The sequence below is a fragment of the Streptomyces sp. NPDC093261 genome, assembly GCF_044753645.1.
Taxonomy (GTDB): domain Bacteria; phylum Actinomycetota; class Actinomycetes; order Streptomycetales; family Streptomycetaceae; genus Streptomyces.
Genome location: NZ_JBIVNO010000001.1, coordinates 687,935 through 803,277, shown reverse-complemented (window position 1 = coordinate 803,277; position 115,343 = coordinate 687,935). Strand labels below are relative to the sequence as shown.

Here is a 115,343-nt window from a genome sequence, read left to right as displayed (position 1 = left end):
CGAGCTGGAGGCTCATGACACAGTGGGGGCAGGGGACGGGCCGGTCAGGCCCTTCTCCGCACGCCAGCCGTCCACGATGGCGGCCTGCAGGCCGAACATCTCGGCCTTCTCGTCGGGCTCCTCGTGGTCGTAGCCGAGCAGATGCAGTACTCCATGGACGGTCAGGAGCTGGAGTTCCTCGTCCATGGAGTGCTGCGTCGGCGCCTCGGCGCCCTGCTTGGCGGCGACCTCCGGACAGAGCACGATGTCGCCGAGCAGCCCCTGCGGCGGCTCGTCGTCGTCCTTGGCGGGCGGCCGCAGTTCGTCCATCGGGAAGGACATGACATCCGTGGGTCCCGGCAGATCCATCCACTGGACGTGCAACTGCTCCATGGCGTCGGCGTCCACGACGATCACCGAGAGCTCGGAGAGCGGGTGGATGCGCATCCGCGCGAGCGCGTAGCGGGCGATGTCGAGGACCGCCTGCTCGTCGACCTCGGTGCCGGACTCGTTGTTGACGTCGATCGACATGGTGCTGCTGGTCTACTTCCCCTTGTGCGCGTGCCCGGCCTTGCCGCGGCCGGGCTTGTGCGTGCCGTTCTCGGTGCCGTTCTTGCTGTCGTACTTCTCGTAGGCGTCGACGATACGGCCGACGAGCTTGTGCCGTACGACATCGTGGGACGACAGGCGGGAGAAATGGACGTCCTCGACGCCTTCCAGGATCTCCTGGACCTGCCGCAGACCGCTCTTGGTCCCGTTCGGCAGGTCCACCTGGGTGACATCACCCGTGATCACGATCTTCGAGTCGAAGCCGAGACGGGTGAGGAACATCTTCATCTGCTCGGGGCTCGTGTTCTGGGCCTCGTCGAGGATGATGAAGGCGTCGTTCAGGGTGCGGCCGCGCATGTACGCGAGCGGTGCGACCTCGATCGTCCCGGCGGCCATCAGCCGCGGAATGGAATCGGGGTCGATCATGTCGTGCAGCGCGTCGTACAGCGGGCGCAGATACGGGTCGATCTTCTCGTACAGCGTGCCGGGCAGGAAGCCGAGACGCTCGCCGGCCTCGACGGCCGGACGGGTCAGGATGATCCGGTTGACCTGCTTGGACTGCAGGGCCTGGACCGCCTTGGCCATGGCGAGGTACGTCTTGCCGGTGCCGGCGGGGCCGATGCCGAAGACGATCGTGTGCTTGTCGATCGCGTCGACGTACCGCTTCTGGTTGAGCGTCTTGGGGCGGATCGTCCGGCCGCGCGAGGACAGGATGTTCTGCGTCAGCACCTCGGCCGGGGTCTCGGGTCCGTCGCCCTCGCCGTTGTCGCTCGCCCGGAGCATCGCGATCGAGCGTTCCACTGCGTCCTCCGTCATCGGCTGCCCGGTGCGGAGCACGAGCATCATCTCTGCGAACAGGCGCTGGAGCAGGGCGACGTCCGCCGGGTCGCCGACCGCGCTGATCTCATTGCCCCGGACATGGATGTCGACCCCCGGGAAGGCCGTCTCGATCACGCGCAGCAGGGAGTCGCCGGAACCCAGCACCATCACCATGGGGTGCTGGGCAGGGACGGTGATCTGCGTTCTCGCCTGCCCCTGCGCAGGGGTGTGAGCTGTGGGTGTCTGAGTCATGGGCCGGCTCTGTAGGCCTGCGATTCCTCCTCTGTAGGGCCGCGCTGCTGAGGGCGGCCTCGCGGTTTCAAGAGTACGACGCGGCACTGACGGAGCCGTAGGACTTTTTTGTGTGCTTGTACGACACCAGAATGGGACTCTACCCAGAGCGGGACGACCCTGCCCCGGCTCCCGCACAGCTTCCCCTTCGTTGCCGTACGACGACCGTGCCGCGGTACGGCGCCCGCTGTCCGGGCTGTCACTCCACTCCCCGGATCCGCCCCACCAGCAGCGCCCCGGTCAGTCCGATCGCCGCCGCGACCAGGTACAGCACCCGGTAGCCACCCAGGTGAGTGACGATCGGGGCGGCCAGGACCGGGGCCGCGACCTGGGGGAGGGCGTTGGCGATGTTGATCACGCCGAGGTCCTTGCCGCGGTCCAGGGCCTTCGGCAGGACGTCCGTCATCAGCGCGAAGTCCACCGAGGTGAACACCCCGAAACCACGCCGAGGACCGCCGCCGCGACGACCGTGCCCGTCCAGGTCTGCCAGCCCGCCAGGGCCGCCGTCGCCACCGCCGTCAGCACGCCCGACCAGACCACGAACGGCTTGCGGCGCCCCACCCGGTCCGACCAGAGCCCCCGACGACGACCGTGGCGAGGAGGGTGACGCCGTTGACCGCGGTGAGGATGAGGACGCCCTGCTCGGGGTCGTGGACGCGGGGATCCCTCCCGCCCGCGCGGAGCCGGGGCCCCGGGGGAGGATGCGGTCCCGCAGGTAATACAGGAGGTACAGCAGCACCAGCGCGTTGCCGAGGTTGATCAGGAAGCGGGTCAGCCAGGCCCACCCCACGTCGGGATGGCGGCGCGGACTCAGCCGGAACCCGGCCAGGAAGCCCCGCCACGGCCAGGGCGGCCGGTCCGCCGCCGTCAGCCGCAGGTCCGCGTGGCACAGGACGTACGGCGCCACGCCCACCACCGTGAACACCGCGCACGCCGCATACCCCCGCCCCGATGCCCCCGGCCACCGTCGCGAGGCCGGTCCCGCCGACCACCCCGAGGATCTGCGCCGCACCCAGCCGGCCGCCCACCGAGCCCCGCTGGAGCCGCGGCACCCGGTCCGGCACCGCCGCCGTCACCGCCGCGAAGGCCGCGTTCCGGGTGAGCTGCACCAGGCACCAGCCCAGCGCCATGGTCCCCATGCCGTCCGCCCCGGCCAGCAGCAGGAGCGACAGCGCCCTGCCCGCCGCTCCCGCCACGATCCACGGGGTACGGCGGCCCCAGCGGCCCGTGGTGCGGTCCGAGAGCGCGCCGAAGAACGGGTTCGCGGCCAGGGACACCACCGCGCCCGCGCCCGTGACCCACGCCGGCATGCTCTCCTTGGACAGGCCGGAGCCGGGCGCGAAGTCCTTCGCCTGCGAGGCCGGCAGGATCTGCAACGGGCCGTACCAGCCCACCCAGATCGCCCCGTTGGCCAGCGCCAGGGCCGAGATCCAGCCCCGGCCGACCCGTTCGACGGGCTCGGCGAGGGCGTCCACGGGCCGGCCGGCGGCCCGCTTCGCCGTCGTCATCCGCGCGCCCGCAGCAGATCCCGCAGCCAGGCGTACGACGCCTTGGGGGTCCGCTTCAGCGTCGTGTAGTCCACGTGCACCAGGCCGAAGCGGCGCGCGTACCCCTCGGCCCACTCGAAGTTGTCCAGCAGCGACCACACGAAGTAGCCGCGCACATCGGCCCCCGCCTCCATAGCCCGGTGCAGAGCCCGGATGTGGCCGTCCAGATAGGCGATGCGTTCCTGGTCGTCGATGCCCTCGTAGGAGCAGCCGTTCTCGGTGATGACGACGGGCGGGAGCCGGTCGCCGTAGCGCTCCCCGAAGCCGGCCAGCAGCTCGGTCAGCGCCTCGGGGACCACCGGCCAGCCGAAGTCGGTGACCGGGTGGCCCTCGATCTCCCGGACGGAGAAGGGCAGTTCGGCGGGCAGGGAGAGACCGCTGAACTCGATGTCCTCGCCCTGCGGGGCGCCCACCCGGCTCGGCGCGTAGTAGTTGATCCCGTACCAGTCGAGGGGCTCGGAGATGACCTTCAGATCGGACTCGACGCCCTCGGGACCGCCGGGCAGCAACGCCTCGATGCCGTCCGGGTAGCGGCCGAGCAGCAGCGGGTCGGAGAACAGCCGGTTGAGCAGGATGTCGTAGAACTCCGCGGCCGCCACGTCCTCCGGCCCGCCCGAGGCGGGCCGGACGGGCGCGTGCGAGTTGGCGATCCCGATGTCGCCCGCGCCGGCCGCGCGCAGCGCCCGTACGGCCAGACCGTGCGCGAGGAGCTGGTGGTGGGCCACCGGCAGCGCGTCGAACATCAGCTCTCTGCCCGGCGCGTGGACACCGAGGGCATGACCCAGCAGGGTGTGCTCGGCCGGCTCGTTGAGGGTGATCCACTTGGCCACGCGGTCGCCGAGCCGCTCGGCCACGACCGACACGTACTCGGCGAACCGGAAGGCCGTGTCCCGCTCCAGCCAGTCCAGCGTGACCGGCAGGTCCCAGTGGAAGAGGGTCACGACCGGGCGTACGCCCGCCGCGCACAGTTCGTCCACCAGCCGGTCGTAGAAGCCCAGACCGCCGGGGGAGTTCACCCGGGGCCAGGAGACCGAGAAGCGGTACGCGTCCACACCGAGGTCCGCGAGGAGGGCCACGTCCTCGCGGTAGCGGTGGTAGTGGTCGCAGGCCACCGCCGCCGTCGAGCCGTCCTTCACCCGGCCCGGCTCGGCGGTGAAGGCGTCCCACACGGAGGGCTCGCGCACATCGGCCGCCCCCTCGATCTGGTGGGCCGAGGTGGACACGCCCCACAGGAAGCCGGCGGGGAACGGGGATATCGGGTTCGTCGCCATGCGCCGGATCATCCTTACCGCCGGTAAGGCGCGTCAACGGGCGGGCGGGAACTGCCCGTTGAAGCATGACCGACGGCTCACGCCCCTTCCTTCAGCACCCGGGAGACCAGCGTCCGCTGGTCCTCCGTGAGCCGGGGATCGGCGCAGTACACGGTCCTGCCGTCCACCGTGATCTCGTAGCTGAAGCCGTCCGGTACACCGGCCGGCGGCGTGCCCCGGCCGGCGGCCAGGACACGCTCGGCCAGGGCGCGCCACTCCTGGGCGTCGGCCCGCCCCGAGGTCTCCACCTCGGCCCGGCGCTCGATGCCCGCGAATCCGCCCGTACGCCTCACCCGAATATGCATGACACCTGTCTAGTACGGGACGGGCGTCCGGGCTACGAGGTCTGGACCCCGACCCGCTCCCAGGCCTTGAGGACGGCCTCCTGCTCCGCGCCCTCGCGGTAGCGGGAGCGCGCCGCCGCCACCGTGAGCCGTGCGAAGTCCGCGAAGGTCGCCCGCGGGTCCAGCTCCCCGCCGGTCAGCACGTCGTACCAGATCTGCCCGGCCCGTTCCCAGGCGTGCCCACCGAGTTCGGTGGCGACCAGGTAGAACGCGTGGTTGGGAATGCCGGAGTTGATGTGCACCCCGCCGTTGTCCCGGCCGGTGCGCACATAGCCGTCCATCGTCGCCGGCTGCGGGTCCTTGCCGAGCACGTCGTCGTCGTAGGCGCTGCCCGGCTCCTTCATGGAGCGCAGCGCCTTGCCGTTGACGCGCGGGGCGAGCAGCCCGGCCCCGATCAGCCAGTCGGCCTCGGCGGCGGTCTGGCCGAGCGCGTACTGCTTGATCAGTGAGCCGAACACATCCGAGACCGATTCGTTGAGGGCGCCCGACTGGCCGAAGTAGGCCAGGTTCGCGGTGTACTGGGTGACGCCGTGGGTGAGTTCGTGGCCGATGACGTCGACCGGGGTGGTGAAGTCGACGAAGATCTCCCCGTCCCCGTCGCCGAACACCATCTGCTCGCCGTTCCAGAAGGCGTTGTCGTAGTTCTCGCCGAAGTGGACGCTCGCGTCCAGCGGCAGCCCCTTGCCGTCGATGGAGTCACGGCCGTACGCCCGCAGATACAGCTCGAAGGTGGCGCCGAGGCCCGCGTACGCCCGGTTGACCGAGGCGTCCTCGCCGGGCTCGTCGCCCTCGCCGCGGACCTTGGTGCCGGGCAGGGTCTGCTGGTGCCCGGCGTCGTAGACCGTGCGGTGCGGGGTGCCGGTGGCGGTCGTGGGAGGGGCCGCCGCGGGTGCGCCGATGACCGTGGTCAGCCGGCGGCGGGTGCGCTCCATGGCGTCCCGCTCCAGGGTGCGGCGGGCGGGAGTGGCGAGCGCGGAGTCCTCGTGCTGGGCGAGCTTGTCGAGGACATGCGGTGGCACGATGGTGCAGAAGACGGGCTCAAAGCCCCCGTTGGTGTTCATGTCGGGCACCATTGCACTGCGTGACCAATCTGTCACTACCCGCAACCGGGATTGGTGAAAAGCCACGCCATGGAGCTATCCGCGCCAGTGGAGGGGTGACATGGAGGGGTGACATGGAGGCCGGCAAGGGGGTGGCGTGGCGGCGGATCTCGGGGGCGGTGGCCGGCTGTGAGGTGACGCACGTTTTGTCCGAAATGTTGCCACAGTCCCGCATACTGATACGGACCCTCGTGTCCGGCACGGCTCGACTACCATGCGGAGCATCATGCGTTTCGGGCTGCTCCTCCTTAGCTGCCGCGGCGAGGGTCTGTAGTCGAGGCCGACCCCCTCCCCGCGGAGTTCGGCGTTGCGCCGTCGGCCGTCCTCCCGGACACCCTGAGGAGCCCACGCACATGGCGAACCGCCAGCAGCCCACGTCCATGCCGGTCCACAAGTACCGTCCGTACGACCAGGTCGACATCCCCGACCGCACCTGGCCGGACCAGCGCATCAGCCGCGCCCCGCGCTGGCTCTCCACCGACCTGCGCGACGGCAACCAGGCCCTGATCGACCCGATGTCCCCGGCGCGCAAGCGGGCGATGTTCGACCTGCTGGTGACGATGGGCTACAAGGAGATCGAGGTCGGCTTCCCGGCCTCCGGCCAGACCGACTTCGACTTCGTGCGCTCGATCATCGAGGAAGAGGGCGCGATCCCGGACGACGTGACGATCTCCGTGCTGACCCAGGCCCGCGAGGACCTGATCGAGCGGACCGTCGAGTCCCTGAAGGGCGCGCGGCGGGCGAACGTCCACCTCTACAACGCGACCGCCCCGGTCTTCCGCCGGGTCGTCTTCCGCGGCTCCAGGGACGACATCAAGCAGATCGCCGTGGACGGCACCCGGCTGGTCATGGAGTACGCCGAGAAGCTGCTGGACACCGAGGCGGGTGGGACGGAGTTCGGCTACCAGTACAGCCCGGAGATCTTCACCGACACCGAGCTGGACTTCGCCCTGGAGGTCTGCGAGGCGGTCATGGACGTCTGGCAGCCCGGTCCGGACCGCGAGATCATCCTCAACCTGCCTGCCACCGTGGAGCGTTCGACCCCCTCCACCCACGCGGACCGCTTCGAGTGGATGCACCGCAACCTCTCCCGCCGCGAGTACATCTGCCTGTCGGCCCACCCGCACAACGACCGCGGCACCGCCGTGGCCGCCGCGGAGCTGGCCGTGATGGCCGGCGCCGACCGCGTCGAGGGCTGCCTGTTCGGCCAGGGCGAGCGCACCGGAAACGTCGATCTGGTCACCCTGGGCATGAACCTCTTCTCCCAGGGCGTCGACCCGCAGATCGACTTCTCCCACATCGACGAGATCCGCCGCACGTGGGAGTACTGCAACCAGATGGAGGTCCACCCCCGCCACCCGTACATCGGGGACCTCGTCTACACCTCCTTCTCCGGCTCCCACCAGGACGCCATCAAGAAGGGCTTCGACGCCATGGAGGCCGACGCGGCCGCCCAGGGCAGGACCGTCGACGACATCGAGTGGGCGGTGCCGTACCTGCCCATCGACCCGAAGGACGTGGGCCGCTCCTACGAGGCGGTCATCCGGGTGAACTCGCAGTCCGGCAAGGGCGGCATCGCGTACGTCCTGAAGAACGACCACAAGCTGGACCTGCCGCGCCGAATGCAGATCGAGTTCTCGAAGATCATCCAGGCGAAGACGGACGCCGAGGGCGGCGAGGTCACACCGGGCGAGATCTGGAGCGTCTTCCAGGACGAGTACCTGCCGAACCCGGACAACCCCTGGGGTCGCATCCAGGTGCGGACCGGCCAGACGACCACCGACAAGGACGGCGTCGACACCCTGACGGTCGAGGCCACGGTCGACGGCACGGACACCGTCCTCACCGGCTCCGGCAACGGCCCGATCTCGGCCTTCTTCGACGCGCTCCAGTCCGTCGGCGTCGACGTACGTCTGCTGGACTACCAGGAGCACACGATGAGCGAGGGAGCCTCCGCGCAGGCGGCCTCGTACATCGAGTGCGCGATCGACGGCAAGGTCCTGTGGGGCATCGGCATCGACGCGAATACGACACGTGCCTCGCTGAAGGCCGTCGTCTCCGCGGTCAACCGCGCCGATCGCTGAGCCTCTGACCGGCACGTTCCCGGCCCCGTCCGCCCTTCAGGGCGGGCGGGGCCACGTCGAGGACCAGCCATTCGGGCCGAAGATCACGGAGAGGTCTCGTCCGGGGTACTGACTCCGCATCAACAATGTGGCTAACATCACGCCAGCGCGGCGATGTTGCCGTGGGTTACGGAGGTGCGACGTGCTGCCAGGACGGGGACGCAACGGCCGTGGAGTCCGCAAGGCCCGTGCTGCGCAGCTTCTGTGCATCCGTACCGCATGGACCGCCGCGGGTGACGGCGAGTTCTTCTGCCCCGGCTGCGGGGGCGACCGCAACTACCAGCGCCTCACCGGGCGTCGCCGCCTCGCCCTCGTCGGCGTCCCGGTCCTGCCGCGCGGCGAGACGGGCCCGGTCGTGGAGTGCGCGGCCTGCGGCCACCACTACGGCACGGACGTCCTGGACCATCCCACCACGACCCGCTTCTCCGCGATGCTCCGCGACGCCGTCCACACGGTGGCGCTCGCGGTCCTCGCCGCGGGCGGCACCTGCTCCCGTACGGCCCTGGAGACGGCCGCCGCGGCGGTCCGCTCCGCCGGCTTCGACGACTGCACGGTGGACGGCCTCGGCGCCCTCGTCGAGGCCCTGATCGCCGACACCGGCCGGGTCTGCGGCGAACCGGGCGGTGCGAGCCTCGCCATAGAGCTGCACGAGGCACTGGACCCCCTCGCCCCGTATCTCGCCCTCACCGGCCGCGAGTCGGTGCTTCTCCAGGGCGCCCGCATCGCCCTCGCGGACGGCCCCTACACGCCTGCCGAACGCGAGGTTCTCACCACGGTCGGCGCGGCCCTGACGATCTGCTCGGACGACGTGACCCGGCTGCTGGCGGCGGCGCGGACACCGTCATAGTCACTCGGACCGGTGAGACACCCGTGCTCCAGGGGTCACGGGTGCCGGCCAGGGGGAGCATGTGACCGTCAGCGGTCACCGTCCCGCACGGGACGACACCCCAAGGGAGAGGGATGACACTCCTGACTCGCGCCCTTCTCACCGCCACGGCACTCCTCACCCCGCTCACGGCCGCCACCCCCGCCTCGATCGGCGCCGCGTCACTCGGCCCCGTCTCCATCCACCCCGCCACCGCGTCCCCCGCCCTGCCGGCCCGCGGCTGCGTCTCCTCCGTGCCCTACACCGCCGGACAGGGCGGGTACCACACCTTCCGGATCCCGGCGACGGTCGTCACGGGGAAGGGGACCGTGCTCGCCTTCGCCGAGGGGCGGCGGGGCGGCGCGGGGGACAGCGGCGACATAGACGTCGTGCTCAGACGCTCCCTGGACGGCGGCTGCACCTGGGGGCCGCTCACGGTCGTCGCGGCCGGCAAGGGGGACACCCGCGGCAACCCGGCACCGGTCGTGGACCCGCGGACCGGGCGGATCGTCCTCGTCACCTCCTACAACGGCGGCGCGGTGACCGAGGCGCAGATCATGCGCGGCGAGGTGTCCCCCCGCGAGAGCCGCCGTGTCTTCGTCCAGACGAGCGGGGACGACGGGCGGGACTTCTCGGCCCCACGGGAGATCACCGCCGAGGTGAAGCGGGCGGACTGGCGGTGGTACGCCACCGGCCCCGGCCATGCGATCGCCCTCACCCGGGGCCCGCACGCCGGACGTCTCGTCGTGCCCGCCAACCACTCCGTCGCGCCGCCCCCCGGCTCCCCCGACACCGGCCAGGAGGCCCGCTACTACGGCGGCCACGCGATCTACTCGGACGACGGCGGCAGAACCTGGCACCTCGGCTTCAGCGACGACTCGCACGATGGACACGACAACGCCAACGAGAGCAGCGCGGCCCAGCTCCCCGACGGGCGGATCTACTTCACCGCACGGGACCAGAACGGCAGCAGCGCCGGGAACCGCCTCGACAGCTACTCCGACGACGGGGGCAGGACCCTGGAGCGGCCCTACGCCGTGCAGCACACCCTGGACGACGTCCCCGTCGTCCAGGGCAGCGTCCTCCAACTCCGGGGACCGCACGCCCCGTTGCTCTTCTCCGGGCCCTCCGTGCCCACCGCACGCCAGGCGATGGCGATCTGGCGCAGCACCGACGGCGGGAGGCGCTTCACCCGGGTGCTGACGCTCTCCCGGCGGAAGGCGGCCTACAGCGACCAGGTCCAGCTGCCCGGCGGACAGGCCGCGATCCTCTACGAGACGGGGGCGAAGGGGCCGTACGAGACGATCGAGTTCCGGCGGACGCTGCTCGGCGTCCCGCACTGACGGCTGGGGGTGTCCCCCCGTTCCCGCCGGGCGCGCGACGTCCTTCCAGCCTGACGGCTGGGAGGTGCCCCGGGGGCACGGCACCTCGCCGCGTTGTCGGATCACCCGAGGACGCCCGGTACGCGGATGATCCTCCGTCTCGCGGTGCACCGCACCGGAGGCCGCGATGCACCGCACCGGAGGCCGCGCGCCGATCCGACCCGAATGGTCGGACACCCCTAGAGCAGACCGGCCGCCGCCAGGTACTTGCCCACCTGTTCCGTCTCCGCCTCCGACAGGGCCACCTGCGGCTCGGCCGTCGCCGGGCACGCGATCACGCCGCGCAGACACAGGGCCGCCTTGAACGCGCCCAGGCCCGACGAACTGCCGCCCATCCGCGCCGGGTCCCCGGCGCCCGTCATGCCGAACAGCGCGCACAGCCGCTCCTGCTCCGCCCGCGCCGCCGCCCAGTCGCCCGCACGGCACAGCCGGTCCAGGCGCACATATCCCTCGGGGTCCACATTGGCGAGCCCCGGAACCGCCCCGTCCGCCCCCAGGGCCAGGGCCGAGTCCACGACCAGCTCGGAACCCGTCAGCACGCTGAAGCCCCCGATCCCGGAGCGCGCCCTGACGCCCGTCACCACCGCGCGGAAGGCAGCCAGATCGCCGCTGGAGTCCTTGAGACCGGCCAGGGTCCCCTCCCCGGCCAGTTCCAGGACCAGCTCCGGGCACAGCTTGGTGTGGACGGACACCGGGATGTCGTAGGCGAACACCGGTACGGGGGAGCGCTCGGCGACCAGGCGGTAGTGGCGGGCGATCTCCGCGGGATGCGTGCGCGTGTAGAAGGGCGCCGTCACCACCACCGCGTCCGCGCCCGCCCCGGCCGCGTACGCCACATGCTCCAGCACCCGGGGCGTGGTCATGTCGATCGCCCCGGCCAGCACCGGGACCCGGCCGGACACATGGGACACGACCGTCTCCACCACCAGCCGGCGCCGGCGGTCCGTCAGGTAGGCGGCCTCCGAGGACGACCCGAGCACGAACAGGGCGTCCACCCCGGCCGACAGCAGATGGTCCACGAGCCTGACGAGCGAGGGGACGTCCACCTCGCCGTCCGGTGTCAGGGGGGTGCAGACGGGCGGTACGACACCGGTCAGCGGGGCGGGCAGGGTCATCAGGGCTCCCGGGCGTGCTTCTGGTCGGGCAGGACGTGGTCCGGCGGTACCTCGGCCATGGCGGTGGCCGGGGAGGGCCGTGCGGCCTGGCGTACGAGGTCGCGCGTCGGCTCACCCTCCCCCACAGGATGGTGGCAGCGGAAGCGGTGACCGGGGGACGACGCGCCCGAGAATCCCGGCATCGCCGTGGCGCACACCTCGTCCGCCTTCCAGCAGCGGGTACGGAACGGGCAGCCGCTCGGCGGCCGGGTGGCCGACGGCACCGGACCGGCCAGCGGGATCGGGTCGATCGGGTCCAGCAGGCCGGGCGTCGCGGAGAACAGGGCACGGGTGTACGGGTGCCGGGCGTGCTCGCTCACCCGTGCGGCCGGGGCCTCCTCGACGATCCGGCCCAGGTACATCGTGATCACCCGGTCGCTCATCCGCCGTACCGTCTGGATGTCGTGCGAGACGAAGACGAGCGCCAGGCCCAGGCGCTCCTTCAGGTCCAGCAGCAGGTTGAGGATCTGCGCACGGACCGACACATCGAGCGCGCTCGTCGGTTCGTCGGCGACCACCAGCTCCGGGTCGAGGGCGAGGGCGCGGGCGATGGCCACGCGCTGCCGCTGGCCGCCGGAGAGCTGCCCGGGCAGGGCGTCGGCGAGGGCACGGGGAAGACCCACCAGGGACATCAACTCCCGTACCCGCTCCTCCCGCCCGTGCGGCGCACCGCGCCGGTGCACATCCAGCGGGTCGCGCAGGATCCGGCGCACGGTCAGCCGGCGGTTCAGCGCCGTCGACGGGTCCTGGAATACCATGCCGGTGCTCGCGCCGACGGCGGCCCGGCGTTCGGCCGGCGGCATCGACCACAGGTCGCGGCCCCGGAAGAGCACCGTGCCGGACGTCGGCCGCTCCACGCCCACCAGCACCTTCGCCAGCGTCGACTTGCCGCATCCCGACTCGCCGACGACACCGACCGTCTCGCCGGGCGCCACGGACAGCGCGGCGCCGGTCAGGGCGTACACCCGGTCCCGGGTGAACAGGCCGCCGCTGCGCGCCTTGTGGACGACATGGGCGTCGCGGAGTTCCACGATCGCGCCGGGGGCGCCCGGGGGCTCGACGGTGGCACTCATGTCACGGCCTCGCTCTCCTCCGTCGTCACCGGGTCGACCGCCGGATGATGGCAGGCCGCCGTGTGCGACCGGGGGCCCGTCAGGGCGGGCGCCGTCGTCCGGCACACCTCGCTCGCCCGCGGGCAGCGGTCCGCGAAGCGGCAGCCGGCCGGGAAGTCGGCGGGGGCGGGGACCACCCCCTTGATCTGTGTCATCCGATCGGTGGCCGACTCCAGCGACAGCACGCTGCCGAGCAGCCCCCGTGTGTAGTGGTGGGCGGGCGCCTCCACCAGGTCGGCGGTCACCCCGGTCTCCACGATCTGCCCGCCGTACATGACCACCACCCGGTCCGTGACGTCCGCCACCAGCGCCAGGTCGTGCGAGACGAGGATCAGCGCGAACCCCAGTTCCGCCCGCAGCCTGAGCAGCAACTCGATGATCTGCGCCTGAACGGTCACGTCCAGCGCGGTCGTCGGCTCGTCCGCGATGATCAGCCGGGGGTCGCGGGAGAGCGCCAGAGCGATCAGGACCCGCTGACGCTGGCCGCCGGACAGTTCGTGCGGATAGCTGCGCAGCGTGCGTTCCGGGTCCAGGCCGACCATCGTCAGCAGTTCGGCCGGACTCCGCCGGCCGCCACGCCGTACCACCTGTTTGAGCTGCGCCCGGATCGTCATCGCGGGGTTCAGGGAGGACAGCGCGTCCTGGTAGATCATCGCCATCTCGTGGCCCAGCAGCCTGCGCCGTACGCGCATCGACGCGGCGAGCAACTCCCGTCCGCCGAAGCGGACCTGGCCCCGCACCCGGGCGCCCTTCGGCTGGAGCCCCATCACCGTGAGCGCGGTGAGCGACTTCCCGCAGCCCGACTCGCCCACCAGCCCGAGGACCTCCCCGGGATGCACCTCGAAGCTGATGCCGTCCACGACGTCCACACCCCCGTGCCGGCCGGGGAAGCCGATGGCGAGGCCCTCCACCGCGAGCACCGGCGGCCCGCCGGGCAGGGGACGCGCGCGCGAGCGCAGCCGCCGCGCCGCCTCGGCCAGCCCCGGCAGCGCCACCACCTCACCGCTGCCGGGCTCCGGCACCTGAAGCCGGTCGCCGTCGGCCCGCACCTCGACGGCACGGGCCGCGGGAGCCGCCCACGCGTCCGAGACGCCCTCGGACAGGATGTTCAGCGACAGGACCGTGACCAGCATCAGCAGGCCCGGGAAGACCGTGGCCCACCAGCCGCCGGTCAGCACCATGTTCTTGCCGTCGGCGATCACGCTGCCCCACGACGGGTCCGGGGGCCGTACGCCCGCCCCGATGAAGGACAGCGACGCCTCGAACACGATGGCCTCGGCGACCTGCACCGTGCAGAAGACCAGCACCGGCGCGGCGCAGTTGATCGCCACGTGCCGCAGCACGATATGGGAAGTGCGCGCGCCGATCACGCGTTCGGCGGTGACATAGTCCTCGCCGTACTGGTCCAGCACGTTCGCCCGTACGACCCTGGCGACCGGCGGGGTGAAGAGGAACGCGATCGCGCAGATCAGCACGGTGATGCCGCCACCGAAGACGGAGATGAGGACGGCCGCGAGCGCGATGCCGGGGAACGCCATCACGACGTCCAGGCAGCGCATCAGCGTCTCGTCGACGGCCTTGCGGGAGGTCGCCGCGACCGCACCGAGCAGGGCCCCCACGACCAGGGCCAGCGCGGTCGCCCCGAGCCCGATCGCGAGCGACCAGCGGGCCCCGTACATCAGCCGGCTGAGGATGTCCCGGCCGAGACTGTCCTGGCCCATCCAGTGGCCGGCGGAGGGGTGCCCGGTGCCGTCGACCGGCTCCTGCTGGTCGAGCGGGTCGTGCGGTGCGATGACCGGCGCGAGCAGCGCCACCAGCACGACGACCGCGAGAAAACAGACCGCGGCCTTCGACAACGGCGGCAGCCGGCGCCGGCCGCGCAGCCGGATACCGGGACGGGACAGGGCGCGGGCGAGGCCCCTGCGTGTGGTGATCATCGGGCCGCATCCCTCAGTCGCGGGTTGACCAGCAGATACAGGATGTCGATGACGAGGTTGACGACCACGAATCCGGTCGCCGTGGTCAGGACGACGCCCTGGACGACGGCCGGGTCGCCGTTCTTGACGGCGTCGATCATCAGCTTGCCCATCCCGGGCAGCGAGAAGATGGTCTCGATGACGACCGCGCCGCCCAGCAGGTACCCGACCCGCAGGCCCAGCACGGTCAGCGGGTTGATGAGCGCGTTGCGCAGCACGTTCCGGCCGACCACCACCCGCGGCGGCAGCCCGCTGCCGATCGCCGTGCGCACGTAGTCCTTGTCCAGCTCCTCCACCACGGCCGTGCGCACGATCCGGGTCAGCTGCGCCGCCACCGGCAGCGACAGCGCGAGCGCGGGCAGGGTCATCGTCCGCAGCCAACCGGCGAAGGAGTCCGCCGGGTTGATGTAGCCGCCGGTCGGGAACCAGCCCCGGTCGACCGCCAGATACTGGATCATCAGCAGCGCCAGCCAGAAGCCGGGGGCGGCGACCCCGGTCAGGGACACCACCCGGATGATCTGGTCGGGCAGCCGGTCCCGGTGGATGGCGGCCGTCACCCCGCCGACGAGGGCCAGCACCACCGCGATACCGAGCCCGAGAAAGGTGAGCTGGAGGGTGAGCGGCAGCGCGGTGGTGACCTGCTCGACCACCGGCGCCCGGGTCAGGGCGCTGGTCCCCATGTCGCCGTGGAGCAGATCGCCCACGAAGTGGACGTAGCGCACCGGCAGCGGGTCGAGCAGGCCGTTGCGCTCCCGGAAGTCGTGCAGTTGCCGCGGTGTCGGGTTGGCGCCCTGGAAGAACGCGGACGCCGGGTCGACGTCCGAGAACCGCATGACGAGGAACACGAACAGCACGATGCCGAGCATCAGCGGCACGAGCAGCAGGACGCGGCGGACCAGGATCCGGGCGACGGCGACCATGGACCAACTCCTGACGTCGCTAGACCCACTTGGCCTGGAGGAGGTTGATGCCCGGGTAGGGCTGCGCCCTTATCCCGGTGAGTTCCCTGGGGTTCCAGGCGGTCATCAGCTCGTTGTGGACGACCGGGTAGAGCACGGCCTGCTCGGCGACGACGTCGATGTAGTCCTGGATCATCGCCGTCTTCCGCGCCGGGTCGGACTCCCGGGTCGCGCGGTCCATGTCCGTGAAGAGCTTCCTGGCGACGGGGTTGTCGGCCCAGCGCGCGTAGCCCATCCACAGGTTCTGCGGGCCGTAGTTGTAGTGCATGATCAGGTCGGCGTCGAGGCCGAACTGGTTGGGGTTCGAGGCGGCGGCGACGACCTGGTAGTCCTGCTTCTGGTCCATCTTGGTGAAGACCGCCGTGGTCTCCTACGGCGACAGCGTGGTCTGCACGCCGATCGCGTCCCAGGAGGACTTGATGGTGGGCAGGCAGTCGACGATCCAGCTCACGTTCACCGCGAGGACGTCGATCCTCAGCCCGCTGACCCCGGCCTCCTTCAGCAGCGCCTTGGCCTTGTCGGGGTCGTGGTCGTAGACCGTTTTCGCCCGCCGGTAGGCGGGGTTGGCCTCGTTGAGGAACGAGGACGACGGCTTCCCGTGTCCCTTCAGGGCCACCTCGACCATCTTGCCGGTGTCGATCGCGTAGTGCAGCGCCTGCCGGACCCGGACGTCGTCGAAGGGCTTGTGCCTGGTGTTGAACATCAGGAACAGGTTGTTCATCCCGGCCCCGCCCCGGACCGTCAGCCCGCCCGCCGTGAGCTGCCGGATGTTGGCGTAGGGGATGTTGTCCGCGATCTGCGCGCCCGCGTCCGCGCCGGAGATCCTGGCGACGCGCGGTGCGGCGTCGACGATCGTCAGCCAGTTCATCTTCTTGAAGGCGGGCCGGCGCGGCCCGTTGTAGTCCGCGAACGCCTCGAAGGTGGTGTTGGACTTCGGGTGGTGCGCGGTCTGCCGGTACGGCCCGGAGCCCACCGCCAGCCCCTTGATCGCGTCGTCCCAGGCGCCGGGCCGGGAGAAGACGTGCTTGGGCATGATCTTCGCCAGCGTCAGCCGTGAGAGCCCGTCCGCGAAGGGGAACTTGAGCACCAGCTCGACGGTGCGCGCGTCGACCTTGCGGACCTCGCTCAGCCAGCTCGCGAAGAAGCCCTTGGCAAGGGTCTGGGTCTTCGGGTCGAGGATCCGGTCGAAGACGAACACCACGTCGTCGGCCGTGACCGGGTGCCCGTCGTGGAACTTCGCCCCCTCCCGCAGGGTGAACCTCCAGGAGGTGGCGCCGGTGTCCTTCGGCACCTCCGTGGCGAGGGCCGCGTACGGCTCGCGTGTGAGGGGATCCGTGTCGAGCAGGCCCTCGTAGATGTGGTTGTTGGCGGCCATGCAGAAGGCCGAGGCGGTCTGGGTGGGATCCCAGCTGCCGTCGTTGCCGTAGCCGATGACCGCCGTCAGCGTACGGTTCTTCCCGCCCCCGCTGCCGGTGTCGTTGGTGGACTCCGGGCCTGTGGAGCAGGCGGCCAGCGACGAGGACAGGGCGGCGGCCGTGCCCAGGGCCCCGGAATACCTCAGAAACGCCCGGCGGGCCGGCGCCGGTACGTCGGGAATCACGTCGCGCACGGTTCCTCCAGCAAAGGTGGTCTGAATGAGGGCGTGGTGCAGGGGGCTCCAGGATGGGGAGATACGACGTCCTACGTCATGGGCGGCAGCGCGACCATAGGTGGGGGCGCAAGGGCGGTCAAGGGGACGCACACGAATGGCCCAGCCGTCACAGGTGCGACCAATATCGGCTTGAATTGCGGGCAGTTGACGTTTTCATACCGGCCGGGGGCGGGACGCCGGAGAGGCACGCGCGTACGATGCGGCGCATGTCCGATGACCCCGTCAACCGGCGCAGGACCGAGCGGCGCGTCAGCAGCCGGATCCAGCGTGAGGTCATGCAGCTCATCCTCGATCGCAAACTCAGGCCCGGTGCGCCGCTGCCCACGGAGTCGGAGCTGATGGAGGACCTCGGGGTGAGCCGCAACTCGGTGCGGGAGGCGCTCAAGGCGCTTCAGGCGCTCGACATCGTGGAGATCCGGCACGGCTACGGGACCTATGTCGGCCAGGCGTCGCTGACCCCGTTCGTCGACGGGCTCACCTTCCGCACCCTCACTCGGCCCGACGACGAGATGGACGCCCTGAACGAGATCCTCCAGGTCCGTGAGGTGCTGGAGGAGGGGCTGATCCGACGGGTCGCCCTGACGCTCTCCGAGCCGGAACTCGAGCGTCTGGAGGCGGTGGTGGTCCGGATGGAGGCGGCGGGCCGGGAGGACCGGCCCTTCGCCGAACTGGACCGGGAGTTCCACGAGTTGCTCTACGGCTCGCTGGGCAACGCGCTCGTGCCGCAGCTGCTGAGCGCGTTCTGGACGGTGTTCCGCCGGGTCGCACGGGCCCGTGAGTGGTCGGACGGCACGAGTCCGCAGCTCACGGCGCGCCGTCACCGCGACATCGTCACGGCCCTGCGGGCCCGGGACGTCGAGGGCGCGGAGCGGGCGATGGCGGACCACTTCCGGGGCATCGAGGACCGCACGGCCCGCGAGTACGGCGAGCCGTCCGGCGGCTTCTGAGAGCTGCCGTGGCCATCCGTCCGCCGCCCGTGAACACAGAAGGCCCGCGCCCGGCGACGGCCGGGGCTGGGCCGATGCGAGGCACCGGAGAGGGAGAGCCGGGTCTGCCCGGTGTGCCGCGGCTGCCGTCCGGACGGCCGGTGCGCGGGCGTGCGCTGCCCGAGGGCCCGCTGCCCGCCCACGCGGTGTACCTGCTCGGGAGATGGCCTCCGCCTGAGCCCCGGTCGCCCGCCGGTCACAGGCTCAGCCCCAGCACCAGGCGGTGCTCGCCCGGCCCGAAGTAGTTTCTGCGGAGCCCGCCCTCGGGGGAGGCGGGGGCGAAGCCGGAGGCCTTGTAGAGGGCGATCGCCGCCGCGTTGGTGGGGTCGACGGTCAGTCTGACCTCCCGTATGCCGTCGTTGCGCAGCCGCCGCAGGATCTCCAGCATCAGCCGCCGCCCCAGGCCCTCCCCCCGGCGCTCCCGGGCGACGCCCAGCCCCAGCACCCAGCCGAGCCCGGAGCCGAGCCCGGTGCCGGCCAGGACATAGCCCTGGAGCGCCTCCCCGTCGTCCAGGACCAGGAGGTGTTCGGCGTACATGTCGAAGAGCTGGCGGAGCATGAAGTACGGGTACGCCACCTCCTGGAAGACCTCCCGGTCGAGGCGGTGCAGCTCGGGCAGGTCCGCCTCGGTGACCCCTCTCATGCGCACGGGCCGTTCCCGGGCGGGACGGAACACCTGGCCGGTGAGGGACGCGGAGGGATCTCCCGAGTGTTCGGCCGGATAAGCGGTCATGCCACCCCCTGGTCATAGGGCAGGGGCACACCGGCCCCATTTGGGTGAATACGGCTCGGATGGCGCACACCCCGCCGTCAGGGTTGCTTTCGACAGGGTTTGGACCAGCATCGCCCGCCGGTGTCCGGCCGCTCAAGGAGGGTTCAGGACCAAGAGCCGATTCCCCGTCACCTCGGCCGTCCGCCGCGGACTCGAGGCATCACGGCAAAGGGGGATCCGTGCCGTCACCCCCGTTGGTACCGTGAGCCAATGGACCTGGAAGCCCCGCCGAGGGCACCTAAACTCAACGCCGACGCCCCGTGGGACGCATTCGACCCTCACGCGTACATCGATCGCAATTACCGTGAGCTGCTCGATGTGGACGCGGAGATCATCGCGCATGTGCGCGATCACTTCAGCGATCATTTCCGTCTGCGTTTCGAACGGCCGGTTCTCGGCATTGACGTCGGTGCAGGTGCCAACCTCTACCCCGCGCTGTGCATGCTCCCGTGGTGCAAGGAGATCACCCAGCTGGAGCTTTCGCGTGCGAACGTCGAGTATCTGAGGGAGCAGCGGGTCAACTTCGGTCCCGGGTGGGAGAGTTTCTGGGACGTGCTCCGAAAGGATCCCGCCTACGAAGAGATCCACAAAAACCGGAGGGCGAGATTCACTGACACCGTCCGTGTCGAACCCGGCAACCTGTTCGAACTGGTGCGTCGCCCCGCGCACTGGGCCATCGGAACGATGTTTTTCGTCGCCGAGTCGATGTCCGCCTCCCACGCGGAGTTCCGCAGCGGCGTCGCGTGTTTCCTTCGGGCCCTGGCGCCCGGCGCTCCCTTCGCCGCCGCGTTCATGGCCGGCTCCACGGGGTATGACGTGGGCGACGAGTATTACCCGGCGTGCGATGTCGACGAGGCGCAGGTGCACGAGGCTCTGCGGGAATTCGCTGATAGCCCCAGGGTTCTCAGGCTGGACAAGCCGACGGACATGGTGCGCCCGGGACACGAGGGAATGATCCTGGCCCTCGGTCACCGGAATTCCAGAGTTCGTTTCTGACCGAGGACGCGGAATACAGGGCAGTGCGACCTGTGTGAGGGGCATGGGGATGCAGATCAAGCCACGTCAGCATCTGCTGGACGTCTGGCAGGCCATGGCCCGCCACTCGTTCGACGGCGGCAAGTGGTCCTGGGGGGAATGGGGCGGTCTCAGCAGTGTCGCGGACGCCGAACGGCTGCTCTGCCTCATGTATCCCGCCACCGAGATCCCCGCCTTCCGCCTCGACGAGCCCGACACCACCCAGACGGACGTGGAGAAGGCGCTGAGACGGGTCGGCGGGCGCACCGAGATCCCCGCCGCCCTCGTGACGGTCCTCGACCAGTTCATGCGCACGCACACCGGGCCCGACGCCACCCCCACCTTCGCCGGCGGCTACTACTTCACCTCCCAGGACCCTCAGCGGGAGGTCATCCGCGAGCAGCGGGAACTGGGCGTGGTCGACTCCTTCTCCATGTCGGTCACGCTGTGCCTCGCCACCCTCGGCTTCCTCAAGGTCTACGAGGACCGCACCTCCCGCAGCGACATGAGGAAGGCCATCGCGCAGCTGAGGGAGGCGACCAGCATCCGGCTGACTGCCGCGATGGTCAGCCTGCTGCGCTCCTTCACCGTCAACGTCTTCGACGCCGACTCCGGCCAGGGACAGAGGTTGCGGCGGCTGGTGGGCCAGGGGCAGCTGTCGGAGCGTGCCGTGCTCCAGCAGTTCCAGCGCAGATTCAAGCCGCTCCGCGCCACGATCACGGAGAGCTTCGTCCTCGGTGTCGACGTCGAGGAACGCCTCAAGGACGACAATCAGCTCTTCGAGTGCGGCTGGGCCTGGAGCCTGGTCAAGGACGCGCCCAAAGTGGAGACCAGCGACCCGATCGGCACCCAGCCCGACGGCGTCGCGGACGCGGTGCCCTACCTCTACTTCACCGTGGTCGCCCTCGACGGCATCCAGGACCTGTTCTCCGACCGTACCCTCACCCTCGGTCTGCTCAACCCCGAACAGCAGAAGCTCGCCGAGGCGCTGCGGCTGCGCTGGGAGATCACCCAGCAGTACTGGTCGGGCATCGCCCGCTTCGACCCCGAGCGCTGGCCGCTGGAGGACCTCCCCTGGCGCACCACCGGCCAGTTGCTGGAATCCGAGTACTTCTCGCTCTCCGTCGCCGCCATCCTGGTCCACGACCTGGTGCGCCGGCGGGCCACCGACGAGGACCTCACGCGCACCGTGACGGTCATGGAGCGCCTCGCCGAACGCGGCCGCATCACCAGCCGTATGACGCGCGACGACCCGGCCGTACGGCTCCACAACCCGGGCGTCACCCTGCCCCTGCAAGGCAGCGAGGACGCCGGCGGGCCGCCCCTTCAGTGGACCATGACCGACTTCTCGGCCCAGCTCCTCAAGCGCACCATCCAGCTCAGCGAGCTGTCCCGCAACATCACCGCCCAGGACCGCCTGCTCCGGCTCGCCGAGGAGATCTTCGGCCATCTGTGGCAGCGCCGTATCCAGGAGGGCGAGGGCATCGGGCTCTGGGACAACGTCCGTGCCGTGTACCCCGGTTCGCCCGAAGGACCGGACCAGGTGTCCTGGAGCGTCACCGAGCGCGTCACCGAATGCATGGTGGCCGCCCGCAAGCTGTATGTGCAGCGGCCGATCCGCAGCGCCGAACTGGCCGTGCTGGCCCGAGCGTTGCTCAGCGAGTCCACCCATCTGTTCGGCTACGAGCAGATGGAGCCCACCCTCGCCGCCGAGGGCGAGCGCGCCAAGTCACTGCGGAGCATAGAGATCAGGCTGCGGCGGGCACGCCGGATCCTCGACGAACAGCCGGGCACGGCCTGTGCGCTGACCCTGTCCGTGCTCGGTGAACTCGACGTCCTGGCCCAGGCCCGGGACGCGGCCCGGGAGGTGTGAGCCCGTGCTCGTCTTCGCCGCCTCCGACAAGGGAGGCACGGGCCGCTCCGTGACCAGCGCGAACCTGGCCTTCCAACGCGCGCTCGCCGGTGACGACGTGTGCTACGTCGACTTCGACTTCGGCTCGCCCACGGCCGCCGCCGTCTTCGACGTCCCCGGAGAACTGGGCATCGACCGAGGCGGCCTGCACACCTATCTGGAGGCCGGCACCGCCGAGCCCGCCCGAGTCGACATCTGGGCCCACACCCTGCACCCGGTGCTGCGCAACCGTCCCAACGGCTCCGGCCGGCTCGTCCTGCTGCCCGGCGACGCGAGCGGCGGGGAGTTCGCCACGGACCAGGACACCCTGCGCCGCTGTGTCGATCTGCTGCTTCGCCTCAACAGCGAGTTCGATGTGATCATCGTGGACCTCAGCGCCGGACGCAGCTACGCGATGGACATGGTGCTGGAGGCGACGGCGCAGCCCGAGCTGCGGGGCGTCGAGGCCCGCTGGCTGATCTTCCACCGCTGGACCCGGCAGCACGTACTCGCGGCGTCGGGGCTGGTCTTCGGCGAGCACGGCATCCTCAACGGCGCGGCGGCGGGCCTCCACGACAAGGAGGCGCTGCGCCGGTCGATCCGCTTCGTCCGGGCCGCCGTGCCCGACCCCGAGTCCGCGCTGTGGTCCCAGGTCTCGCCCGCCCAGTCCGTCTGGATGCAGCGGTGCGACGACTATCTGCGGCAGCTCGCCTCGGAGCGGAAGATCGGGGACAGCGTGGTCCTCGGGACCATCCCGCTGGAACCCGTCCTGCAATGGCGTGAGCAGCTCATCACCGAGGAGGACGTGCTGTCCACCCAGATCGCCAACAAGGAGACGCTGGAGGCGCTGGAGCAGCTCGCCCGCAGGCTGACCGACGAGGCCCACTGGGAGGTGTCGTGACGGAGTCCGGGTTCCGGGAGACCACCGCCGAGCCGCTCACCCGCTCCCTGGCGCTGTCCCATCTCTCCCTGGAGCTGGGACATCTGTACATGGAGGACTTCGAGGGCGGGCCCCCGCGGCTGCGGCAGCACTTCGAGCGTGTGAAGCCCTGGGCGGAGGCGGCCCGTGCCGAAGCCGCCGCCCGTGCCGAAGCCGCCGCCACCGGCCGGCGGGGCGGCTCCCGCCCCCGTATCAGCACCTGCTTCCTCATCGACGACTACTTCACGCGCTTCTCCACCCCCGCCGAGGTCGTGCCGGTCCTGCTCGACGAGGCCGAGCGCGCGGGGCTGGTCATCGACTACCTGGCCAGGGAGTCCGGCTGTGCTGTGGCGGACAAGGTGCCGCTCGCGGAATCGGTGGCCGGCCGGCTGGTCGAGTCCCCGCCGCCCGGCAGCTACGGCCTGCGCCCGCCCGTCGGCCAGACCGGCTGGCTCGCCAACGGGGTGCGCACCCCCGCTCAGCGCGCCCAGGCCATGAGGCGGTCCGGAGCCTGGCAGCCGCCCCAGGAGACCGCCGCCCACCGGCACTCCGTCTTCCTGGACGTCGAACTCTGGGACGACCAGGACGGGCACCGCACCTGGTCGTGCCCCTTCCTCGCCGCGGTCTGGCAACTGGCCCGCCTCGGTCTGCTGCGCAACGAGGGCGAGCCCGTCCTCGTCCCGCGCGCCCACACCTCGGGCGGCTTCCCGTCCGAGTGGGACCGGCTGGCGCCGCTGCTCCAGCTCAACACCGACGCGGCCCCGTTCAACGCCTATCGCACCATCTCCGTACTGCCGTCTCGGTTCCTCCCCATCGAACACGCCGTGCGCGTCATCCTCGACCAGACCGAGGTGGACGCGGGCGCGCTGCGGCAGGTCGCGAGGCGGTCGGCCGCAGAGGGCGTCGCGGTGCCCGACTCCGTGGCGGACCGGGCCTCCTACGTGTTCTACCCGGGGTGGTGACATGGGGATCCCGGGGGAGGCGAGGTCCACGATCCTCGCCGGCGGCGAAGTACGCACCTGTCTGCTGCCGACGTCCCAGGCGCTGGACCTCCGGGCGGCCGGCCATGTGCTGCGGCTGAGGGCCGACGAGCGCGTCCTCGTCTCCGAACGCCCGAACCTGTACGCCCTCTCACCCGACACCCTCATGGGCGTGGACTGCGCGCTGCCCGCCGCGGGCGGCGCCCGGGTGCGCGCCGTCGGCACGGTGGTCACCCGGGCGGCGCTCACCGAGGGCCGGGTCCTTCAGGCCGGCTCGTCCTTCCGTGTCCCCGCGACGGGACCCGACCAGCGCCGGCCCTGGGGTTCCTACCTGGTACGCCCGGGGGTGGTGGAACCCCTGGGGAAGCTGCCCGCGCAGGCGGTCGCCGAAGGGCTCCTCAAGGGCGGCCGGTCCGGGGAACTCGACCCCGGCCTGATCGCCGAGGGGCTGTTGACCCGGCTGGTGCGGCACCCGCTGCTGGACCAGAAGAGCCCGTTCAAGAGCCGCCGCACGCGGCTGCGCTGGGTGGCGCTGCCCGTCCCGGACGGCCAGGACCCCTCGATCCACTTCACGGTCGTCGACGACGAACTGCGCACGGTGCGGCTCGGGATCCCCGAGGACACGGAACCGACCGCCGTCCTGCGCCTGTGCGAGGACCTCGCGCTGCACGACTGGCTGCTCACCACGCTCGTACGGATGCTCGACGGCAGCCGCTTCGGGTCGACGGACGGGCCCCTGGCCGTCCTGGCGCTGCGCCCCGCCGTCGACCATCTGCTGCATCTGTGGATGCCCCGGGCACGGGTGGACCGCAAGCTGTCCGCGCTGTCGGAGTCGCTGGACGAGCAGCCGGGATTCAGCCGCCAGTGGCACACGCTGGTGCAGCGCATCCGGGACCAGATGGCCCTTCAGGCCATCCCGTTGCTGAGGGAGGCGCTGACCGCACGCTGAGCACGACGCGCGAGCCGCTCCGGCGCGCGTTCCCGAAGGATCCGACGGGGGAGGAAAGGAATGACCGCTACGCAAGGTACGACGAACACGCCACGGCCGGAGGGCCTGCGCGTACCACCGCTCCTGCTGAAGACGCTCGTCACCGTGGTGGTGTCGATCATCGCCTATGTCCTGACCAACGCGCTCAACCAGAAGCAGGACGAGGTGTGGAAGCTGACGATCTCCATCGTGATCGGCGGGTCCGCCCTGATCGTCCAGTACATGGTGGACTTCGAGCGCCGGCTGGAGGCGATGGAGAGCGGACAGCGCACCCGCATCCGGGAGATGAAGGACAGCCTGTCGGAGCACCACCGTGAGGTGCGCGGCCATCTCAGCGATCACCGCCGGGAGATGACGGACCTGGTCGACGACCGCTTCGCCCGTATCAGCGAGGCGACCGAACTCTTCAGCCAGGTGGACCGTTCGGTACTGCGCTCCGACGGGGTGACCAAGCTCGCCCGCAGCGCCACCAAGGCGGGACTGCTGAACAACGAGCTGGTGAAGACCTTCGCCGGCGAGGAGATCGACCGGCTCGCCCAGCTGCTGGAGAACCTGAGCAACAACATCGCCGACTGCCTGGGGGAGAACCAGGACTGGCTCATCGGCCTCACCCGGTGCATCAAGAAGACCCTGGACGCCACCAGCACCTCGGTCGACCGGGACTTCTGGAACAGTGAGCCCGCGAGCCGCTATCTGGAGGCGCAGAGCGACGCGATCCTGCGCGGGGTGAAGATAAGGCGGCTGTTCATCGTCGACACCGAACAGGAGATCGACGGCAAGCTGACGGAACTGTGCGAGAGTCAGCGTTCGCTGGGCATCGACGCCCGTGTGGTGGCCCTGTCCCAGTTGCCGCACCGGGTGCAGCTCGGCACGCACAGCGACTTCATCATCTTCGACAACGAACTCACCTACGAGATCGACCAGGACACGAAGAAGGTGAACGCCAAGACCACCCTCAACGCCCGGGCCGCCCTCGTCGAACACCGGATGAAGCGCTTCAACCGGCTGTGGGAGGCCACCCAGGACCTCTCCGGCTGACCGAACGCGATCCGGCGGACCCTCGCGGACCGGGGCGCGAGCCGTCAGCAAGGCGGCGTAGTCGTGCCCCCTGGTCCGCGGGGAGTAGCTGAAGCCGCGTAACGGCCCGCTCCGCCGCAGCCGTTCGCCGACCAGCTCGTACAGCGGCTCGTCAGGCCCGGCGTGATCCTCGCGCACCCTCGAGGGGACCCGGCTGCCCGCCGGCCTGCTGCGCAGAATCACCCGGCTGCGCTGTCCGACGCTGGTCACCACGAGTTTCGACGGGGTGGACCTCGACCCCACCGTGCGGGCCGGGCTCACCGTCGCGCACTGCCCGGCGTACTCCCGACAGGCCGTCGTCGAGCATGTGTTCGCCTTACCGTCGGCCCTGGTCAGCCGCACGGCGGGACCCTCGGGCCGCCGCGCACGCTGGACGACGTGGTCCTCACCCCGGGCACCGACTGGTACACGGACACGGCCCGGTCGGCCGACTTCCAGGCGGTCCACGACAACCTCGCGAGCCATCTCGCCGGATGCCCGCGCAAGGTGCCCACCGGGCCGGGCGCGCGGTGAGGTCCGCCGGGAGGACACCGGGGACGCGTGACGGTCATGGCGTCGCCGGCGGGGCTGTCGCTGCTGCGCCCGAGTGAGCCATCACTCGGACATCTCAGACAATTTGCGCGCCCCGGTGCACGGCGGGCAGCATGGCACAGTCAGAATGAAGCTGCTGTCCATGGCATGTGTGTGTACGTGCTTGCGGCTCCTGGATCGCGTTTCCGGGGCAGGCCCGCGAACGGCACGAGCATCCGTGGGAATGGCGCCGCGGTACGAAGAGCCGTGTGGTCGATAGGAGCGACCACTTCCGCCGGAACGGCGTGACCCAGTTCCTCGAGCAGCCACAGATGGCGGCATGGGTGGAACCGTCAACGGACTGACCTGAGACAGCAGCAGTAGCGGCGCGACCCGCGTCCATCAGGAGGTGTTGGATGAGCACCATCGCCGAGTGGCTCGAAGATAACGTCACAACCGACAAACGCGCGCTGGACTGGTACCGGGAGCCGGAATGTGAGCCCCGTATCGTCCGTGCCTACCGCGAACTACTGAGCGGCTATGAGATCGACACATCGACGATCCTCAAGACCACAGTCGAAGTGGAGGGTGAACACGCCGGTGTGGTCCGCGTACACGACATCAACTACTACTCCATCTGCGCGCACCACTTCCTGCCCTTCTACGGACAGGTGGCGATCTCCTACGTGCCCGGCAGCCGGATCCTGGGCCTGGGCAAGTTCCCCCGGCTGGTACAGGCGTTCAGCCGCAGGTTCCAGATCCAGGAGCACCTGGTGAAGGACATCGCCGAGGAGATCATGTCCTCGGGTGGCGCCCGTGCGGCGCGCGTCGTCTCCACCGGCCGGCACATGTGCATGTGCAGCCGGGGCCCGTCCGACCAGACGGTGATCACCGACACCTCGTACGTCACCGGCGACAAGGAACTCTTCACCCGGTTCGGCCTGGACACCTGAGCGGGTTCCGTACGTCAACTCTGACGCACCCGGCGTGCGCGGCGGACCCCTTGCCGTCTGCCGCGCGAGCCGGGTGCGTCGGAGACCCGGAGTGAGGCATGAAACTGGACTTCCTTCCCCCCGAGGCGCTGCGGGACGGCGCCGTGCGCCACTACTGCCTGCGGTGCAGAAGCGCGTCGGTGGAGTGGCGCACCACGGGTGCCCGCCGCCACGGTGTGTGCCTCGCCTGCGGTCATGTCGCCGACCGGGCGCTGGTGCTGGACCCCGCGCTGCGGTGGTGGACGGACGCCGAGGGCGAGTACTGGCACGAGACGGCGGGCGTGTTCGTCCGGGACGTCCGCGGCCGCATCCTCTTCTTCGACCGCACCGCGTTCCCCTTCGGCCTGACGATCCCCGCCGGGCACGTCGAGCGCCACGAGCACCCCGACGAGGCGGCGGTGCGCGAACTCGGGGAGGAGACCGGTATCGCCGGCGAACGGCTCGAATGCCTGACCAGGACTCCGGTGCCCGGCGACGGCTGCCGTCGTGGCGCCGACGCCCATTTGTGGCACGTCTACCGGACGGCCGACGCGGTGGACGCGGACCTCGCGGTGGACCTCGGCCCGGAGGGCACCTCGGCCGTGTGGCTCACGCCAGGCGAGGCGCTGCGCCGCCCGGTGACCTACGCCGTACGCCGGCTGCTCGGGGAGTGCCGGGGCGCGCTGGTCCCCTCCCGCGCCGCCAGGTGATGGCGATGCCTCGTCCGGGCCCCGACGTTCCGATGCGGGCCGGGCGACGGGAATGGTCGGGGCTGGCGGTCCTCGCGCTGCCGACCATGCTCATCGGTCTGGACATGAGCGTGCTGCATCTGGCGGCGCCCGTGCTCGGTGAACGACTGCACCCGAGCGGAACGGAACTGCTCTGGATCGTCGACATCTACGGCTTCATGGTGGCCGGTTTCCTCGCCACGATGGGGACTCTCGGCGACCGGATCGGCCGCCGCAGACTGCTTCTGACCGGAGCCGCCGCCTTCGCGGCGGCCTCGTTGCTCGCCGCCTGTTCGTCCAGCGTGGGGATGCTCATCGCGTCGCGCGCGTTGCTCGGTGTCGCGGGGGCGACGCTGATGCCGTCGACCCTCTCCCTGATCAGCAACATGTTCCGCGACCCGGGGCAGCGGCGGGTCGCGGTCGCGGTGTGGATGACCAATTTCAGCATCGGTGGCATGGTCGGCCCGCTGGTCGGCGGGGTGCTCCTGGAGCACTTCTGGTACGGCTCGGTGTTCCTGCTCGGCGTGCCGGTGGGCGTCGTCCTGCTGATCGCCGGTCCACCGCTGCTGCCCGAGTACCGCGATCCGGGGGCCGGCCGCCTGGATCCGGTCAGCGTCGCGCTGTCCGTCACGACGGTGTTGCCGGTGGTCTACGGCTTCAAGGAGATCGCCCAGCACGGCGTCCGAACGCTGCCCCTGCTGAGCCTCGCCGCCGGGCTCTGCCTCGGAGTCCTCTTCGTCCGCAGACAGTTGAGGCTCCCCGATCCCATGCTCGACCTCCGGCTCTTCGCCAGCCCCGCGTTCGGGGTGTCGCTGGCCGGGCTGACCCTGGGGCTCTTCGCGGTGACCGGGACGCAGTTCCTGCTCCTCCAGTACTTCCAGCTGGTGTTGGGGCTGTCTCCGTCGGTGGCCGGGCTGTGGGCGCTGCCCGCGGTGGGCGCGGGCGTGGTGGGCGCGCTGCTGGCCCCCGCCGTGGCCGGCCGCACGGGTTCGCTCCGGGTCATGGCGGGCGGCTTCCTGCTGTCCGTACCGGGGCTGCTGCTGCTCACCCTGGTGGGCCCCGGGTCCGGGCCGTTCCTCGCCGTGGTCGGGTTCGCCGTCGTCTCGTTCGGCGTCCAGGCGGCGCTCGCCCTCACCAACGACGCGATCATCGGCAGTGCCCCACCCGAACGTGCGGGCAACGCCTCGGGTATCGGGGAGACCGGCGCGAACCTGGGCGAGGCACTGGGCGTGGCCGTCGCCGGATCCGTCGCCGCCGCCGTGTACCGCGCGAAGCTGGAGGGCAGTTCCCTTCCGGACGGCATGGGGCCCGATCGCGCCGAGGCGGCCCGTGCGACCCTCGGCGGTGCCGCCGAGGCCGCCGGCCACCTGCCCGAACGGCTCGGCGGTGAACTCCTCGGGCTCGCCCGGACGGCGTTCACGGACGGGCTGCACATGGCGGCGCTCGTCAACATCGGCGTTCTGATGACGCTCACCGCGGCGCATCTGACCCTTCTGCGCCGCGAGACGGCAGATCGGGATGCCGTGGAACTCGGTGTGCACCTGCGGGAGATGGAAGCGGAGTCCGGGGCGGCGACGGAGCCGGGGGCCGAGACGGTCCCGGGCAGGCGTTAGCCGTGGCGCGGCGATGACGCTCGCGCGCGGGGGCCGCGCCCCCGTACGCGGTGGACGAGGTCGGCGGCGGCCTTTGGCCAGCGGGGATGCTCGAAGGTGAAGCCCGCGTTCAGCAGGCGGCCCGGGACGACCCGGCGGCTCTTGAGCAGCAGTTCGGTGTCCGAGCGCAGGGCGAAGGCGCCGAGTTCGGCCATCCACTTCGTCGCGGGCAGGCCCACGGGGACACCCCACGCAGCGCGCAGGGCGCGCATGAGCGTGCGCTGCGGCACCGGTTCGGGCGCGGCGAGATTCACCGGTCCGGCGATGTCGTCCCGGTCGGCCAGGAACTCCACCGCGCGGACGAAGTCACGGTCGTGGATCCACGACACGTACTGGGCGCCGCCCGCCACCGGTCCTCCGAGACCGAGCCGCGCCAGCCGCAGCAGGACGTCGAAGACGCCCCCTCGATCGGGGCTCATCACCATCGCGGAGCGCAGGGCGACCTTGCGGGTGCCCGGGGTGTCGGCCTTCTCCTGTTCCCGCTCCCAGGCCTTGGCGATGTCGACGCTGAAGGCCCAGTAGCCCGGGACGGAGGGTTCGCTCCCTCCGAGGACACCGGTCTCCTCGTCGTTGGGCGCGTCGAAGCGATGGGCGTAGATGGTGGCCGTGCTCATCTGCAACCAGACCCGGGGAGGCCGGGCGGCCGCGGCGATCACCTCGCCCACGACCCGGGCGGAGTCCACGCGTGAGTCCATCATGGCCTGGAGATTGTCCGCGGTGTAGCGGCAGCTGACGCTGCGGCCGGCCAGGTTCACCACGACATCGCTGCCGTCGAGTGTCCTGGCCCACGGGCCCAGGGTCTTGCCGTCCCACCGGACTTCACCCGGGTGCGCCGGCCGCCTGCTCAGCACCACGACCTCGTGCCCGGCGGCGGTCAGCGCGCGCTTCAGGACCGTACCCACCTGCCCGGTTCCCCCGGGTATCACGATCTTCATCCGGCCTCTCCCCCTCAGTGATGGAGACGACCCTAGCTCAGACTTGAACGCGTTCAAAAGGGAACGGGGACACGAGGATCCCGGCCCCGGCGTGAACCGTTGGCCCTGCCTCAACGAACGCCCGCCTGCGCGCACTTGCAGGACGCAGACACCTGTCGAGTGTAGATGCGGAGCGTCACCATGGGGATGCGAAGGGTAAAACTCGAAGGGAGCGGGGAGCACGGTGGCTGCGGTACACGTATCACTCGGGGGACGACACGCGGCGCGCTGCGCCGAAGAGGCGGAGGACACGGTGAGGGAAGTACCGGCGGCCCCACGCACCCAGCGGGCTCCGGAGGTGGGATGAAGCCGCCGATCGGTTCGTACGCCGTCGACATCCGCTCCGGAAGGGTGGGGGTGGTGATGGGGCACGAGGGCCCGTACGTCCAGCTGAGACCGTACGGCGGGGGCAAGGAGTGGGACGTGGAGCCGGAGGCCGTGCGCCCCGCCACCCCGGCGGAGCGGCTGCGCGCCGCGACCGCGTACGCCAATGCCCGCAGCCGTGGCGAGGTGCCCTGAACGGACCGGCGGGCCCGGGGAGCGCCCGCCGTAGGCGAGAATGGGGGCCATGAGTCTGTTCCGCGACGACGGCATCGTGCTGCGCACCCAGAAGCTGGGGGAGGCGGACCGGATCATCACGCTGCTCACACGCGGTCACGGACGGGTGCGGGCGGTGGCCCGCGGCGTGCGCCGTACCAAGTCGAAGTTCGGGGCCCGGCTGGAGCCGTTCTCGCACGTGGACGTGCAGTTCTTCGCGCGCGGCGGTGAGCTGGTGGGACGCGGGCTGCCGCTGTGCACGCAGAGCGAGACCATCGCTCCGTACGGGGGCGGGATCGTCACGGACTACGCTCGCTACACCGCCGGGACCGCCATGCTGGAGACCGCCGAGCGGTTCACCGATCACGAGGGGGAGCCGGCGGTCCAGCAGTATCTGCTGCTGGTCGGGGGCCTGCGCACCCTCGCCCGCGGTGAGCACGCGCCGCATCTGGTCCTGGACGCCTTCCTGCTGCGCTCCCTCGCGGTCAACGGCTACGCGCCCAGCTTCAACGACTGCGCGAAGTGCGGCATGCCCGGTCCGAACCGGTTCTTCTCGGTGGCCTCGGGCGGTGTCGTGTGCGGTGACTGCCGGGTGCCCGGCAGCGTCGTACCCTCACCCGGTGCCCTGGAACTGCTCGGCGCGCTGCTGACGGGAGACTGGGAGACCGCGGACGCGTGCGAGCCGCGGTATGTCCGGGAGGGCAGTGGACTGGTGTCGGCGTATCTGCACTGGCACCTGGAGCGCGGACTGCGCTCGCTTCGGTACGTGGAACAGTAGACAGTCACAGCGACAGCAGATCGAGGAGCGAGAAGCACATGGCCGTACGCGGGTTCCTGGGGCGCCAGCGCCGTGAGTACAGGACGCCGGAGCCGCACCCGTCCGGGGCTCGTCCGCCGAAGATTCCGGGCGAGCTGGTCCCGAACCATGTGGCCATCGTGATGGACGGCAACGGGCGGTGGGCCAAGGAGCGCGGGCTGCCGCGCACCGAGGGGCACAAGGTCGGCGCCGAGCGGGTGCTGGACGTGCTCCAGGGCGCCGTCGAGATGGGCGTCGGGAACATCTCGCTGTACGCGTTCTCCACCGAGAACTGGAAGCGCTCGCCGGACGAGGTGCGCTTCCTCATGAACTTCAACCGTGACTTCATCCGCAAGACCCGCGACCAGCTCGACGAACTCGGCATCCGGGTGCGCTGGGTGGGCCGGATGCCCAAGCTGTGGAAGTCGGTGGCCAAGGAACTCCAGGTCGCCCAGGAGCAGACCAAGGACAACGACCGGCTCACGCTGTACTTCTGCATGAACTACGGCGGCCGCGCCGAGATCGCGGACGCGGCACAGGCCCTGGCCGAGGATGTGAAGGCGGGCCGGCTCGACCCCGCGAAGATCACGGAGAAGACCCTCGCGAAGTACCTCTACTACCCGGACATGCCGGATGTGGACCTGTTCCTGCGGCCGAGCGGCGAGCAGCGCACCTCCAACTACCTGCTCTGGCAGAGCGCGTACGCCGAGATGGTCTTCCAGGACGTTCTGTGGCCGGATTTCGACCGCCGCGACCTGTGGCGGGCATGCCTGGAGTTCGCCTCCCGCGACCGCCGCTTCGGCGGTGCCATCCCGAACGAGGAACTGCCGGCCATGGAGGGCAGGCAGGAGTAGCCCGGTGAGGTGCCCGGTCCGGCCCTGCTCTACGATCACCGCTCGTCACCGATGACCTGGGGAGGGGCCGTGACCGAGCAGGCCGTGGAGCGACGCGAGGACGCCGTCGTGCTGGAGTACGAGCACCGGCAGGAGGAGATGGCCGAGGCCCTCCGGCTGGTCCTGCGCAGGCGAGGCCGGGCCGGCTTGGTCCACCGCCCCGTCTTCCTGGGGATCGTCGGGCTGCTCGGGGTGGTGCAGCTGGTGGCGGGCGTGTACCGCGGCGACGCCACCGGTGTCGCCTTCGGGACGATGTTCGTCGTGTGGCCGCTGCTGATGTTCCGCGTGCCCCGTACGTCGGCCCGCCAGCTGCTGAGGGCGAACCAGCACCACGGCGTGATGCGGGTGACCGTCGCCGAGGAGGGCGTACGGGTCGTGAGCGTGCACGTGGAGACCCGCATGGCGTGGGCCAACTACGGCAGCTACGCGGAGACCGAGCGCTGCTTCGTGCTGCGCAGCCCCGACCGCGCCGGAACCTGTGCGGTGGTGCTCGTCAAGCGGGGCGTGCGGGCCCCCGAGGACGTGGACAGGTTGCGGGCCCTGCTGGACCGCCACCTGCCCCGCGTCTGACCCGGCCCTCGGTTCAGTCCCCGGGGGCCGCGCAGTCGGCGCAGGTCCCGAAGACCTCCACCGTGTGGGCGACGTTGACGTAGCCGTGCTCCGCGGCGATGGCCTCCGCCCACTTCTCCACCGCCGGGCCCTCGACCTCGACGGCCTTGCCGCAGACGCGGCACACGAGGTGGTGGTGGTGCTCGCCCATCGAGCAGCGGCGGTAGACCGACTCGCCGTCGGAGGTGCGCAGGACGTCGACCTCGCCGGCCTCGGCGAGGGACTGCAAGGTGCGGTAGACCGTGGTGAGTCCGACCGAGTCACCCTTGTGCTTGAGCATGTCGTGGAGTTCCTGCGCGCTGCGGAACTCCTCGACCTCGTCGAGTGCCGCAGCCACGGCGGCACGCTGGCGGGTGGATCGTCCCCGTACAGGCTGGCCGGCGGTCGTCACCGTTGCCTCCTTCTTGATGCTCGCCTACGGGGCGCTGCGAGCCGGTACCGGCGTGCCCCTTCGGCTCTCTCACGGCTCACGTCTGCGCCCTGCCGGGCCATTGTGCCAGCCCGGGCCGGGAGCGGTCAGACTCCGACCTCGTCGGTCGCCTCCCGGTTGGCCGGAATGACGCACTCCAGCGGGTCCTGGGTGGACCGTGCGGCGGCGAGTGCCCGCGCGCGTCGCCGGGCCAGCGGGGTCGCCAGAGCGGTGAGCGCGATGAAGACGGCGATCGTCAGCAGCACGATCGTCGCACCGGGCGGCACGTCCTGGTAGTAGGAGGTGATCGTGCCGCCGAGGGTCACGGTCACCCCGATGGCGACCGCGATGGCGAAGGTCGCGGCGAAGCTGCGGCCGAGCTGCTGGGCCGCCGCCACCGGGACCACCATCAGGGCGGACACCAGCAGCAGACCGACCACGCGCATCGCGACCGTCACCGTCACCGCCGCCGTGACCGCCGTCAGCAGGTTCAGCGCCCGTACCGGCAGGCCCGTCACCCGGGCGAACTCCTCGTCCTGGCTGACCGCGAAGAGCTGGCGGCGCAGACCGAGGGTGACCACGACCACGAAGGCGGCGAGCAGGCAGATCGCGACGACGTCCGACGGCGAGACCGTGGACAGCGAGCCGAACAGGTACGACGTCAGGTTGGCGTTGGAGCCGCCCGGCGCGAGGTTGATGAACATCACGCCGCCGGCCATGCCGCCGTAGAACAGCATCGCGAGGGCGATGTCGCCGCGCGTCCTGCCGTACCAGCGGATCAGCTCCATCAGGACCGAGCCGAGGACCGAGACGGCCGTCGCCATCCACACCGGGGAGGCGGACAGCAGGAAGCCGAGGCCGACGCCCGTCATGGCCACATGGCCGATGCCGTCGCCCATCAGGGCCTGGCGGCGCTGCACGAGGTAGATCCCGACGGCCGGCGCGGTGATGCCGACCAGGACGGCCGCCAGCAGGGCCCGCTGCATGAAGGCGTAGGTGAGGAAGTCCATCAGCTCAGCAGTCCCGTACGGATCGGTTCGGCGCCCGCCGCGTCGTGCGGGTGCACATGGTCGTGGCCGGGCAGGGCGTGCTGGCCCACGGCCCTCGGGGGCGGCCCGTCGTGCAGGACGCAGCCGTCGCGCAGCACCACCGCCCGGTCGATCAGCGGCTCCAGGGGCCCGAGTTCGTGCAGCACCAGCAGCACGGTCGCGCCGGAGGCCACCTGTCCCTCCAGCGTCCGCGCGAGCACCTCCTGGCTCGCCAGGTCGACGCCCGCCATCGGCTCGTCCATGATCAGCAGTTCGGGCTCGGAGGCCAGGGCGCGGGCGATCAGCACCCGCTGGTGCTGGCCGCCGGAGAGCGCGTTGACGGAGTCCTTGGCCCGGTCCGCCATGCCGACCAGCTCCAGGGCGCGGCGCACGGCCTCGTGGTCGGCCCTGCGCAGGATGCCGAAGCGGGCGCGGGAGAGCCGGCCGGAGGAGACCACCTCGGTCACCGTGGCGGGCACGCCGCCCGCGGCCGTGGTGCGCTGCGGCACGTACCCGATGCGCCGCCAGTCGCGGAAGTCGCGGCGCGGGGTGCCGAACAGCTCGATCTCGCCGGCGCTTGGCGGCACCTGGCCGATGATGCTGCGCACGGCGGTCGACTTGCCCGATCCGTTCGCGCCGAGCAGCGCGACGACCTCGCCGCGGCGCACGGTCAGGTCGATGCCGCGCAGCACCGGGCGTGAGCCCAGGTCGGCGCGTACGCCGCGCAGGCGTATGACGGGCTCGCTCATTGCGGCACCTTCCGCTGTCACCGGGCCCCCAGGGCGGTCCGCAGGGCCTTGAGGTTGGACTGCATGACCTGGAAGTAGTCGCTGCCGCGGGACTTGGCGGTGATGCCCTCGATCGGGTCGAGGACATCCGTCTTCAGGTTCGCGTCCTTGGCGACGGTCTTCGCGGTCTTGTCACTGACGAGCGTCTCGTAGAAGACCGTGGAGACGCCGTCGGCCTTCGCCATGCTCTCGAGTGCCCGCACGCGCGCCGCGCTGGGCTCGGACTCCGGGTCCAGGCCGTTGATGGCCTCCTCGGTGAGGCCGTAGCGCTCGGCGAGGTAGCCGAAGGCGGCGTGGGTGGTGATGAAGACCTTGCTCTTGGTGTCCTTCAGACCCGCCGCGTACTGCTTGTCGAGGTCGTCGAGCCTCTTGACCAGGGCCGCCGTGCTCTTCGCGTAGTCGGCCGCGTGCCCCGGGTCCGCCTTCTCGAAGGCCTTGGCGACGCCCTGGGCGACCTGGGCGTAGCGCACCGGGTCGAGCCAGATGTGGGGGTCCTTCCCGGCGGACTCCTCGCCCTGCTGCGTGTCCTGCCGGGCCGCGTGGCCGCCGACCTCGTTGCCGTGATCCTCCAGCGTGGTCAGGGAGGCGGCGTCGATCTTCGTCTTGATCTCGGACTGGGCGACCGCGTCGTCGACGGAGGGCTGGAGGTTCTTCAGGTAGAGCACCGCGTCGGACTCCTGGAGCTGCGCGGTCTGCCGGGCGCTGATCTCCAGGTCGTGCGGCTCCTGGCCGGGTTGGGTGAGACTGGTGACATGGACGTGGCTCCCGCCGATCTGCTCGGCGAGGAAGGCCATCGGATAGAACGACGCGACGACGTCGAATTTCCCGGTGTTGCCGGCGGCACTGGTGGAGGAGCAGGCGGAGAGGGCTCCGAGGCCCAGTGCGGTGACCGCGGTGACCGCGGCCCCGGGTATGAGACGTCGACGTATGTTCACGACAGTCATTTTCAACAAATATGGAAACCGTTGTCAACAATCCTCGGGTAACGGCTCGGCACACCCGGGGACCCGCTCCAGGTGCCCTACCGATTTGATTGGAGGGGAGCCCCCGCCGGTAACCTGAAGCATTCGCTCTGAAGCAATGCTCTGAAGCAGTCGCTTCGTCGCCCGTCGTCGTAATGAAGAGAGCACCGTGGCCGCCGACAAGATCGACACCATCGTCAGCCTGAGCAAGCGCCGTGGCTTCGTATTCCCGTGCAGCGAGATCTACGGCGGCCAGCGCGCCGCCTGGGACTACGGACCGCTGGGTGTCGAGCTCAAGGAGAACATCAAGCGCCAGTGGTGGCGCTACATGGTCACGTCCCGCGAGGACGTCGTCGGTATCGACTCGTCGGTGATCCTGGCGACCGAGGTCTGGGTGGCCTCCGGTCACGTCGCCACCTTCACCGACCCGCTCACCGAGTGCACCTCCTGCCACAAGCGCTTCCGCGCCGACCACCTGGAGGAGGCATACGAGGCCAAGCACGGCCGTCTGCCGGAGAACGGTCTCGCGGACATCAACTGCCCGAACTGCGGCAACAAGGGCATGTTCACCGAGCCCAAGCAGTTCTCGGGTCTGCTCTCCACCCACCTCGGCCCCACGCAGGACAGCGGCTCGATCGCCTACCTGCGCCCGGAGACGGCACAGGGCATCTTCACCAACTTCGCCCAGGTCCAGCAGACCTCGCGCCGCAAGCCGCCGTTCGGCATCGCGCAGATGGGCAAGTCGTTCCGCAACGAGATCACGCCGGGCAACTTCATCTTCCGCACCCGCGAGTTCGAGCAGATGGAGATGGAGTTCTTCGTCAAGCCGGGCGAGGACGAGAAGTGGCACGAGTACTGGATGCAGGAGCGCTGGAACTGGTACAGGGGCCTCGGTCTGCGTGAAGAGAACATGCGCTGGTACGAGCACCCGAAGGAGAAGCTCTCCCACTACTCCAAGCGCACCGCCGACATCGAGTACCGCTTCCAGTTCGGCGGCAACGAGTGGGGCGAGCTGGAGGGTGTCGCCAACCGCACGGACTACGACCTGAACGCCCATGCCAAGGCCTCGGGCCAGGACCTGTCGTACTTCGACCAGGAGGCCGGCGAGCGCTGGACCCCCTACGTCATCGAGCCCGCGGCGGGCGTCGGCCGCACGATGCTGGCGTTCCTGCTGGACGCCTACGTCGAGGACGAGGCCCCGAACGCCAAGGGCAAGATGGAGAAGCGCACGGTGCTGCGCCTGGACCACCGCCTGGCGCCGGTGAAGGTCGCGGTCCTGCCGCTGTCCCGCAACCCGGAGCTGTCCCCGAAGGCCAAGGGTCTTGCCCAGGCGCTGCGCAAGCACTGGAACATCGAGTTCGACGACGCGGGCGCCATCGGCCGCCGCTACCGCCGCCAGGACGAGATCGGCACGCCGTACTGCGTGACGGTCGACTTCGACACGCTCGAGGACAACGCGGTGACGGTGCGTGAGCGTGACTCGATGAAGCAGGAGCGCGTCTCGCTGGACCAGATCGAGGGCTACCTCGCGGGCCGTCTGCTCGGCTGCTGAGCGCGGCGCACACGCGCCGGCCACCGCTTCGCGCCGAGGTGCGGAGGAAGCCTTCCGAGAAGCCCCCGGTTTCCCCTGCGCGGGAAACCGGGGGCTTCGTCGTCCCCGCCGACGGCCTCAGCGGCCCTGGAGCGACCTGACGTTGTCGCCGAACGTCCAGTTCTTCGAGCCGTCCCAGTTGAGGGACCAGGTCATCAGGCCCTTGAGGCTTGTGCCGTAGTGCTTCCACGCCTGGGAGACGAGAGCCGGTGACATATAGCCGCCGCCCGCTCCCAACTGCGCGGGCAGGCCCGGGACCTGCCTGTCGTACGGCACCCTGACCGTCGTGCCCTGGACGGTCAGGCCCTTGTTCAGGCAGTCCGTCTGCGCCACGAAGCCCGCCACCGTACCCGCCGCGTAGGAGTCGCCGGAGCAGCCGTACATGCTGCCGTTGTAGTACTGCATGTCGAGCCACCACAGCCGGCCGTTGTCCGCGTACTTCTTGACGATCGGCAGATACGCGCCCCAGATCGAGCCGTAGGTGATGCTGCCGCCGGTGACATACGCCGTCTCCGGCGCCATCGTCAGTCCGAAGTTCGACGGCATGCGGGCCAGCACTCCGTCGATGATGCGGATCAGATTGGCCTGGGACGTGGACAGCCGGCCGATGTCTCCGCTGCCGACCAGGCCGGTCTCGATGTCGATGTCGATGCCGTCGAAGTTGTACTTCTTCAGGATCGGGACGATGGTCGAGACGAACCTGTCCGCCACGGCCGACGAGGTGAGGTCGATGCCCGCCGTCGCCCCGCCGATGGAGAGCAGGACCGTCTGCCCGGCGGCCTTCGCCGCGCACATCTCCGCGGGGGTCGCCACCTTCACCCCCGTGTCCATGCCGTCCTCCCACAGCGCGGTGCCGTCGGAGCGGATGACCGGGAACGCCGCGTTGATCACGTTGTAGCCGTGCGCGGCGATACGGGAGTCGGTGATCGGGGTCCAGCCGAAGGGCGGATGGACGCCGTTCGAGGAGCCGTCCCAGTTCTCCCAGTAGCCCTGGAGGACCTTGCCGGAGGGGCGGGACTTCACGGCGCAGGTGTCGGCCGCGGCCGCCGTGGGGGCGGTCGCGACCGAGAGAGGGGCGAGAACCGCCGCCGTCAGAGCGGCGGCGAGCAGGCGGAGCCTGTGGCGGACCATGCGGGGCCTCCCGGTGGGGGTGCGGTGAGGTGTCGTGCGTGGCATGTCACGCGGGTGTCAGGTGTGTCCTGCGTGGGGTGCGTGCCTGGGGGGCGTGCCTGGGGTGTCGTGCGTGGTGGCGTGCGCAGGTGTCGTAGGCATGACAGTGCGCTGGTCCAGACCTCTCGTCAATAGGTCTGTACCAAATCGGGGGGCCAGCCGGATCGATCGCGTGACAGATGGCAGATAACAGGTAACAGATGACAGGTGACAGATATTGAAATCTGTCACCTGTCATGTCAGGCTGGGTGCACGCTCAACCGGAACCAGGGAGATTTCATGCGCACCCTTCGGCTCGGGACCACCGGCCCCCAGGTCTCCGCCCTCGGCCTCGGCTGCATGGGCATGTCCGCCCTCTACGGCGACGCCGATCGGGCCGAGTCCATCGCCACCCTCCACGCCGCCCTGGAAGCGGGCGTCACGCTGCTCGACACCGGCGACTTCTACGCCATGGGCCACAACGAGATGCTCATCGGTGAGGCCCTGCGCACCGCGCCCGCCGCCCGCCGCGAACAGGCCCTGGTCAGCGTCAAGTTCGGCGCCCTGCGAGACCCCGACGGAGGCTGGACCGGGTACGACGGCCGCCCCGCCGCCGTCAGGAACTTCGCCGCGTACTCGCTCCAGCGCCTCGGCGTGGACCACATCGACGTCTACCGCATCGCCCGCCTCGATCCCGACGTCCCGATCGAGGAGACGGTGGGCGCGATCGCCGAACTCGTCGAGAAGGGGTACGTCCGCCACATCGGCCTCAGCGAGGTCGGTGCCGACACCATTCGCCGGGCCGCGGCCACCGCCCCGATCGCGGACCTCCAGATCGAGTACTCGCTGATCTCGCGTGGCATCGAGGACCGCATCCTGCCCACCGTCAGCGAGCTGGGCATCGGCATCACCGCCTACGGAGTGCTCTCCCGCGGTCTGATCTCCGGCCACTTCACCCGCGACCGGGAGCTCGGCGCGAACGACTTCCGCGCCTTCTCGCCCCGTTTCCAGGGGGCGAACCTCGACCACAACCTCGGTCTGGTGGAGGCGCTGCGCAAGATCGCGGAGCAGAAGGGCGTGAGCGTCGCGCAGCTCGCGATCGCCTGGGTGCTCTCGCGGGGCCCGCGCCACCGCGCGGACATCGTGCCGCTGGTCGGCGCCCGCACCCGGCAGCGGCTGTCCGAGGCGCTCGGCGCTCTCGACGTGACCCTGGACCAGGCGGACCTGGCCGCCATCGAGGCGGCCGTGCCGGCGGACTCGGCCGCCGGTGCCCGCTATCCGGAGACGCAGATGAACCACCTCGACAGCGAGCGCTGACCGTGGCGCCGGGTACGGTCTGAGTCATGTCACCGACCACCGAGACCCTGACCGCCGAGCGCATCCTCGAAGCGACCGAGGAGGTGCTGCGCCGCCACGGCCCGGCCAAGGCCACCGTGGTGGACGTGGCCCGCGCGCTCGGCGTCAGCCACGGCAGCGTGTACCGCCACTTCCGTACCAAGGCGGCGCTGCGCGAGGCGGTCACCCAGCGGTGGCTGGACCGCACGTCCGGCATCCTCGCCGGGATCGCCGCGCAGGACAGCGACCCGGAGGCGCGGCTGCGGGAGTGGCTGTCGGCCCTGTTCGAGGCCAAGCGGCACAAGGCGGGCGACGACCCGGAGCTGTTCGCCACGTTCACCGTGCTGACCGGGGAGAACAGCCGGGTGGTGGACCAGCACCTCGCGGACCTCACCACCCAGCTCACGGAGATCCTCCGGGACGGTGTGGCACGCGGCGCGTTCACGACGGCCCCCGACCCGGCGGTCACGGCCCGGGCGGTCTTCCACGCGACGGGACGGTTCCACGACCCCTCCTACGCGGGGGAGTGGGGGCGCCCCGGGATCGAGGCGGAGTTCGACGCCGTGGTGGACCTCCTGCTGCGGGGGCTGCGGGCACCCGGCCGCTCGAAGACCCCCTAGGACGCGCAGAATTCGTCGTCCTCCGGGTCCCGCATGACCCACCAGCGGCCGGCGGGACCCTTGTCCCGCTCCTCGACGCGGGTGGCGCCCGGCGACTCCAGGCGCGCCACCGTCACGTCACGGCCCTCCGACCCCAGCTCTACCGTGGGTCCACGGTCGCCTGGTGGGCTTCCGTGAGATGTTCCTCCGCCTTCAGCCAGGGCAGGAACTGCGCGTTCCTGCTCCAGCCGCAGGTGTCGCAGCTGATGGTGCGCTGCATCCCGGCCCGCTGCACCCGTACCACGTGCTCGCGCCCGTGCCGGTCCCAGCGACTGACCTTGCTCGTGTTGATCTGCAGCATGACGCCTCCAGCCTCCAGGGATTGCCTGTCCGCTCGCGCAGCAAGGAGTGTGCAGCAACCGGAAGATCAATGGTGTGCCAATGGGTGGTTCGGCGTGGCGAGTTGACCGGCCGGTCACCGGCCGGTCGCCGCCCGGACCGGTAGGGACGCAACGCCACGACGCGAACGCCCGAATGCGGCGTGATCATCGCCCGTCGCATGGTTGGCTGTAGGTGTGGCTGAAGATGTGGGGATCGTCGCGTTCGAATCCGCCGAGGCCTTCGAGAAGTGGCTCGGCGAGCGCCATGCTTCCTCGGCCGGTATGTGGCTGAAGATCAGGAAGAAGGCGCCGGGAGTGGTGGCGCTCGACTACGCGCAGGCGCTCGATGTGGCGCTCTGCTATGGCTGGATCGACGGGCAGAAGAGAAAGTTCGACGACGAGTACTGGCTCCAGCGCTTCACTCCGCGTACGCCCACGAGCAAGTGGTCCAGGATCAACCGGGACAAGGCGGAGGCCCTGATCGAGCAGGGGCGGATGCGTCCCGCCGGGCTGGCCGAGGTGCAGCGCGCCAAGGCGGACGGCCGCTGGGACGCCGCCTACGAGGGCGCGAAGACGGCGTCGGTCCCCGAGGACCTCGCCCGCGCCCTGGCGGCCAGCCCGGCCGCGGCGGAGTTCTTCGCCACCCTGGACAGCAGAAACCGCTATGCGGTCCTCTACCGCGTCCAGGATGCCAAGAAGCCGCAGACGCGTGTGCGCCGGATCGAGAAGTACGTGGCGATGCTCGCCGAAGGCAGGAAGATCCATCCCTGAGGAGCGGTGCGGGCCCTGCCCCCGCTGATCCGCCAGTGCCTGGTCGGCGGATCAGGAAGCAGCAGGGCCACGGCGCCGGGGCCGGCCCCGGGTGGGCGCGGCCCCCGCTAGCTGATCGTGCGCGGCAGCCGCAGGCTCAGGGCCACCGTCAGGGCGATCCCGGCGAGCTGGACCAGGAGCGTGGTCACCAGTGCGTCCCGCATGCCCGAGCCGGACACCAGGGACAGGAAGAGGGAGCCGAGCGTCGCCACACCCAGCGCCAGCGCCGACTGCTGGGTGGTGATCATGACGCCGCCGCCGACGCCCGCCCGGGCCGGTGGCACCTCGGACAGGATGATCCGCAGCAGGATCGGGAGCTGGAGCGCCTGGCCCGCACCGGCCACCGCCGCGCCCGGCAGCAGCTCCACCACGCCCAGATGGGGCCAGGAGCGCCACGCGGCGAGCGCCATCAGCGCCACACCGGCCGCCTGGACCAGCCCGCCTGCCGTCACCACCCGGGTGCCGAACCTGGCCACCAGCCGGGGTCCGCACAGCGAGACCGCGAAGAACGCCACCGCCATCGGCGTGAGCGCGAGACCCGCCGGGACAGGGCCGAGCCCGGCGCCGCGCTGGAGCGCCACCGCGATCACGAACATGAACCCGCTGAAGCCGATCGAGAACGGCACCAGCATGACCAGCCCGCGCCGTAGCGAGGTGAGGGCGAGCAGGCTCGGCGGAACCAGCGGCGTACGGCCCTGCCGGTCCGCCCGGCGCTCCACCGCGTAGAACGCCCAGGCCGCGAACGGGAACGCGGCCAGCGAGAGCCAGGTCCACAGCGGCCAGCCCGTCGCACGGCCCTCGGTGAGCGGGGCGAGCAGCGTCAGCAGCGACACCGCGAGCAGCACGGTGCCGGGGCCGTCCACCGGCTCGGGATGCTGTGAGCGGGTCTCGGGGACCGCCCGCGCGGCCAGGACCAGGCCGACGACCACGGCCGGGACGTTGACGAGGAACACCGAGCGCCAGCCGGTGCCCGCGATGTCGGCGGCCACGAGCACACCGCCGAGGATCTGCCCGGCGACCATGGAGAGCCCGGCGGTCGCGCCGTACAGGCCCATCGCCTTGGCGCGGCGCTGTCCGCCGGTCGCCGCCTGGATGGTGGCGAGCACCTGCGGGAGCATCGCCGCGGCCGCCGCGCCCTGCGCGGCGCGGGCCGCCACCAGCGTCCAGGCGTTCGGGGCGAGCCCGCAGGCCAGCGAGGTGACCCCGAAGGCGGCCATCCCGCCGAGGAAGAACTCGCGCCGGCCGAAGAGGTCGCCCAGCCGGCCGCCGAGGACGAGCAGGACGGCGTACGCCAGCCCGTATCCGGAGACGACGAGTTCGAGGACGGGCTCGCTCGCGTGCAGGTCCCCGCCGATCGTCGGGAGGGCGACGTTGACGATGAAGAAGTCGATGAGGGGCAGTGCCGCACCCAGCAGCACCGTGAACAGTCCGAGGCCGCCCAGCCGTGGTGTCTCCACGGGCGAGCGGACGGTACGGGAAGTCAGAGTCTCGGTCACGGCATCGAGCCTGCGGAAACTCCCAGCGTGGTACCAGAGTCTCCTTATCCTGGTAGCAGCGCTACCTGGCAACAGGGTCCGGCGGGCGGCAGGCTGGAGGCATGGCGACCATGGTGCAGGAGACGGCGGCGGTCCGGAAGATCGCCGGGCAGGACGTGCGGGCGACGCCCGTTTCCGAGATCCGGCGGTACGAACTGGCCGCCTTCCTGCGCCACCGCCGCGAGCACATCACCCCCGAGCAGGTCGGGCTGCCCCGCGGCCGGCGCCGCCGCACACCGGGGCTGCGCCGCGAGGAGGTCGCCCAGCTCTCCGCGGTCGGCGTCACCTGGTACACCTGGCTGGAACAGGCCCGGGACATCCAGGTCTCCGTCCAGGTCCTCGACGCCCTCGCCCGTGCGCTGCTGCTCGACGCGAGCGAGCGGGCGCATCTGTTCAACCTGGCGGGGGCCATCGACCCGGCGCCCGGTGCGCACTGCCCGTCCGTCACCGAGGCCCAGCGGGCCCTGCTGGAGCAACTGGAGCCGATTCCGGCCTGCATCCAGAACAGCCGCTACGACATCCTCGCCTACAACCGCACCTACGGGCGGCTGCTGTGCGACCTCGACGCCATCGCGCCGGCCGACCGCAACTGCATGGTGCTCTGCTATACCAACCCCGACTGGCAGTCCTCGATCGTGCTGCTCGAGGACACCATGCGGCTCATGGCCGCCAAGTTCCGCGCCTCGATGGCCGGCCATCTCGGCGAGCCCGCCTGGAAGATGCTGCTCAAGCGGCTGTCGGCCGAGTCCGCCGCGTTCCGCGAGGCGTGGGAGCGGCACGAGGTGGTCAGCGCCCGCAGCAAGCGCAAGCAGTTCCGCAACGCCCATGTGGGCCTGCTGACGCTGGACCACACGGACCTGTGGCTGGGGCCGCACGACGGGCCGCGGATGGTGACGTACGCGCCGGCCGACGAGGGGTCCCGCGCCGGGCTCGAGCGGCTGCTCGCCGTCGCCCTGGAGAGGGAGCGGACGGAGCGGAGCGCGGTCTAGCCGGGGCGCGCGTCTACGAGGCGTTCACTCCGGCTGCCTCGCGCACCTCGGTCGCCCGGAGTCGCTCCGCCGTGTCTTCCGCCGTCCTGCGGCCCCAGCGGCCCGTGGTCAGGGCGCCCAGGGACAGCACCGCGACACCGCACACGGTGAGGACCCACCAGCCGGGCCGGGCGGCGGAGACGAACGTGTCCTTGTACGGCCCGGAGGCCACACCCGCGGCCAGCAGCGCGCCGACCACCGCGACGCCGAGGGTCTGGCCGAGCTGGCGGCTGGTGGAGGCGACGGCGGCGGCGACACCGGCCTGGGCCCGCGGCATGCCGGAGACGGCGGTGTTGGTGATGGGGGCGTTGACGAAGCCGAAGCCTATGCCGAACAGGACGTAGCCGATGAAGAGCGTGGCGTCCGACGTCTCCGCCTCGAACGCCGCGAACAGCACGGCGCTCGCGGTCATCGCGCAGCCCGCGATCAGCAGCGGCAGCCGCGGGCCACGGCTGCCGACCAGACGGCCGGACAGGGGTGCGCACAGGAAGGTCGGGCCCGCCATCGGGAGCATCCACAGACCCGCGTGCAGGGCGTCCAGGCCTCGTACGTTCTGCAGGTAGAGGGTGGACAGGAAGAGGAAGCCGCCGAGGGCCGCGAACGCGCTGACGGCGATCACGGTGGCCCCGCTGAACGGGACCGAGTGGAAGAACCGCAGGTCGATGAGGGGTTCGGTGCGTCGGGGCTCGTACCACAGCAGGGCCAGCAGGGCCACGAGCGCGACAGCCGCGAAGGGCACGACACGGCCGGCGCCGGAGTCCGGGGCCTCGATGATCGCGTACGTCAGCGAGCCGAACAGGGCGATCACGAGCACCTGCCCGACCGGGTCGGGGCGGCGGGCCTTGGGCGCCCGGGACTCGGGGACGAAGCGCAGGGTGAGCAGGAGCGCGACGAGGCCCACCGGCAGATTGACCCAGAAGATCGAGCGCCAGCCGACCGACTCCACCAGCAGCCCGCCGACCAGCGGGCCCGCGGCCATCGATATGCCGACCACGGCACCCCAGACACCGATCGCGCGGGCGCGCTCCCGGGCGTCGGTGAAGGTGTTGGTGATGATGGACATGGCGACCGGGTTGAGCATCGAGCCGCCGATCGCCTGCACCATGCGGAACACGACCAGCAGTTCCAGGTTCGGGGCGAGGGAGCACAGCAGCGAGCCGATGCCGAAGACGATGAGACCCGCCATGAAGACGCGCTTGCGGCCGATCCGGTCGGCCGTGGAGCCCGCGAGCATCAGCAGCGAGGCCAGGACCAGCGTGTAGGCGTCGATGGTCCATTGCAGGCCCGACGTGGTCGCGTGCAGTTCATGCTGCATCGACGGCAGGGCGACGTTGAGAACGGTGTTGTCGAGGCTCACGATCAGCAGGCTCATGCAGCAGATCGCGAGCACCAGTAGACGCCGGCGGCGGCTCAGCTCGGGCATGTGACCATCGTAGACGATTTCGATAGTGCGGTTAACTAATGACTCATACATGGTCATCGGACCGCCCATGGCGCGGGTCTCGGGCCACCGTGCCGCGTACCCGCCGGGGTGCGTGACAATGGGGAAATGCCCACGCCCACGATGAACCCGACCAACCCGACGGACCCGGCGGACCCGGCGGCCCCGAAGGCCTCGGCGACCTCGACCTCGGTACCTTCGGCGACCTCGGCGAAGCCGGCGGACTCCGCGGTGCGGATCGGCCCGCACGCCGTCCGGCCGCCCGTCGTGCTCGCGCCCATGGCCGGGATCACCAACGCCCCGTTCCGCACCCTGTGCCGGGAGTTCAGCGGCGGCAAGGGCCTGTTCGTGAGCGAGATGATCACGACCAGGGCGCTGGTCGAGCGCAACGAGAAGACCATGCAGCTGATCAGGTTCGACGCGAGCGAGCAGCCGCGCTCGATCCAGTTGTACGGCGTCGACCCGGCGACCGTCGGCAAGGCCGTCCGCATGATCGCGGAGGAGGACCTGGCCGACCACATCGACCTGAACTTCGGCTGCCCGGTGCCCAAGGTGACCCGCAAGGGCGGCGGGTCCGCGCTGCCGTACAAGCGGAACCTGCTGCGGGCGATCCTGCGCGAGGCCGTCAGCGGAGCCGGTGACCGCCCGGTCACGATGAAGATGCGCAAGGGCATCGACGACGACCACCTCACCTACCTGGACGCCGGCCGGATCGCCGTCGAGGAGGGCGTGACGGCCATCGCGCTGCACGGCCGCACCACCGCACAGCACTACGGCGGCACGGCGGACTGGGACGCGATCGCGCGGCTGAAGGAGCACGTCCCGGAGATCCCCGTGCTCGGCAACGGCGACATCTGGTCCGCCGAGGACGCGCTGCGCATGGTGCGTGAGACGGGCTGCGACGGGGTCGTGGTCGGCCGCGGCTGCCTGGGGCGGCCGTGGCTGTTCGCGGACCTGGTGGCCGCCTTCGAGGGGCGGACCGGGGATCTGGCGCGGCCGGCCCTGCGCGAGGTGGCCGACGTCATGGTCCGGCACGCCACCCTGCTCGGCGAGTGGATCGGCGACGAGTCGCGCGGAGTCATCGACTTCCGCAAGCACGTGGCCTGGTACCTGAAGGGCTTCTCGGTCGGCTCGGAGATGCGCAAGCGGCTCGCGATCACCTCCTCGCTCCAGGAGCTGCGGGCCGGCCTCGACGAACTGGACCTCGACCAGCCCTGGCCGGCCGGCGCCGACGGGCCGCGCGGCCGGACGTCCGGCAACAACCGGGTGGTGCTGCCGGACGGCTGGCTCAAGGACCCGTACGACTGCACGGGCGTCGGCGAGGACGCCGAGCTGGACACGTCCGGGGGCTGAGCCCCGGGGCGCACGCGAAGGGCCGAGCCCCGCACCGGACGGCGCGGGGCTCGGCTCGCTTCGGGCGGGTCAGCCCTTCGACGGGTGCGGGGTCGAGCCGTACGCCGTCAGGAAGCGGTCGCGGAAGGCGCTCATCTTCCACACCGGCGCGTTGTGCGCGGGCCGCAGGCCGTCCGACCAGCCCCAGTCGGCGATCTTGTCGAACACCTTCGGGTCCTTGGCCACGATCGCGCACGGCACGTCACGGCTGGCGTGGTTGCCGCTGACCCGGGAGATCGGCTGGTGGTCGCCGAGGAAGACGAGGACAGTGTTGTCGTTGCCGTAGCGCTCGAGCCACTGGGTCAGGGCGGTCACCGAGTACTGGATGGTCTTGCCGTACTCCTCCTTCGACCGGGTGGGGTCGGCGATGATGTCCGCCGGCTTGTTGCCCGCCTTCTGGATGGCGTCGAAGATCGAGCCGTTGCCGAGCTGGTTCCAGCCGACCATCTTCGGGATGGGCGCCCAGGGCTGATGGCTGGAGGTCAGGATGACGAACGACGTCAGCGGCTTGTCGTGCTTCTTGCCGTGCACCCGCTTCTGGAACTGCTCCAGCGCGTACTGGTCCGGCATGGTCGACCAGCTGAACTTCGGTCCCTTGTAGCCCAGTTGGAAGGCGTTGTAGACCTTGTCGAGGCCGTACCACTTCGCCTCCGGCCAGCCCTTCTGCACGCCCGGCATGACGCCGACGGTGTCCCAGGCGCCGGTCTTCTTGAACGCCTCGGTGAGGGTGAGGTGGTCGCTCGCGCTGACGGTGCGGTAGCGGTGCTGGTTGTTGACCCAAAGGCCCGACATGAACGTGGAGTGGCCGAGCCAGCTGCTGCCGCCGTACGTCGCCGAGGTCAGCCAGCCGCTCTTGGCGTGGAAGCCGGCCTTCGCCAGAGCCTGGGTGCTGGCGTCGAGCGTCTTGTCGACGCCGGGCGCCATGATCGGGTCCTCGACGGCGCTGCGGCCGTAGCTCTCGATGAACGTGAAGATCATGTCCTTGCCGCGCAGATCGGGCACGAGCTGGGAGCCCGGGGTGCTGCCGAAGGCGTCGACCTTCGCCGTCTTGCTGAACTCCCGCTCGTCGCGGATGGTCGCCCGGATACCGTCGGAGCGGTACTGGAGCATCGTGACCGTGTGCTCGGCGGCCAGCGGTACACCGCCGACCTGGAGGCTGAGGGCCTGGCAGGTTATCCACACCAGGCTCAGCACGAGGACACCGCGGGTGGTGGTCGCGCGGTGCCGGGCCATCAGATTGCTCAGCCGGACGACGGCGAGCGCCGAGACGCCGAGCACGACGACGGCGATGGCGAGGGCCACGAGCAGCACGCCCAGGGCGCCCGTTCCGCCCAGTGTGTCCTGGAGATAGGAGTAGGCGTCGCTGAAGAGGGGCCAGTCCAGGATGACGTTGAAGCCGCGGCCGAGGTACTGGTAGAAGCCGACGTCCAGCAGGTTGAGCAGGGTCAGCACGCCGAGCACGACGCCGCCCAGCCAGGCCGTGATCAGCCGGGGCCGGCGGGGCAGCGCGGTCAGCACGACGGCACCGATGAGTGCCTCCACCGGGAGCCGGGTGAACTGGGCGAGCTGGAAGTTCTCAGGCCGGTTGGGCATCAGGAACGAGACGATGACGAGCAGGCCGGCGAGCACGGAGACGCTGATTCCGATGACCCGGGCGGCCACCGGGTGACCGTCCTGCCAGGCGCGCAGCCGCCGCCCACGCCCGGAGCGGGCGGACGGGGCACCGGCTGTCCTCCCGCCTTCCTCGGGACGGGGGGTGGCCTCGGCGTCGGGTGCGGCTTCGACGGCTTCGGCTTCGGCTTCGGCTTCGGTGCCGGGTGCGGCCTTGGTCGCGTTCGGGTGGGTGTCTGCGTCTGGGGCGGTGCCCGCTTCTGTGTCGGTGCCGGTGTCGGTGTCGGTGTTGGTGTTGGTGTCGGTGCCGGTGTTGGTGTCGGTTCCGGTGTCTGCGGCTGCGTTTGCGTGCGTGTTTGTGTCTACGTCCGTGTGCGTGTCGGCGTCCGCGGGCGTGTCCGTGTGCGTGTCGGCGTCCGCGGGCGTGTCCGTTTCCTCGCTCGTGGCCTCGCCTTCGGCGGGGGCGGTCTCCTCGGACTCGTCGGTCCTGTCGGTGGCAACGGACTTGTCAGTGGGGGCGGTCTTGTCGGTGGGACCGGAGTCGTCGGTGGGACCGGAGTCGTCGGCGGGGGCGGTCTTGTCGGTGGGACCGGTCTTGACGGCGGGGGCGGTGGCGTCGGCGGGAACGGACTCGTCAGTCGAGGCTGCCGCGGCTTCGTGCCCGGCGGGACCGTCCGGCTCGTCTGCGGTCGGTATCCCCTCCGCCTCCGCCCGTTCGTCCTCCGCCGGCTGGACCCCGTCGGTGACCGCCCCAGTCCTGTCCGGCGTCTGTCGTTGACGTGTGTTGAGAGGCAACCCGAGGGTCCTTCCGTGCGAAGCCCGTGGTGGAGGGGCGGGCCACGCTGGGGAGGCTGGGCCCGCCGTCATCCCGTACGGGCAGCCCCGGGCCTACGTTCAACCCGACCGCCCCAGCGCCCGGCAAACACCCGGCAAACGCGAGGTCAACCGGCTCGGCCCGGTGCCCCGGCACCCGCGTCAGGCGCCCCCGACGGCGGTGAGCAACGCGAGCGGTGCCGCCGCCGAACGGGACTCCCGGGTGCAGGCGTGCGGGTACGGCACCGGCTCCGGATGCGTGTCACGGCCGTAGCCCGCGTACGCCTCCGGCAACCGGTGGCCCGTTGCCGTGGCCGCGTCCACCAGTGCGTGCGCCACCGTACGGGCCTCGTCGTGCAGCCCGTAGCGCGCCAGGCCCAGGGTGATCAGCGCGTTGTCGTGCGGCCAGACCGAGCCGCGGTGGTACGACAACGGGTGGTACGCAGCCTGGTCCGCGGCCAGTGTGCGTACCCCCCAGCCGGAGAAGAAGTCCGGTTCCAGGAGGCGCCGGCCGACCAGTTCGCCGTACTCCTTGTCCAGCAGGCCCGACCACAGCAGATGCCCCGCGTCGGACGCGAGCGCGTCAACCTGCCGGCCCTCGCCGTCCAGGGCGAGCGCGGGGAAGGCGTGCTCCTCCATCCAGAAGTCGCGCTGGAACCGGTCGCGCAGATCCCCGGCCGCCTGTTCCAGCAGCGCCGCGTACACCTCGTCGTCCCACAGCGTGCGCGCCAGGTGCGCGGTGCGGCGCAGCGCGTCGTACGCGTACCCCTGCGCCCCCGCCGCCATCACCGGCCCGTGCGGACGGCTGCCGTCGGCGGAGCAGATCGCGCCGGGGGAGTCCTTCCAGTTCTGGTTGGCGAGGCCGCCCTGGTCGGCGCGGTAGACGAGATAGCCGCGGGAGGTGAGCCCGCCGTGGTCCATCATCCAGCCGACCGCGGCCCGGGCGTGGGGCTCCAGACGGCGGGCCAGCTCCAGGTCGCCGGTCTGCTCGACATACGCCCCGAGCAGCACCAGGAAGAGCGGCGTCGCGTCGACCGAGCCGTAGTACCGGCCGAACGGCACCTGCCCGAAGTGCGCCAACTCCCCGTGCCGCACCTCGTGCACGATCTTCCCCGGCTGGGCCACGGAACGGGAAACGACCTCGGTCGCCTGTGTCGCGGCGAGCGCGGGCAGGGTGGCCGCGGCAAGCTGGGGGCGGTAGGGCAGGGCGAAGAGGGAGGTGAGGAGCGCGTCCCGGCCCAGCAGCGCGAGGAACCAGGGGGCGCCCGCGGCGGGGACGAGGAGTTCCTCGCCCTCGGGTCCGGTCGCCGGCACCTGGAGCGAGGCCAGGTCGGACAGGCCCCGCGCACAGGCCGTGGCCAGCTCGGGCCAGCCGGTGGGGAACGCCACGCCCTCCATGAACGCGCCCTCCAGGGCGAGCAGTCGCTCGGTGGCGGCGGCGGGGGACCGCGGGACCGCCGGGTCCTGTGTGGCCCCGTGCGGCCGGGCGGCGACCCGCAGCAGCAGCTCCGCCGAGCCGTGCGGCCGAAGTTCCAGCGTCCAGACCAGACGGCGGGCGCCCGTGCCGGTCTCCTCGACGCCGTCCGGCGGGGGCTCGGACGTGACGGTGGTGCCGGATCGCCACTCGCCGCGCCGATAGCCGAACTCCACGCCGCCGTCGTCGAGAGCCTGACGGGACCGCACGGCACCCGTCTTGGCGTATGTACGGTGGTCGGAGCGCAGCTCGAACTGGTCCGTGAAGTCGGCGTCCGCGGTGACCGCCACACGCACCGTGGTCGGCACCGGGCGGTTGTTGGTGACCCGCAGGGACTCCACGAACGCGCCGTCCACGACGGCCTGTTCACGGAAGAGGGTGTATGCGGGCGGCTCCTGCCGGCCGCCACGCGGTACGAGAACACAGCGCGCCGTGTCCCCGCCGGCGACCGGCGTGAGCGTCTCGGGCACGGCGCCGTCGACGGTGAGCTGCCACCGGCTCAGGTGCCGTGCGTCCCGTACGAATAACCCCGCCGGGGAGTTGCCGCCCCGCACCCCGCTGATGTCGCCGCCGTCGCCCACGGCGGCGAACGTGCCGCCGTGCACGAGCAGATGATGCCGGTCCGTCATCCCCGGTCCTCTCCCTTGTCACTCCTGTCGAACGTGCCGGTGCCCGTGGGGGATACGCCGTGTTTGGTAAGGGATTTCCCTCTCTTCGGATTCACCGGTGGGTGTGGGGGGTTGTGCAGCAGATCGAGGGTGAGCGCGGCGGTCCAGCTGAAGCCCCGCGCTCCGCAGGCCTCGCCGGTATACGGGTCGACGTACTCGGCGAAGTCCGAGGTGTCCGCCGTCTCCAGCAGGGCCTCGCGCAGGGCGTCGGCCGCCGCGTGCTCCCGGTGCGTCCTCAGGCCGCGCTCCAGCAGCCAGCCGGTGTTGAACCATGCGGGGCCGCGCCAGTACCGATGCGGGTCGAAGGCGTCGCCGAGCAGGTCGTAGCTCGGCACGAGCCGGGTGATGCCGCCCAGCCCGAAGTGGGGACCCGACAGCGTGCGCATGAGGGCGGCCGCGATGTCGCGGGGGAGTGTGGGCAGGAGCAGGGGGATGAGCCCGGAGACGCTGCGCTCGGGGACGAGGGCACCGGAGGGAGAGCACTGCTCCGCTGGGAGAGCAGTGCCCCGAGAGCGCTGCTCCGCCGGGAGAGCAGCGCCCCGAGAGCGCTGCTCCGTCTCGTGAACGCTGCTCCGGGAGCGCCGCTTTGTGTCGCGAGTCGGGTCGGGAGAGCGCTGCTCGCCATCGCGTGCACCGCTCCAGGAGGAGGGCTGCTCCGATGGGCGGACGCCACCCCGAGAGCGGCGCTCTGCGTCGTGTGCACCGCTCCGAGACCGCCGCTCCCCATCGTGAGCATCGCTCCGAGACCGCCGCACACCCTCCCGCCCTTCACTCCGAGAGCGCCGCCCCCCTTGAAGAGCACCGCTCTCTCCCACCCCTCCCCGCAGATCCCGGCAGAAGAACATGCCCTCGGCCGGGTCCCAGAGGCGTTCGACGAGGGCCGTCGTCAGGCGTTGTGCGCGGGCTTGGCGGGCCGTGCCCGTCGCGCCCAGTTCCCGCGCGATCCGGGCCAACGCGAACTCCGACACGATCAGCAGCGCGTTGAACGCCGGGTCCTCCACCGCGAACTCGCCTGCCCCGTCGGCATATCCGCTCTCCCGGTAGTCCGCCGCCAGCCGCACGTACCGCCCGTAGTCCAGGTCCGTGGGGCGGTCCCCGGGCGTGCCGTGGTCCAGATCGGCGCGGCGGAAGGAGCGGACCGGGGCCGGGCTGATCCGGGACAGCGGCGCGTCCCAGGCGGGGCTGTTGTCCATGCCCTGCTCCCAGGGGTGCGCCACCGAGACGAGCCCGCCGCCGCCCAGATCCCGGCGGTGCAGCAGATAGCGGTGCCAGGCGGCGAGGCGCGGGTAGGCGCGGGGCAGGAAACCGCGCGCCCGGGACAGCCCCGGGTCGGCCCGGTGCACCAGCCAGGCCGCCAGCGCGTGCACCGGTGGCTGCACGATGCCCGAGGTCTGTACGGTGCGCGGGGCGCCCGCGGCACGCCCCGCGGTGGAGGAGCGCCAGAAGTCGGGGCTCGGGAAGTACGCGTCGAGCGGCACGGAGGGGTTGAAGACGATGTGCGGAATGCGCCCGTCCGCCCACTGGGCGTCGAGGAGCGTCTCCAGTTCCGTCTGCGCCCTCAGCGGCGACAGATGCCGCAGGCCGATCGCGATGAACGCGGAGTCCCAGGACCACTGGTGGGGGTACAGAGCGTGGGACGGCACCGTGGAGGCGCCTGTCCAGTTGGCCTCGAGCACCCGTGCGGCCCTGATGTGCAGTGATCCCCGGCGCGCGGACGGATCGTATACAGCGGGCCGGGACCGGGGGTGCCCGCGCGGAGCGGCCGCCGGGGGCGTGCCGGGGGTACGCACGGGATCGGCGGATTCCGCACGGCGGGCGGCGAGTTGGGCGGTGCGGTCCACTCAGGTCTCCCTGAAAGACGTCCTGCCGAGGGGTTCGGCGGTGGCTACCGTAGGGTTACGTCTATTTAACACGCAGAACTCACTATGTAAGGCAGGGTTGGTGAACGCAAGGGGGTGCACATGAGAGGAAGGGTCGGAAAACCGGGGCAGCAGGCGAGCGCGGGAGATCTGCTCGCCCTGGTGCGCAGTGGCCGCGCCACGACCCGGGGTGCCCTTCAGCAGGCCACGGGCCTGTCCCGGGCCACGGTCGGCCAGCGCCTGGACCGTCTCTTCCGGGCCGGCTGGCTGCGCGAGGGCGGCGGCGGACCGGTCGACTCCCCGCTCGGCGGGCGTCCTTCGATCACGCTGGAGTTCGACGACGCCCATGCCGTGGTGCTCGCCGCCGACCTCGACACCCGGCACGCCCGCGCCGCCGTCCTCTCCCTGACCGGGGAGAGCCTGGCCGAGCACACCGGGGTCCTGCTCATAGAGGAGGGCCCGGACGCCGTGCTCGGCGAACTGGGCCGCTGGTTCGCCCGGTTGCTGGAGGAGGCGGGCCACCGGGCGCACGAGGTCTGCGGGATCGGGCTAGCCGTCCCCGGGCCCGTGGACAGTGACACCGGGCGGGTGGTGCAGCCGCCGATCATGCCCGGCTGGGACGCGTACGACATACGGGGGCGTCTCGGCCGCGCCTTCGCCGAGCATGCGCACGGCGCCGTGGATGTGCCGGTGCTCGTGGACAACGACGCGAACCTGATGGCCTACGGCGAACAGCGCACCGCACACCCGGACTGCTCGGCGTTCGTGCTGGTCAAGGTGTCCACCGGTATCGGCGCCGGGGTGGTCGTCGACGGCCGGATCTACCGGGGCGTCGACGGCGGCGCCGGGGACATCGGCCATATCCGGGTGCCCGAGGGGGCGGGCGCGCCGTGCCGGTGCGGCTCCTACGGCTGTCTCGCCGCCGTGGCGAGCGGAGGCGCCGTCGCGCGCCGGCTCGCGGAGGCCGGGGTGCCGGCCGCCTCCGGCTCGGATGTGCGGGACCTGCTGGCCGCGGGGCACCCGGAGGCCGCCGCGCTCGCCCGGGAGGCCGGCCGGCGGGTCGGGGACGTTCTGGCGACGGTCGTGACCCTGCTCAACCCGGGGGTGCTGATGATCGCCGGAGATCTGGCCGGAACACCCTTTCTGACGGGTGTGCGGGAGCTGCTGTATCAGCGGGCGTTGCCGCGTTCCACCGCGCATCTGGACGTGGTGACCTCCCGGCTCGGGGAGCGGGCGGGTCTGATCGGGGCGGGCTCCCTGGTCGTCGAGCACCTCTACGCGCCGGAACGGGTGGAGGAACGGCTGCTCGCGCTCGGGGTGTGACGAGAACTCGACCTCACGCCCGCATCGTGACTGCGCGGCGATGTCGTGAGCATGACGCACACATTTCGGTCCGCACGCACGTCCGGATGGTGAAAACGGGCGGCCTCGCCTAGCGTGATTCTCGCCACCCTTGATAAGGGTTGCGCTCAGATGAGCAGATCGTGAGCGACTGCACTTCTCAAAGGGTGGCACTCAGTGCCACCCTTTGATCGTTCATCGATCGAAATCAGACGTGGCGAGAGGTGCTCATGTGAGCGATGAAATGGGTCTGCAAGCGGTTGATGCGTTCAAGAAGTGAAAACATCCCTCGGTCGGCGCTTGCGAAGCTTTGACTTTCGATCCAGTGGCGGACGAGTGGTTACAGGCGCATGACGCGCAAGTGGACGTACCCAGGCTCCTTCGATCTGGGTATGTTCCTCGCCGTCAGGGCAGCCACCGCGTCCTCGAGGAGTCGAGACCGTGTCGGAAAACAAAGATCCCCACGTAACTGAGAACGGCGTGGAGGGTGTGAAGTTCGTTTACGACTTCACCGAGGGCAACAAGGACCTCAAGGACCTCCTTGGCGGCAAGGGTGCGAACCTCGCCGAGATGACCAACCTCGGTCTGCCCGTCCCCCCGGGCTTCACCATCACCACCGAGGCGTGCAAGGTCTACCTGGACAGCGGTGAGGAGCCCGCGGCACTGCGTGACGAGGTGAGTGCGCACCTCGCCGCCCTCGAGGAGCGGATGGGCAAGAAGCTCGGCCAGGCCGACAACCCGCTGCTGGTCTCGGTGCGTTCCGGGGCGAAGTTCTCCATGCCCGGGATGATGGACACCGTCCTGAACATCGGTCTCTCCGACAAGTCGGTGCAGGGTCTGGCCGGTCAGGCCGGCGACGAGCGCTTCGCCTGGGACTCCTACCGCCGCCTCATCCAGATGTTCGGCAAGACGGTCCTCGGCGTCGACGGCGAGCTCTTCGAGGACGCGCTGGAGAAGGCCAAGGAGACCAAGAAGGTCACCGACGACACCCAGCTCGACGCGGCCGACCTGAAGAAGCTGGTCACCAAGTACAAGAAGATCGTCAAGAGCGAGGCCGGGCGCGACTTCCCGCAGGACCCGCGCGAGCAGATGGACCTCGCCATCAAGGCGGTCTTCGACTCCTGGAACGGCGACCGCGCCAAGCTCTACCGGCGCCAGGAACGCATCCCGCACGACCTGGGCACGGCGGTCAACGTCTGCTCGATGGTCTTCGGCAACCTGGGCCCCGACTCCGGCACGGGCGTCGCCTTCACCCGCGACCCCGCCTCCGGCCACCAGGGCGTGTACGGCGACTACCTCCAGAACGCGCAGGGCGAGGACGTGGTGGCGGGCATCCGCAACACGGTCGCGCTCGCCGAGCTGGAGGGGATCGACAAGAAGTCGTACGACCAGCTGATGCAGATCATGGAGACCCTGGAGAACCACTACAAGGACCTCTGCGACATCGAGTTCACCATCGAGCGCGGCCGACTGTGGATGCTCCAGACCCGCGTCGGCAAGCGCACCGCGGGCGCGGCCTTCCGCATCGCCACGCAGCTCGTGGACCAGGGCCTGATCGACGAGGCCGAGGCGCTCCAGCGCGTCACCGGTGCCCAGCTCGCGCAGCTGATGTTCCCGCGGTTCGACGAGAGCGCGAAGGTCGAGCAGGTCGGCCGGGGCATCGCGGCCTCGCCGGGCGCGGCGGTCGGCAAGGCGGTCTTCGACTCGTACACGGCGGTCAAGTGGTCGCGCTCCGGCGAGAAGGTCATCCTGGTCCGCCGCGAGACCAACCCCGACGACCTGGACGGCATGATCGCGGCTGAGGGCATCCTCACCTCCCGCGGCGGCAAGACCTCCCACGCGGCCGTCGTCGCGCGCGGCATGGGCAAGACCTGTGTCTGCGGCGCGGAGGAGCTGGAGGTCGACACCAAGCGGCGCCGGATGACGGTGCCGGGCGGGCATGTCGTCGAGGAGGGCGACGTGATCTCCATCGACGGCTCCTCGGGCAAGGTGTACCTCGGTGAGGTCCCGGTCGTCCCGTCCCCGGTCGTCGAGTACTTCGAGGGCCGGATGCACGCCGGCGCGGACGACGCCGACGAACTGGTGGAGGCCGTGCACCGGATCATGGCCTTCGCGGACCGCAAGCGCCGGCTGCGGGTGCGGGCCAACGCGGACAACGCGGAGGACGCGCTGCGCGCACGGCGCTTCGGCGCCCAGGGCATCGGCCTGTGCCGCACCGAGCACATGTTCCTCGGCGACCGTCGTGAGCTGGTGGAACGCCTGATCCTGGCGGACACCGAGGTCGAGCGCGAAGACTCCCTGAAGGAGCTTCTGCCGCTCCAGAAGCAGGACTTCGTGGAGCTGTTCGAGGCGATGGACGGCCTGCCGGTCACCATCCGCCTCCTCGACCCGCCGCTGCACGAGTTCCTGCCCGACATCACCGAGCTGTCGGTGCGTGTGGCGCTGGCGGAGTCCCGCCAGGAGCCGCACGAGAACGAGCTGCGCCTGCTCCAGGCCGTGCACCGGCTGCACGAGCAGAACCCGATGCTGGGCCTGCGGGGCGTGCGCCTCGGCCTCGTGATCCCGGGCCTGTTCACCATGCAGGTACGGGCGATCGCCGAGGCGGCGGCCGAGCGCAAGGCCGCGAAGGGCGACCCGCGCGCGGAGGTCATGATCCCGCTGGTCGGCACGGTCCAGGAGCTGGAGATCGTGCGCGAGGAGGCGGACCGGGTCATCGCCGAGGTCGAGGAGGCCACGGGGACGCGGCTGAAGCTGGCCATCGGCACGATGATCGAGCTGCCGCGCGCCGCCCTGACGGCCGGACAGATCGCCGAAGCCGCCGAGTTCTTCTCCTTCGGCACCAACGACCTCACCCAGACGGTGTGGGGCTTCAGCCGGGACGACGTGGAGGCGAGCTTCTTCACCGCCTACCTGGAGAAGGGCATCTTCGGCGTCTCCCCGTTCGAGACGATCGACAAGGACGGCGTGGGCAAGCTGGTCCGCGACGCGGCCAAGGCGGGCCGGGAGACCAGGCCCGACCTGAAGCTCGGTGTCTGCGGCGAGCACGGCGGCGACCCCGAGTCGGTGCACTTCTTCCACGAGGTGGGGCTGGACTACGTGTCCTGCTCGCCGTTCCGGATCCCGGTGGCCCGCCTGGAGGCGGGCCGGGCGGCCTCGCAGTCGGAGGGCAGCGACCACCGCTGACCCACACCGCAAGACCTCCGGAGCCGTCGTCGGTACCCGACCCTCACCGACTCACGAAGGCGGCTCCGGACCCTCCAGAGAGGGCGGCATCCCTGTGCGGGGGGTGCCGCCCTTTCGCCGTACGCGCATGCCGTGCCCGTAGGCCGCATCCGCGCGCCGCGCCCTGGCTCGGTGGACTCGGCACGTCCCCCTCACACCGGCGCCCGCCCCCCGCTGAGCGCAGCGTTCCGCCCGGGAAACAGCGGTGATGCGGCCGGGTAACGTCGGCGCCGCACGCTGCGGTGCATGACCTCGGACATGAGCGCGGCGACGACCGGCACCGGACCCGCAGACGCCCCCACGATCGTGCTCGTCGGCCATGGCATGGTCGGCCAGCGCTTCCTCGAAGCGCTCGCCGAGCGCGGCCTGACCGCCACGCACCGGGTGGTCGTGCTGGGCGAGGAGTGCCGCCCCGCCTACGACCGCGTCCGCCTCACCTCGTACTTCACGGGCACGACCCCCGGCGAACTGGCGCTGACGGATCAGGAGTTCCTCGACCGGCACGGTATCGAGCTGCACCTCGGCGACCCGGCGTCCGCCGTCGACCGGCAGGCGCGGACGGTGACCGCCCGGTCCGGGCTGACCATCCGCTACGACACGCTCGTCCTCGCCACCGGCTCCTTCCCCTTCGTCCCGCCCGTCCCGGGCAAGGACGCGACGGGCTGCTTCGTCTACCGCACCATCGAGGACCTGCTCGCCATCGAGGAGTACGCGAGGAGGCGGGCCGCCACGGGCGCGGTGGTCGGTGGTGGTCTCCTCGGCCTGGAGGCGGCCGGCGCACTCAGGGGCCTGGGCCTCGCCACCCACATCGTGGAGTTCGCGCCGCGCCTGATGCCGGTGCAGGTCGACGAGGGCGGCGGCGCCGCGCTGCTGCGCACCGTCGAGGGCATGGGCCTGACCGTGCACACGGGCACGGGCACCCAGGAGATCCTCACCGGCGAGGACGGCGCGGTGACGGGCATGAGGCTGTCCGACGGCTCCGAGCTGGCCACCGACATGATTGTGTTCTCGGCCGGGGTGCGCCCCCGCGACCAGCTCGCCCGTGACTGCGGCCTCGCGGTCGGCGACCGCGGCGGCATCGCGGTCGACGACCGATGCCGCACCGTCGGCGACCCGCGGGTGTTCGCGATCGGGGAGTGCGCGCAGGCGGCCGACGGCCGGGTCTACGGCCTGGTCGCGCCCGGCTACGAGATGGCCGAGACGGCCGCCGCGGCCATCGCCGCCGAGGAGGACGGCCGGTCCTCGTTCACCGGCGCCGACCTGTCCACCAAACTGAAGCTGCTCGGCGTGGACGTGGCCTCCTTCGGTGACGCGCACGGCACCACCGCCGACTGCCTCGACGTCGTCTACGCGGACGCGCGTTCGGGCACGTACAAGAAGCTGGTCATCGGCCGTGACGGCGAACTGCTCGGCGGCATCCTGGTGGGCGACGCGGAGGCGTACGGGACCCTGCGCGCGCTCACCGGCTCCGTGCCGCCCGTCGCCCCCGAGCAGCTCGTCCTCCCGGCGGGCTCCGGCGCCCCGGCGCAGCTCGGCCCGTCGGCGCTGCCGGACGACGCGGTGGTCTGCTCCTGCCACCACGTCACCAAGGGCGCCATCCGCGCCGCGGTGACCGAGCACGGCTGCACGACGGTGCCGCAGGCCAAGAAGCGCACCAAGGCCGGCACGGGCTGCGGAAGCTGCCTGAGGGTGCTGGGGCAGCTGGTCGACGCCGAGCTGGAGGCGGGCGGCATCGAGGTCGACTCGGGCCTGTGCGGCTGCTTCTCGCAGACCCGCGAGGAGCTGTACGAGATCGTCCTGGCGCTGCGGATCACCTCGTACCGCGACCTGCTGGAGCGCTACGGCCGCGAGGGGACCCGGGACGGCGACGGCTGCGAGACCTGCAAGCCGGCGGTGGCCTCCATCATCGCCTCGCTCGCCCCCTCGATCGGCGCCGAGGGCCACATCCTGGACGGGGAACAGGCCGCCCTTCAGGACACCAACGACCACTTCCTCGCCAATCTCCAGAAGAACGGGTCGTACTCGGTCGTGCCGCGGGTCCCCGGCGGGGAGATCACCCCGGAGAAACTGATCGTGATCGGTGAGGTCGCCCGTGACTTCGGCCTCTACACGAAGATCACCGGCGGTCAGCGCATCGACCTGTTCGGCGCACGCGTCGAGCAGCTCCCCCTCATCTGGGCGCGGCTGGTGGACGCGGGCTTCGAGTCGGGGCACGCGTACGGCAAGGCGCTGCGCACAGTGAAGTCCTGTGTCGGCCGGACCTGGTGCCGCTACGGTGTCCAGGACTCGGTCCGCATGGCGATCGACCTCGAGCTGCGCTACCGGGGCCTGAGGTCCCCGCACAAGCTGAAGTCGGCGGTCTCCGGGTGCGCCCGGGAGTGCGCCGAGGCCCAGTCGAAGGACTTCGGGGTGATCGCCACCGCGGGCGGCTGGAACCTCTACGTCGGCGGCAACGGCGGTGCCACCCCGCGCCACGCGGATCTGCTCGCCCAGGACCTGTCGGACACCGAACTCATCCGGCTGATCGACCGCTTCCTGATGTTCTACATCCGCACCGCCGACCGCCTGGAGCGCACCTCGGCCTGGCTGGAGCGGATCCCGGGCGGCCTCGACCATGTGCGCGACGTGGTCGTCCACGACTCGCTCGGCATCTGCGAGGAGCTGGAGGCCCTGATGGCCGCGCATGTGGACCACTACCGCGACGAGTGGGCCGAGACCCTCGCCGACCCGGAGCGGCTGGCCCGGTTCGTGTCCTTCGTCAACGCCCCCGACACCCCCGACCCGGTCGTCGGCTTCGTCGCCGAGCGCGACCAGATCAAGCCCGACCTGCCGCTGCTGTCCCTCGGCACGCGCCCCCTGGAAGGAAGTGCCCCGCGATGACTCTCATGACTCCGGCCCCCGAGCAGACGGCCCTGAACGTCCAACTGCGCTTCGGGGACGACTGGCTGACCATCTGCGACCTCGCCCTGCTGACACCCGGCCGCGGGGTGGCGGCGCTGTTGCCGGACGGCCGTCAGGTCGCCCTCTTCCTGGACCGGGCGGGCCGGCTGTACGGCATCGACAACCGCGATCCGTTCGGCGGGGCCGCCGTCCTCTCGCGCGGTCTGACCGGCACCCACGAGGGCCGGCCGTATGTGGCCTCGCCGCTCCTCAAGCAGCGTTTCGACCTGCTCTCCGGGCGGTGCCTGGACGACGAGAGCGTGCGGCTGGCGACCTACGAGGTGCGGACGGCCTGAACCCGCCGCCCGCCGTTCTGCGCCACGGTTCCCGGCCGTCAGCGGCTGCCGGTCAGATGGGCGAAGACGACCACGTTCCCCTGGTAGCCGGTCGTCCTGGAGTAGCCGCCGCCGCAGGTGATCACCCGCAGTTCGGGGCGGGGCGCCGCCCCGTAGACCTTCTGATCGGGGAAGTCCTTCGCCTGGTACACCTCGACCGCGTCGACCGTGAAGACGGCCGTCGATCCGTCGCGCCGGTCGACCTCGATCGTGCTGCCCCTGTCCAGTGCGCCGAGGTCGTAGAAGACCGCCGGGCCCTCGGCGTTGTCGACGTGCCCGGCGACGATCGCGGTGCCCGTCTCGCCGGGCTTGGTGCCCGCCTCGTACCAGCCGGCGAGGTTCTTGTCGCCGGCGGGCGGGACGTCGAGGCTGCCGGTGCGGGTGAGTCCGAGCCCCATCAGCGGGGCGTTGACGCGTATCGAGGGGATGCGTATCCGGTCGGGAGGCGAGGGCGGCAGCGCGGACACGGCGGCCCGCTCGCGGCCGGCGCTCGCAGTCGTCCGCGCGCCCGAGGGCTGTGGTGGGGCGTGGGTCTCGGCGGCGCCGCGCAGCAGCCACACACCCAGGCACAGGGCGACCGCCGTGAAGGACGCTATGACGACGTCGCCGACCGCGCCGGACCTGCCGACCTTGCGCACGGGGTCCTCCTTCCGGGACCGGGGGCCCTGAGGACCGGGGGCCTAGGAGACCGGGGGCCTTGGGGACCCCCTCCGGGCCGCGAGGGGCAGTCGGACCCGGAGGGGGATGGGGGACGGCGGTACCGGCGGGCGGACAGTGCTGGGATGTCCGTCAGATCCCGTCGCCTCTGAGCCGGCGATGCAGGAGCCAGGTACCGCCCGCGGCGGCGACGGCGAGAGCCGCCACACCGGCCGCGGTCTTCACGGGGTCGGGGCCCAGTGCGCCGCCGACCCCCGTCTTCACGCTTCCCCGCGGCTGGGTCTGGTCCTTGGCCGCGGTGAGGGTGACCGTCAGATCGCCGGTCACGGTGGTCTGCCGACCGCCGGAGCACTTGGCGACGATCTCGTACGTGCCCGGCTGCGCGCCCGGCGGGACCCGGAACTGCCCGCTCGCGTCCCGCTTGTGCGGTCCGGGCGCGAGGACGAACTGACCGGCGCCGACCGCGCTGGCGTCGCCCGCCGCCGCGTGGTCCGCTCCGCACGCCGCCGTGTCGACGGTGACCCGGGCGCCGGGGATCACCGCGGAGGGGGAGACCTCCAGAATCCCGGTGTCACCGGCGTACGCGGGCGCCGCGGCGAGGACCGCGGCGCCGAGGGCGAGCGCGGTACCGGTCAGCAGACGGGCCGTACGTCGCATCGTGTGTGCTCCTCCGAGAGGGCACGGCCCGCGGCATCCCCAGCGTGCCGCTGCGTCGGTCGTACCCCTGCTCTTCCGAGGAAAAGGGCATGCGGCCGGCCCCGCTTGCTGACGGTCCGTCAGAATTGTGGCGAACGGGTGCGCGGGCGGTGGTCCACCGGGGTGAGCTTGGAGGCGTTTGCGCAGGTCACGGGGGCACGCCGAACCCGTCGCGAAAAAGATCACAAAAGGTGGGGAAGTGGCGATGAACGGGTGAGGAGGCGGGGCGGGCGGCCGGCGAGCCGTGGAGGCCCAGAGCGCATTCACGGAGGGGTGAGGGGTCAGAATCGTTCCTGCAAGGCTTCGGCAGAGCGCGGAAGGAGACCCGCCATGGTCACGGCCGACGTGCCCGCCCGCGGGAGCGCCGGGGAGGCGGGCGCGTGAGACTGCCGTTCTTCGTGTACGGGACCCTGCGCCCCGGCGAGCGCAACCACGACCTGTTCCTGCGCGGCCGAACCCGGTCCGAGGAACCGGGGCTGCTGTCGGGGGCCGTGCTGTACCACGGCCCCGGATACCCGTACGCCGTGGAGGCGGACGGCGGCACGGTCAGCGGCGACATCGTCACCGCGCTGCCCGGGTCGTACGACGCGCTCCTCGTCGCCCTCGACCGCCTGGAGGACTGTGTGCCGGGCGACCCCCGCAGTCTCTACGAGCGGGTGGTGCGGGAGGTGACGGCGGGGGACGGCAGGGCCGTACGGGCCTGGGTGTACGTCGCCGCGCCCGCCGTCGCGGCACGGCTGCGGGCCGACGGCGAAGCGGTCGAGGGCGGCGACTGGCTCGCCCGGCGCTGAACCCGCGCCCGGCCACTGTCTTAGGGCCCGGCGACGTGGTTTTCCGGTCCGCGTCGCTCGTGCGGGCGACCGCGCCGTGCGTCCCCTCCCGCCGCCGCCCCGAGCGGCCCTAGGGTCCCGCCCATGACCGATAGCGACATCACCCGGCGGCGGGTGTTCGCGCTGGGCGGCGCCGCCGCGGGTGCCGCCCTCGGATTCGGGCTCTACTCCCACTTCTCCTCGGACGAGGACACCGACACCGGTGTGGCGGGGCGGGAGGGCGCCGGATCCGGTCGCGAGGGGGTGCCGGGCACCGCCCCGGACGCCGAGCTGTGCGTGCTCAACCGGAGTCTGGCGCCGGGCCCTTACCACCTGGACGGCGCGCCCCTGCGCAAGGACATCACCGAGGGCAGGCAGGGCGTTCCGCTGCGGCTGCGGCTGACCGTGCGCGACCATCCGCACGCCTGCGCCGTCCTCGCGGGCGCCGACGTCGAGATCTGGCACTGCGACGCCTGGGGCTACTACTCCGGCTATCCCGACGCGCGTCCGGGCGGCCGGGCACCCGCCGCGGGCGGGGCCGCCGGCTCCAGGACGTTCCTGCGAGGCTGCCAGACGACCGACGCCGGGGGCCTCGCCGAGTTCACCACGGTCTTCCCCGGCTGGAGCGGCACGCGGGCCCCGCACATCAACGTCAGGGTCCGCACCGGCGGCAGCAGGACCGACCGGGGCTACGAGGGCGGCAGGCTGAACTGGACCGGGCAGCTCTTCTTCCCCGACACGTACACCGACGCGGTGTACGCGAAGTCCCCGTACAACCGGCACACCGGCACGCGTACACCGCTCGCGCAGGACCTGGTGTACCGCCGGGGCGGCGGCAAGGACGGGCTGATGACCCTCACGGGGGGCGTGGACACGGGGCTCGTCGGGGTGCTGACCATCGGCATCGACCCGGCGCGGGAGCCCACACAGGCCGCGACGGGCGCGCCGCGCAGCGGGGGGACGCCCGCACCGGACAGCGCGGCGAGCGCCTCCCGTCCGGCGAACCCCCCGTCCCCCTGAGACCGCGGCGACGTCGGCCCGGCGCCTCGTCGGGGCCGGAGCGACGCCCGACCAACGCCTCGTCGGGGCCGGAGCGACGCCCGACCACGCCTCGTCGGGGCCGGAGCGACGCCCGACCACGCCTCGTCGGGGCCGGAGCGACGCCCGACCACGCCTCGTTGGGGCCGGAGCGACGCCCGACCACGCCTCGTCGGCGCCGGAGCGACGCCCGCCCGGCACGGGGCGCCGGCGTCGTCATCTCCGGTCCGAAGCCAGGGCCTTGGCGACCCCGGGCTCCCGCGGGCCGAGGAACCTCGGGTCCGGGTGGAACAGCGCGTCCAGGGCCGCCTTGCCCGCCGCGAAGACCTCCCGGGTGCCGCCGTAGTACCAGGTCGTGTCGTGCCGGTCGTCGACGCCGACGCCGTACGACGTGATGCCTGCCGACCGGCACAGGGCGACCGCGCGGCGGATGTGGAAGCCCTGGCTGATCAGGATGGCCCGGTCCACGCCGAAGATCTTCCGGGCGCGGACACAGGAGTCCCAGGTGTCGAAGCCCGCGTAGTCGCTGACGATCCGTGCCTCCGGCACGCCGTGCCGCGTCAGATAGGCGCGCATCGCGTCCGGCTCGTCGTAGTCCGTACGGCTGTTGTCGCCGGTGACGAGCACGACCCCGATGCGGCCCGCCCGGTACAGCCGTGCCGCCGCGTCCAGGCGGTGGGCGAGGTACGGCGACGGCTCGCCGTCCCACAGGCCCGCGCCGAAGACGACGGCGACCTCCGTCCGCGGCACGTCCGCGACCGTGCGCAGCCGGTCGCCCGTGGCGAGGTACAGCCACGTCGACGGCAGCAGCGCGAGGACGCACAGCAGCATCAGGCCCTGTACGGTGCGCCGCTGCCCGGCGCGGGTGCGCGGCAGTCTCGGTCTGCGGATCCTCACGCGCGGCAGGCCCATCGAAACGCGTCCCTCCAGGGTCGGTGGCGGCGCCGGCCGTCACCAGCCGTCGCCCATGGGGACGCGGGCGACGGTGATCCGGTTCGCCCGGGGCGCGACGCGGCGCGGCGCAGCTCCCGGCGCGCTCCCTTCACACCATCCGTCCTCCCACCGTGAAACCCCGGAAAACACCCGTCACGGCCAGGCAACGGCGAGGCAATCCGGCACCGCCAGGATCGGCTTATGACGGCGCCGAAACCCTCCCACGACGAGTCCCACCCCCGCCCCGGCGGCCGGCCGCCCCACGATGCCGGCCTCGACACCGAGGCACAGCCCGTGAACCGGATCAGCAGCCACCCGGCCGGCCGGCTCAACCTCCTCTCCCCCCACGGCGCCGGGCACCCGGTCCCGCCCACGCTCGTCCTCGTCGCGCACGGCAGTCGCGATCCGCGGGCCCTGGCCACGGCGCGCGCCCTCGCGGAACGGGTGCGCGAACTGCGCCCGCGGCTGCCGGTGCGCCTCGGCCACATCGAGCTGAACGCGCCGTTGCTCCCCGACACGCTCGCCTCCCTCGGCACCGGGCGGGCCGTGCTCGTACCGCTTCTCCTCGGCCGCGGCCACCACGTCAAGCGGGACATCCCCGAGATGGCCGGCGCGGCGCGGGCCGTCACCCGCGTGGCCGCCCCGCTCGGCCCGCACCCCCTGCTCGTGGAGACGCTCTACGCCCGGCTCGTCGAGGCCGGCTGGCCGGCCGGGATGAGCGATGCCCGCCGCCGGGCGAGCGCGGTGGTGCTCGCCGCCGCCGGCTCCCGCGATCCCGACTCCGCCGCCGACACCCGCCGCACCGCCCAGCTCCTCGCCGAGCGCCTCGGCGCGCCCGTGGTCCCCGCCTACGCCTCCGCCGCCACGCCCACCGTGTCCGCGGCGGTGCGCTCGCTCGGCGCCCGTGGGCATCACCGGATCGCCGTAGCCTCGTACTTCGCGGCGCCGGGCCGCTTCGCCGCCGAGTGCGCCGCGGCGGCCCCCTGGATCGGGGCGGCCCCGCTCGGCGCGCACCCGGCCGTGGCCCGACTGGTCCTGCACCGCTACGACCAGGCCGTCGCGGCCCCCGAGCAGGCCGCCGCCCACGCCCTGGCATCGGCCTGAGGCGAACCGGCTTGCCCGGGAACCGGCCCCGCGTGAGACGGACGCCGACATCCCGATTGTCATCGGCTGCGATTACTGTCGGGTCATGGACGGGACTGCACCGAAGGACCACCAGACCGCCGCGCGGTACGAGACGGGTGCGGCGACCGCCCGGGCCTACGACGACATGGACACCGAACGCTGGGCAGCCGAGCCCGACAAACGCCCGGGCCGCACCGCCTTCCAGCGCGACCGCGCCCGCGTGCTGCACTCGGCCGCGCTGCGCCGTCTGGCGGGCAAGACCCAGGTCGTCACCCCGGGCACGAGGAGTGAGGCCTGGGACGCGAGCCCCCGTACCCGGCTCACCCACTCCCTGGAGTGCGCCCAGGTCGGCCGGGAGCTGGGCGCGGCCCTCGGCTGCGACCCGGACCTCGTCGAGGCCGCCTGCCTCTCCCACGACCTCGGCCACCCGCCCTTCGGGCACAACGGCGAACAGGCGCTGAACGAGTTCGCCGAGGACTGCGGCGGCTTCGAGGGCAACGCCCAGTCCCTGCGCCTGCTCGCGCGTATCGAGCCCAAGCGGTTCGTGCACAGCCCGGGCACCGGCGAACTCGTCAGCGTGGGGCTGAACCTCACCCGCGCCGCCCTCGACGCCGCCACCAAGTACCCCTGGCCGCGTGGCTCCCACCCCACCGACCCCGCCTCCCCGAAGTTCGGGGTCTACGAGGACGACCGGCCCGTCTTCGACTGGTTCCGCAAGGGCGCTCCCGACGACCGCACCTGCTTCGAGGCCCAGGTCATGGACTGGTCCGACGACGTGGCCTATTCGGTGCACGACTTCGAGGACGGCCTGCACGCCGGCCATATCGACCCGGGCTGTCTGCACGCCGAGCCCGAGCGGCAGGCGGTCTTCGCCGTGGCCCTCGGACGCTATGTCCCCGCGGCCACCGACCCCCAGGAGCTGTCCGAGGCACTCGACCGGCTGCTGTTCCAGGAATGGTGGCCGCGCGGCTACGACGGCTCCGCGGTCGCCCAGGCCCGTCTGAAGGACGCCACCAGCCAGCTCATCGGCCGCTTCTGCCTGGCCGCGGAGGGCGCGACCCGGGCGGCCTGGGGCAGCGGCCGCCTCACCCGGTACGCCGCCGAACTCGTCGTCCCCAGAAGCACCCGCATGGAGTGCGCGGTCCTCAAGGCGGTCGCCGACCGGTATGTGATGCAGCGCGCCGAGCAGGAGCGGATCCGCGCCGACCAGCGGATCGTCGTGGCCGAACTGGCCGAGGCACTCACCGCCCGCGCGCCCGAAGGGCTCGACCCGCAGTTCCGGGCGCTGTTCCAGGAGGCGGCCGACGACCGCGCCCGCAAGCGGGTGATCGTCGACCAGATCGCCTCGCTCACCGACCCCTCGGCGGGGTCCCTGCACGCGCGGCTGACGGGGCGCGCGTGAGGCGGACACACCGAGAGAGCCGGGACGACTGAGACAGGGGACGACTAAGACGGCTGGGGCAACTGAGGCGGCCGGGACAACGAGACAGCCGGGACGTTCGGGTCCCGGAGGTGACCCTGTGTGGCCTGATCGGGCCACCCCCTCTTCCCGCAGCCCACCACGTGCGGGACGCTCCCATGTGGCGACACCCTTACGAGGAGGCATCAAGTGGTCGACGCGGATCAGACATTCGTCATCGTCGGAGGGGGGCTGGCCGGCGCGAAGGCGGCCGAGACGCTCCGCGCGGAGGGCTTCACCGGCCGGGTGATACTGATCTGCGACGAACGCGACCACCCCTATGAGCGCCCACCCCTGTCCAAGGGCTATCTGCTCGGCAAGGAGGAGCGCGACAGTGTCTTCGTCCACGAGCCCTCCTGGTACGCGCGCAACGACGTCGAGCTGCACCTCGGCCAGACCGTCGACGCCATCGACCGCGAGGCGAGGACGGTGCGCTTCGGCGACGACGGCACCCTCGTCCACTACGACAAGCTGCTGCTGGCCACCGGCGCCGAGCCCCGCCGTCTCGACGTCCCCGGCACGGACCTCGCGGGCGTCCACCATCTGCGCCGTCTCGCCCACGCCGAGCGCCTCAAGGGCGTCCTCACCTCGCTGGGCCGGGACAACGGGCACCTCGTCATCGCGGGCGCCGGCTGGATCGGCCTGGAGGTCGCCGCCGCGGCCCGCGAGTACGGCGCGGAGGTCACCGTCATCGAGCCCGAGCCGACCCCCCTGCACGCGGTCCTCGGCCCCGAGCTGGGCAGCCTCTTCGCCGAGCTGCACAGCGAGCACGGCGTCCGCTTCCGCTTCGGGGTACGGCTCACCGAGATCGTCGGCCAGGACGGTGTGGTGCTGGCCGCCCGCACCGACGACGGCGAGGAGCACCCCGCGCACGATGTGCTCGCCGCGATCGGCGCCGCGCCGCGCACCGCGCTCGCCGAGGCCGCGGGCCTGGAGCTGGCCGGCCGTGCGCACGGCGGGGGCGTCGTGGTCGACGAGCGGCTGCGCACCTCCGACCCCGACATCTACGCCGCCGGCGACATCGCCTCCTACCACCTGCCCCTCTTCGGCACCCGGCTGCGCGTGGAGCACTGGGCGAACGCGCTGAACGGCGGTCCGGCGGCGGCCCGCGCCATGCTCGGGCGCGAGGTGACGTACGACCGGGTGCCCTACTTCTTCTCCGACCAGTACGACGTCGGGATGGAGTACTCGGGCTGGGCGCCGCCCGGGTCGTACGACGAGGTGGTGCTCCGCGGTGACGTGGGCAAGCGGCACTTCATCGCGTTCTGGCTGAAGGAGGGGAGGGTGCTGGCCGGCATGAACGTGAACGTGTGGGACGTCACAGAGCGGATCCAGAACCTGATCCGGGCCAGGGCGGCGGTGGACCAGGAGGGCCTGGCGGACCCCGGGGTCCCACTGGAGAGCCTGATCCCGTGAGACGACGGCCGCCGCCCGCTGTCACAGCACCCCCGTAGAATCCCCTCGTGGCAGGACGGATCAACGACGAGGACGTGAAGGCGGTCAGGGACGCGGTCCCGATCGACTCCGTCGTGTCCGAGTACCTCCAGCTGCGCAACGCGGGCGGCGGCAACCTGAAGGGCCTGTGCCCGTTCCACGACGAGAAGTCCCCGTCCTTCCAGGTCAGCCCGAGCAAGGGCCTGTTCCACTGCTTCGGCTGCCAGGAAGGCGGCGACACCATCACCTTCGTGATGAAGGTCGACCACCTCTCCTTCTCCGAGGCCGTCGAGCGCCTGGCCGCCCGCGCCGGCATCACCCTGCGCTACGAGGAGGGCGGGTACAACCCCACCCACCAGCGCGGAGAACGCATCCGCCTTGTCGAGGCCCACCGCCTCGCCGCCGAGTGGTACGCCGAACAGCTCGGCACCAGCCCCGAGGCCGACACGGGGCGCGCCTTCCTGGCCGAGCGCGGCTTCGACCAGGCCGCCGCGGTCCACTTCGGCGTCGGCTACAGCCCCCAGGGCTGGGACCACCTCACCCGCTATCTGCGCGGCAAGGGCTTCAGCGACAAGGAACTGATCCTCTCCGGTCTCTCCCAGGAGGGCCGCCGGGGCCCCATCGACCGCTTCCGCGGCCGGCTGATGTGGCCGATCCGCGACATCGGCGGGGACGTCGTCGGCTTCGGCGCGAGAAAGCTGTACGAGGCCGACAACGGACCCAAGTACCTGAACACGCCCGAGACCGCGCTCTACAAGAAGTCCCAGGTGCTCTACGGCATCGACCTGGCGAAGAAGGAGATCGCGAAGGCGAGCCGCGCGGTGGTCGTCGAGGGCTACACCGACGTCATGGCCTGCCACCTCGCCGGCGTCACCACGGCCATCGCGACCTGCGGTACGGCGTTCGGCGGCGAGCACATCAAGATCCTGCGGCGGCTGCTGATGGACAACGGCTCGGCGCGGGTGATCTTCACCTTCGACGGTGACGCGGCCGGACAGAAGGCGGCCCTGCGGGCCTTCGAGGACGACCAGAAGTTCGCCGCCGAGACCTACATCGCCATCGCGCCGGACGGCATGGACCCCTGCGAGCTGCGTCTCGCCAAGGGCGACGAGGCGGTCGCCGAGCTGGTCGAACCCCGCACGCCGCTCTTCGAGTTCGCGCTCCGCCAGATCGTCGGCCGCTACGACCTGGACACCCCGGCGGGCCGGGCCGCCGCGCTGGACGAGGCGGCGCCGGTCGTCGCCCGGATCAAGAACAGCGGCGCCCAGCACGAGGTCGCGGTCCAGCTCGCCGGCATGCTCGGCATCCTCGACACCCAGTTCGTGGTCAAGCGGGTGGCGCAGCTGGCCCGTTGGGCCCGCGACCGGGGCGGCCGGGGACCGGCGCCGGCCGGACAGCGCGCCCCGCAGGCGTACCAGGCGGCGCCCCGCCCGGCGGTCCGGGGCCCGGCGCTCAACCTCCGCAACCCGGTCTACGCGACCGAGCGGGAGCTGCTCAAACTCGCCCTCCAGCGGCCGGAGATGGTCTCCCCGGCATTCGACGCGTACGGGGTCGACGAGTTCACGGCCGCGCCGTACGCGGCCGTCCGACAGGCGATCATGGACGCGGGGGGCGCCGAGTACGGCGCCCATGACCCGCAGGAGTATCTGGTCCGCGTCCGCGAGGCGGCGCCCGACGACACGGTCCGCGCCATGGTCACGGAGCTGGCGGTTGAGGCGATCATGCTCCGCAAGGAGGTGGACGAGGCCTACGCGGGCGCCCAGCTGGTCACGGTCCGCCGCCGGGCGGTCGAACGCCGCGTCCGTGACATCCAGAGCACCCTGACCCGCCTCGGCACCTACGGCGACCCGGCCCAACTCGCCGCCGTGCAGAACGAGCTGTGGGTCCTGCAACAGTACGACCAGGCACTGCGGGAGCGGGGCGGGGGGGGGGCGGGGGGGGCCCGCCCCCCCCCCCCCCCCCCCCCCGCTCCCGCGTCCCAGGCCATCGGCGCGACGGTCACCCGAGCTGAGTAACCACCCGGTCACGCACCGGACTCAAAAAGTGGTCGCACGCCCCTCGTGGCAGCGATGTGTCGTACCCCACACTGGGTGCGGTGCCTGAGTCCCCGGAGCGCGGCCGGCCCGTCCACGGCGGGTCCGACACCCCCGCGGTTCCGCTCGACGACTACGGGGTGGCCGGTGGGCGGACCACCGGTCCCATCCCCGACGTACCGCTGCCGCAGCCCTCAGCAGCGACATTCCTGGAGGTCGCCCCCGTGCAGACCCAGACCCTGATAGAGACCGAGACCGCCCAAGACGACCCGGACGCCGACGGTGACGTCCTCGCGGCGGTGCCCCCGCAGAGCCGGCTCGGGCGCCGCCCCGAGACGGACGCGGACCCGCGCCCGCCCGGGATGGAGGAGCCGCCCGGGATGGAGGAGCCGCCCGGGATGGAGGAGCCGCCCGGGATGGAGGAGCCGCCCGGGACGGAGAAGCCGCCCGGGATGGAGGAGCCGCCCGAACTCCCCGACGCCGAGCCCCTGGACGCCGCGGAGCCCACCGAGGCCGCACCCGAGCCCGTGGAGCCGCTCCGCGGGCACGCCGACACCGGCGCCCCCTCCTCGGACCTGTTCCGCCAGTACCTGCGCGAGATCGGCCGCATCCCCCTGCTCACGGCCGCCGAGGAGGTCGAACTCGCCCGCCGCGTCGAGGCCGGCCTGTTCGCGGAGGAGAAGCTCACCCACACACCCGACCTCGACACCGAACTCGCCCTGGACCTGGACCGGTTGGTGGTCATGGGCCGGATGGCCAAGCGACGGCTGATCGAGGCCAATCTCCGGCTCGTCGTCTCCGTCGCCAAGCGGTACGTCGGCCGCGGGCTGACCATGCTGGACCTCGTCCAGGAGGGGAACCTCGGCCTGATCAGGGCCGTCGAGAAGTTCGACTACGCCCGCGGCTACAAGTTCTCGACATACGCGACCTGGTGGATCCGCCAGGCCATGTCCCGCGCCCTGGCCGACCAGGCCCGCACCATCCGCGTCCCGGTGCACGTCGTCGAGCTCATCAACCGTGTCGTCCGCGTCCAGCGCCGCATGCTCCAGGAACGCGGCTACGAACCGACACCGGAAGAGGTCGCCGCGCACCTGGATCTGCCCGGCGAGCGGGTCATCGAGGTGCTGCGGCTCGCCCAGGAGCCCGTCTCGCTGCACGCCCCCGTCGGTGAGGAGGACGACGTGGCCCTCGGCGACCTCATCGAGGACGGGGACGCCGCGAGCCCGGTCGAGTCCGCCGCGTTCCTGCTGCTGCGGGAGCACCTGGAGGCGGTCCTGTCCACCCTCGGGGAACGCGAACGCAAGGTCGTACAGCTGCGTTACGGCCTCGTCGACGGCCGTCCCCGCACCCTCGAGGAGATCGGCCGCATCTTCGGCGTGACCCGCGAACGCATCCGCCAGATCGAGTCCAAGACCCTGAACAAGCTCCGGGACCACGCGTTCGCGGACCAGCTGAGGGGCTATCTCGACTGAGAGGGGCCGCTCACGAGGAGCGGCCCCCGGAACTCAGTCGACCTCCGCGACCGCCTGCGCGAACTGCGCCTTGTACAGCCGCGCGTAGGCCCCGTCGGCCGCCAGCAGCTCCTCGTGCGAGCCCTGTTCCACGATGGAGCCGTTCTCCATCACGAGGATCGTGTCCGCGTCCCGGATCGTCGACAGCCGGTGCGCGATGACGAACGACGTCCGTCCGTGCGCCAGCTTCGCCATCGCCTTCTGGATCAGCACCTCGGTCCGGGTGTCGACGGAGCTCGTCGCCTCGTCGAGGACCAGGATCACCGGGTCCGACAGGAACGCCCGCGCGATGGTGATGAGCTGCTTCTCGCCCGCGCTGACGCCCGTGCCCTCGTCGTCGATCACGGTGTCGTAGCCGTCGGGCAGCGTCCGGATGAACCGGTCCGCGTGGGCCGCCCGCGCGGCCTCCTCGATCTCCCCGCGCGTGACCTCGCGTGCGGCGCCGTAGGCGATGTTCTCCGCGATGGTCCCCCCGAACAGCCAGGTGTCCTGGAGCACCATCCCGATCCCGGCCCGCAGTTCGTCGCGCGACATCTTCGCGATGTCGACCCCGTCGAGGGTGATCCGGCCTCCGGAGACGTCGTAGAACCGCATCAGCAGGTTCACCAGCGTCGTCTTGCCCGCTCCGGTCGGGCCCACGATCGCCACCGTGTGCCCCGGCTCCACCGTCAGCGAGAGGTGCTCGATGAGCGGCTTGTCCGGGTCGTAGCGGAACGACACGTCCTCCAGCGCTACCCGCCCGCGCAGCTCCTCGGGGCGCACGCCCGGCGCCGGGTCCGCCGCCTGCTCGTCCGCGTCCAGCAGCTCGAAGACCCGCTCCGCCGAGGCGACACCCGACTGCACGAGGTTCGCCATCGACGCGACCTGTGTCAGCGGCATCGAGAACTGCCGCGAGTACTGGATGAAGGCCTGCACATCACCGATGGACAGCGCACCCGACGCCACCCGCAGGCCGCCCACGACGGCCACCAGCACATAGTTCAGGTTCGACACGAACATCATCAGCGGCTGCATGACGCCGCTGTTGAACTGCGCCTTGAACCCGGCCTCGTAGAGCTGCTCGTTCTGCTCGGCGAACTGCCGCGCCGACTCCTCCTGGCGCCCGAACACCTTCACCAGGGTGTGGCCGGTGTACATCTCCTCGATGTGCGCGTTCAGCCGGCCGGTGGTGCGCCACTGCTGCACGAAGTGCGGCTGCGACCGCTTGCCCACCCGGGTGGCGACGACGAAGGACAGCGGCACGGTCACCAGAGCGACCAGCGCCAGCAGCCACGACACCCAGAACATCACAGCGAGCACGCCCACGATCGTGAGCAGCGAGTTGATGAGCTGCCCCATCGACTGCTGGAGCGTCTGCCCGATGTTGTCGATGTCGTTGGTGGCGCGGCTGAGCACCTCACCGCGCTGCCGCTTGTCGAAGTACGACAACGGAAGCCGCGACAGCTTCGCCTGCACGTCCTCGCGCAGCCGGTAGACGGTCTTGTTGATGGCCCGGTTGGACAGCCGGGTGGAGACCGCCATCAGCAGGCCGGCCACGAGGAACGTCCCCAGCGCGAGCAGCAGGACGTTCCCGACGGCACCGAAGTCGATGCCCTTGCCCGGGGTGAAGTCCGTGCCGGAGAGCATGTCCGCGATGCCGCCCTGGCCCCGGTTGCGCATGGAGGCGAGCACCTGCTCCTTGGTGAGCCCGGCGGGCATCTGCCGGCCGATGATCCCGGCGAACACCAGGTCGGTGGCCTTGCCGAGGATCTTCGGCCCGACCACGGACAGCCCCACGCTCAGCACACCGCAGACCAGCATCGCGATCATGGTGGTGCGTTCGGGCTTGAACTGGGCGAGGAGCCGTTTTCCGGACCCCTTGAAGTCCATCGAGCGCTGGTCGGGGCCGCCCCCGCCCATCATGCGTCCCATGGGCCCGGCCATCAGGCAGCCTCCGCTTCCGTCAGCTGGGAGAGCACGATCTCCCGGTAGGTCTCGTTGCCTGCCATCAGCTCGTGGTGGCGGCCGGTGCCGACGACGCGGCCCTCGTCGAGGACCAGGATCCGGTCGGCGTCCCGGATGGTCGCCACCCGCTGGGCGACGATGACGACGGTCGCCTCCGCGGTCTCCCGCGAGAGCGCCGCGCGCAGGGCCGCGTCGGTCGCGTAGTCGAGCGCGGAGAAGGAGTCGTCGAAGAGGTAGATCTCGGGGCGCTGCACCAGGGTGCGGGCGATGGCGAGACGCTGTCGCTGGCCGCCCGAGACGTTCGTCCCGCCCTGTGCGATGGGGGAGTCGAGGCCGTTCTCCAGCTTCGAGACGAAGTCCTTGGCCTGCGCCACCTCCAGCGCGTGCCACAGCTCCTCGTCGGTGGCGTCCGGATTGCCGTAGCGCAGATTGGTGGCGACCGTCCCGGCGAACAGATACGGCTTCTGCGGGACGAGCCCGACCGTCCTCGCGAGCAGTGCCTGGTCGATCTCCTGGACGTTCACGCCGTCCACGAGCACCTCGCCCTCGGTGACGTCGAACAGGCGGGGGATCAGCCCGAGCAGGGTCGACTTGCCGCTGCCGGTGGATCCGATGACGGCCGTCACCTCACCCGGCCGCGCCGACACGTCGATGCCCTTGAGGACCGGCTCCTCGGCACCCGGGTAGCGGAACCCGGCCCCACGGATCTCCAGATGTCCGTGGCGTCGCAGCTCGGCCACCGGCGCGGTGGGCGGCACGACGCTCGACTCGGTGCCGAGCACCTCCTCGATGCGCTCGGCGCACACCTCCGCGCGCGGCACCATCATGAACATGAAGGTCGCCATCATGACGGACATCACGATCTGCATGAGGTAGGCGAGGAACGCGGTCAGATCGCCGATCTGCATGCCGCCGCTGTCGATGCGGTGCGCGCCGAACCAGACCACGGCGATCGACGAGAGGTTCACCACGGTCATCACCAGGGGAAACATCAGCGCCAGCGTGCGGCCGGTGCCGAGGGACACCTCGGTCAGCTCGGTGTTGGCACCCCGGAAGCGGCCCTTCTCGTAGTCGTCGCGGACGAAGGCGCGGATCACCCGGTTGCCCGAGATCTGCTCGCGCAGCACCCGGTTCACCGTGTCGAGGCGGACCTGCATGCTGCGGAACAGCGGACGCAGCCGGCGCACGACCAGCGTCACGGAGATGCCGAGCACGGGCACCACGGCCACCAGGACGCCGGACAGCGGCACATCCAGACCGAGCGCCATGACGATGCCGCCCACGCACATGATCGGCGCCGAGACCATCAGGGTGAACGTCATCAGGGTGAGCATCTGCACCTGCTGCACGTCGTTCGTGGTGCGGGTGATCAGCGAAGGCGCCCCGAAGTGGCCCACCTCACGGGAGGAGAACGACTGCACCCGGTCGAAGACGGCGGCCCGGAGGTCCCGGCCCACGGCGGACGCGGTACGGGCGCCGAAGTAGACGGCGCCCATGTTGCAGAGGACCTGACCGAGCGAGACCGCGATCATCAGGCCGCCGAAGGTCAGGATGTAGTCCGTGTCCCCCTTCACGACACCGTGGTCGATGATGTGCGCGTTGAGGGTGGGCAGGTAGAGCGTGGCGCAGGTCTGCAGGAACTGCAGCAGCACCAGCAGGGTGATGGGTTTGCGGTATGGGGCCAGGTAGGCCCTCAGAAGTCGTATGAGCACGCGAGATCTCTCGGAGTCGCAGACGGACGGCGGGGCGGGCGGTGATGCACCACCCCCTATCGTCGGACACTCCCCCCGCGTTACCTCAACCGATTAAGCCGACAGCGGTGCCGCCGGGCTGACGCGGCCTCAACCCGGTTGCGCAGGTGGGAAAGGGGACGGGTGGGGCTGGTGCGGGGGACACGCGGCGATGTGACGTGGACGACACAGGGGGCAGCAGGCCGCGCCGTGGGTGCCGCGGGGATCGCGGGCGCCCGGTTCGCCGTCGCCGGCGTCATGCGTCCGTCCGGGTGAGGGGCGCGTACGCGGTCCTGCCCCTGCCCGACGGCCTACGACCCATGGGCTACGGCTGCGACCGGAACGCCCCCGGGTGCGTCTGCTCGCGTACCGACACGTACTGCTGACGTACCGCCTGGCCCACGGCCAGGTCGTCGCCGGGCTCCAGGACCTGTGCCACCGCGCCCTGCCAGGCCGGCGGGGTGCGCGGGTCGAGGGTGCCCCGCGATACGCCGAGGGACCAGGCCGCCTGCCGGGCCGCGCCGATCGCCGCGTAGTCGGCGGGCTGGGGCACCACCACCTGCACGCCGAACAGGGCGGGCGCCGCCGCCTGTACCGCGGGCAGCTCCGCGGCGGCACCGAGCAGGAAGATCCGCCGCACCTCCACCCCGCGTCCGCGCAGCACGTCCAGGGCGTCCGCGAGCCCGCACAGCATCCCCTCGAACGCGGCGCGCGCGAGGTGCTCGGGCCTCATCGACTCGCGCCGCAGCCCGGCCAGGGTGCCCGCGGTGTGCGGCAGATCCGGGGTCCGCTCGCCCTCCAGATAGGGCAGGAGCACCAGTCCGTGGGAGCCGGGCGTCGACTTCATGGCCAGTTGCGACAGCGACTCCAGGTCGGGCACGCCGAGGAGTTCGGCGGTGCCGCGCAGGGTGCGCACGGCGTTGAGCGTGGTCACCACCGGCAGGTGCATGCCCGTCGCGTCCGCCAGGGAGGTGATCATCCCGGTGGAGTCGACGAGCGCCTCGGGGTGTACGGCCATCACGGACCCGGAGGCGCCGAGCGAGACGACCGCGTCGCCGAGCCCGATGCCGAGGCCCAGGGCGGCGGCCATGGTCTCGCCGGTGCCCGCGGAGATCAGCAGCCCCTCGGGTGTCGTGCCCGCCGCCTCCGAGGGGCCGAGCACGTCGGGGAGCGCGGCCTGGTGGCCGAGCGCCAGCTCGACGAGGTCGGTGCGGTAGGCGCCGGTCGCCGCCGACCAGTACCCGGTGCCGGAGGCCCCGCCGCGATCGGTGGTCCGTCTCAGGGGCCGCCCGAGCAACTGCCACACCAGCCAGTCGTGGGCTTGCAGCAGCAGCGCGGTGCGCCGCGCGTTGTCGGGTTCGCTCCTGGCGAGCCAGCGCAGCTTGGTCACGGGCTGCGCGGCCTGCGGGACACACCCGACGGCCTCGGCCCAGGCCTGCCGTCCGCCGAGGGCGTCGATGAGGTCGGCCGCCGCGACCTGCGCCCGCCTGTCGCCGCCGACCAGCGCGGGCCGCACGGTGGTGCCCTGGGCGTCCAGCGGGACCAGCGCGTTCTGCTGCGCCGAGACACCGATGGCCTGCACGCCCTCCAGGAGCCCGCCGCCGGCCGCCTCCCCCAGGGACAGCAGCCAGGCCTGCGGATCGACGTCGGAGGGACGGCCGCCACCCTCGGAACTCGCCACCGGATGCGGCGCATATCCCTGCCTGAGCACGGACCCCGTGTCCGTGTCGCAGACGACGATACGAGTGAAATCGGGCGAACTGTCCAACCCGGCGACTATCCCCATGACGGGAATTCTGCCGTACGGAGGGGAGTGGCCGCGTCGTCCCGGGAAGGCGGCGGGACTGTCCCCGGACAGGCGGGGGACTCCCCGTGCGACACGCCGCCCCGGGCGGCGTGAGCGCTCGGTTCGGCGATCGGGCGTGCCAGATGGGGCGGACGCGACGGACGGGGTGGACGCGGCGGCAACGGTCAGTTGCCGCCGAGGCCGTAGCGGCAGGTGGTTCTGGTGCGACAGCTGCTGCCTAGGTCGTAGCGGCAGTGGTGCTGGTGCGAGAGCCGCTGCCTAGGCCGTAGCGGCAGTGGTGCCGGATGCGACAGCCGCTGCCAAGGCGGGGTTCAGGTGTTGCTGGTGCCCCAGTCGTCCACGCCGGAGCCGTTCGCGTTCCGCTCCCGCAGCGAGCGCACCCGTCCGGCGACCGAGGCGGGCATGCGGTCGCCGACCTTGTCGCTCACCGCGTGGTACGCCTTGCCGGCGATCTCGCGCCCCTGCTGGGCGGCCGTCTCGGCGGTGTTGCGCACGGCGGGGTTCTGGGCGACCTGGCGGGCGGACTTCTTCAGCTGTTCGTAACGTTCGCGTCCGGCTCGTGTGCCGAGCACATAGCCCAGGACAAGCCCGGCGACGAACGTGAGCCGATAGCGCATGGCGGCCATCCTTCCCTTGCGTCTGCGTCGTCCCTTGCGTGGGCATCCGGCGCGGCGGGTACCGATTGGCGGAGCACCCCTCTGCTTGCGCTAATGTATGTGTCGCAGCGAGCGCGCGCCCCCTGGCGGATACCCAGGAGGGTACGTTCGATGCAACGAGGCATTCCTCCGTAGCTCAATTGGCAGAGCAGCCGGCTGTTAACCGGCAGGTTACTGGTTCGAGTCCAGTCGGGGGAGCTCGGTCCTCCGTAGCTCAATTGGCAGAGCAGCCGGCTGTTAACCGGCAGGTTACTGGTTCGAGTCCAGTCGGGGGAGCGTCTGAAGAGGACCCCTCAGGGGTCCTTTTTCATGTCCGCAGGAACCGTCACGCCCACGGCGGAGTCCTCAAGGTCACGAGTAGCCGACCATCCGAAGCAGGAGATCGTATGAGCGGCTATGCTGCGGCAGACGGCGCGCACACATGTACGCGACGCGCCGTGACGGGGCGGTAGCTCAGCCGGTTAGAGCAGCGGACTCATAATCCGTCGGCCGTGGGTTCGAGTCCCACCCGCCCCACCAGAGCCTGCCGGTGCAGGAACGTTTTCACCTGTGGTGACGCGTTGGCCCCCTTCCACTGAAGGGGGTTTCGTCGTCTCAGAAGATCGATAGCTGGCCCGCTGCTGGCCCGAAGGGCAGACGATCAAGACATGAAGCGGCCCCAGCCGGGTCGGGGTCCCAGCTGGGGCCGTCAGCTATCCGCGGGCTTGGATGATCAACGTCCCTACGGTTCTCGGCCCGGGCGGCGCCGCCAGGACCGTCGCGTGCACGTCCGTGTAGCCGTACTCCTTGAGGATGCGCTCCCATAGGTCGGGCTCGTAGTCCCACCGCTTCACCACGGCGGGGTCCTCGTCGGGGCCGCGCGGGATGTACGAGGCCTGGCAGCCGTAGCAGCCCTCGACGGGCGGTCGCTGCGAGAACACGAGCCTGCCGCCCGGGCGCAGCCGCTCACGCACCACTGGCAGCAGCCGGTCGGGGTCGGTGAACCACAGTGCCCCGTGCACCGAGTAGACCGCATCGAATGGCGCGTCGGCCGCCTGCAGGTACGCGACGGCCTCGGCCTGGTGCGGCTCCAGGCCTGGCGTCTGCCCCCACCGCTCGCGGGCCGCGCGCAGCTGCGCGGGGGAGACGTCTACGCCGACGGCCTGCACGCCGAGGGCGGCGAGGTGCGCGGCGTTGCCGCCCTTCCCGCAGCCCAGATCTAGGACGCGGGCGCCCGCCTCGACCTCGAGGAGTTCCACGCCGGGTCCGTGGTCGGGGTACTGCGTCCAGCTGAACCAGGTTGTCTCGCCGCGGGCGTTTGTCGGCCGGCGTTCGGGCCGCTGTCGTGAGTAGGTGTCCCAGGCGATCGCCGTGTCTGTCAGGTCTTGCTCCGCTCATAGGGCCAGCCGCCCGGCTGTGACACCGGACGGCTGGAGTGTCCTACAGGGGCTTGCTGGTTGTCAGCCGCTCTTGGGGCTGTCGTGGCATCCGGCGTGGCACTGGTGGCACTCGGCGGACGCTCCCCACAGCTCGGCGTCCACCGTGTACCCGGCCGCGCGGATCGCGGTCAGGGTCCGCTCCCGTGTCTCCTCAGCGCCGCCCGGGAGTTCCTCGTCCTCGTCGGTCGGAACGTGGTGGACGAACCGGCCGACGACCCGCTGGCAGAAGTCGGCGTAGTCGGCGGTGTGCAGGATGAAGGCGTGCCAGCCGAAGTCGACCAGCATGCTCGGGGCGAGGGACTGGCCGGGCTGCTGTCCGGAGGCGGCGATGAACGCGGCCGCCTGGCCGACGATGCGGCGCGCGGTCGCCTCGTCGATTGTCGGGTGGTCGGTGGTGATGCGACGGGTGAGTCGGTTGGTCACCTCCGGGTCGACCAGGGTGAGCGGGTCGGTGGCGCTCACCGAGTCGTTCACCACGGGCATGCCCACCGAACTCGAGGCTGCGACTCTCCGCATCGGCAGCGGGGTCCCGGTCCTGCGCTACACCCGTCGACACATCTCCGACATCGGCCGGATCGTCGAGGTCGCCCACCCGATCGTGCGCCGCGGCGACACCACCATCGTGGACTTCGTCATCGACCTGGACGACTGACCCCGAGCATGACGAAACGCCCCCTGCACAGCCCCGCTCTCCGGTGTCGCGGTACCGCCCTGCACCGACGGAATCATCGAGGCCCGAGACTTCGAGGGCCGTTTCTGCCCGCTCACCGAACGCGCCCATCCGCTCAGGGAAAGCGGCCCCGAGACCGCGGCGGGCGGTCTCCTCCGCGGTTCCGGCGAAGTGGCCCGGGAGCGGCCGCCCTCCTTCGCCCTGCCGCATTGCGCAAGGAAGATCTGTTCCCATCGAATGAGAGCACGGCGACTTCGGCACGGTAGAAAGGACCTATGCCGGAGCGAGAGACCCCCACGGGCGCCTTGGACGATGTCGACGCGGTCACCAGAGCGGTGCTGACCGCTTCCCGCTTGCTGGTGGCGGTCTCCGCCCGCTCGCTCGCCGCGGTGGAGGAGCGGGTGACCCTCGCCCAGTTCCGGATGCTGGTGGTCTTGTCCACCCGGGGAACGACCAAGCTGGTCGCGCTGGCCGAACTGCTCCAGGTGGCACCGTCCACCGCCATGCGCATGATCGACCGGCTCATCGCCGCCGGGCTCGCGGAGCGGCAGACCAATCCCGCGAACCGTCGCGAGACCCTGCTGACGCTGACCGAGGAAGGCCGGCGGACCGTCGAAGACGTCACCGCCCGGCGCCGTGCCGAGATCGCCGCCATCGTCGAACGGCTCCGTCCGACCGAGCGGCTGGCGCTCATCGAGGCTCTCAACGCCTTCAACGAGGTGGGCGGAGAACCTCCGGCCCCGGGGCCGGAGGATCCGGAGCCGCACCCGCTCGGGTGGATCGTGGACGGAGCGATGGCCCACGACGCTTGACGCTCTCCCGGGCGCCCCGGCCGACACGCCACGGCCCGCCGCTGATCAACCCGTCGTCGGCGTGGCGGACGGCGAGGGTGTGGCCGTGTCCGTCGGCACCCCTGGGGGCGGGGTGAGGGCGACCACGGGTTCACCGGGCTGTGGCGGCGGTGGTGCGACCTGGGAGGCCGGGAGCTTCGGCGGCGCGGGGTCGTCTCCTGCACGTTGACCTGGTCGAAGTTGACCAGACCGGTGTTCTCCAGGACGGTGATGTGGTCCAGGACGACGTCGTTGGCCTGGTTGGCCAGCTCGCGGACCAGGGTGTTCTCGGTGGCGGCTCGGATCTTTTGCGACGGCCGGGAAGATCCGGCCGTGCGTCACCCGCAGGATGTTGGCCAGGTCGGAGTCGAACTGCTTGCCGTTGTCTGGATGCACGGCCCCTCTTAACCTTTGCCCTGGGTAAAGATTGCATCATGCTGCATAGCGTGGGTCAGATGATGCGGTTCGGCCTGCGGCGACCCGCTCCGATGCGATGAGCTCAGGCGGTCGCGTGCACGGCGCGCAGGGCGCTCTGGTGGCTGAGCCAGCCGACCGGCCTTCCCTGTTCGGCGTCGAGGACGGGTATCCCGGTTCCAGCGGCGGAGAGCAGGGCGTGCAGGGCCTGGGCGAGGGGCTGGTCCGGGGTGACGGGGGCGGGTGGCTCGGCGAGCTGCTCGACCGTCGCCGGTGCCGCGTCCGGCTGTTCCGCGAGGGCTTCGGCAACCGCCTGTGCGGTGACGATGCCGGCGTACTTCCCGGTGTCGTCGATCACCGGGAGCGCGCCGTGGCCGGACAGGCTCAGCAGGTCGGCGGCGTCCGCCAGAGCCGTGGTCGCGGGCAGGGGGGAGGGTAGCGGTTCCATGACGGTGCCGACGTGCTGGGAGCCGAGGCGCGCTCCGGGGGCGGGACCCTCGAGGTCGATGCCGCGGCGACGGAGCTTGAGTGTGTAGATGGTGTCGCGGGAGAGCAGGCGGCTGGTGGCGGTGGCCAGCACGATGGCCAGCATCAGGGGCAGGATGATCGAGTACTCGCCGGTCAGCTCGAAGAGAATCACCACGGCGGTGATCGGCGCCCGCGCCCCGCCCGCGAAGGTGGCACCCATGCCGATCAGGGCGTATGCGCCGACCGCGCCTGCGGTGCCGGGCAACAGGTGGTGGACGCCGATGCCGTACGCCGAACCGAGCATCGCGCCGATGAAGAGGCTGGGCGCGAAGACGCCGCCCGAGCCGCCGATGCCGATGGTCAGGCTGGTGGCCAGCATTTTGCCGAGCAGCAGCAGGAGCAGGAAACCGATCGCGTAGCCGCCCTCGGTCGCCTTCTCCAGCACCGGGTAGCCGACGCCGTACATCTCCGGCAGGGCCAGCAATACCAGGCCGAGGGCGAGACCGCCGACCGCCGGGCGCAGCCACTCGGGGCCGCGCCAGGCCCGGTCGCAGGCGTCCTCGATCAGGTACAGGAACCGCGAGAAGCCCACCCCGACAACGGCCGCGACGATGCCGAGCAGGGCGAACAGGCCGTACTGGGCGAGGTGGTCGATGTGGAAGTCCGGCAGATCCAGGAAGGCCGTGTCACCGAAGGCGGCCCGTCCGATGACGCTCGCGGTGACGCTGGCCAGCACCGTCGCGCCGAACGCCTCCGCCGAGAAGGTGCCCAGGATCAGCTCCATGGCGAAGAACACGCCGGCCAGGGGAGCGTTGAAGGTGGCCGCGATGCCGCCCGCCGCACCGCAGGCAACCAGGAGCCTTGTACGGCCCTCGGTTGCTTTGGTCACGCGGCCCAGCGTGGAGCCGAGCGCGGAGCCGATCTGCACGATCGGGCCCTCGCGGCCGACCGAGCCGCCGGAGCCGATGGTCAGGGCCGAGGCGAGCGTCTTCACGACGGCGACCTTGGGGCTGATCCGCCCGCCGCGCTGGGCTACGGCGAGCATCACCTCGGGCACGCCGTGCCCGCGTGCCTCCTTGGCGAACCGGTTGACCAGGGGGCCGTAGAGCAGGCCGCCGATCACCGGGGCGAGGAGAACGAAGTACGGGCCCAGCCACGGCACGTGCGGATTGCTCGCGCCGGGAGAGGCGGCGTAGTCGGCGTGGCCGGACAGCAGGCGGGTGAACGTCTTGATGCACCAGCGGAAGACGACCGAGCCCGCGCCCGCTCCGGCGCCGACCACCACGGCCAGTGCCATCACGCCCCACGAGGCGTTACGCATCTTCGCGCGCCGGGGCCCCGGTGCGGCGCCGATCGTTGCCGCGATGGACCCCTGCTGCTTGTTCCTTGCCGCCGGTATGGCGCTCATCGACACCCCTTCCTCACGTTTGCATTATGCAAAACTAATCGAGGGGTGCGCCACCGGCCGAGGAACCGGACGCCCTGTGCGATCTGCTCGCCCGGCTCACCTCTCAGGCCGCGGTGAGCGGCGGATCAGGCACGTCGTGGACGGTGAACTGCGCGGTGCCGTGAGCGTGCGGGTGATCCACCGGCCGGCGCCCGAGTCCGCGCGGGAACTGCGGGCGCCGGTCGCACGGTGGTGGTCCCGGGGTCAGGCCGCCAGCGGGTTCAGGGTCAGGGGTTTGATCCTGCCTTCCAGCATGGCGCCCAGGCCCTGCACGGCGCAGATGTCGGGGCGTTCGGCGATGCGCACCGGCATGCCGGTCCACTGGCGCAGCATCTGGTCGAGACCCGGCAGCAGGGCGCTGCCGCCGACCATCATGATGCCGCGGTCGGCGAGGTCGGCCACCAGGTCGGGCGGGCAGTCCCGCAGTACCTTGCCGATGCCGTCGAGCACGGCCGTCAGCGGGGTCTCGATCGCCTCCCGTACCGCCGCCGTGTCGACCTTCACCGAGCGCGCCAGCCCGGTCGCCACGTCCCGGCCGAGAATCTCGGTGCCGGTGGTGCCGTCGGGGGCGCCCCCGGTGCCGGAGAGGGCCAGCCGCAGGGGCCGCACGGACTGGCTCGGCAGCATCAACGCGTGTTCGTGGCGCAGATGCTGGACGATCGCGTGGTCGACGGCCTCGCCGCCCACCGGGATCCGTTCCGCGGTCACGATGTTCCCCAGCGACAGGACGGCGATCTGGGTGGCGGCGGCACCGCACACCATGATCATGGAGGCCTCGGGCTGCTCGACGGGCAGCCCGCAGCCCACAGCGGCGGCGACCAGGGTGTCGACCAGCTCCACCCGGCGCGCCCCCAGCCCGACGAGCGTCTCCACCGCCGCGCGCTGGGCCAGCGGGTCCGCGTCGTGCGGGGTGCAGGCGGCGGCCCGTAGCCGGGGCTTGCGGCGCAGGGTGCGGCGCAGTTTCTCACCGAGGAGATGGCGCAGCATGCGCTGGGCCATCTCGATGTCGACGACGGTGCCGCCGGACACCGGCCGCATCACACGGATGTACGAGGGGGTCCGGCCCGTCATCTTCTCGGCCAGCTCGCCGACCGCTATCAGCGCCCCGGTCCGGGTGTTCACCGCCGCGGCGCTCGGCTGGTCGACGACCAGCCCCGAGCCCTTGACATACACACGGGTCCTGGCCGCGCCGAGGTCGACAGCGAGATGGCATCGGCGCAGCTGGTCCAGGCTGACGGTCATGCGGTACCTCCCGAGAACGGACCGCGGGAGGCCGCCGGTCGGCGGGCCTCTCCCTCAGCATCGTCGCCCGGCCCGAGTGACCTCGCCCCTTGAAGAGGGCCAGGCGGGTTCACCCAATCGGGTGTGCTCGGGTGCGTCGGGTCCCGGGAAACCGGTATGCGTCCCCCGTCCGAGCGCCGTGCCCGCGGGCATCGGTGCCCCGTGGGTCACCCGGGTGGCGGCGGCAGGATGGTCCTCTCGCCGGCGATCCCCCGTACCACCCCGAGGGCTACCAGATCCTGGGGGCGCACGCACAGCTGGTCAGCCGTCGCCCGCACCTGGTCCGCCGGGCGCTTGAGTATCGCGGCGGCCAGCTCCGGTGCGATGACCGAGAAGTAGCTGTCCGGGGTGGCCCAGGTGTTGTCCGGTGCGGCCAGGGCGAGCGCCCCGCCCGAGCCGCCCTCGCCGATCACCAGGGTGGTCAGCGGCGTACGGGCCGTCGCCACGGCGGTGAACAGGTCCGCGATGGCCGCGCCCACGCCCTGGCGTTCGGCCTCCGCGTCGTTGGCGGCGCCCGGCGTGTCCACCAGCGTCAGCACGGGCACGGACAGGGCGTCGGCCAGCCGGATCAGCCGGGCGGCCGTGCGGTATCCGGCGGGGCGGGTCGCGGTGCCGGTCTGGGCGGCGTAGGCGATCGTACGGCCGTCGTGGCTGCCGAAGCCGCACAGCATGCCGTCCGTGTCCCGGCCGCCGCCGCGGTCGCCGCCGAGCGCCGCGCGGCGGGTGAAGTACGCGTCCAGATACGCCCGGGCACGGGGCCGCCCCGGATCCCGGGCGCGCCGTACGGCGTCCCAGCCGGTCGCCGGGAGGTCCGCCGCGCCCAGTGCCCGGGGCACCGGGGCGGGTTCGGCCGAGGGCGCCGCCAGCAGCCCCAGCCACAGGCCCACCGCCGCCCGCAGCTCCCCGTGCGGTACCACCGCGTCGACCGTACCCGCTGCCACCTGCGCCTCCGCCGTGTACGCCGCCGGGTCCGCGTCCGGCGGGCGCACCCGGGAACCCGCGAAGCCCACCTGGGCGCCCGGCAGGGCCAGCACCACGTCGGCGCCCGCGCCCAGCGTGGCCCAGCCGCCGCCGGTCGTCGGGTCCCGCAGGACCGCGAGCTGCGCGAGCCCGGCCGCACGGGTGAGCGCCGACTGCCGGGCCACGCGCTGAAGCTGGGTCAGCGCGAGCATGCCCTCCTGCATCCGGCTGCCACCCGTCGCGACCAGCGAGACGACCGGCAGCCGGTGCGCACGGGCGTAGGTGTGCGCGGTCTCCAGCCGGTCGCCGGTGCGCTCGCCGAGCGAGCCGCCCAGGAAGCCGAACTCGAATGCGATCAGCACCGCCGGGGTGGAGCCGACGGTGCCGCGCCCGACGACCACGGACTCCGTCTCGCCGGTGCCCGCGGTGGCACGGGCGCGCGAGGCGTCGTAGCCCGTCCATCCGAGCAGGCCGTTCGGGCCGGATCGTGCGGCCGGCAGGCCCGGCAGTTCCGTGAAGTCGTCGGTGACGAGGGCGAGCGCCTCCCGTGCGGACAGGCGTTCAGGCATCGCCCAGTGCCCGCTTCATGATCTTGCCCATGTCGTTGCGGGGCAGGGCGTCGAGATAGCGGACCGTGCGGGGCCGCTTGTGCGGGGCGAGCCGGCGGGCCACATGGTCGGCCAGCTCGTCGGCGCCGGGCAGGACCGCGGGGTCGGCCGGCACCACCCAGGCGACGATCCGCTCGCCCAGGTCGTCGTCGGGTTCTCCGGTGACGGCGGCCTCCCGCACCCCAGGGTGTTCCAGAAGCGCGTTCTCGATCTCGCCCGCCCCGATCTTGTACCCACCGCTCTTGATCAGGTCGGTGGCCTTGCGGCCCACGATGCGCACATAACCGTCGGGCTCGCGCACCGCCATGTCCCCGGTACGGAACCAGCCGTCGTCGGTGAAGGCGGCGGCGGTGGCGTCGGGCCGGTTGAGGTACCCGGTGAACAGGTTCGGGCCGCGCACCTGGATCTCGCCGACCGTCTCCCCGTCGTACGCCGGGATCGGCGTGCCGTCCTCCTCGACGAGCCGCAGGTCCACCCCCGGCAGCGGCACGCCCACCGTGCCCGCGCGCGGCTCCCCGTCCGCGCGGACGCTGGTGTTCATCAGCGTCTCCGTCATGCCGTACCGCTCGATCACCCGGCGCCCGGTCGCGGCGGCGATCCGCTCGTGGTCGTGCACCGGCAGCGCGGCGGACCCGGAGACCAGCAGCCGGGCCCCGGCGAGCGCCTTGGCCAGCTCCGGGTCGCCGGGCAGGGCCTCCGCGATCCGGTGGTACATGGTCGGCACCCCGAACAGCATGGTCGCCCCGGCGCTCAGTTCGCGGGCCACGCCGTCCGTGCCGAAGCGCCCCAGGTGCCGTACGGAGCCGCCGCGCCGCAGCGGGCCCAGGACGCCGAGCACCAGCCCGTGCACATGGAACAGCGGCAGCCCGTGCACGAGGACGTCGTCCCCGGTCCACTGCCAGGCGTCGGCGAGCGCGTCGAGGGTGGAAGCCACGGCCCTGCGGGGGATGAGGGCGCCCTTGGGCGGGCCGGTGGTCCCGGAGGTGTAGACGACGAGGGCGGGACTCTCGTCGTCGACCTCGGCGGGCGCGTACGCTCCCTTGCCGCGTACGTCGACGTCCACGCGCTCCAAAACCCTTAGGGGCTCGGGCAGTTCGTCGCCGGGCGCGGCCAGGACGAGCGACGGCGCGCTGTCCGCCAGGATGTGCCCCAGCTCGCGCTCCCCCGACTTGGGGTTGAGCGGGACGACGGGCACTCCGGCGGTCAGCGCGGCCACCACCGCGACGGCGGTCTCCAGCGAGGGCGTGGCCCACAGGGCCACCCTCCGGGCCGCCTCCTCCGTGGCGGTCGGCTCCGTGCCGGCGGATACCGCCCCGCCCAGTCTCCTGGCGAGCGCTCCCGCCGCCGCGGCCAGCTCGGCATGGGAGAGGGCCCGCTCCCCGAACCGCAGCGCGGGCCGCCGCGCCGCCGCGGGGTCGGTCAGGGCCGGAAAGAGGGAGGGCACTCGGGACTCCTCGCGTCGAAGCGGACGTGACGTGGTGATGCGGCGTGATGCGGAGTGGTGCGGAGTGGTGCGGAGTGGTGCGGACATCGGATCCGTTCCTACACCAGAGCGAGCGAAACCCGCCTTCGCCGTGACGGAGACCTCACTCCGCTGCTGCGGCCTCACCGAAGGCGAAGGTCAACACGGGGTGCCGAGGTGTCCCGGGCCGTTGTTAGCCTGCGCGCACATGCCGTCCCGCGAACAGGAGTCCAGACGTGTCCCGCACCGCCGCCGCCCGTGTCGCGCTCGTCACCTGCCGTCCCGGTCCCGAGGTGACGGAAGACGGTGATCTTCCGGTTCTCGTACGGGAGTTGCGGGCGGCCGGAGCGGTCGCCGACGCCGTGTACTGGGATGACCCGGACCTCGACTGGGCGGCGTACGACCTGGCCCTGATCCGCTCCACCTGGGACTACAGCTGGCGGGCCGCGGAGTTCACCGCGTGGGCCGAGCGGTGCGGGAAGCTCACGCGGCTGGCCAATCCGGCGCCCGTCGTGCGCTGGAACACGGACAAGCGCTACCTCGGGGAGCTGGCCGCCGCGGGCATCCCGGTCGTCCCCACCCGGTACCTGGCGCCGGGCGACCCCGTCGAGCTGCCCGACGACCACGAGTACGTCGTCAAGCCCACCTCCGGCGCGGGCGCCCGGTTCGCCGCCCGGTACACGCCCGAGGAGCACGACACCGCCGTACGGCAGCTCGCGCGCATGCACGCGGAGGGGTTCACGGCGATGGTGCAGCCCTATGTGCGGGGCATAGACGTGGCCGGAGAGCGGGCGCTCCAGTTCTTCGGGGGGCGGCTGCTGCACGCAAGCCGGAAGGGGGCCGTCCTCGCGCCCGGCACTCCCTACGACGAGCGGAAGGTGGCCCACCCCGGCCTGGAGCCCTGGACTGCGACCCCGGCCGAACGCGCCGTGGCCGAGCGGGCTCTGGCCGCCGTACCGGGCGCTCCGGAGCTGCTGTACGCCCGTGTCGACCTCGTGGACGGCGCGGACGGGCAGCCGTGCGTGATGGAGCTGGAACTGGTCGAGCCGAACCTGTTCCTCTTCCTCCACCCGGGGTCCGCGCCGAAGGTGGCCGACGCCGTCCTGGCCGCCACGGACCGGGGCGTCCGCTAGTCGCCGACGGCCACCCGCTGCAACAGCCCCCAGGTGAACTCGGCGACCACCTTGCGCCGTACGCCGTTCGCGTCCGGCGCGCCGAAGGCGAGTCCCCAGCGGTTGGGGGCCGTGCCCTCCAGGGGGCGGACCGGGGCGAAGGCACGGGCGGCCTCATCGACCGTGCAGGACCAGGAGGTCAGGTCGTCGACGGTCTCCAGCCTCGGGGCCGGTACGCCGGGGGCGCGGACCAGCCACTCGTTCCAGACCTGCCCGTTCGGGCCCGCCAGCACCTCGAAGCGCAGGTCGGGCCAGAGCGGGACGGGCCACAGCCGGGCCTCGCAGTCCACGTCACCGATCCGGCGGACGGCCGTGGACTCGGGTTCGCCGAGGACCGAGCGGTAGCGGGCGGCGGACGACCGGGCGCGCGGCGACCGCACCATCGCCTGCCAGCGCCGGTTGGCCTCGCGCATGTCGGCGATGGACACGCCCAGTGTGCGGCGGGCGTCCTCCACCAGGTCCGGGTTGTGGTCGGCCATGCGGCGCAGCAGGACGAGCTGGAAGTCCTCGGCGCCGAAAGGGGCTTGGGGGGTTGGGTTCACGAGCGCTGCCGACAGCCTTGGGTCTCGGTTGGGAGCCTACGTGCCCCACCGTACTGCCCGCCGACGTCTCGAGCGGAGCGGGAGCGCGGGGCAGGAGACGTAGAGCAGGCGACAGGAGCAGGAGGCGTAGAACAAGAGGCCTAGAGCAGAGACGGGGCGACCTGGAGGCGTGCCGGCAACCGGGCCGGGACATGGCGGTCTCGTCCTCATGGCGGACGGCGGTCGGAAGCCGATCGAGAAGCCCCGGGCCGGGGACTCCATGCCATCGGTGAGGATCGTATGCGCGGGTTCACCGCCGGCGGACCGCTTCTGCGGTACGAGGACGGCCGCGGGTTCAAAGACCCCTCCCACTTCGGCCCGATCCCCGGAACCCCGTGCCCCCCGGCCGGCGCCCGTCCGGCAGGAACAGCACCGAGTTGACGTAGCGCGGGCCGCGCAGGGGCAGGACGCGGCGCAGCAGGCCATGGGAGACGACGTACGACGTCCTCGCCTGGTGCGCCTGAAGGGTCCGCGGGTCGAGCGGCAGCCAGGAACGGGAGGGCAGGACCCAGCCCGCGTAGCCGAGATCCGCGAGGAAGCCGATGACCGGCGCGATCGGCTGGATACGGGACTCCAGTTCGATGAACAGGGCGGGCCGGTCACGCCTCAGGATCTCCCGGGCCCCCCGCAGGACCGCCGGCTCGTTGCCGTCCACGTCGACCTTGATGAAACCGACGTCGCGCAGCCCCAGCCCGTCGAGGGTGACACAGGGCACCTGAACGGCCCGGGCGTGGATGTCCCGGCGGACCAGCGAGGACAGGCCCCGGTCGCCCGCGTCGCCGGGGGGCAGCCACAGCCGGGCGGTGCCCCGGCGGTCGGAGGCCGCGGCGGGGATGACCCGCACGTTCGCCGGTGCCGTGGCGGACAGCAGCCGGGCCAGATGGGGGACCGGTTCGACGGTCACCACCCGGCGGGCGCGTCGCGCCATACGGTGCGTCCAGGGGCCGTACCAGCCGCCGACGTCCACCGCTGTGCCGCAGCCGGGCGGGCACAGATCGGCGAGCCGGGCCAGCTCCGGCTCGAACCGCGGGTAGAGCAGCCGGGCGGTCGCCGCGACCAGGCGGGTGGGCAGACACCGGGCGACGCGGGCGGCGGCCGTCGTCATCGGGCCAGCCGCTTCAGCAGCCGCTCGTGCTCGTCCTCGCTCACCTGCTCGCCGGAGGTGGGCAGCAACTGCGGAATCCCGTCGACGATCGGGTAACGGCGGTGGAGCCGCGGGTTGTAGAGCGCCTCGGGGGCGTCGTCCTCCAGGAGCAGGTGCAGTGGGCCCTTGTCCAGCGGACAGGCCAGGATCCTCAGCAGCGGGTCGTCCGGGTTCACGGGGGAGTCAACTCCTTCGCGGGCAGGGGGCGTCGGGGCGGTGGTTCGGTGTCGTGCTTCGGCATCGCCACCAGGACCGCGACCGCGAGGGCCGTGCCCACGAGGCGCAGGGCGAGCCGCAGCGGCTCATGGGGCAGCGCCTCGCCGAACGACAGGGTGCCGAGCACCGCCGTGAACAGACAGGTCACCGTGGTGCACACCGGAACGATCAGCGAGGCCCGGCAGCGCTGCAGCGCGGCCTGCGACATGACGAGACCGAAGCCGCCGGTGCACAGGAGCAGATACGGGTACGGGGAGCACACCAGGCCGAGCACGGCGTTCCCGAGCCCGCTCGTCGTCAGATACCCGGCCACCCCCTTGATGGCGAGCGAGCTGACCCCGTACAGCAGGCCCACCGCCACGCCGTACTCGACGCCCGCAGTCGGCATCCGGTGCCGGTGGCGGGCGCGTCGCTCGGCGGACCCGTACAGCCACACGCCGAGCGCCAGCGTCGGCACGCAGACCGTGAGGACCAGCGGATACGGGGCTCTGCGGCTGACCGTGTCCGAGCCCTCCCGCAGCGACAGCACCACCATCAGCAGGGCGAGCAGGATGGCGCCGAGCGCGTACCGCTCCCGCCCGGTGGTCTCCTCGCCCAGCAGCCGCGCCGACAGCAGCACCAGCAGCACCAGACCGGAGACGAAGAGGCCCTGGGCGGCGGCGATCGGCAGTGTGCGGTAGACGGCGAGCTGTGCCGCGAAACCGGCGGCCAGCGCCAGCGACCCCCCGATCCACAGCGGGCTGCCCAGGACCAGGCGCAGCAGCCGGGCCGGGCGGCGGAAGTCCACAGCGGGCAGCGCGGCGAGGGCCTTCTTCTCCAGGACGAACCCCGAGCTGTAGAGCACGTTCGCCAGCAGGGCCGCGGCCACTCCCCACCACATGGCCTCAGGTCCTTCGCGCGTGCAGCAGCAGGATGGAGGCCGCCGACGGCACCGCGCAGGCCAGGCGGTCCAGCGGGCGCAGCGGACGCGGCACGCCGTGGAAGGGCGCGCCCCTGACGGCCACGACCTCGAACCCGGCCGCGGCGACGAACTCCCGCAGGGCGCGGGCGGTGGCGAGCCGCAGATGCCCCACCACCTCCCTGCCGGGACGGCCGTGGATCGCGCGCAGGCTGACCTCCGAGAAGACGGGCTGGACGCCCGCGAGCAGCAGGGCGCGGTTGTACCAGGCGGCGAGGTTCGGGGTGGAGAGCATGAGGTGGCCGCCGGGGCGCAGCACCCGGCGGATCTCGTCCAGGGCCGAGTCCGGGTCGACGAGATGCTCGACGACCTCGCTGAACAGGACCGCGTCGGCCGCGCCGGCACGGAACGGCAGCCCGGCGTCGGTGAGTTCGCCGCGCACCGTGTACGGCAGCCGGGTGCGCGCCCGGCCGAGCGCGTCCTGGGACCAGTCGACGCCGACGATCCGATGGCCGGCGAGGAGGGGCGCCGCGGTGGCGGCGGCGGTGCCGTCGCCGCATCCGATGTCCAGCACCGTCCTGGCGCCCTCGGTGGCCGGACCGAGGGCGGCGGCCAGCATCCGGGCCTGACGCAGACTGCGGGCGGTGCCGGAGGCGACGGGGACGGCGGGGTCCTCGTAGAACGCGCGCAGTCCACGGCGGAGGGGGGCGGTCGTGGTCATGGGGCCTCCTCGGTGGCGTGCAGATGCTGCTCGAAGAGGTCGCGCAGACGGGCGCCGTCGGCCTGGCCGAGCAGGGCGCGGGACCAGCGCAGGGCGAGATGCAGCCGGCCGGAGGTGGAGGCGGTGGTGAACGTCAGACCGCGGGGCATCCGGGCCGGGGCCGAGAACCACACGGCGTGCGCCCGGCCCGCCCCCTCGCCGAAGTCCATCGGGTACGGGACGCGGCCGATGTTGCTGAGCAGGGTGGTCGAGGTCCAGGGGGTCGCGGCCCGGCGCAGCGCGCGGGTGGCGGCGGCGCGCCAGGCGACGGGCACCACGGGGGCGGTGAGCAGGGCGGCGCCGTGGCCGAGCTGCGGGCGGGGCAGCGACTTGAGCGCCCGGGTCCGCCGTGCCGTGCGGCGCAGGAGGGCGGGCAGGTCGGTGCCGGTCAGCTCGTCGGGCGAGAAGGGGACTTCGACGAGGCGGGTGCCGTTGCCGATGGGCATGGTGGCGTCCCGGGGGCGGTCGTCGACGGGCATCGTGATGCGCATCGGGCGGGGCCGGGCGCCGTGTTCCCGGTTCCAGCGGGCGACGGTGAGGGCGGTGGCCACCATCAGCTGGTCGTTGACGGTGTAGGGGACGCCCTTCGGGCGGTTGGGCAGGGGGAGTTCGGTGACGAGGAGGCCGTTGCCGGGCGAGGTGCCGGGGCTCCCGGGCGCCACCCGCGCGGGCGGCGCCCAGGTGGAGGGGGTGTCCGGAGGACGGGGGAGGATCTCGGGCGGGCGTACGGGCGGGGCCGTGGGGGAGTGGTCGCGGCCTCCGTAGAGTTCGGCGGCCGTCGCGAGGATGCGCAGACAGGCGGGGCCGTCCACGGCCGTGTGGTTGACGGTGAGGACGAGGACCGTGCCGTCGCCCGCGGTGGGGCCGGGCACCACCTCCAGGCGGATCGGCGGGGACAGGGTCAAAGGCGGTGCCTGCGCCAGCGCCCGCGCCCTCGCCTCCCGCAGCGCGTCCCGGCCGGGCGGGGCGAAGGTCACCACCTCGACCTCCGGGTCCGGGGTCAGTTCCCAGGCGTAGCGGCGGCCGTACCAGGGGACGCGGGCCTCGCGCATCAGGATGCGGGGGTGGAGGCGCAGGGCCCTGGTGAAGGCCTCGCGCAGGCGGGAGGGGTCCAGGCCGCCCGGGAGATGGACCTCTATGTGAACCGTCTCCGGCTCCGCCTCCTGGAGGCAGTGCCGGGCCACCTCGTCCACCACGGGGAACGGGATGCGGACGGGCCGCCGTACGGGATCCTCGGCGCGGTGCTCCAGCGCGGTCATACGCCTTCCCCCTGGGTGTCGTCCGGTTCCCCGGGCGCTGCCGCCCAAGGCTTCGGCCTGCGCCACGGCACGCGCGCGGCCGAGGACTTCGGCACCGGATCCGGCACCGGATCCGGCACCGGCTTCGGCTCCGTCTGCGGGTCCGGGTCTACGTCCGGGTCCGGGTCTACGTCCGGGTCCGGGTCTACGTCCGGGTCCGGGGCCGGATGCGGTGCCGGCGCGGGCTCGGCGCGCCCGGGCCCGTCCGGCTCCCGTACGCTCACCAGGCCCGCGAACAGCCCGATCAGCGCGAGGAGCTGGGCCGCCGGGCCGAACGCGCCCCGCCCGGCCGCCGGAGGCGCCCCCGCTCCGGTCGCCGCCGCGATCCCCGCCCCCGCGAGCGCCAGGAACGCGATCGGGACCAGCAGCGTGTGCCGTCGCCAGGCCACCCACGCCAGCAGCGGGACCAGCAGGGCGAACGGCCCCGCGATCACGATGCCCGTCAGGGTCAGCGCCACCGTGCCGAGCCACAGCCCGGCGCCCGGGGGCACCGCCGAGGGCCCGTCCGGGTTCGGCGAGCGGCGCCGCCACAGCGCGAGGAACGCCGCGACCACCACCGCGACCCCACCGCCGATCAGCCCGGCCCGGTACGTCGCCGAGGGCGCGTACGACAGCTTCACCGTGCCGCCCGCCCCGGCCGGGATCCGCCAGCCCTGCTGCCAGCCGTCCAGCCGTACCGGTGTGAGTTTCCTGCCGTTCAGCGTGGCTTCCCAGCCCTTGTTGTAGTTCTCGTACGTCGTCAGATACGAGGCCGTGCCCGAGCCGACCCGCACCTCGCGGCGGTCGCCCGGCCAGTCGACGATCCGCAGATCACGGCCCGCGGCCTCGGGCTCGGTGACCGTCCCCCGGGTCAGCGTCACATCCGTCACCGCCAGCGGCCCGGCATCGCCCGCCTCCACCCGGTGGGCACCGGCGGGCAGGTCGACGGAGGGGCCCGCGCGATGCTGCCGGCAGAGCGTCAGGGTCACCGGCCGCCGCTCCACCAGGTCCCGTACCGTCCCCTTCGCGCCCGTCTCGTACAGCTCTCCGTCGATCGCCAGCGCCGGACCCCGCCCGCACGGCAGCGAGAACGTCCGTGAGGCCGGCGGCTGGGGTGTGCGGTACTGCTCCAGCGCGGGGATGTACGCCTCCGTGAGGCCCACCGGCAGGCGCAGATCGTCGCCCGCCACCGGGTTGTGGAGGGTCACCGGGGCCGTCTCCATCACCGTGATGTCCAGATGGTCGGTGGTGATCGGGTCGAAGCGGACCCAGCCGTTCTCGTCGACGCCCGCGATCGTCGCGCCGTCCGGGGAACTGATCTCCACCTTCGCCGGACGGCTCGACAGTCCGCCCGCGGGGGCCAGCACGAGGGAGCCCACCGGCCGTTTGCCGGTCCAGGAGAGATGGATCGTCGGTTTGTCCCCGGCGATCCACGCCGTGGTCAGATCGCCGTCCGTGAGGTTGCGGGCCGACAGCCCCGCGCCGAGCTGTGCCGTGGAGTCGGCGGTCGCGGTGATACGGCTCTGCTGCCCGGGCGCCACCTGGTACAGCAGCTTGTCCAGGGCCTCGCCCGGGAGTGGCACCGCGCTCGCCGCCACCTCGTACGTCCCCGCCGACGAGGTCGTGAAGCGCCGGTGCAGGCCGGCCTCCGCGCCCGTGGCGGACAGCCCGGTGGGGTCGGCGGCGCGGTGCAGGGAGACGATCTCGGCGCTCGCGTCGGATCCGTCCGCGTCCGTCGGGAGCCTGAGCAGACGGGTCACCCGGACCCCGGGGACCTTGATCTCCGAGAAGCCCGCGCCCGTCAGTCCGGTCCGGTGCCGTACCGAGTCCAGGATCGTGATCCGCAGCCAACCCGTCTCGCCTGCGGGCGACTTGACGGCCTGTGTCGTACCGTCGGGGCGGAGAGAGCTGCTCACCGAGCCCTTCGCGGTCTCCACCCGGATCCGGGTCGCCGCCGAGCGGACCCCGTCCTGCGGCAGCGGCGTCACCTCCAGCGAGGACGGCAGGTCCACCGGTCCGGTGAACGCGATCCGCAGCCACTGCCCGTCCGCCGAGCCCGGAGCGCCCTCCGCCCAGGCCGTGTCCGGACTGCCGTCGAAGGCGTTCACCGGGTCGTACTGCGGCAGATGGAACAGCCAGTTGCCGCTGGAGGACGCGGTCACCGAGCGGGCGCCGCGCAGTTCGGCGACCGTCTGGTGGCCGAGTCCCGTCATCGGCAGGATTTCGTGCGGCGGCCGGCCGGGGTCCTGTACGGCGTCGACGTCGTTCTTCTCGTCGCGCGTGTAGGTGTACGACGTGTTGGCGTCGACCAGGCCGAAGCGGGTGTCGGCGCGGCGCAGCCCGTCGCCCACCACCTGCACCGGCAAGATGCCGAGACCGGGGGTGTTGTCGCCGGTGAGCACGGCCGCGCGGCCTCGCATCGCCGGGTCGGCGGCCAGCGGCAGCAGCGCCTCCGGGCCGCCGGAGACGACGGCGGTGTCGGCGACCGGCAGCAGCCGCGCCTGTCCCGGCCGTGCCACCTCGGCGTTCACCGGCTCGTAGATCTCCACGGCCCGTGCGCGGGGATACAGGCCCTCGATCTGCAGCGGGGTGTGGTGCGCGATCCGTCCCCCGGTCGTCATCGGCCCGAAGCCGGTCACCCGGCGGTAGCCGGACTGTTCGAGGGCGCGCTTCACGGTCGCGGTGGGGACCGAGCCGATCTGGTCCGGGTCGAGGTCGTTGCGCACCACGACGTAGTAGAGGCCGGCCCGGCTCAGATAGTCGGCGAGCCCGGGGATGTCACCCCCCGTCGTCAGGGCCTGCTCGACCGCGTCCATCGCGCGCCGGTTGCCGGCGGTGCCGAACGGCACGAAGTCCCGCTCGGCCCAGGGGGATTCCGCGAGCACGTCGAGGGGCTCGTCGACGGGGGAGCCCCAGGTGTAGAGGCCGTGCGCGGTCGCCGGGACGACGAGGGCGCGGGAGTCGGGGGAGTACTTCTTCAGCCAGTCGGCCGTGGTCTGCCAGTACTTCGGGAGCTGCCGGAAGGAACCCGGCTGGAGGATCGAGCCGTTCAGATACGGCCAGGCAAGCCCGGGCAGGACGAGGACCGCCGCGATCAGCGGGGCCAGCCGGCGGCCCCGCACCGGGCGCGCCCCGCGGGGATCGGCGGCGACGCCCACGAGATGGGCGAGACCGAGCGTCAGCGCGAGCGCCGTGCCCGTCTGGAACTTGTAGATGTTGCGGAAGGGCGACAGCCAGCCGTCCAGCCAGTCCCGCACGGCCCCGTGGAAGGGCGCGCCGAACGCGCCGCCGTACCCGGCCAGCGTGATCAGCGCGACCACCAGCACGGTCAGCACCAGCCAGCGCCGCTCCGGCATGTCCCGTCTGGCCAGGCCCGCGAGGCCCAGCCCGGCCGCGAGCGCCGAGCAGACGATCACGAGGACCGAGGACGCCACGGTCCAGCCGGCCGGCAGCCACGCCTCGCCGAAGTGCAGATAGGCCACCCAGTTCCCGCCGCCGCGCAGGGACTCGGTCGCCGCCATGGTGTCCGTCGTGGTCTGCGCGCTCTCCACGTACGGGAGGAAGTTCGCGCCGTACACGCCGAGCACCAGCAGCGGGATCACCCACCACGCCGTCGCCAGCACCACGCCGAGCACCCACCAGCCGATCAGCTTGCGCGTTCGTGGCCCGCGCGGGCGGCTGAGCAGATAGAGGCCGGCGGGCAGCAGGGACGCCAGGGTGGAGGCCGCGTTGACCCCGCCCATGAACGGCACGACCAGCGCCGAGCGGAGGGCGGCGACCCGGGCGCCGTAGCGCTCGTCCGTCAGCGGCAGCAGCACCCAGGGCAGAAAGGCGCCGGGCAGCGCGGCGGCCGACGTCGAGCCGATCACGACGGTGAACACCGGCCACAGCGCGTATGCCACCGCGCCGAGCAGCCGGGAGGCACGGGTGCCCACTGCCAGCCGCTCGGCCAGCCGCAACGCGCCCCAGAAGGCGACCGACACGACGATCGACATCCACAGCCGCTCCGCGAGCCACACCGGCAGATGGACCAGCCTGCCCAGCGCGTAGTACGGCAGCATCGGCCACAGATAGCCGGCGTACTGGTCCTGGAGGCCCCCGAAGCCGCCCCGGTCGTGCCACAACCGGCCGAGGTCGGACAGGAACCGCCAGGGGTCGACGGTGACCCCCAGTTTGGTGTCGAAGGTCTGCCGCCCCGGGTGCACGGCCAGGAACAGCACGAACACCACGGCCCAGAACCCCAGCAGCCAGCGCCGTGAGCGGGGGCCCTCCGGCGGGTCCGCGCTCCCCGCGGTGGTGCGGACGGCTGCCGGGGGAGGGGCCTGGACCGTGGTCGTCATGGGGGACACCGCCGGAGGATGAGGAGGAGGTTCCAGGTGGCGAACTCGCGCAGCCCCGGCGCCTTCACGACCGCGGACGCGAGGAACGGCCAGTAGCGGGAGCGCGCCGTGACGACCGTGACGTCGTCACGGGCACGCACCTGCCGCAGGGTGGGGCCGATGTGCACGGCGAAGAGGTTCTCGCCGAGGGTGTGCTTGGCGGGCTTCCCGGTACGGCGCCGGTAGCGGGCCCGGGCCCGCTCGGCGCCCAGGTAGTGCCAGGGGGCCCATTCGTGACCACCCCAGGGGGACAGCCAGTTGGTGAACGACACATAGAGCAGCCCGCCGGGCCGGGTCACCCGCACCAGCTCGCTGAGGAAGGTCCCCGGATCGGCCACGTGCTCCAGTACGTTGGAGGAGAAGACGACGTCGGCCGCCCCGTCGGCGAGGGGCAGCAGGTAGCCGTCGGCGATCACCGTCCCCGCGGGCGGCTTCGGGCCCAGCTCCCGTACGTCCGGTTCGAAGAGGTACGCGTGCGCGCCGCGCCGCCGGAACTCCTCGGTGAACCAGCCGCCCCCGCCGCCGACGTCCACCACCGTGCGCTCCCGCACCGCGCCGCCGTACGCCTCCACCTGGTCGGCGGCGTCCCGGGCGAGGAGCGAGTAGCAGGCGTCCGGGTCCCGCTGCTCCCGCCGGAAGGCGCGGAAAAGGGCGAGGGAGCGGCCCAGGGAGGGGTCTTTGGGGGCGGAACCGGGGTGCGCGCCCGTGGCCGGGCGGGTGTCCGGGGTGCCGGCGCCCCGATCCGGGGCGGGGCCGGTCGCCGCGGTCACGGCGCCCAGCTCCTCACCGCCTCCGCCGCCACCGCCCGGAACCGCCGGACCGTACGGTGCCAGCGGTACCGTGCCGCGCGTTCGCGGGCCGCCGTGCCCATGAGCCGACGGTGGTCGTTGCCGAGCGCGAGGGCGCACCAGGCGGCGGCGAAGGACGACTCCCCGCGCGCCAGCACCCCCGTCTCCCCGTCCGCGACGGAGTCCCTGAGCCCGGGCACGTCGAAGGCGATCGACGGGGTCTCGCGCACCGCCGCCTCCGTCACCACCAGGCCCCAGCCCTCGACGGCGGAGGGGTGCAGCAGGATCCAGGCGGCGCACAGCAGCCGGTGCTTCTCGGCCTCGGCGACATGGCCCGTGAACTCGACGCCCGGACCGGCGAGCCGCTCCAGACGCTCCCGCTCGGGCCCGTCGCCGACGATCACCAGACGTCCGCCGGTGACCGGGCGCACCCGCTCCCACAGTCGTAGCAGCAGATCGATCCGCTTGTACTCGACGAGCCGTCCCATCGCCACGAACAGTGGCTCGGGGGCCTTCGGCACAAGCGGCCCCGGATCCTCGACGCCGTTGTGCACGATCCGGATCCGCTCGTGCTCGACCCCGATCGCACCCAGCGCGTGTGCCGTCGACGGGGAGACCGCGACCAGCAGACTGCCGCGCTGCGCCCCCGCCAGGGCCCAGTGCTCCAGTCGCCGGCCGATCCGCGCGGCGGGTGCCAGCGTGCCCCCGAACCGCATCCTCCACAGGTCCGTGTGGACATGGTTGACCAGGCAGAGGGTGGGGCCGTGGTGCCACAGCGGGGCGAGGTACGGCATGCCGTTGCACACCTCGACCAGCAGGTCGCAGTCGCCGATCCGGCGGTGGAGGGCGGGTCGGGCGCGCAGATAGTGGCCCAGGTCGCCGCCCGCCGAGACGACCCGGTAGTCGCGCAGGGGACTGCCGCCGGCCCGGACGTGGTCGGCGGCGGGGGAGGCGGGCCCGCCGCACAGCAGGGTGACCTGGTGGCCGAGACGGGTGAGTCCGTCGGCGAGGCGGTCGACCAGCAGTTCGGAGCCGCCCGCGGCCGGGTTGCCGAGATCGCGTCGGGCGAGGAAGACGATGCGGCGCGGGTGCGGGGGGAGCGCCGGCGGGTGCTGCGCGGCGCGCGGGACGGCGGTGCGCAGCGGGGACGGTACGTGCTGGGGCATGGGTGCTCCAACTCGTCTCGGGGTGTGGAACTCGGCGTGGGGGCAGGGAGCGAGGCGGATCGCCGCCCGGCCGCGGTGCGGCTGCGCTCGGCGCCCGGTGCGGGGGCGCCGAGGCCGGGTGCGCGGTCGGCCGGTGCGGGAGTGCGGGGGGTGGCGCTGGTGGTGCGGGGTGGGGCTGGGCGTGGGGGGATACGGGTCGGCCTGTTCGGCGTGGCGGGGCGGGATGGGCGGATCTCGGATCGGGCGGGGCGTCACTCTCCTTGTGAGGGCGGTACGGGCAGGCCGTGCTCGGGTGGGGGTGGACAGTTTTCGCCCAGGGGTCCGTCGCGGGCTACTCACGGGGGTGACAATTTCGACGCCTTTTCGAGCTGACACCTCATCACATCGTGGGAGCGGGACCGGACAACCCGGATGTTCCGGGCTCCCTTCGCTCCCGTACCAGCAGCACACCGCCCGCCACGGCGAGGACGAACCCCGCCACGGCGGCGCCGACCGGCAGGGGGCCGTCCAGCAGCCGCAGCCGACCGCTCTCCCGCCTGGCCTGCCGGACCTGGTCCCGCTGGGTGGCCGTGTCGAAGGCGATGTTCCGGCTGTCCAGCAGGACCACCGCGTCCTTCGTCGCCCCGGGCGCGCGCAGCGTGCGCCGGGGGCCGACCCGGGCGTAGATCACCCGGCCGGTGCGCTGGTCGACGACCAGCTCGATGCCGTGGTTGGAGTACCACTCCTCGGCCGCCACCTGCCCGGCGGCGGGCCGCCCGACCAGCACCCCGGGCACCAGCCGGATGCCGACCCTGGCCGGGGCGACCGTGCCGGTGAAGCGGTAGCCCGTGTAGCCCTGGACCTTCCGGGTGCCGGCGTAGTGCAGCGTCACCGTCGAGCCGAGGGAGTCGTCCCACCACTGGTAGGAGTGCCGGCCCACGTCGAAGGGGAACTTCAGATACGCGTCTCCCTCGAAGGTGGGGCTCTCGTGGCAGCAGTGCACCGGCTCGTTGGTCCTGCGGTTCGTCACCCAGCGGGCGGGCATGAACTCCAGCGCGCCATGCGGATCGGCGGCGGGCGCCGTCCTGCCGGTGTCGACCGTGGTGGTCACATCCCACACCGCGGCCCCGCTGTGCTCGCTGTCGGCGACGTCGCCGCGCACCCGCTGGGTCACGGTGATCCGCTGACCTGGGACGGTCCGCACCTGGTCGGCGTCGAAGACGCTGCCTGTGCCGACGTAGACGGCGGTCGTGTCGATGTCGATCGGATTGACGGCGGCCCGCGGCGCCACATACCACGCGAGCAGCGAGGCCAGCACCAGCAGAAAGGTGCCGAGGCCCAGCAGGACCAGAGGGGCGGGTCGGACTCTACGGCGCATCCGGGCACTCCAGGGGTGTCGGACGGCTCGGCTCACCGGGGGTGCGGGTGGGCCGACACCAGGGGGAAAGTGCGCGTGCGGTCTGGGCCGGGAACCGTAGGCGCCTCTTGACGGCGTGTCAATCACTTGCCGAGACTGGGTAGTTGTCGGTACGGGACCGGCAGGGCAGATGCCGCGCAGTGATCGCTTACGGTCGCGCGGCGCACCGGGGTGGGGGACGACCTCGACAGAGAGGCTTACCCTGCGATGTCCAGACTTCTCGCCGCCGTCCTCACCATGGCGGCCGCCGCCGCGCTCGCCGTGGGCGCCGCGCTCGGCATCGTCGCGCTCCTCGACGCGACGCCCGGACAGCCGAACACCCCGCTGATCACCTACGAGAACACCGGCCAGGAGCGCTGATCCGTGACCGCCCACCCGGGAACCGTCACGGCCCGCTCCGCCTGGTACGCGGTGCCCCGCCCCCAGGTGCGGCGGTTCACGGCGCTGGCGATGGCCGAGGCGCCGGCGCTCGCCGAGGAGATCCTCCGGGAGATCCGCCGGGAGTATCCGCATCTTCCGGTGGTGCTCGACGACTCGGGCGAACCCATGGCGCTGGTCGGGATCCGCCGTGCCATCGAGGTCTTCGTCCAGCACCTGGACTCCGCGGAGGGCCGCCCGCGCGTGCACCCCGAGGTCTTCCAGGAGTTCGGGCGCGGCGAGGGCCTGGAGGGCCGCAGCCTCGACGCGCTCCAGGCGATCTACCGGCTCGGCGTCCGGCTCGCCTGGCGGCGCTTGGCCGAGATCGGGCAGCGGGTCGACATCCCACCTCCGGCGATGTACGAGCTGGTCGACGCCGGATACGAGTATCTGGACGGCCTGGTCGACCAGTCCGTGCGCGGCTATGCCGAGGCGGCGGCCCGTCAGGCGGGCGAGCGTCTGAGGCTCCAGCGGCGGCTGATGGAACTGCTGCTGTCCGAGCACCACCGCGGCGACCGCGCGGACGCGCTCGCCGAGCGGGCGGCCCGGGTGGGCTGGCCGCTGCCGGAGAAGGTGGCCGTGGGGGTGCTGCTGCGCCCGGCACGGGAGGCCGTGGCGCCGGCGGTCGGCCAGGGCGTGCTCCTCGACATGGAGTACGAGCGGCCGCACATGGTCGTGCCCGAGCCGGACGCGGCGGGCCGGCCCGAGCTGCTGCACCGGGCCCTGAGCGGTTGGGCCGGGGCGATCGGGCCGCCGGTACCGCTCACCGACGCGGCGAAGTCGCTGCGCTGGGCGGAGGCGGCGGTGCGGCTGATGGAGCGGGGGCTGCTGCCCGGCGGGGAGGTGCTGCACTGCACCGAGCACACGGAGGCGCTGGTGCTGCTCCAGCCGGAGGAGCTGATCGACGATCTGACGCTGCGCTGCCTGGCGCCGCTGGCCCAGTGCGGGCCGACCCATGCGCGCCGGCTCGCGGAGACGCTTCTGGCCTGGCTGGAGACCCGGGGCGGGGCGCCGGAGGTGGCCGCCCGGCTGGGCGTCCACCCGCAGACCGTCCGCTACCGCCTGCGGCAGATCCGCGAACTGTGGGGGGACGAGATCGACGACCCGGACCGCCGCTTCGAACTGGAACTGGTCCTGCGCGCGCAGCGCCTCAGAGGAGAACTGGGGGATCCGGACCCCCACCGCTAGCGGCGCCGGCCGCGGCCCCCGGCTCGCAGGCCCATTGCCCGCGCGAGCCCAGTATGACTAGCCTGTGTTCGCCATGCCGATCGCCAGTTGAAATTTCGAACGTAGAGAGGGGATCGTTCGTGGGACGCCTCGTGCCTGCCGTGACCCGGGCTCTCGACATACTCGAGCTCTTCCTCGACGGGGACGGGACGCTCTCCGCCCCCGACATCGTGCGCCGGCTCCGGCTGCCGCGCACCACCGTGCACGAGCTGGTCACCACGCTCGCCGCCCGGTCGTACATCGTCCCGGTGCCGGGGCAGCCGGGGCGCTACCGGCTCGGCGTGCGCCCGTACCAGCTCGGCAGCCGCTACGCCGAGCAGCTGGACCTCGCCGCCGAGGGCCAGCAGATAGCCCGCTCGGTCGCCGAGACCTGCGACGAGACGGTGCACGTGGCCATCCTCGAGGGCACCGACGTCATCTACATCGCCAAGGTCGACTCCACGCACGCCGTGCGCATGGTGTCGGCCGCCGGCCGCCGGCTGCCCGCCCACTGCACCTCCGTCGGCAAGATGCTCCTCGCGTCCCTCCCCGAGCCGGAACTGGCCGCGCGCATCCCGGACGACGCCGAACTGGTCGCCATGACCCCCAACAGCATCACCGACCCGGCGCTCCTGCACGAGGCGCTGGGCGAGATCCGCACCCGCGGCATCGCCGTGGAGACCCGCGAGTCCAACCCCGACGTCAGCTGTGTCGCGGCCCCCGTGCGCGACCGTACCGGACAGGTCGTCGCCGCGCTGTCCATCTCCGTGCCGATGATCCGCTGGGGCGAGGAGCGCCGTGCCGAGCTGGAGCAGCTCGTGGTGAAGGGCGCCGCGGAGCTGTCCGAGCGGCTCGGCCACCGGGACGCCGCATGACGCCGTACGAGATCGCCGTACGGGAGCACGCGGACCTCGGCGAGGGCCCGACGTGGGACGTCGCCGCCGGACGGCTGATCTGGGTCGACATCCTCGGGTCACGGGTGCACACCTATGACCCCGCCTCCGGGCGCCGCACCGTCATGGCGACCGGGCAGCACGTGGGCGCCGCGAAGCCGCGCGCGGGCGGCGGTCTGGTGGTCAACCTCCGGGACGGAGTCGGCCTGTACGGGCCGGGCGGGGCCGACTTCCGCTGGCTGCACCGCGAGCCGGTCCCCGGCCGCCGCGGCAACGACGCGGCCGTCGCCCCCGACGGCTCGCTGTGGGCGGGCACCATGCGCTACGACGAGGCGCCCGGCGGCGGCGCGCTGACCCGCATCACCCCGGACGGCACCGTCCGGACCGTGCTGGACGACGTCGTCGTCAGCAACGGCACGGGGTGGAGCCCCGACGGCCGGCTCATGTACTACATCGACTCACCGACCCGCCGGATCGACGTCTTCGACGTCGGCGAGGACGGTCTCCCGGCCGCCCGGCGCCCACTCGCCCGGGTCGACCACGGATTCCCCGACGGGCTCACCGTCGACGCCGACGGCTGTGTCTGGGTCGCCCTGTGGGACGGCGGTGCGATCCACCGCTACACCCCCTCCGGCGAGCTGGACCGCGTCCTTCGGCTGCCGGTGCGCCGCCCCACCGCGTGCGCGTTCGGCGGCGCGGACCTGTCGGATCTGTATGTCACCACCGCCCGTACGGGACTGGAGGCGCCGCATCCGCTCTCCGGTTCGCTCCTCGTCGTCCCCGGCGCCGGAAAGGGCCTGCACCAGCCGCCGTTCGCGGGCTGACACCCACTCCTCGCCCCCTGCCCGGCCGCCGGGCGGGGGCCGTTGTCTGTGCGCGGCCGCCGTTTTCTGTGCGCGGCCGCCGTCGCGTCGCTCCCCGCCGGAGCACACGGCCGCAGCCGTCGTCCCGCAGCCGTCGTCGAGTCGCCGTCCCGCAACCGGCTCCGGCTCGGCAGGCCGCTCGCCCCGGAGCGAGCAGACCACTGGGGTGGTGCAGCGGAGCCGGCCGCGCCCGCACACGGCGTGGGTCCACGGAACGGGCCACGGATCGACGTTCAATCGCGCCGGGGCACCGGAACCCCGGGCAGCGACGCGTCCGCCGCCCCGCACCTGCGATCCGCTGCCGATCCGTGCCCGAGGGAGGATGCGATGAGCATCGCGGCGATGATGCCGACACCGTCCGGTCCCTGTCTGGAGGGGGGCCTGCTGCCGGCCGACTTCTACGCCTACGGGGAACTGCTGTCGGACGGGGAACGGGAGAAGATCGAGGCCCTGCGGACGTTCCTCCGCACGCAGGCCGCGCCGATCGTCGACGACTACTGGGCCCGCGCCGAGTTCCCCTTCCAACTCGTCGAGGGCTTCGGGAGACTGGGCCTGCTGGACTGGGCCGACCCGGACAAGCCCGGCTCCAGGCCGAGCAACCTCCTCGGCGGCATGACCGCGCTGGAGTTCGGGCATGCCGACGCCTCGCTCGGGACGTTCTTCGGGGTGCACGCGGGCCTGGCCATGGGCACCGTCCTGACCTGCGGCTCCGAGGAGCAGCAGCGGCGGTGGCTGCCGGCGATGAGCCGTTTCGAGAAGATCGGCGCCTTCGCGTTGACCGAACCCCACGGCGGCTCCGACGTGGCCGGCGGCCTGCGGACCACCGCGCGCCGCGAGGGGGACACATGGGTCCTCGACGGCGCGAAGCGGTGGATCGGCAACGCGACGTTCGCCGACCTGATCGTGGTGTGGGCCCGCGATGTGGACACGCGTCAGGTGCTCGGTTTCGTCGTGGAGAAGGACACCCCCGGGTTCACCGCCACGAAGATCGAGAACAAGATGGCGCTGCGGATCGTGCAGAACGCCGACATCGTGCTCGAGGGCTGCCGGGTCCCCGAGACAAACCGGCTCCAGAACGCCAACTCCTTCAAGGACACCGCCAGGATCCTGCGCCAGACCCGCAGCGGTGTGGCGTGGGAGGCGGTGGGGGTGATGTTCGGCGCCTACGAGATCGCCCTTCGGTACGCGAAGGAGCGGGAGCAGTTCGGGCGCCCGATCGGCAGCTTCCAGCTTGTGCAGGATCTGCTGGTGAAGATGCTCGGCAATGCGACGGCCTCCTGCGGGATGGTGGTGCGCCTGGCCCAGTTGCAGGACGCGGGGGTGTTCCGGGACGAGCAGTCCGCGCTCGCGAAGGCCTACTGCACCGTGCGGATGCGCGAGAACGTCGGGTGGGCGCGGGAGCTGCTGGCGGGCAACGGCATCGTCCTGGACTACAAGGTCGGCCGGTTCGTCGCCGACGCCGAGGCCCTCTACTCCTACGAGGGCACCCGGGAGATCCAGACGCTGATCGTCGGACGCGCCGTGACCGGCGGTCTGAGCGCCTTCGTGAGGTGATGACGATGACCACGGAATCCCTCTTCGCCGGCCTGAAGGTCCTCGACGCGTCGAGCTTCATCGCGGGACCGGCCGCGGCCACCGTGCTCGGCGACTTCGGAGCGGACGTCATCAAGGTCGAACCGCCGGGCATGGGCGACTCCCAGCGGCGGCTGGGCTCCCCGTCGCCCAACCCGAGCTGGGCTTCGGCACCGACGAGATCGCGGAACCGCGCGCCGAGGGGGCGATTCCGGGCGCGCCGGGGACGGAGGCGCCGCCCTGAGCACGGAGAGCCGAGCGACAGCGTGCACCGCACACCACTGGGCCCGCCGGCCACGGGACCCCGGGAGCCCGAAACCCTGTGGACCCACCTGAGGAAGGCATCGGCATCGCCCTCGCCCCCGGGACCGGCCGCCTCTACGCGACCGACCTCGGCGGACACATCTACGGCGCCACCCTCGACGGCTCGTCCCACGGCGAGAACCTCATCCTCCAGGGCAACCTGACCGGGATCGCCTACGCCGTGCCGCCGAAGGGGCGGCCGGAGGCGCGCGAGCGCGCCGGCCGGTGCGCCGGACCGGGGGAGCTCACCGGTGACACCGGGACTCCTCCGGACGCCCGGCCGAGCAGGGTCAGGTGGACCGAGCCCGGGCCGGACGGGGTGGTCCCGTCGGACAGGACCGCGAGTGCAAGGGTGTTGTCGCCCCGCGGGCGCAGGATGCCGTTCGGCAGGACGAAGGTGTGCTGGGGGCCCACGTCGTTGATGTACTGGCCCATGTTCCAGCCGTTGAGGAAGAGCTGCACCCGGTAGGCGCGGGACGGGTCGTCCCTGAGAGTCAGGCCGATCGACGCGTCCGTGGCCGGGTCGACCGACAGCCGGAAGCCGGTGCGGTACCAGACCACGCCCTGCCGTCGCTCGGCGCGCGGGAAGTGCGCGGGCCGCCAGCCGTGGTCGGGCAGGCCGGGCAGATGCCAGCCCTCTCGTTCGCCGTACAGACCGCCGTTGTTGAGCGGGCCGCGTACCGGGTCGGGGGCCGCCTCCCCCTGGATCCGCCAACGTACGGCGGGAAAGGCGCCGTTGAAGGTGACCGAGCCCAGTCCCCGGCCCGCCTTGTGGGTGTCGTTGGCCCGGCCGTCCTGGTCGTGCTGCATGCGGCGGACCAGGACGGCGAGGACATGGGGGCCGTTTCCCCGCAGGGACCGGTTCGCCGGTCCGAGCGGGAACGTCGCCCTGGCGGTCCAGGTCGCCCGCCGGACGGTGTGCGCGTCCGGCACGGGCATCCGATGGGTGCCGAGCGGTCTGCCGTCCAGCCACGCCATCAACAGGCCCTGGGTGCCGGTGACATAGGAGAGGGACACGGACTCGGCGCCGTCCGCGCCCTCGAAGCGGCCCCGGTACCAGACGTCCCCGTAGTGGAAGCCGTAGTCGTCGGCGAAGAGGACCGGCCCACCGGCGGGCACGGGGGTGGTGCTGAAGGACGTGGTCAGGTCGGCGGTCCGCCACGTCGAGTCGTCGAAGCCCACGGCGGACTCGGGGTTCTCGGCCTTGCGGCGCCATCCCGTCAGCGGGGGAAGCCGCACGACACCCGCGCCCGGCAGCCGACGCTCGGCGCGCAGACTGCCTGAGCGGGTGTGGCGCGTGCGCAGCCGGGTCCCGTTCCAGGCGACCTCGGTCACCCCGCGCGGCGCCCACACCTCCAGGTCCGCCTCGTCGATCGTGTCGCCGGTCAGCTCGGCGGTCGCACCGCGCAGCACGGCGGTGCGCAGCAGAGCGGGCCCGTGCACCAGCACCGGTCCCGAGGGGGTGGTGCGCGGCCACAGCCGTACGGAGGCGTCGTCGTCGGCGAGCAGCAGGAGCAGGGGGACCGCCGTCCCTCTGCCCGTCACCGTGATCCTGGTGAGGCCGTCGAGCCGGGCGCGTACCCGCAGGACGCCGTCGTTGTACGTCCAGTCGGCCGTCCCCTCCAGCACGGTGACGGCCGGCACGCCCGCGCACTCCAGGGCGGTCTCCGTCGTCTCGCCCGTGCGGCCGGTGAACACGGCGACGTCCTGGCGTCCGGCGGTCAGGCACAGCATGGGCTGCGCGGTGGAGTGGCGCAGTGTCCACCGGCCGAGGGAGATCCCGGCGGTCAGCAGCCGGGCATCCCGGCCGGGCACCGGCACGGGAACGGTCGTGCCCTCGAGCGGCACGGCGGCGACGGCGTCGGCGGACCCGTCGTTGCGCAGCACATACACGTGCGCCCCGGTGTCGGGGTTGACGAGGTGGTAGGCCCTGATGTCCGGCGCGCCGCAGGAGATGTCCGGTCCCCGGTCCAGCTTGGCCAGGTCGGGGAAGTTCTGCAGCAGATGCCCGATCTGGTGCATCGGGACGAGCTTGGCGGTCGGCTGCCGGGCCTCGTCGAGGGCGGCCCCGTAGTCGTACGACGTGTAGACGACGGGCGCGGGCAGCCAGCCCCAGGAGGTGCCGCCGAAGGTCATATAGACGTTGTGGACCTTGATGCCATTGGCGAGGTTGGTCAGATAGAAGCGCCGCTCGTACGCCGCGTCACGGGTGCGGCGCGACTCGGCGTATCCCTTCCCGCCGAACTCCGCGCCGCCCCACGGGTCGAACCAGCCGCCCCCGAACTCCGCGATGAGGCCGGGGGTTTCGGGGCTGGCCGTGGATCCGCCCTGGAGGCCGCCCGGGCCGAAGCACCCCCAGTCCGGCGGTGTCCGGAACGGCGACGGATAGCCGTCGAAGCCGTACAGCCAGCGGCCGCGCTCACCGCCCCTGTCGAACGTGCCGGGCGCCCAGTATCCGTTTCTGCCCTTGTCGTTGTGGAACAGCGGTACGTCGATGCCGTCGGCGCGCACCTTGCGGTACAGGTGGGCCATGTAGTCGCGGCCGGTGGGCTCGGTGACATGGTTCGCGTACTCGTTCTCGAGCTGGTAGAGGACGATCGTGCCGGTGCCCCTGGTGTACAGGTGCCGTACCGCGATCCGGTTCACGACGGTCAGCCACTCGTCGACGTGCCGCAGATACGTCGGATCGGAGGTGCGAGCCGTGCCCCGGGTCGCGGTCAGCCAGCCGGGGAAGCCGCCCGCGTCGACCTCGGCGTTGATGTACGGGCCCGGACGCAGGGTCACATACAGCCCGGTCTCGGCGGCCGTGCGCAGAAACAGGTCCAGGTCGCGCACGCCCGTGAAGTCGTAGGAGCCCGGGGCCGGGGAGTGGTAGTTCCAGGAGACGTAGACACTGACCGTGTTGTAGCCGTGCGCGCGGAGTTTGTGCAGCACATCCCGCCACAGGGACGGGCTCGGCAGCCGGAACGGGTGCATTTCGCCCGACCACAGCACGACCCGCCGGCCGTCCACGATCATCGAGTAGCGGTCGAAGTCCACCCGGTGCGTCCGCCCGTCCGCGCCCGGGGTCGCCGGCGGCGGACCGGTCGGCACGGTGGCGGCCGCCGCGCACAGATCGCCGCTCCCGCCGAGCGAGAGCCCGAGAGCGGCCGTGCCGGCGAGCGCGCTGAAGGTACGTCTGCTCAGCTCCAAGACTGTCTCCTCGACGGGCGCGGATGCGGCCATTGTGCATGGGGGCAGGCCCGACAATGGGTTCATGAGGATCTCGGCGCGGGCGGATTACGCGGTAAGGGCGGTGCTGGAGCTGACCGTCCGGCAGGACGGCGGTCCGGTCAAGGCGGAGACGGTCGCCTCCGCGCAGGGCATTCCGCACAAGTTCCTGGAGGGCATCCTCGGCGATCTGCGCCGCGGCGGCCTGGTCGACAGCCGGCGCGGTGGCAACGGCGGTTACCGGCTGGCCCGTCCCGCCGACGCGATCACCGTCGCGGACGTCATCCGCGCGGTGGACGGCCCGATCGTCTCCGTCCGCGGCGAACGCCCGAACCAGCTCGCCTACACCGGGCCCGCCGAGCCGCTGCTGCCGCTGTGGGTGGCGGTCCGGGCGAACGTCCGCCGCATCCTGGAGGGCGTCACGCTCGCGGACATCGCGTCGGGCACGCTGCCGGCACCGGTGCGGGAGTTGGCGGGGGAACCGGCGGCCTGGGAGAACCCGTAGGCCGTCGGCGCCGCCCCCCCGGCGCGGACGGCCGGGTTGTCAGCGGCTTCCCGCCGGCCGTCGGGCGGGCGGGGTGGAGGCGGCCGGGGTGTCGGCCGGTCGGGTGGCGTCGCAGGTGACCGGAGCCGCCGCGGCGGCTGTGCCCGGCCGGTCCCCCTGCCCGCTCATCATGGCCACCAGGTTTTCCGTGGCGTCCGGGCCGAAGAGGAGGTCCAGACCCTGGGCCGACTGGGCGGCGGTGTGTTCCGCGCGGGGGAACAGTGCCTTTTCGTAGGCGAGGAGACCGGTGTCGAAGGAGTCCGGGTTCGCCGCCAGGGCCGTGGCGAGTTCCGCGCCGTCCTGCAGGGCGGCGTTCGCTCCCTCGCCCGCGAACGGCGACATGAGGTGCGCCGCGTCGCCGAGAAGGGTCACACCCGGTGTGTGCGCCCAGCGGTGGCCGACCGGGAGGGTGTGGATCGGACGCGGGGTCGGTGCGTCGTCCGCGTCGGCGATCAGGGCGCGCAGCCGGTCGTCCCAGCCCTCGAAGTGGGCGAGCAGCGCCTCCTTGACCGATTCCGGGCGGGTGAAGTCGAGCCCTGACAGCCAGTCCTCGGGCGCCTGGAACGCGACGTACGCATGGATCGAGCCGTCGGTCTCCAGATGTGTGAGGAATCCCTTGCCGTCGGCGAGCGCGAACGTCATGCCGCCGCCCAGCAACTCGGCTGTCGCGGGGTGCCCTACGGCCGCCTCGTACAGGTCCGTCTCGACGAAGGACACACCGGCGTAGGCGGGCACGGCCGGGGAGAGCAGGGGGCGGATCCGGGACCAGGCGCCGTCCGCGCCGATCAGGAGGTCCGTGGTGAAGACCGTGCCGTCGGCGAGCGTCACCTCGTGGCGTCCGTCGCCCAGAGGGCGCGCGCCGGTCACCTTCGCGCCCCAGCGGACGGTGCCCTCGGGCAGTGAGTCCAGCAGGACCCGCCGCAGGTCGTTGCGGTCGACCTCGGGCCGGCCGGCCTCCTCGGCGTCCTTGAAGCGGACCGTGCCGTCCGGGTCGAGGACGCGGAACTCCTCGCCGCCGGAGTGGATGATCGCGCGGAACTCCTCGAGGAGCCCGGCGGCCCGCAGCGCGGCCTGCCCCGACTCCTCGTGGATGTCGAGCATGCCGCCCTGGGGCCGGGCGGCGGGGGAGGCGTCGCGTTCGTAGACGGCCGCCTCGATGCCGTGCACCTGCAGGACACGGGCTGCGACGAGGCCGCCGAGACCGGCGCCGACGACGGCTATGGGGTGGTGGGCGGGTGCGGTCGTTGCGGTGGCCATGGCGGCCTCCTCAGGGAGTGGAGGTGGGCGTGCGGGGTGTACGCGGAGAGGTGGGCGGTTCGGGTGCCGCGGTGATGCCGGTGATCAGCACATGGAAGCCCCAGACCAGGCGGGCCTCGCCGGGACCGGACAGCAGGGTCGTGCCCAGTGCGGCGATCTGCGGGTGCCGCTCGGGCCGGGCCTCCAGCAGGGCCCGGGTCAGCGCGTCCCAGTCCTCCTCCGCCTCGGGCGCCTCGCCCCGGGTGGAGTGCTCGGCCGCGCTCGCCGTCGCGTACTGCAACAGCAGGTCCAGGCCCCAGGACGCCCGCCCGGGCGGGACGTCTCCCTCGGCGAGCAGCGCGAGGATCGCCTCCGCCAGGTCGAGGTAGTGCTCGCCGTGGGGGCGGGCCACCAGGGCCGCGCGGGCCAGCGCCGGGTGTGCGAAGAGCACGTCGACGTACGACGTCAGCAGCCGGACGAGCCGGTCGCGCCAGCCGCCCTCGGTGCCCACGGGGGACAGATCCACCTCGCCGAGCAGCCGGTCCAGCACGGCCGCGTGCAGCTCGGCCGTGTTGCGGAGGTAGACGTACAGCGATGCCGGACCCGTGTCCAGCTCCTGCGCCAGCCGCCGCATGGTGACCCGTTCCAGGCCCTCGGCACGCATCAGCGCGACGGCGGTGTCGACGATGCCGTCCCGGGTGAGGGCCGGCTTGGCGGGTCGGTCACGGCGGCTTCGGGGAGCCGGGGGGTGCGCTGTCATGCCCCCACAGTAACGAACATGTTCGTCACGAACAAGCTCGTTACGAACGTGTTCGCGGAGGGGTGTGGGGGCGCGCGTTCCCCGACGCCCGGCTACCGGTCCGCTCCCGCGCGCCAGCGGTCCCGGCGGCCCGCCTTCCGTCGCACATGGTCACGGGCAGTCACGGGTACATTCCAGCATGTGAGCGCGTGCGCTGTAGTGGCGTACGCGGTGCCGACCTGGTGAAACACTCTTCTAAGCCGTCAGATTGAGCGCATGACCGCACCTTCCAGCCCCCAACGCCCGGTTACCGTAAGTGTGTTCTCCCAGCGCTTCAGCGCGACCCCACGTGGCGCCCGCCTCGCCCGGCACCTCGCCGAGCACCAACTGCACACCTGGGGTATCCCGCACGGCACGGAGACCTCCGAGACCGTCGCCGTGGTGATCGCCGAGCTGGCCGCCAACGCGGTCACGCACGGCCGGGTGCCGGGACGGGACTTCGAGCTGCGGCTCTCCCTCGTCACGGGCAGCGTCCGCATCGAGGTCAGCGACACCCGCAGCGGGCCGCCCCGCCCGCCGGGCCCGGGGGGTATACCGCCCCCGGCGCCGCTGGAGGAGGCCGGCCGGGGCTTCCTCCTCGTCGACGCGCTCGCCGCCCGGTGGGAGGTGGTGGACCGGGACCCGCCGCCGGGCAAGACCGTGCGGGCCGAGGTGGATGTGCCGAGGTGGCTGTCCCTGGTCAGGGATCGAACGACGGGGCAGGGACCGATCGAGGGGCGCGTGCCCGGGATTCCCGGTCTGAGGGGCCCCGTCTCGTAGGCGAGGATGACGGCCTGGGGCCGGTCGCGCAGGGTCGGCCCGGTCCGGATGACATTCGCCTTTTCAGATGCAACGGGGTGGTGGGGGGCCCGGGGCCCCCCCCCCCCCGGGGGGGGGGGCGGGGGGGGGGGGGGGGGGGGGGGGGGGGTGGTTAGAAACCGAGGGGGGGGTGGGGTTGTTTGAACCCGGGGGGGTGTTTGGGCCCC

At 72.0% G+C, this 115,343-nt stretch carries 95 protein-coding genes, 3 tRNA genes and 5 pseudogenes (1 of these 103 cut by a window edge); 50 read left to right on the top strand and 53 right to left on the bottom strand.

Annotated elements, in window-relative coordinates; all coding sequences use genetic code 11:
• The 7 genes and pseudogenes from ACIP94_RS03700 to ACIP94_RS03670 all read right to left on the bottom strand — a co-directional run.
• Positions 1–16, bottom strand: the 5' end (the start) of a protein-coding gene (locus ACIP94_RS03700) for a hemolysin family protein (RefSeq protein WP_402418969.1). It extends 1,292 nt beyond the left edge of the window; 16 of the gene's 1,308 nt are visible here — the first part of the coding sequence; its start codon is at positions 14–16; its stop codon lies beyond the left edge, outside the window.
• Positions 13–510: an rRNA maturation RNase YbeY gene (ybeY, locus tag ACIP94_RS03695; protein ID WP_402418966.1), complete on the bottom strand. Its 498-nt coding sequence runs from the start codon at positions 508–510 to the stop codon at positions 13–15. The genes ACIP94_RS03700 and ybeY overlap by 4 nt, the downstream gene beginning before the upstream one ends.
• Positions 511–522: 12 nt before the next feature.
• Complete coding sequence (locus tag ACIP94_RS03690; RefSeq protein WP_402418965.1) at positions 523–1,599, bottom strand: PhoH family protein; 1,077 nt, start codon at positions 1,597–1,599, stop codon at positions 523–525.
• 238 nt (positions 1,600–1,837) lie between these two features.
• Positions 1,838–3,146: pseudogene (locus tag ACIP94_RS03685) on the bottom strand (MFS transporter).
• Positions 3,143–4,468 carry a GH1 family beta-glucosidase gene (locus ACIP94_RS03680; RefSeq protein WP_402418962.1) on the bottom strand — a complete coding sequence of 442 codons (1,326 nt, stop codon included), beginning with the start codon at positions 4,466–4,468 and terminating at the stop codon, positions 3,143–3,145. The pseudogene ACIP94_RS03685 and the gene ACIP94_RS03680 overlap by 4 nt, the downstream one beginning before the upstream one ends.
• A 65-nt stretch (positions 4,469–4,533) precedes the next feature.
• Positions 4,534–4,800, bottom strand: coding sequence for a protealysin inhibitor emfourin (locus ACIP94_RS03675; protein ID WP_402418960.1), 267 nt, complete (start codon positions 4,798–4,800; stop codon positions 4,534–4,536).
• 32 nt (positions 4,801–4,832) lie between these two features.
• The gene (locus ACIP94_RS03670; RefSeq protein ID WP_402418957.1) at positions 4,833–5,900 is read right to left on the bottom strand and encodes a M4 family metallopeptidase; all 1,068 of its coding nucleotides are present in this window, start codon (positions 5,898–5,900) and stop codon (positions 4,833–4,835) included.
• 392 nt (positions 5,901–6,292) lie between these two features.
• Between ACIP94_RS03670 and leuA the strand changes: the two genes are divergently transcribed.
• The 3 genes from leuA (at position 6,293) to ACIP94_RS03655 (ending at position 10,270) form a co-directional block, all read left to right on the top strand.
• Positions 6,293–8,023, top strand: coding sequence for a 2-isopropylmalate synthase (gene leuA / locus ACIP94_RS03665; protein WP_402418954.1), 1,731 nt, complete (start codon positions 6,293–6,295; stop codon positions 8,021–8,023).
• A 181-nt stretch (positions 8,024–8,204) separates the two neighbouring features.
• Entirely contained in the window at positions 8,205–8,909 is a 705-nt protein-coding gene (locus ACIP94_RS03660; protein WP_402418951.1) for a TerB family tellurite resistance protein, read from the top strand.
• Between the two features lie 113 nt (positions 8,910–9,022).
• The gene (locus ACIP94_RS03655) at positions 9,023–10,270 is read left to right on the top strand and encodes an exo-alpha-sialidase (protein WP_402418948.1); all 1,248 of its coding nucleotides are present in this window, start codon (positions 9,023–9,025) and stop codon (positions 10,268–10,270) included.
• Positions 10,271–10,488: 218 nt separating this feature from the next.
• On the opposite strand, the gene ACIP94_RS03650 is transcribed toward ACIP94_RS03655, so the two are convergent.
• From ACIP94_RS03650 to ACIP94_RS03630, 5 genes and pseudogenes are all read right to left on the bottom strand, one after another.
• Positions 10,489–11,424 (bottom strand): dihydrodipicolinate synthase family protein, encoded by a 936-nt coding sequence (locus ACIP94_RS03650; protein WP_402418946.1) that lies wholly within the window; start codon positions 11,422–11,424, stop codon positions 10,489–10,491.
• The gene (locus tag ACIP94_RS03645; protein ID WP_402418943.1) at positions 11,424–12,536 is read right to left on the bottom strand and encodes an oligopeptide/dipeptide ABC transporter ATP-binding protein; all 1,113 of its coding nucleotides are present in this window, start codon (positions 12,534–12,536) and stop codon (positions 11,424–11,426) included. The genes ACIP94_RS03650 and ACIP94_RS03645 overlap by 1 nt, the downstream gene beginning before the upstream one ends.
• Positions 12,533–14,512, bottom strand: a complete 1,980-nt coding sequence (locus ACIP94_RS03640; protein WP_402418941.1) for a dipeptide/oligopeptide/nickel ABC transporter permease/ATP-binding protein — start codon at positions 14,510–14,512, stop codon at positions 12,533–12,535. The genes ACIP94_RS03645 and ACIP94_RS03640 overlap by 4 nt, the downstream gene beginning before the upstream one ends.
• Positions 14,509–15,471 (bottom strand): ABC transporter permease, encoded by a 963-nt coding sequence (locus tag ACIP94_RS03635; protein ID WP_402418938.1) that lies wholly within the window; start codon positions 15,469–15,471, stop codon positions 14,509–14,511. The genes ACIP94_RS03640 and ACIP94_RS03635 overlap by 4 nt, the downstream gene beginning before the upstream one ends.
• A 19-nt stretch (positions 15,472–15,490) precedes the next feature.
• Positions 15,491–17,119, bottom strand: a pseudogene (locus ACIP94_RS03630) (ABC transporter substrate-binding protein).
• A gap of 239 nt (positions 17,120–17,358) precedes the next feature.
• Here ACIP94_RS03630 and ACIP94_RS03625 point away from each other — a divergent pair.
• Complete coding sequence (locus tag ACIP94_RS03625; protein ID WP_402418934.1) at positions 17,359–18,108, top strand: FadR/GntR family transcriptional regulator; 750 nt, start codon at positions 17,359–17,361, stop codon at positions 18,106–18,108.
• 235 nt (positions 18,109–18,343) lie between these two features.
• Here the strand turns inward: ACIP94_RS03625 and ACIP94_RS03620 are convergent, their stop codons facing one another.
• Positions 18,344–18,880, bottom strand: a complete 537-nt coding sequence (locus ACIP94_RS03620) for a GNAT family N-acetyltransferase (protein ID WP_402418931.1) — start codon at positions 18,878–18,880, stop codon at positions 18,344–18,346.
• 249 nt (positions 18,881–19,129) lie between these two features.
• Here ACIP94_RS03620 and ACIP94_RS03615 point away from each other — a divergent pair, with 249 nt between their 5' ends.
• From ACIP94_RS03615 to ACIP94_RS03565, 11 genes and pseudogenes are all read left to right on the top strand, one after another.
• Positions 19,130–19,915, top strand: coding sequence for an SCO2525 family SAM-dependent methyltransferase (locus ACIP94_RS03615; RefSeq protein ID WP_402418928.1), 786 nt, complete (start codon positions 19,130–19,132; stop codon positions 19,913–19,915).
• A gap of 49 nt (positions 19,916–19,964) precedes the next feature.
• The gene (locus ACIP94_RS03610) at positions 19,965–21,806 is read left to right on the top strand and encodes an SCO2524 family protein (RefSeq protein ID WP_402418926.1); all 1,842 of its coding nucleotides are present in this window, start codon (positions 19,965–19,967) and stop codon (positions 21,804–21,806) included.
• Between the two features lie 4 nt (positions 21,807–21,810).
• Entirely contained in the window at positions 21,811–22,725 is a 915-nt protein-coding gene (locus ACIP94_RS03605; protein ID WP_402418922.1) for an SCO2523 family variant P-loop protein, read from the top strand.
• Positions 22,722–23,705, top strand: a complete 984-nt coding sequence (locus ACIP94_RS03600; protein WP_402418919.1) for an SCO2522 family protein — start codon at positions 22,722–22,724, stop codon at positions 23,703–23,705. Before ACIP94_RS03605 ends, ACIP94_RS03600 begins: the two co-directional genes overlap by 4 nt.
• A gap of 1 nt (position 23,706) precedes the next feature.
• Positions 23,707–24,672 (top strand): SCO2521 family protein, encoded by a 966-nt coding sequence (locus tag ACIP94_RS03595; protein WP_402418916.1) that lies wholly within the window; start codon positions 23,707–23,709, stop codon positions 24,670–24,672.
• A gap of 60 nt (positions 24,673–24,732) precedes the next feature.
• Entirely contained in the window at positions 24,733–25,749 is a 1,017-nt protein-coding gene (locus tag ACIP94_RS03590) for a DUF6879 family protein (RefSeq protein WP_402418913.1), read from the top strand.
• A 193-nt stretch (positions 25,750–25,942) separates the two neighbouring features.
• Positions 25,943–26,149 (top strand): annotated as a pseudogene (locus tag ACIP94_RS03585) (hypothetical protein); the annotation flags it as partial.
• 17 nt (positions 26,150–26,166) lie between these two features.
• Positions 26,167–26,301 (top strand): hypothetical protein, encoded by a 135-nt coding sequence (locus tag ACIP94_RS03580; protein ID WP_402418910.1) that lies wholly within the window; start codon positions 26,167–26,169, stop codon positions 26,299–26,301.
• Between the two features lie 413 nt (positions 26,302–26,714).
• Positions 26,715–27,251, top strand: a complete 537-nt coding sequence (folE, locus tag ACIP94_RS03575) for a GTP cyclohydrolase I (RefSeq protein WP_402418908.1) — start codon at positions 26,715–26,717, stop codon at positions 27,249–27,251.
• A 98-nt stretch (positions 27,252–27,349) separates the two neighbouring features.
• Positions 27,350–27,979, top strand: a complete 630-nt coding sequence (locus tag ACIP94_RS03570; RefSeq protein ID WP_402418905.1) for an NUDIX hydrolase — start codon at positions 27,350–27,352, stop codon at positions 27,977–27,979.
• The gene (locus ACIP94_RS03565; protein WP_402418902.1) at positions 27,979–29,610 is read left to right on the top strand and encodes an MFS transporter; all 1,632 of its coding nucleotides are present in this window, start codon (positions 27,979–27,981) and stop codon (positions 29,608–29,610) included. Before ACIP94_RS03570 ends, ACIP94_RS03565 begins: the two co-directional genes overlap by 1 nt.
• Here the strand turns inward: ACIP94_RS03565 and ACIP94_RS03560 are convergent.
• Complete coding sequence (locus tag ACIP94_RS03560; protein WP_402418900.1) at positions 29,607–30,584, bottom strand: TIGR01777 family oxidoreductase; 978 nt, start codon at positions 30,582–30,584, stop codon at positions 29,607–29,609. The genes ACIP94_RS03565 and ACIP94_RS03560 overlap by 4 nt on opposite strands.
• 342 nt (positions 30,585–30,926) lie before the next feature.
• On the opposite strand from ACIP94_RS03560, the gene ACIP94_RS03555 reads away from it, so the two are divergent.
• The 4 genes from ACIP94_RS03555 to ACIP94_RS03540 all read left to right on the top strand — a co-directional run bounded on the left by ACIP94_RS03555 (position 30,927) and on the right by ACIP94_RS03540 (position 33,419).
• A complete protein-coding gene (locus tag ACIP94_RS03555; protein WP_402418897.1) occupies positions 30,927–31,142 on the top strand; it encodes a hypothetical protein in 216 nt (71 codons plus the stop codon).
• Between the two features lie 49 nt (positions 31,143–31,191).
• The gene (gene recO, locus ACIP94_RS03550; RefSeq protein ID WP_402418894.1) at positions 31,192–31,938 is read left to right on the top strand and encodes a DNA repair protein RecO; all 747 of its coding nucleotides are present in this window, start codon (positions 31,192–31,194) and stop codon (positions 31,936–31,938) included.
• Between the two features lie 38 nt (positions 31,939–31,976).
• Positions 31,977–32,810 (top strand): isoprenyl transferase, encoded by an 834-nt coding sequence (locus ACIP94_RS03545; RefSeq protein WP_402418891.1) that lies wholly within the window; start codon positions 31,977–31,979, stop codon positions 32,808–32,810.
• 69 nt (positions 32,811–32,879) lie between these two features.
• Complete coding sequence (locus ACIP94_RS03540) at positions 32,880–33,419, top strand: YcxB family protein (protein WP_402418888.1); 540 nt, start codon at positions 32,880–32,882, stop codon at positions 33,417–33,419.
• 13 nt (positions 33,420–33,432) lie between these two features.
• Here the strand turns inward: ACIP94_RS03540 and ACIP94_RS03535 are convergent, their stop codons facing one another.
• The 4 genes from ACIP94_RS03535 to ACIP94_RS03520 form a co-directional block, all read right to left on the bottom strand.
• Complete coding sequence (locus ACIP94_RS03535) at positions 33,433–33,849, bottom strand: Fur family transcriptional regulator (RefSeq protein WP_402418885.1); 417 nt, start codon at positions 33,847–33,849, stop codon at positions 33,433–33,435.
• Positions 33,850–33,974: 125 nt separating this feature from the next.
• Entirely contained in the window at positions 33,975–34,877 is a 903-nt protein-coding gene (locus ACIP94_RS03530) for a metal ABC transporter permease (RefSeq protein WP_402418883.1), read from the bottom strand.
• Positions 34,877–35,644 carry a metal ABC transporter ATP-binding protein gene (locus ACIP94_RS03525; RefSeq protein WP_402418880.1) on the bottom strand — a complete coding sequence of 256 codons (768 nt, stop codon included), beginning with the start codon at positions 35,642–35,644 and terminating at the stop codon, positions 34,877–34,879. The genes ACIP94_RS03530 and ACIP94_RS03525 overlap by 1 nt, the downstream gene beginning before the upstream one ends.
• A gap of 17 nt (positions 35,645–35,661) precedes the next feature.
• On the bottom strand, positions 35,662–36,618 hold the full coding sequence (locus tag ACIP94_RS03520) for a metal ABC transporter substrate-binding protein (protein WP_402418878.1): 957 nt from the start codon (positions 36,616–36,618) through the stop codon (positions 35,662–35,664).
• A 196-nt stretch (positions 36,619–36,814) separates the two neighbouring features.
• Between ACIP94_RS03520 and ACIP94_RS03515 the strand changes: the two genes are divergently transcribed.
• Positions 36,815–38,197, top strand: a complete 1,383-nt coding sequence (locus ACIP94_RS03515; RefSeq protein WP_402418874.1) for a glycine--tRNA ligase — start codon at positions 36,815–36,817, stop codon at positions 38,195–38,197.
• A gap of 117 nt (positions 38,198–38,314) precedes the next feature.
• Here the strand turns inward: ACIP94_RS03515 and ACIP94_RS03510 are convergent, their stop codons facing one another.
• Positions 38,315–39,367: a chitinase gene (locus tag ACIP94_RS03510; protein WP_402418871.1), complete on the bottom strand. Its 1,053-nt coding sequence runs from the start codon at positions 39,365–39,367 to the stop codon at positions 38,315–38,317.
• 318 nt (positions 39,368–39,685) lie between these two features.
• On the opposite strand from ACIP94_RS03510, the gene ACIP94_RS03505 reads away from it, so the two are divergent.
• Together ACIP94_RS03505 and ACIP94_RS03500 are read left to right on the top strand one after the other, a co-directional pair.
• Positions 39,686–40,702 (top strand): aldo/keto reductase, encoded by a 1,017-nt coding sequence (locus ACIP94_RS03505; RefSeq protein ID WP_402418868.1) that lies wholly within the window; start codon positions 39,686–39,688, stop codon positions 40,700–40,702.
• Between the two features lie 26 nt (positions 40,703–40,728).
• Positions 40,729–41,340 (top strand): TetR family transcriptional regulator, encoded by a 612-nt coding sequence (locus tag ACIP94_RS03500; RefSeq protein ID WP_402418865.1) that lies wholly within the window; start codon positions 40,729–40,731, stop codon positions 41,338–41,340.
• Here ACIP94_RS03500 and ACIP94_RS03495 read toward each other — a convergent pair.
• Together ACIP94_RS03495 and ACIP94_RS03490 are read right to left on the bottom strand one after the other, a co-directional pair.
• A complete protein-coding gene (locus tag ACIP94_RS03495) occupies positions 41,337–41,477 on the bottom strand; it encodes a VOC family protein (protein WP_402420363.1) in 141 nt (46 codons plus the stop codon). The two genes, ACIP94_RS03500 and ACIP94_RS03495, sit on opposite strands and share 4 nt — an antisense overlap.
• Before the next feature lie 2 nt (positions 41,478–41,479).
• Positions 41,480–41,680, bottom strand: a complete 201-nt coding sequence (locus tag ACIP94_RS03490; protein WP_402418863.1) for a hypothetical protein — start codon at positions 41,678–41,680, stop codon at positions 41,480–41,482.
• 214 nt (positions 41,681–41,894) lie between these two features.
• On the opposite strand from ACIP94_RS03490, the gene ACIP94_RS03485 reads away from it, so the two are divergent.
• Positions 41,895–42,470: a YdeI family protein gene (locus tag ACIP94_RS03485; protein ID WP_402418860.1), complete on the top strand. Its 576-nt coding sequence runs from the start codon at positions 41,895–41,897 to the stop codon at positions 42,468–42,470.
• Between the two features lie 107 nt (positions 42,471–42,577).
• On the opposite strand, the gene ACIP94_RS03480 is transcribed toward ACIP94_RS03485, so the two are convergent.
• A complete protein-coding gene (locus ACIP94_RS03480; protein WP_402418857.1) occupies positions 42,578–44,005 on the bottom strand; it encodes an MFS transporter in 1,428 nt (475 codons plus the stop codon).
• A 101-nt stretch (positions 44,006–44,106) separates the two neighbouring features.
• On the opposite strand from ACIP94_RS03480, the gene ACIP94_RS03475 reads away from it, so the two are divergent.
• Positions 44,107–45,033 carry a helix-turn-helix domain-containing protein gene (locus tag ACIP94_RS03475; protein WP_402418854.1) on the top strand — a complete coding sequence of 309 codons (927 nt, stop codon included), beginning with the start codon at positions 44,107–44,109 and terminating at the stop codon, positions 45,031–45,033.
• A gap of 13 nt (positions 45,034–45,046) precedes the next feature.
• Here the strand turns inward: ACIP94_RS03475 and ACIP94_RS03470 are convergent, their stop codons facing one another.
• Positions 45,047–46,495 carry an MFS transporter gene (locus ACIP94_RS03470; protein WP_402418852.1) on the bottom strand — a complete coding sequence of 483 codons (1,449 nt, stop codon included), beginning with the start codon at positions 46,493–46,495 and terminating at the stop codon, positions 45,047–45,049.
• Between the two features lie 297 nt (positions 46,496–46,792).
• Between ACIP94_RS03470 and dusB the strand changes: the two genes are divergently transcribed.
• On the top strand, positions 46,793–47,866 hold the full coding sequence (gene dusB, locus ACIP94_RS03465; protein ID WP_402420360.1) for a tRNA dihydrouridine synthase DusB: 1,074 nt from the start codon (positions 46,793–46,795) through the stop codon (positions 47,864–47,866).
• A 69-nt stretch (positions 47,867–47,935) separates the two neighbouring features.
• Here dusB and ACIP94_RS03460 read toward each other — a convergent pair whose 3' ends face one another.
• The 3 genes from ACIP94_RS03460 to ACIP94_RS03450 form a co-directional block, all read right to left on the bottom strand.
• Positions 47,936–49,594: a sulfatase-like hydrolase/transferase gene (locus ACIP94_RS03460; protein ID WP_402420357.1), complete on the bottom strand. Its 1,659-nt coding sequence runs from the start codon at positions 49,592–49,594 to the stop codon at positions 47,936–47,938.
• Between the two features lie 897 nt (positions 49,595–50,491).
• A complete protein-coding gene (locus tag ACIP94_RS03455; RefSeq protein ID WP_402418849.1) occupies positions 50,492–52,432 on the bottom strand; it encodes a glycogen debranching N-terminal domain-containing protein in 1,941 nt (646 codons plus the stop codon).
• Complete coding sequence (locus ACIP94_RS03450) at positions 52,429–54,312, bottom strand: MGH1-like glycoside hydrolase domain-containing protein (RefSeq protein ID WP_402418846.1); 1,884 nt, start codon at positions 54,310–54,312, stop codon at positions 52,429–52,431. The genes ACIP94_RS03455 and ACIP94_RS03450 overlap by 4 nt, the downstream gene beginning before the upstream one ends.
• A gap of 120 nt (positions 54,313–54,432) precedes the next feature.
• Here ACIP94_RS03450 and ACIP94_RS03445 point away from each other — a divergent pair, with 120 nt between their 5' ends.
• The 4 genes from ACIP94_RS03445 (at position 54,433) to nirD (ending at position 62,129) form a co-directional block, all read left to right on the top strand.
• The gene (locus ACIP94_RS03445; protein ID WP_402418843.1) at positions 54,433–55,653 is read left to right on the top strand and encodes an ROK family protein; all 1,221 of its coding nucleotides are present in this window, start codon (positions 54,433–54,435) and stop codon (positions 55,651–55,653) included.
• Positions 55,654–56,112: 459 nt separating this feature from the next.
• On the top strand, positions 56,113–58,854 hold the full coding sequence (gene ppdK / locus ACIP94_RS03440; protein ID WP_402418840.1) for a pyruvate, phosphate dikinase: 2,742 nt from the start codon (positions 56,113–56,115) through the stop codon (positions 58,852–58,854).
• Between the two features lie 285 nt (positions 58,855–59,139).
• Positions 59,140–61,773, top strand: a complete 2,634-nt coding sequence (gene nirB, locus ACIP94_RS03435) for a nitrite reductase large subunit NirB (RefSeq protein WP_402418838.1) — start codon at positions 59,140–59,142, stop codon at positions 61,771–61,773.
• Between the two features lie 5 nt (positions 61,774–61,778).
• A complete protein-coding gene (nirD, locus tag ACIP94_RS03430) occupies positions 61,779–62,129 on the top strand; it encodes a nitrite reductase small subunit NirD (RefSeq protein ID WP_402420355.1) in 351 nt (116 codons plus the stop codon).
• A gap of 38 nt (positions 62,130–62,167) precedes the next feature.
• Here the strand turns inward: nirD and ACIP94_RS03425 are convergent, their stop codons facing one another.
• Both ACIP94_RS03425 and ACIP94_RS03420 read right to left on the bottom strand, forming a co-directional pair.
• A complete protein-coding gene (locus ACIP94_RS03425; protein ID WP_402418835.1) occupies positions 62,168–62,806 on the bottom strand; it encodes a class F sortase in 639 nt (212 codons plus the stop codon).
• A gap of 151 nt (positions 62,807–62,957) precedes the next feature.
• Positions 62,958–63,482, bottom strand: coding sequence for a hypothetical protein (locus ACIP94_RS03420; RefSeq protein WP_402418832.1), 525 nt, complete (start codon positions 63,480–63,482; stop codon positions 62,958–62,960).
• A gap of 419 nt (positions 63,483–63,901) precedes the next feature.
• Here ACIP94_RS03420 and ACIP94_RS03415 point away from each other — a divergent pair, with 419 nt between their 5' ends.
• Together ACIP94_RS03415 and ACIP94_RS03410 are read left to right on the top strand one after the other, a co-directional pair.
• Positions 63,902–64,312, top strand: coding sequence for a gamma-glutamylcyclotransferase family protein (locus ACIP94_RS03415; protein ID WP_402418829.1), 411 nt, complete (start codon positions 63,902–63,904; stop codon positions 64,310–64,312).
• A 123-nt stretch (positions 64,313–64,435) separates the two neighbouring features.
• Entirely contained in the window at positions 64,436–65,350 is a 915-nt protein-coding gene (locus tag ACIP94_RS03410) for an intradiol ring-cleavage dioxygenase (RefSeq protein ID WP_402418827.1), read from the top strand.
• 234 nt (positions 65,351–65,584) lie between these two features.
• Here the strand turns inward: ACIP94_RS03410 and ACIP94_RS03405 are convergent, their stop codons facing one another.
• Positions 65,585–66,280, bottom strand: coding sequence for a vancomycin high temperature exclusion protein (locus ACIP94_RS03405; protein WP_402418824.1), 696 nt, complete (start codon positions 66,278–66,280; stop codon positions 65,585–65,587).
• A 222-nt stretch (positions 66,281–66,502) separates the two neighbouring features.
• Between ACIP94_RS03405 and ACIP94_RS03400 the strand changes: the two genes are divergently transcribed.
• The 5 genes and pseudogenes from ACIP94_RS03400 to ACIP94_RS03380 all read left to right on the top strand — a co-directional run bounded on the left by ACIP94_RS03400 (position 66,503) and on the right by ACIP94_RS03380 (position 73,824).
• Positions 66,503–67,405: a sirohydrochlorin chelatase gene (locus ACIP94_RS03400; protein ID WP_402418821.1), complete on the top strand. Its 903-nt coding sequence runs from the start codon at positions 66,503–66,505 to the stop codon at positions 67,403–67,405.
• Between the two features lie 85 nt (positions 67,406–67,490).
• Entirely contained in the window at positions 67,491–68,828 is a 1,338-nt protein-coding gene (locus tag ACIP94_RS03395; protein WP_402418818.1) for a deoxyguanosinetriphosphate triphosphohydrolase, read from the top strand.
• A gap of 207 nt (positions 68,829–69,035) precedes the next feature.
• Positions 69,036–70,301 carry an NAD(P)/FAD-dependent oxidoreductase gene (locus tag ACIP94_RS03390; RefSeq protein WP_402418815.1) on the top strand — a complete coding sequence of 422 codons (1,266 nt, stop codon included), beginning with the start codon at positions 69,036–69,038 and terminating at the stop codon, positions 70,299–70,301.
• A 47-nt stretch (positions 70,302–70,348) separates the two neighbouring features.
• Positions 70,349–72,253, top strand: a pseudogene (gene dnaG, locus ACIP94_RS03385) (DNA primase); the annotation flags it as partial.
• A 161-nt stretch (positions 72,254–72,414) separates the two neighbouring features.
• Positions 72,415–73,824, top strand: a complete 1,410-nt coding sequence (locus ACIP94_RS03380; RefSeq protein WP_402418812.1) for an RNA polymerase sigma factor — start codon at positions 72,415–72,417, stop codon at positions 73,822–73,824.
• A gap of 33 nt (positions 73,825–73,857) precedes the next feature.
• On the opposite strand, the gene ACIP94_RS03375 is transcribed toward ACIP94_RS03380, so the two are convergent.
• From ACIP94_RS03375 to ACIP94_RS03360, 4 genes are all read right to left on the bottom strand, one after another.
• A complete protein-coding gene (locus ACIP94_RS03375; RefSeq protein ID WP_402418809.1) occupies positions 73,858–75,786 on the bottom strand; it encodes an ABC transporter ATP-binding protein in 1,929 nt (642 codons plus the stop codon).
• On the bottom strand, positions 75,786–77,519 hold the full coding sequence (locus ACIP94_RS03370; RefSeq protein WP_402418805.1) for an ABC transporter ATP-binding protein: 1,734 nt from the start codon (positions 77,517–77,519) through the stop codon (positions 75,786–75,788). The genes ACIP94_RS03375 and ACIP94_RS03370 overlap by 1 nt, the downstream gene beginning before the upstream one ends.
• Positions 77,520–77,862: 343 nt before the next feature.
• Positions 77,863–79,323, bottom strand: a complete 1,461-nt coding sequence (locus ACIP94_RS03365) for an FGGY family carbohydrate kinase (RefSeq protein WP_402418803.1) — start codon at positions 79,321–79,323, stop codon at positions 77,863–77,865.
• 332 nt (positions 79,324–79,655) lie between these two features.
• Positions 79,656–79,961 (bottom strand): YtxH domain-containing protein, encoded by a 306-nt coding sequence (locus tag ACIP94_RS03360; RefSeq protein WP_402418801.1) that lies wholly within the window; start codon positions 79,959–79,961, stop codon positions 79,656–79,658.
• Positions 79,962–80,125: 164 nt separating this feature from the next.
• On the opposite strand from ACIP94_RS03360, the gene ACIP94_RS03355 reads away from it, so the two are divergent.
• The 3 genes from ACIP94_RS03355 to ACIP94_RS03345 all read left to right on the top strand — a co-directional run bounded on the left by ACIP94_RS03355 (position 80,126) and on the right by ACIP94_RS03345 (position 80,519).
• Positions 80,126–80,198, top strand: a tRNA-Asn gene (locus ACIP94_RS03355).
• Positions 80,199–80,203: 5 nt separating this feature from the next.
• Positions 80,204–80,276 (top strand) — tRNA-Asn (locus ACIP94_RS03350).
• A gap of 166 nt (positions 80,277–80,442) precedes the next feature.
• Positions 80,443–80,519, top strand: a tRNA-Ile gene (locus tag ACIP94_RS03345).
• Between the two features lie 173 nt (positions 80,520–80,692).
• On the opposite strand, the gene ACIP94_RS03340 is transcribed toward ACIP94_RS03345, so the two are convergent.
• Positions 80,693–81,238: a class I SAM-dependent methyltransferase gene (locus ACIP94_RS03340; protein ID WP_402418798.1), complete on the bottom strand. Its 546-nt coding sequence runs from the start codon at positions 81,236–81,238 to the stop codon at positions 80,693–80,695.
• Positions 81,239–81,439: 201 nt separating this feature from the next.
• Positions 81,440–81,901 carry a glycine-rich domain-containing protein gene (locus ACIP94_RS03335; RefSeq protein WP_402418796.1) on the bottom strand — a complete coding sequence of 154 codons (462 nt, stop codon included), beginning with the start codon at positions 81,899–81,901 and terminating at the stop codon, positions 81,440–81,442.
• Between ACIP94_RS03335 and ACIP94_RS03330 the strand changes: the two genes are divergently transcribed.
• Positions 81,900–82,070 (top strand): hypothetical protein, encoded by a 171-nt coding sequence (locus ACIP94_RS03330; RefSeq protein WP_402418793.1) that lies wholly within the window; start codon positions 81,900–81,902, stop codon positions 82,068–82,070. The genes ACIP94_RS03335 and ACIP94_RS03330 overlap by 2 nt on opposite strands.
• Before the next feature lie 293 nt (positions 82,071–82,363).
• Positions 82,364–82,900, top strand: coding sequence for a MarR family winged helix-turn-helix transcriptional regulator (locus ACIP94_RS03325; RefSeq protein ID WP_402418791.1), 537 nt, complete (start codon positions 82,364–82,366; stop codon positions 82,898–82,900).
• Positions 82,901–82,945: 45 nt separating this feature from the next.
• On the opposite strand, the pseudogene ACIP94_RS03320 reads toward ACIP94_RS03325, so the two are convergent.
• The 5 genes and pseudogenes from ACIP94_RS03320 to ACIP94_RS03300 form a co-directional block, all read right to left on the bottom strand.
• Positions 82,946–83,305 (bottom strand): annotated as a pseudogene (locus ACIP94_RS03320) (hypothetical protein); the annotation flags it as partial.
• Between the two features lie 112 nt (positions 83,306–83,417).
• Positions 83,418–85,097 (bottom strand): chloride channel protein, encoded by a 1,680-nt coding sequence (locus tag ACIP94_RS03315; RefSeq protein WP_402420352.1) that lies wholly within the window; start codon positions 85,095–85,097, stop codon positions 83,418–83,420.
• 354 nt (positions 85,098–85,451) lie between these two features.
• Positions 85,452–86,489, bottom strand: a complete 1,038-nt coding sequence (locus tag ACIP94_RS03310; RefSeq protein ID WP_402418789.1) for a rod shape-determining protein — start codon at positions 86,487–86,489, stop codon at positions 85,452–85,454.
• Between the two features lie 206 nt (positions 86,490–86,695).
• Complete coding sequence (locus ACIP94_RS03305; protein ID WP_402418786.1) at positions 86,696–88,057, bottom strand: carboxyl transferase domain-containing protein; 1,362 nt, start codon at positions 88,055–88,057, stop codon at positions 86,696–86,698.
• On the bottom strand, positions 88,050–89,540 hold the full coding sequence (locus ACIP94_RS03300) for an acyl-CoA synthetase (protein ID WP_402418783.1): 1,491 nt from the start codon (positions 89,538–89,540) through the stop codon (positions 88,050–88,052). The genes ACIP94_RS03305 and ACIP94_RS03300 overlap by 8 nt, the downstream gene beginning before the upstream one ends.
• 254 nt (positions 89,541–89,794) lie before the next feature.
• Between ACIP94_RS03300 and ACIP94_RS03295 the strand changes: the two genes are divergently transcribed.
• Entirely contained in the window at positions 89,795–90,691 is an 897-nt protein-coding gene (locus ACIP94_RS03295; RefSeq protein ID WP_402418780.1) for a RimK family alpha-L-glutamate ligase, read from the top strand.
• On the opposite strand, the gene ACIP94_RS03290 is transcribed toward ACIP94_RS03295, so the two are convergent.
• The 10 genes from ACIP94_RS03290 to ACIP94_RS03245 form a co-directional block, all read right to left on the bottom strand.
• Positions 90,688–91,272 carry a hypothetical protein gene (locus ACIP94_RS03290; protein WP_402418778.1) on the bottom strand — a complete coding sequence of 195 codons (585 nt, stop codon included), beginning with the start codon at positions 91,270–91,272 and terminating at the stop codon, positions 90,688–90,690. The genes ACIP94_RS03295 and ACIP94_RS03290 overlap by 4 nt on opposite strands.
• 334 nt (positions 91,273–91,606) lie before the next feature.
• Complete coding sequence (locus ACIP94_RS03285) at positions 91,607–92,416, bottom strand: FkbM family methyltransferase (protein ID WP_402418775.1); 810 nt, start codon at positions 92,414–92,416, stop codon at positions 91,607–91,609.
• Positions 92,413–92,631, bottom strand: coding sequence for a Trm112 family protein (locus ACIP94_RS03280; RefSeq protein WP_402418773.1), 219 nt, complete (start codon positions 92,629–92,631; stop codon positions 92,413–92,415). Before ACIP94_RS03280 ends, ACIP94_RS03285 begins: the two co-directional genes overlap by 4 nt.
• A complete protein-coding gene (locus ACIP94_RS03275) occupies positions 92,628–93,539 on the bottom strand; it encodes a hypothetical protein (RefSeq protein WP_402420349.1) in 912 nt (303 codons plus the stop codon). Before ACIP94_RS03275 ends, ACIP94_RS03280 begins: the two co-directional genes overlap by 4 nt.
• A gap of 16 nt (positions 93,540–93,555) precedes the next feature.
• Entirely contained in the window at positions 93,556–94,290 is a 735-nt protein-coding gene (locus tag ACIP94_RS03270; RefSeq protein ID WP_402418771.1) for a class I SAM-dependent methyltransferase, read from the bottom strand.
• Positions 94,287–95,588 carry a condensation protein gene (locus ACIP94_RS03265; protein ID WP_402418768.1) on the bottom strand — a complete coding sequence of 434 codons (1,302 nt, stop codon included), beginning with the start codon at positions 95,586–95,588 and terminating at the stop codon, positions 94,287–94,289. The genes ACIP94_RS03270 and ACIP94_RS03265 overlap by 4 nt, the downstream gene beginning before the upstream one ends.
• Positions 95,585–99,946 carry an alpha-(1->3)-arabinofuranosyltransferase gene (locus tag ACIP94_RS03260; RefSeq protein WP_402418765.1) on the bottom strand — a complete coding sequence of 1,454 codons (4,362 nt, stop codon included), beginning with the start codon at positions 99,944–99,946 and terminating at the stop codon, positions 95,585–95,587. The genes ACIP94_RS03265 and ACIP94_RS03260 overlap by 4 nt, the downstream gene beginning before the upstream one ends.
• Entirely contained in the window at positions 99,943–100,755 is an 813-nt protein-coding gene (locus ACIP94_RS03255) for a class I SAM-dependent methyltransferase (RefSeq protein WP_402418762.1), read from the bottom strand. Before ACIP94_RS03255 ends, ACIP94_RS03260 begins: the two co-directional genes overlap by 4 nt.
• Positions 100,752–101,939 (bottom strand): glycosyltransferase family 4 protein, encoded by a 1,188-nt coding sequence (locus ACIP94_RS03250; RefSeq protein ID WP_402418759.1) that lies wholly within the window; start codon positions 101,937–101,939, stop codon positions 100,752–100,754. Before ACIP94_RS03250 ends, ACIP94_RS03255 begins: the two co-directional genes overlap by 4 nt.
• Positions 101,940–102,318: 379 nt before the next feature.
• A complete protein-coding gene (locus ACIP94_RS03245) occupies positions 102,319–103,296 on the bottom strand; it encodes a DUF3068 domain-containing protein (protein ID WP_402418756.1) in 978 nt (325 codons plus the stop codon).
• A 246-nt stretch (positions 103,297–103,542) separates the two neighbouring features.
• On the opposite strand from ACIP94_RS03245, the gene ACIP94_RS03240 reads away from it, so the two are divergent.
• The 6 genes from ACIP94_RS03240 (at position 103,543) to ACIP94_RS03215 (ending at position 108,753) form a co-directional block, all read left to right on the top strand.
• Positions 103,543–103,695: a hypothetical protein gene (locus ACIP94_RS03240; protein WP_402418754.1), complete on the top strand. Its 153-nt coding sequence runs from the start codon at positions 103,543–103,545 to the stop codon at positions 103,693–103,695.
• A 3-nt stretch (positions 103,696–103,698) separates the two neighbouring features.
• The gene (locus ACIP94_RS03235) at positions 103,699–104,940 is read left to right on the top strand and encodes a PucR family transcriptional regulator (protein ID WP_402418751.1); all 1,242 of its coding nucleotides are present in this window, start codon (positions 103,699–103,701) and stop codon (positions 104,938–104,940) included.
• Between the two features lie 119 nt (positions 104,941–105,059).
• Complete coding sequence (locus tag ACIP94_RS03230; protein ID WP_402418748.1) at positions 105,060–105,833, top strand: IclR family transcriptional regulator; 774 nt, start codon at positions 105,060–105,062, stop codon at positions 105,831–105,833.
• Complete coding sequence (locus tag ACIP94_RS03225; protein WP_402418746.1) at positions 105,830–106,675, top strand: SMP-30/gluconolactonase/LRE family protein; 846 nt, start codon at positions 105,830–105,832, stop codon at positions 106,673–106,675. Before ACIP94_RS03230 ends, ACIP94_RS03225 begins: the two co-directional genes overlap by 4 nt.
• A 384-nt stretch (positions 106,676–107,059) precedes the next feature.
• Positions 107,060–108,268, top strand: coding sequence for an acyl-CoA dehydrogenase family protein (locus tag ACIP94_RS03220; protein ID WP_402420346.1), 1,209 nt, complete (start codon positions 107,060–107,062; stop codon positions 108,266–108,268).
• Positions 108,268–108,753, top strand: coding sequence for a CoA transferase (locus tag ACIP94_RS03215; protein ID WP_402418743.1), 486 nt, complete (start codon positions 108,268–108,270; stop codon positions 108,751–108,753). Before ACIP94_RS03220 ends, ACIP94_RS03215 begins: the two co-directional genes overlap by 1 nt.
• Positions 108,754–108,763: 10 nt before the next feature.
• On the opposite strand, the gene ACIP94_RS03210 is transcribed toward ACIP94_RS03215, so the two are convergent.
• A complete protein-coding gene (locus ACIP94_RS03210) occupies positions 108,764–111,781 on the bottom strand; it encodes a beta-galactosidase (protein WP_402418740.1) in 3,018 nt (1,005 codons plus the stop codon).
• A 64-nt stretch (positions 111,782–111,845) separates the two neighbouring features.
• Here ACIP94_RS03210 and ACIP94_RS03205 point away from each other — a divergent pair, with 64 nt between their 5' ends.
• Positions 111,846–112,304, top strand: a complete 459-nt coding sequence (locus ACIP94_RS03205) for an RrF2 family transcriptional regulator (protein WP_402418737.1) — start codon at positions 111,846–111,848, stop codon at positions 112,302–112,304.
• Between the two features lie 39 nt (positions 112,305–112,343).
• On the opposite strand, the gene ACIP94_RS03200 is transcribed toward ACIP94_RS03205, so the two are convergent.
• Together ACIP94_RS03200 and ACIP94_RS03195 are read right to left on the bottom strand one after the other, a co-directional pair.
• A complete protein-coding gene (locus tag ACIP94_RS03200; protein ID WP_402418734.1) occupies positions 112,344–113,600 on the bottom strand; it encodes an FAD-dependent oxidoreductase in 1,257 nt (418 codons plus the stop codon).
• A 10-nt stretch (positions 113,601–113,610) separates the two neighbouring features.
• Positions 113,611–114,339 carry a TetR/AcrR family transcriptional regulator gene (locus ACIP94_RS03195; RefSeq protein WP_402418731.1) on the bottom strand — a complete coding sequence of 243 codons (729 nt, stop codon included), beginning with the start codon at positions 114,337–114,339 and terminating at the stop codon, positions 113,611–113,613.
• Between the two features lie 255 nt (positions 114,340–114,594).
• Here ACIP94_RS03195 and ACIP94_RS03190 point away from each other — a divergent pair, with 255 nt between their 5' ends.
• Positions 114,595–115,137 carry an ATP-binding protein gene (locus tag ACIP94_RS03190; RefSeq protein WP_402418728.1) on the top strand — a complete coding sequence of 181 codons (543 nt, stop codon included), beginning with the start codon at positions 114,595–114,597 and terminating at the stop codon, positions 115,135–115,137.
• Positions 115,138–115,343: the final 206 nt, after the last annotated feature.

Coding starts and splice junctions, on each gene's coding strand:
- ACIP94_RS03220 (WP_402420346.1), top strand. CDS start 107,060: ATGCCGACACCGTCCGGTCCCTGTCTGGAGGGGGGCCTGCTGCCGGCC.
- nirB (WP_402418838.1), top strand. CDS start 59,140: ATGACCTCGGACATGAGCGCGGCGACGACCGGCACCGGACCCGCAGAC.
- dusB (WP_402420360.1), top strand. CDS start 46,793: ATGGCCGGGATCACCAACGCCCCGTTCCGCACCCTGTGCCGGGAGTTC.
- ACIP94_RS03505 (WP_402418868.1), top strand. CDS start 39,686: ATGCGCACCCTTCGGCTCGGGACCACCGGCCCCCAGGTCTCCGCCCTC.
- ACIP94_RS03455 (WP_402418849.1), bottom strand. CDS start 52,432: ATGACGGACCGGCATCATCTGCTCGTGCACGGCGGCACGTTCGCCGCC.
- ACIP94_RS03205 (WP_402418737.1), top strand. CDS start 111,846: ATGAGGATCTCGGCGCGGGCGGATTACGCGGTAAGGGCGGTGCTGGAG.
- ACIP94_RS03305 (WP_402418786.1), bottom strand. CDS start 88,057: ATGCCTGAACGCCTGTCCGCACGGGAGGCGCTCGCCCTCGTCACCGAC.
- ACIP94_RS03260 (WP_402418765.1), bottom strand. CDS start 99,946: ATGACGACCACGGTCCAGGCCCCTCCCCCGGCAGCCGTCCGCACCACC.
- ACIP94_RS03365 (WP_402418803.1), bottom strand. CDS start 79,323: ATGGGGATAGTCGCCGGGTTGGACAGTTCGCCCGATTTCACTCGTATC.
- ACIP94_RS03670 (WP_402418957.1), bottom strand. CDS start 5,900: ATGAACACCAACGGGGGCTTTGAGCCCGTCTTCTGCACCATCGTGCCA.
- ACIP94_RS03560 (WP_402418900.1), bottom strand. CDS start 30,584: ATGAAGATCGTGATACCCGGGGGAACCGGGCAGGTGGGTACGGTCCTG.
- ACIP94_RS03610 (WP_402418926.1), top strand. CDS start 19,965: ATGCAGATCAAGCCACGTCAGCATCTGCTGGACGTCTGGCAGGCCATG.
- nirD (WP_402420355.1), top strand. CDS start 61,779: ATGACTCCGGCCCCCGAGCAGACGGCCCTGAACGTCCAACTGCGCTTC.
- ACIP94_RS03395 (WP_402418818.1), top strand. CDS start 67,491: ATGGACGGGACTGCACCGAAGGACCACCAGACCGCCGCGCGGTACGAG.
- ACIP94_RS03525 (WP_402418880.1), bottom strand. CDS start 35,644: ATGAGCGAGCCCGTCATACGCCTGCGCGGCGTACGCGCCGACCTGGGC.
- ACIP94_RS03650 (WP_402418946.1), bottom strand. CDS start 11,424: ATGACCCTGCCCGCCCCGCTGACCGGTGTCGTACCGCCCGTCTGCACC.
- ACIP94_RS03645 (WP_402418943.1), bottom strand. CDS start 12,536: ATGAGTGCCACCGTCGAGCCCCCGGGCGCCCCCGGCGCGATCGTGGAA.
- leuA (WP_402418954.1), top strand. CDS start 6,293: ATGGCGAACCGCCAGCAGCCCACGTCCATGCCGGTCCACAAGTACCGT.
- ACIP94_RS03595 (WP_402418916.1), top strand. CDS start 23,707: ATGGGGATCCCGGGGGAGGCGAGGTCCACGATCCTCGCCGGCGGCGAA.
- ACIP94_RS03315 (WP_402420352.1), bottom strand. CDS start 85,097: ATGGCACTGGCCGTGGTGGTCGGCGCCGGAGCGGGCGCGGGCTCGGTC.
- ACIP94_RS03250 (WP_402418759.1), bottom strand. CDS start 101,939: ATGCCCCAGCACGTACCGTCCCCGCTGCGCACCGCCGTCCCGCGCGCC.
- ACIP94_RS03590 (WP_402418913.1), top strand. CDS start 24,733: ATGACCGCTACGCAAGGTACGACGAACACGCCACGGCCGGAGGGCCTG.
- ybeY (WP_402418966.1), bottom strand. CDS start 510: ATGTCGATCGACGTCAACAACGAGTCCGGCACCGAGGTCGACGAGCAG.
- ACIP94_RS03325 (WP_402418791.1), top strand. CDS start 82,364: ATGCCGGAGCGAGAGACCCCCACGGGCGCCTTGGACGATGTCGACGCG.
- ACIP94_RS03620 (WP_402418931.1), bottom strand. CDS start 18,880: ATGACCGCTTATCCGGCCGAACACTCGGGAGATCCCTCCGCGTCCCTC.
- folE (WP_402418908.1), top strand. CDS start 26,715: ATGAGCACCATCGCCGAGTGGCTCGAAGATAACGTCACAACCGACAAA.
- ACIP94_RS03675 (WP_402418960.1), bottom strand. CDS start 4,800: ATGCATATTCGGGTGAGGCGTACGGGCGGATTCGCGGGCATCGAGCGC.
- ACIP94_RS03545 (WP_402418891.1), top strand. CDS start 31,977: ATGGCCGTACGCGGGTTCCTGGGGCGCCAGCGCCGTGAGTACAGGACG.
- ACIP94_RS03360 (WP_402418801.1), bottom strand. CDS start 79,961: ATGCGCTATCGGCTCACGTTCGTCGCCGGGCTTGTCCTGGGCTATGTG.
- ACIP94_RS03400 (WP_402418821.1), top strand. CDS start 66,503: ATGACGGCGCCGAAACCCTCCCACGACGAGTCCCACCCCCGCCCCGGC.
- ACIP94_RS03500 (WP_402418865.1), top strand. CDS start 40,729: ATGTCACCGACCACCGAGACCCTGACCGCCGAGCGCATCCTCGAAGCG.
- ACIP94_RS03640 (WP_402418941.1), bottom strand. CDS start 14,512: ATGATCACCACACGCAGGGGCCTCGCCCGCGCCCTGTCCCGTCCCGGT.
- ACIP94_RS03335 (WP_402418796.1), bottom strand. CDS start 81,901: ATGCCCGTGGTGAACGACTCGGTGAGCGCCACCGACCCGCTCACCCTG.
- ACIP94_RS03470 (WP_402418852.1), bottom strand. CDS start 46,495: ATGCCCGAGCTGAGCCGCCGCCGGCGTCTACTGGTGCTCGCGATCTGC.
- ACIP94_RS03635 (WP_402418938.1), bottom strand. CDS start 15,471: ATGGTCGCCGTCGCCCGGATCCTGGTCCGCCGCGTCCTGCTGCTCGTG.
- ACIP94_RS03225 (WP_402418746.1), top strand. CDS start 105,830: ATGACGCCGTACGAGATCGCCGTACGGGAGCACGCGGACCTCGGCGAG.
- ACIP94_RS03215 (WP_402418743.1), top strand. CDS start 108,268: ATGACGATGACCACGGAATCCCTCTTCGCCGGCCTGAAGGTCCTCGAC.
- ACIP94_RS03410 (WP_402418827.1), top strand. CDS start 64,436: ATGACCGATAGCGACATCACCCGGCGGCGGGTGTTCGCGCTGGGCGGC.
- ACIP94_RS03245 (WP_402418756.1), bottom strand. CDS start 103,296: ATGCGCCGTAGAGTCCGACCCGCCCCTCTGGTCCTGCTGGGCCTCGGC.
- ACIP94_RS03570 (WP_402418905.1), top strand. CDS start 27,350: ATGAAACTGGACTTCCTTCCCCCCGAGGCGCTGCGGGACGGCGCCGTG.
- ACIP94_RS03240 (WP_402418754.1), top strand. CDS start 103,543: ATGTCCAGACTTCTCGCCGCCGTCCTCACCATGGCGGCCGCCGCCGCG.
- ACIP94_RS03265 (WP_402418768.1), bottom strand. CDS start 95,588: ATGACCGCGCTGGAGCACCGCGCCGAGGATCCCGTACGGCGGCCCGTC.
- ACIP94_RS03195 (WP_402418731.1), bottom strand. CDS start 114,339: ATGACAGCGCACCCCCCGGCTCCCCGAAGCCGCCGTGACCGACCCGCC.
- ACIP94_RS03565 (WP_402418902.1), top strand. CDS start 27,979: ATGGCGATGCCTCGTCCGGGCCCCGACGTTCCGATGCGGGCCGGGCGA.
- ACIP94_RS03555 (WP_402418897.1), top strand. CDS start 30,927: ATGAAGCCGCCGATCGGTTCGTACGCCGTCGACATCCGCTCCGGAAGG.
- ACIP94_RS03475 (WP_402418854.1), top strand. CDS start 44,107: ATGGCGACCATGGTGCAGGAGACGGCGGCGGTCCGGAAGATCGCCGGG.
- ACIP94_RS03285 (WP_402418775.1), bottom strand. CDS start 92,416: ATGACGACGGCCGCCGCCCGCGTCGCCCGGTGTCTGCCCACCCGCCTG.
- ACIP94_RS03445 (WP_402418843.1), top strand. CDS start 54,433: ATGAGAGGAAGGGTCGGAAAACCGGGGCAGCAGGCGAGCGCGGGAGAT.
- ACIP94_RS03510 (WP_402418871.1), bottom strand. CDS start 39,367: ATGGTCCGCCACAGGCTCCGCCTGCTCGCCGCCGCTCTGACGGCGGCG.
- ACIP94_RS03405 (WP_402418824.1), bottom strand. CDS start 66,280: ATGGGCCTGCCGCGCGTGAGGATCCGCAGACCGAGACTGCCGCGCACC.
- ACIP94_RS03270 (WP_402418771.1), bottom strand. CDS start 94,290: ATGACCACGACCGCCCCCCTCCGCCGTGGACTGCGCGCGTTCTACGAG.
- ACIP94_RS03490 (WP_402418863.1), bottom strand. CDS start 41,680: ATGCTGCAGATCAACACGAGCAAGGTCAGTCGCTGGGACCGGCACGGG.
- ACIP94_RS03625 (WP_402418934.1), top strand. CDS start 17,359: ATGCGGCGCATGTCCGATGACCCCGTCAACCGGCGCAGGACCGAGCGG.
- ACIP94_RS03680 (WP_402418962.1), bottom strand. CDS start 4,468: ATGATCCGGCGCATGGCGACGAACCCGATATCCCCGTTCCCCGCCGGC.
- ACIP94_RS03375 (WP_402418809.1), bottom strand. CDS start 75,786: ATGGCCGGGCCCATGGGACGCATGATGGGCGGGGGCGGCCCCGACCAG.
- ACIP94_RS03310 (WP_402418789.1), bottom strand. CDS start 86,489: ATGACCGTCAGCCTGGACCAGCTGCGCCGATGCCATCTCGCTGTCGAC.
- ACIP94_RS03530 (WP_402418883.1), bottom strand. CDS start 34,877: ATGGACTTCCTCACCTACGCCTTCATGCAGCGGGCCCTGCTGGCGGCC.
- ACIP94_RS03655 (WP_402418948.1), top strand. CDS start 9,023: ATGACACTCCTGACTCGCGCCCTTCTCACCGCCACGGCACTCCTCACC.
- ACIP94_RS03420 (WP_402418832.1), bottom strand. CDS start 63,482: ATGCGACGTACGGCCCGTCTGCTGACCGGTACCGCGCTCGCCCTCGGC.
- ACIP94_RS03615 (WP_402418928.1), top strand. CDS start 19,130: ATGGACCTGGAAGCCCCGCCGAGGGCACCTAAACTCAACGCCGACGCC.
- recO (WP_402418894.1), top strand. CDS start 31,192: ATGAGTCTGTTCCGCGACGACGGCATCGTGCTGCGCACCCAGAAGCTG.
- ACIP94_RS03200 (WP_402418734.1), bottom strand. CDS start 113,600: ATGGCCACCGCAACGACCGCACCCGCCCACCACCCCATAGCCGTCGTC.
- ACIP94_RS03690 (WP_402418965.1), bottom strand. CDS start 1,599: ATGACTCAGACACCCACAGCTCACACCCCTGCGCAGGGGCAGGCGAGA.
- ACIP94_RS03330 (WP_402418793.1), top strand. CDS start 81,900: ATGCCCACCGAACTCGAGGCTGCGACTCTCCGCATCGGCAGCGGGGTC.
- ACIP94_RS03190 (WP_402418728.1), top strand. CDS start 114,595: ATGACCGCACCTTCCAGCCCCCAACGCCCGGTTACCGTAAGTGTGTTC.